Source organism: Lentzea sp. NPDC092896, assembly GCF_044754905.1.
Lineage (GTDB): Bacteria > Actinomycetota > Actinomycetes > Mycobacteriales > Pseudonocardiaceae > Lentzea.
This window is the reverse complement of sequence record NZ_JBIVPX010000001.1, coordinates 2,500,225-2,608,376: the sequence shown is the minus strand read 5'-3', so window position 1 is coordinate 2,608,376 and position 108,152 is coordinate 2,500,225. Positions and strand designations below refer to the sequence as shown.

Sequence of the window (108,152 nt, the reverse complement as noted above, 5' to 3'; positions counted from 1 at the left end):
CGCCGTGCTCGCCTCGCAACTGCGCAAGCCCACCCACGACAACGAGACCGGCTGACGCCCTAGTCCAGGGGAACTCGCCACGTCACCCGCGTGCCGCCCCCTGGCTCCTCGGCGACGCCCAGCGCCCCGTTCAACGCGACCGCGCGTTGCTCCAGGTTGCGCAGACCGCTGCGTGCGACGTCGGGCGGCATGCCCACACCGTTGTCGACCATCGTGATGATCAGCGCGTCGCCCGCCTCGACGGTCAGCGTCAGCTCGGTCGCGCGTGCGTGGCGCAGCGCGTTGGTGACGGTCTCCCGCACCACCGCTTCGGCGTGGTCCCCGATGTAGTCGGGCACCAGGCTGTCGATCGTGCCGGACATCCGGATCGCCGGGCTCAGCTCGGCCCCTTCGGTGATCTCGGCGACGAGGTTGAGCAGCCGACGGCGCAGGCCGGTGTCGCCGGAGTCCGCCTGCAGGTCGAAGATCGACGTGCGGATCTCCAGCACCGTCTGGTCCAGCTGGTTGACCGCCTTCGTCACCCTCCTGCGGGCTTCCGGATGGGTCACCCAGGTCAGCGCGCCCTGCAGGCTCATGCCCGTGGCGAACAGCCGCTGGATGACGTGGTCGTGCAGGTCACGGGCGATGCGGTCGCGGTCCTCCAGCACGTCGACCAAGCGCTTGGAGTTCTGGTTCTCGGCGAACTCGATCGCCACCACGGCCTGGTCGGCGAACGACGCCAGCAACGGCATCAGATCCACTCCGAACGCCGCCGCGTCCTTGTCCCGGACAGCGACCAGAACGCCGGTCACAGTGGACCCGGCGCGCAGCGGCAACACCACCGCGGCGCCGACCTGAACAGGCAGTTCGCCGAGTTGACCATCCACTTCCTCGACCAATGCCGGTGCCGCCGTCTCCAGCACCTGCGCGAACACAGGTGCATCGGCAGCAAAGGCGTCGGGAACGGCCTCGTGGCCTGCCTGCGACGCCGTGCGGAGTTCGTTCCCGTCGCGCAGCAGCACCGCCGCCCAGGAGGCTGACGCCAGCTCGACTGCCCGCTGCACGATCAGCTGCAACGCGTCCTCAGCGCTCGCACCGGCCAGGAGCTGGGCGTTGATCTCCGCGGTCGCTTCCAGCCATCGTTCCCGCGTCCTCGACCGTTCGAAGAGGCGGGCGTTCTCCACCGCGACGCCGGCCGCCGCGGCCAATGCCTCCAGCACGACCTCGTCGTCGGCGGTGAAGTCGCCGCCACCGATCTTCTCGGTCATGTAGAGGTTGCCGTACGCCTCGTTCCGCACCCGCACCGGAACACCGAGGAAGCTGTTCATCGGCGGGTGGTTGGGCGGGAATCCGACCGAAGCGTCGTGCTCGCTGAGATCGTGCAGACGGATTGCTCGTGGGTCCTTGATGAGCAGGCCGAGCAGGCCCTTGCCCTCGGGCAGGTGACCCATGTGCGCGCGGGTCTCGGGGTCGATCCCGACATGGACGAACTGCGACAGGTTGTGCCGCGAACCGAGCACACCCAGCGCACCATAGCGGGCGCCCACGAGCTCCACGGCCGCCTGCACGATGCGCTGCAGCGTCGAGTCCAGCTCCAGCCCGGCACCGACCGCCAGCACCGCGTCGAGCAGGCTCTGCATCTTGTCCCTGGTGGACCCGATCTCAGCGAGCCGGTCACGCATCTCGTCGAGCAGATCGTCCAGCCGCAACCCGCCCAGCAGGCTGCGGGCCGGTCTCTCCTCGGGCTCCACCACGGATCAAGCCTTTCACGCGGTCACCACGACGCCAAGCGGTCCCGGTCAGATCGGGACCTTCGATGGTGGGTCCTGAGCACAGCAACACAGAAAGTGGAGGAACACGATCCACCGGGCAACACGATGGGGTGAAGGACATGGCTCAAGTGGCTGCGGCTCTGGGGCTCGGGCCCGAGCAGATCGAGAGCGCGCTCACGACCGCCTCGCTCGCTCCGTCCGTGCACAACACACAGCCCTGGCGGTTCCGCGTCCGGCGTGACCGCATCGAGCTGCACCCGGACCTGGGTTACAAGCTTGCGGCGACCGACCCGGAAGACCGCGAACTGCGGCTGTCCTGCGGCGCGGCACTGTTCAACCTGCGGCTGGCCCTGCAGAGCATGGGCGTTCGACCGCTGGTGTCGATGCTGCCCGGCCACGACGCCCCAGGCGCGCTCGCCGTGGTGCGACGCGGCGGCACGATCAAGATCGACGACGAACACCGCTCCCTGCTCGATGCCGTTCCCCGTCGGCGGACCAACCGCCGGCCGTTCATCGAAGCGACCATCGACCCCCGCCAGCGCCACGCGCTGGCCCGGGCCGCCGAGCTCGAACGCTCGTGGTTGTACGTCGTCGCCACACGGGAGGACCGCGCGCAGCTCAAGCGTTTCGTCCGGCAGGCGCACGAGATCCAGCTCGGCGATGAGGACGTGCAAACCGAACTCTCAGCGTTCACCGGCAATCGCCCTGGTGCGATCGACGGCGTGCCACCCGCTTCGGCCGGGATCCGTCCCGAGATGCAGGACGAGTGGGCCTTCCGCGACTTCCAGGGCTCAGAACGCCACCCCGGCAAGGACTACGAGTCCGACCCGCTCGTCGTGGTTCTCTGTTCCTTCTACGACGGACCGCTCGGCGATCTGCTGGCAGGACAGGCGATGCAGCGTGTCCTGCTCACCGCGACCACGCACGGGCTGTCCGCATCGTTCCTCTCCCAGCCGGTCGAGGTCCGCCGCGTTCGCGAGGACCTGCGACGGTCGCTGGGCGGCGTGCTGGTGCCGCAGACCGTGCTGCGCGTGGGATTCAGCACGCCGGTGCCCGCCACACCACGGCGCTCCGTCGCCGACCTGCTGCTCGACTCCAACGAGCACGTCCCTGCCAGCGGTGGCTCGCATCGCTAGCGGGCCACCGCACTGGATCAGCGCTCGCTCGTCAACTGCGGGTATACGGCGACGTAGCCGAGTTCGGTCTTCAAGTGCTGCGCCAGCGTGGTGAGGCTTTCCGATTCGGATCGCACCACGTAGGCCGCAGCGGGCGCGGGACCCTGCCGCCGGCGGGGATGCGGTCACACTCCGGCCATCGGCGGTGCCGAGCAGTATGCGGCAGCCCAGCGACGGCGGGACTTTGGTCCCGGCGCAATGGACTCTTCCCGCCCTGCTCCAGGTGGACGCGACGAAGCATTGTCAATGCATGGAACCAGTCGTGATCATCCAAGACGGCGCCAGACGCGACGAGAACGTGCTCCGGTGGGCCGCAGCGCACGCTCAGCTCCTCGGCGCCGGCCTCGAGATCCATCGCCCGCAGGACGACTTCCGCGCACAGCTCGTGGTCGTCGGGTACCGGGGTCCGGGAAGTTCGGCGCTCGGCCTGGGTGGGCACGTCCTGCCGCTTCTGGCCACCACTCGCTGCGACACGGTGGTCGTGCGTGGGACGCCTGCGGCCATCGGCGCCCAGCACCGCCATGTCACCGCGTTGGTCAGCGGCGGCCCTGGCGACGGCAGGGTGGTGCGGCACGCCGCCGACTTCGCCCGGCAACGGGCCGCGACGCTGCGAGTCCTCCATGCCGCACCGCAGTCTCCTGTCCGAAGCAGCATCGACACGGACCACACGTACGTGCTTGCTCGCGCGGCCGCGGCGCTCGACGGATTCCGGCACCACGCCGTGATGGTTCATGCGCAACCCCATGAGGCGATCGCCCGCTGTACCGACACCGATCTGATCGTCGTCGGTTCCGGTGACGCTCACGAGAGCGGTACCGTGACCAAGGCGGCACTCCACCACGCGCCGTGCCCCGTTCTCGTGGTGCACCAACCGGTTCTGGAGGAACACCATGGCCGAGTCGCCGTCCCCACTCCTCGCCGACCGGTTCGCTCCCAGGCCTGAGTTCAGTCGCGTCGACCACCTGCTCGTGGACGCGAATCCCATGGTGGCGTGGAGGTCCTTGCGCGAACTGGACCTCACCGAACTGCGCGGCGGCGTCGCGGCGTTCGCGGTGTGGTTCCGCGAATTGCCGGAACGCTGGCGTGCAGGCAACCGAGGCCAGGTACGCGAGCGGACCAGGCTGACGTGGGACGACCTCGACGCCGGCACCGACTGGATGGTGCTCGGCGAGAACCCCGGCCATGAGATCGCGCTCGGCGCGGTCGGCAAGTTCTGGCGCCCGGTCGTGAAGTGGTTCCCCTGCGAGCCGCGCGACTTCCTGGATTTCGCGACACCGGGGTACGGCAAGGTCGTGTGGTCGTTCACGACGCAGCCGTACGGGGAACGGCGGACGCTGGTCACCTCCGAGATCCGCGTGACGCACACCAATCCTCAGGCCTGGCTCAACTTCCGCCGTTACTGGCGCCTCAGCACACCGGCCGTGTCGATCATCAGCCGCGCGGTACTGCGCACCGTCAAGCACAACGCCGAGCACCAGGGCGTCACGAACTGACCCTGCTGCCGCAGCGCTCAACGACAACGCGTCATGCTCTTCGCGTTCAACTTCGTGGCCGCTGGTGCGACAACGTTGCTCGTCCCACAGGGCACGACCGCGGACCATCCGGTACCGCTAGCGGCCAACGAGATCACGGTTGTGCGGCCGTTCGCGTGCTCAAGGATGCGAGGCGTGCGGCGAGGGCGAGGCCGCTCACACCACAGCCGGCGATCACGGTGCGGGCGTGCTCGCCTCCCCCACCTCGGCCGCGCACTTGGCTCCCCAGACCTGGGCACGCTTGGACTCACCTTCGAGCAGCGGGCCCGCCGTGCCGTCGACGTAGAAGTTCTCCGGTGCCAAGAGCACCGGGAAGTGGGCACGGCGGAGCAGCTTGATCGCGGCGCGGGCAGCGGAGCCCGTCATCAGCCCCTTGACCTTGGTGTCGAACGCGGCCACAGGTGGACGCACCGAGCCCTTCCCGATCCGCTCCGCCCACTCCCGCAAGCCAGTGCCTGCGGCCGCCTGCTCGTCGGCTCCCTTGCCAGCGGCGTCGGCACGGGTGCTCGGCCTGCTCATGCTGAACGCGTGCGTCGGACCGCCGACCACAAGCAGCCCAACCTCCTCACTCAGTTCGACCGGGGCGGAACCGACTTCGACGAGCTTGACGGTCATGGTCTCGCGCAGCCCTTCGGCCACAGCTTCGGCGATCTCCTTGGTGTTGCCGAACATCGACTCGTACATCACAAGCGCGTGCTTCATGCCTCGACGGTAGGTCTGAGAAGTCGGTCCGGAGGAGGTCCTTAGGTCCTCCCGCGTCGGGGACCACGGGCTCTGCGCCGAAGCTGCCGGTCCGAGAAGTCTGGGATCGACGAACCCGACGAGGAGGAACTCGATGAAGGCGCTGGTCTATCACGGTCCTGGCAAGCGCGCCTGGGAAGACGTGCCGAAGCCTGAGCTCAAGGAGCCCACCGACGCGATCGTCCGCGTCACCGCGGTGACGATCTGCGGCACCGACCTGCACATCCTCAAGGGCGACGTCCCCGAGGTCGAACCCGGCCGGATCCTCGGCCACGAGGCGGTCGGCGTCGTGGAGCAGGTCGGCGCCTCGGTCACCGGCGTCGAACCGGGCGACCGGGTGCTCATCTCGTGCATCACGTCCTGCGGCCGCTGCGAGTACTGCCGCGTCGGCAGCTACGGCCAGTGCCTCGGCGGCGGTGGCTGGATCCTCGGCCACACCACCGACGGCGTGCAGGCGGAGTACGTGCGCGTCCCGTTCGCCGACAACTCCACGCACCTGCTGCCCGGCGACGTCACGGACACGGCCGCGGTCGTGCTGGCGGACATCCTGCCCACCTCCTACGAGGTCGGTGTCCTGAATGGACGGGTCAAGCCCGCGGACACCGTCGTGATCGTCGGCGCCGGGCCGATCGGTCTCGCCGCGATCCAGACCGCGCAGCTGTACAGCCCGAGCCACATCGTCGCCGTCGACCTCGCGACGTCCAGGCTCGACGCGGCGAAGCAGTTCGGTGCGGACGTCACCGCGGCCACGGCCGAGGAGGCGGAGCGCGTGATCGGTGAGCTGACCGGAGGACTCGGCGCGGACGTCGCGATCGAGGCGGTCGGCGTGCCGGAGACCTTCGAGCTGTGCACGAAGCTCGTGCGCCCTGGCGGGCACGTCGCCAACGTCGGCGTGCACGGCAAGCCCGCGACGCTGCACCTGGAAAGCCTCTGGATCCGCAACGTCACCATCACCACCGGCCTCGTCGACACCAGCTCGACGCCGACGCTGCTGCGCATGGTCGCGGCGGGCCGGATCGACGGCGAGCGGTTCATCACCCACCGCTTCGCTCTCGACGAGATGGAGCAGGCCTACGAGGTGTTCGAGAACGCCGGCGACACCGGCGCGCTCAAGGTGGTGCTGACCCGGTGACCGCCACCGCCGAACGCACGTCGACCGCTGCCTGGCGCGGCTTCCGCGCCGGGCGTTGGTGCGACGAGATCGACGTGCGCGAGTTCATCCAGTCCAACTACACGCCCTACGAAGGGACCGCAGCGTTCCTGACCGGTCCGACGCCGCGCACAACGGCGTTGTGGCACGGGCTCACCGAAATGTTCGTCGAGGAGCGGGCTCGTGGGATCTACGACGTCGATCCGCACACCCCGTCGTCCATAACCGCGCACTCCCCCGGTTTCCTCGATCGCGAGCACGAGCTGATCGTCGGCCTGCAAACCGACGCACCGCTCAAGCGCGCGATCATGCCGGCGGGTGGCCTCAGGATGGTCGAGACGAGCCTCCACACCTACGGCTACGAGCTCGACCCTCAGGTGAAAGAGATCTTCACCAAGTACCGCAAGACCCACAACGACGGCGTGTTCGACGCCTACACGACCGAAATCCTGCGGGCGCGAAAGGCAGGGATCATCACCGGTCTGCCGGACGCCTACGGGCGTGGCCGGATCATCGGCGACTACCGGCGGGTTCCGCTCTACGGCGTCGACCTCCTGATCGAAGCGAAGAAAGCCGAACGAGCGGCGCTGGGTGAACTGATGTCCACAGAGGACATCATCCGGGACCGCGAAGAAGTGGCCGAGCAGATTCGGGCACTCTCAGAACTGCGTGACATGGCCGCGTCTTATGGCTATGACATCTCCAAACCCGCCACAACCGGACGCGAAGCCGTGCAGTGGCTCTACTTCGCCTACCTCGCGGCGGTGAAGGAGCAGAACGGTGCCGCGATGTCGTTGGGGCGCACGTCCACGTTCCTGGACGTGTACCTGCAACGCGACCTCGACGAAGGCCGGCTGACCGAGCGCGAGGCCCAGGAGCTCGTCGACGACCTGGTCATCAAGCTGCGGATCGTGCGGTTCCTGCGCACCCCGGAGTACGACCAGCTGTTCTCCGGCGACCCGACCTGGGTCACCGAATCCATCGGCGGCATCGGAGACGACGGACGACCACTGGTCACGCGCACGAGCTTCCGGTTCCTGCAGACGCTCTACAACCTGGGACCGGCACCGGAACCGAACCTGACCGTGCTGTGGTCGCCGCGCCTGCCCGAGGGCTTCAAGCGCTTCTGCGCCAAGGTCTCCGTCGACACCAGCTCCATCCAGTACGAGAACGACGACCTGATCAGGCCGTGGTTCAGCGACGACACCGCCATCGCCTGCTGCGTTTCGGCCATGAAGGTCGGCAAGCAGATGCAGCTGTTCGGCGCCCGCGTCAACCTCGCCAAAGCACTGCTGTACGCGATCAACGGCGGCCGGGACGAGATGACCGGTGTCCAGGTCGCACCGGCTTTTCCGCCGATCACCTCCGAGTACCTCGACCTCGAGGAGGTGCGCACGGCGTTCGACCGGATGACCGACTGGCTGGCCAAGACCTACGTCGAAGCGCTCAACATCATCCACTACATGCACGACAAGTACGCGTACGAGCGCATCGAGATGGCCCTGCACGATCACCCGGTCCAGCGACTGCTCGGCTGCGGCATCGCGGGCCTGTCGGTGGTGGCGGACAGCCTCTCCGCGATCCAGCACGCCCGAGTCCGGGTCATCCGCGACAAGACCGGTCTCGCTGTCGACTACGTGATCGAAGGTGACTTTCCGGCGTACGGCAACAACGACGACCGCGCGGACACGATCGCCGTCGAGCTCGTCGAGAGCTTCATGCGCAAGGTCCGGCAGTACCCCGCGCACCGCGGCGCCGTGCACACGCAGTCGGTGCTCACCATCACCTCGAACGTCGTCTACGGCAAGCACACCGGCAACACCCCGGACGGCCGCAGGTCCGGCGAACCGTTCGCACCGGGTGCCAACCCGATGAACGGCCGCGACCGGCACGGACTCGCCGCCGCGGCGCTGTCGGTGGCGAAACTGCCCTACGAGCAGGCCAAGGACGGGATCTCGCTGACCGCGAGCATCACGCCGGAAGGCTTGGGACGCACCGAGGACGAGCAGGTGACCAACCTCGTCGGCGTGCTCGACGCCTACACCGACGCCGGCGGATTCCATCTCAACGCGAACGTCCTCAACCGCGAGACCCTGCTCGACGCGATGGCGCACCCGGAGAAGCACCCGCAGCTGACGATCCGAGTCTCCGGCTACGCGGTGAACTTCGTTCGGCTCACGCCCGAGCAGCAGCGCGACGTCATCAACCGCACGTTCCACGAGTCGCTGTGACCACCACCGGATCAGTCCACTCGTGGGACATCGCCACCGCGGTCGACGGACCGGGCACCCGCTTCGTGCTCTTCCTGAGCGGGTGCCCGCTGCGGTGCCTGTACTGCCACAACCCGGACACCTGGCACATGCGCGACGGCCATCGTATGGATGTCGACGAGGTCATGGCCGAAGTCGTCAAATACAGGCGGTTCATCGAGGTGGCCGGCGGCGGCCTGACGATCAGCGGCGGCGAACCGCTGCTGCAGTCCGACTTCACCGGCGCGGTGTTCCACCAAGCGAAACAGCTCGGCCTGCACACCGCGCTCGACACATCCGGCTTCCTGGGCGCACGGGCGTCCGACGAGCTCCTGGCCGACACCGACCTCGTACTGCTGGACATCAAGTCCTGGGACCCTCTCACCTACCGGAACCTCACCAGCGGCGACGTCACGCCGACGCTGCAGTTCGCGCGCCGGCTGTCGGCGCTGCGCAAGCCGATGTGGATCAGGTTCGTACTCGTGCCCGGCCACACCGACGCCGAGGACAACGTCGCGGGCATCGCGTCCTTCGTCAGCACCCTGGACGCCGTCGAACGCGTCGAGATCCTGCCGTTCCACAAGCTCGGCGCACCGAAGTACGCCGCGCTCGGCATCCCGTTCCCGCTGGCCGGCGTTCCCTCCCCCGACGCCGAACTCGTGCGGCGGGTGCGCGGCCAGTTCGCCGACTTAGGTGTCCTCGTGCACTGACGGGGCGCCCCAGGGCCTTGAGTCCCTGTCGAAGCGGACCGGATGCCCTGTCCCGTGATCGATCCGGGCCTGAACTTCCTCTACGCGCACCTCAACCGGATCATCCGGGAGCGTGACCTCGACATGCTGTTCGTGACCGGCCCCGGCCACGGCGGCCTGATGCGCCTGCAGCCCGACACCGAACACCCGCACGGCATGCCGGACCGCGAGTTCGACGCGCTGTTCACCGCCGACAGGCCGATGATTTTCGCTTACCACGGCTACCCGTGGCTGATCCACCGCCGCACCAACCTGCACGTCCGCGGCTACAAAGAAGAAGGGACCACGACCACGCCGTTCGACATGCTGGTGCTCAACGACATGGACCGCTACCGCCTCGTCATCGACGTCATCGACCGCGTCCCCGGCCTCGGCCCCAAAGCGGCCCGGCTGCGCCAGCACATGCAGGACCAGCGCACCCGCCACCACAACTGGATCCGCGAGCACGGCGAGGACATGCCCGAGATCCGCGACTGGACCTGGGCCTGACCGTTCTCACCGAGTGCTGACCGCCTCGTCGAGGAAGCCGCCGGACTGGTGCCGCCACAGCTTCGCGTACGTCCCCTCGGCGTCGAGCAGTTCCGCGTGGGTGCCCTGTTCGACGATCCGGCCCCGGTCGAGCACGATCAGCCGATCCATCCGCACGACCGTGCTCAACCGGTGTGCCACGACGATCGCGGTGCGGCCCTCCATGAGCCGCCACAGCGCCTCCTGGACCAGCACCTCGCTCTCCGAGTCCAGCGCGCTGGTCGCCTCGTCCAGCAGCAGGATCGGCGCGTCACGCAGGATGGCGCGGGCCAGCGCGACCCGCTGCCGCTGTCCGCCCGACAGCTTGATGCCGCGTTCGCCGACCATCGTGTCGAACCCGTCGGGCAGCGCGTCCGCGAACTCCGTCACGTGCGCGGCCTGCGCGGCGCGGTGGATCTCGGCGTCGGTCGCGCCTGGCCGTGCGAACGCGATGTTCTCGCGCAGCGTCCGGTGGAACATGGCCGGGTCCTGGGGCACGTACCCGATCAGGCCGCGCAGGTCGGCCTGACTCAGGCGGGCGATGTCCTGGCCGCCGATGAGGACGCGGCCCCGATCGACGTCCATCAGCCGCAGGAGCAGCCGGGTGAGCGTGGTCTTGCCGCCGCCGGAGCGGCCGACGAGCCCTATCCGCGTGCCCGCGGGGATGTCCAGGTCGAGCCCGTCGAACAGCGGCTCGGCGCCGCCGTGCGTGAACACGACGTTCTCGAACCGGACCTGGGAGTCCTTCACGCGCAACGGTTCCGGGTGCGACAGGTCGAGCACGGTCGGCGGGTCGAGCAGCAGTTCGGTGAACTGGGCCGCCTCGGTGAGCGCGCTCTCCACCTGCCGGTAGATCTGGTTGAACTCGAACATGATCCGCGTCGCGTTCCCGAAGTAGGCGAACGTCACCACGATCGCCTCCACGCCGAGCCCGTCGCTGACCCCGATCGCGACCACGAGGCCGAGCACGTTGGTGAGCACGGACAGCGGCGCGATCACGGTGTCGATGCGCAGGTTGTTGTAGTCCCACGACCGCAGTGCCAGCGTTCGCTGCTTGGCGGCACGGGTCCGGTGCTCCGCGCCCTCGCGCCGCTCGGCGGCGAACGCCCGCACCGTCTCCATGTTCGTGAGCGTGTCCGAGACGTGCCCGGACACCTGGGCGATGGCGGCCTCGCGCTGGTCGACCAGCCGCTGGCGGTGGCGGATGAGCGGCGCGACCACACATCCCGTGACCAGGATCAGGCCGACCAGCACCGCGACGAGCATCGGGTGGTAGCTCCACAGCACGACGCTCGCGAAACCCAGCGGGATGAGGTTGGCGAAGATCTTGAACGCCAGCGAGTCCACGAAGTCCTCGAAGCGGAACGCGAAGCCCAGCACCCGTTTGGTGAGCGACCCGGCGAAGTTGTCGTGGAAGAACGCCGCGTCCTTCCCCAGCAGCTCGTCCATCGCGAGGGCGGACAGGTTCTCGATCCCGCGGCCGTCCACGCGGTTGAGGCAGTGCAGGCCGATGCGCCACAACAGTTCCGAGAGCAGCATGAAACCGCCGAAGGCCAGCACGTACGGCAGGACGGCGCCGAGGCTCGTGCCGCCACCACCCGCAAGCCTTCCCACGAGCCCGCCCACCGCCAACGGCGCGAGATAGAGCGCGCACGTGACGCCCAGGGCGGGTAACACGAGCGCGCCCGCGGACATGAAACCGTGGCGCCGCAATTCTTTTCCGTACAAGCGCAGAGCGAGCGGCACCGCGTTCTTGCGAACAGGCCTTTCCGATCCTGGCACGACCATCCCACCCCCCTCCGGACACGTCGGCTTCCTCATGCTGCCGCAGAGGACCGGGTGGCAGCGATCGAATATCACCGCCTGGACGCGGCCAGGCGGTGTGCGTGCGAGGCTTGGGATCGCACCGGCGATGAGTTTCGCCGCGGTGTCCAGTCTGTCTTCCCATGGACCCGATCTCACGACTCTCGAGCAGAGCGACGGCTACGTACAGGAGGCAAGCGTGAGGCTTCTTCTCACGTCCGCAGGCGTCACGAACCCGAGCATCCGCGACGCGCTGGTCGACCTGCTCGGCAGGCCGATCGAGGACTCCAGTGCTCTGTGCATCCCCACGGCGACGTACGGCAGCCCCTGGGGCGGGCCGGCCTCGGCCTGGCGCTTCATCACCGGCGAGACGCCTCTGCCCATGTGCGACCTGGGGTGGAAGTCGCTGGGCGTCCTGGAGCTGACAGCGTTGCCCAGCGTCGGCGAAGACCGCTGGGTCCCCTGGGTGCGGGAGGCCGACGTCCTGCTGGTGGGCGGCGGCGACGCGATGTACCTGTGCCACTGGATGCGGCAGTCCGGGCTGGCGGACCTCCTGCCGTCGCTGCAGGACACCGTCTGGGTGGGGCTCAGTGCCGGGAGCATGGTGATGACCCCCCGAGTCGGTGACGAGTTCGTCGACTGGACATCACCCGATGGGGGCGACAGCACCCTCGGGGTCGTCGATTTCTCGATCTTCCCGCACCTGGGTCTCGAGCCGGACAACACCATGGCCGCCGCCGAGAGATGGGCTGCCGAGATCGCGGGTCCGGCGTACGCGATCGACGACCAGACGGCCGTCAAGGTGACCGGCGGCACCGTCGAGGTCGTCTCCGAGGGGCACTGGAAGCTGTTCCCCTCGTAGCCGTGGAGGACTCGCTCGAGGCTGACGCCGGGCTGGTTGGATGACGCCGTGCACTACAGCGAGGTGGAACAGGCCGTTCGCGAACTGGTCACGGCCGCCGGCGACGAGCAGCGCCACCGGTTCGGCGCGGAGACCGTGGTACGGCTGACCACGGGCGACGACCTCACGGACGCGGCGGGCGCCGAGTTCGACGACGACGCCCAGCAGGCGTTCGAACAGGCGCGCACGGACCCGGCGGGCAGCACGCCCGACCGGCTCCGGGCGTGGCTGGACACGATCGACGAGGGCACGCCGTCCGACGGCGACATGGACCCGCAGGTGCTCTGGGCGCTGGAGGCCCTGGAGCACTGGACCGGCTTCCTCGTCGACCGCGACCCCGAGTTCGTCGTGCAACTGGCGATCCGGTCGCTGGAAGCGGTCGACTACGAGGTCTCCGCGCGCCTGGACGACTTCCTCGCGTCCCCGGAGATGACGGCCGAGTTCGACCGGATCGGCAGGCACCTGCGCCGGCCGAGCAGGTCCTGAGGGCGTTCAAGAACGGTTTGCGACGGCCTCAGGCCGGCGTCGTCGCGAGATCCTTCTGCCGGGTGTCGGCCGCGTAGTGGGCGACGGCGATCGCTCCGACGATCGCCAGGACGAACCCGATGGCCGCGGCGGTCACGTATCCGTCGCGGACGTGGTCGTCGAGGTAGATCAGTCCGACGAAGGACGACAGCGCCGTGTTGGTGGTGAACATGATCGCGGTGACCCCGGTCGGGCCGCCCTTCTGCAGCGCCATCGCGAACAGCACCGCCGCGATGAGTCCGTTGACGACGATGGACCAGGCCGCCGGTTCCAGGACGAGTCGCCACGCGGTGTCCGGGAGCTCGAGCGTCCGTGCCGAGATGCCGACGACGCTGTAGGCGATACCGGCGCCGAAGGCCAGTGCCACCGACGCCCAGACGTGCTTGTGGCGCCGGGCGTAGATGGCGATCACCGCCACCGGGATCGCCGCGGCCACCAGGATCCAGCGCCACTGCGTCGGCAGCGTCTGCGCGGGGCCCGGCTCCGCGGACACGCCCAGCAGCACCAGGCCGATCGCGCCGACGGCCAGCGCGACCCATCCCTGCGCACGCAGGCGGGAGCCCATGAAGGCGCTGATCGTGGCGGTCACGCCGACGCTGAACGCGAGCATCGACTGGACGAGGAACAACGGGAGCCGATGCAACGCCGCCGCGGCGGCGGCGAATCCCAGCATGTCGACCCCGAGGCCGAGGAAGTACAGCCACTGACGCCGGAGAGCGATGAGGTCGAGGGACCTTCCGCCGTACGCGCCGGCACGCCGGACACCCATCGACTCCAGGATCGAGCCACTGCCTGACGCCAGGGTCGCCAGCACAGCGAGGACGTAACCCAGTGCCATTCGTCCATTGTGTCAGGTGGTGTCCGTGGTGCTTTCAACGTCCCCGTCGTGGACGGCTGATCCAGCACCTCACCAGCGCCGGGAAGGCCGTCCTGCCGCCGTCACCACCCGCTCGGGTGCTCCTCAACGACGACGGGCTGCCGGCTGCAGGGACGGGCTGGCCCAGCCGTTGTCGGCGGGGTTGAGGGTGACACCGGGTGCCACGATCTGGTCGATCCTGTCCAGGACGTCGTCGGGCAGCACGACGTCGGCCGCGGTCAGCTGCGACTCCAGGTGGTCCAGGGTGCGCGGACCGATGATCGCGCTCGTGATGGCCGGGTGGCGCAGGACGAACGCGATCGCCATCTCGATCAGGCTGATGCCCGCCTCGTCGGCGAGCCGGGCCAGCCCGGCGGCGGCGTCGAGCTTGCGCTGGTTCTCGGGCAGCGCCAGGTCGAACCGGTTCGCCAGCCGCTTGCGGGCCGGTGACGTCGGGCCGGTCTGGTCGTCCTCGCGGTACCGGCCGGTGAGCCAGCCGCCTGCGAGCGGGCTGTAGGACAGCACGCCCATGCCGTAGCGCTGGCAGACGGGCAGCACCTCGTTCTCGATGCCGCGGGTCAGGATCGAGTAGGTGGGCTGCTCGGTGACGAACCGTTCGCGGCCGCGGTCACGGGCGATGTGCTGCGCCTCGACGATCGTGGACGCCGGGAACGTGGAGTGTCCGAAGTAGAGGATCTTGCCCGCGCGGACCAGGTCGGTGAGCGCACCCAGGGTCTCGTCCAGGTCTACCGACGGATCCCAGCGGTGCATCTGGTAGAGGTCGATGTGGTCGACGTCCAGGCGCCGCAACGAGTTCTCGACCGCGGTGGTGATCCAGCGGCGGGACGCGCCGCGGTGGTTGGGGTCGTCGTCCATGGGCATGAAGAACTTCGTCGCCAGCACGACGTCGTCGCGGCGGCCCTTGAGGGCTTTGCCGACGATGACCTCGGATTCGCCCTGCGAGTAGACGTCGGCGGTGTCGACGAACGTGATGCCGGCGTCCAGCGCGCGGTGAATGGTCTTGATGCTCTCGTCGTGGTCCTTGGTGCCCCAGTCACCGAACATCATGGTGCCCAGGCACAGGGTGCTGACCGAGATGCCGGTGCGTCCCAGCGGTCGCTGCTCCACAGGTCCGTCCTTTCTGGATTCTCAGCGCGGGAGGAGGCGGATGGTGACCGGGATCGCCTCGGCGCCGACGACGGTGCCGACGATGGCGGGCCCGTAGCGGTCGTACTTGGCGTGGTAGGCCTCGTCGACGCCGGCGTGCACGTCCGGGGCCGCGTCGGCGAAGGTGACGTCGCGCTCGACTCCGCCTGCCCGGACGCGTCCGGCTCCCGCCGCCGTGGCGTTGCGGTACCAGGGGTTGTCCGGGCCGTGGGCGCTGCGCACGTAGAGGTCATCGCCGGTGCGGACGACCCACATGGTCACGTACGGCCGCAGCGTGTCGTCCTTGCGCAGTGAGGCGAGCTGCAGTTCTTCGGCGGCGCCGATCTTGTCGAGTTCTTCCGAGGTCCAGGTGGTCATGGCTGGATCAGGACCTTCAGCGCGGTGCGGTCGGCCATCGCCTGGTAGCCGGAGGCGACGTCCTCGAGCGCGACGGTGCGGTCGAAGACGCGGCCGGGTTCGACGCTGCCGTCGAGGATGTCGGGCAGGAGCTCCTCGATGTAGGCGCGCGCGGGTGCGACCCCGCCGGTGAGGGTGATGTTGCGGAAGAACACGCCGAAGTCCGCGGGCACGTCCGGGTACTGGGGCACGCCGACGCGGCTGATGGTGCCGCCGTCGCGGACGATGCCGAACGCGGTCTCGATCGCGGGCTTGAGGCCCACGCACTCCAGCACCACGTGGGTGCCGTCGCCGCCGGTGAGCTCCCGGATCCGCTCGACGCCTTCCTGACCGCGTTCGGCGACGACGTCGGTGGCTCCGAAGTCGCGGCCGAGGTCGGTGCGGTCGGTGTGGCGGCCCATGAGGATGATCTGCTCAGCACCGAGGCGCTTGGCCGCCAGCACGGCGGACAGTCCGACGGCTCCGTCCCCGATCACCGTGACCGTGGTGCGGGGGTTCACGCCGGCGGTGACGGCGCAGTGGTGGCCGGTCGGGAACACGTCCGACAACGTGAGCAGTGAGGGCAGCAGGGCGGAGTCCTCACCGACGGGCAGCTTGACCAGCGTGCCCGCGGCCTGCGGCACGCGCACGGCCTCGCCCTGGCCGCCGTCGACACCCGGAGCGCCCCATCCCCCGCCGTGCCGGCAGGAGGTCTGCAGGCCCTCGCGGCAGAAGTCGCAGGTGTTGTCCGCCCACACGAACGGCGCCACCACCACGTCGCCCGCCTTCAGGCCGGTGACGTCGGAGCCGGTCTCCTCGACCACACCGAGGAACTCGTGGCCGATCCGGTCACCGTGCTCCTGTGCCGGCTTGGCCTGGAAGGGCCACAGGTCACTGCCGCACACGCAGGAACGGAGCACGCGCACGATCGCGTCGGTCGATTCGTGCAGCTTCGGGTCCGGCACGGTCTCCACTCGCACGTCGCCGGCACCGTAGATCAACGTCGCCTTCATGAGCCTCTTCCCGTCGTGGTCGGTCGGCCGCTCTCGGGCGGCTTCCCTGGTCTGTTTCGATCAAACGCCGACGGCCTGGCGCGCGGCAGTGCCTGCCTTTGCGGGTAATGGCAGAACCTCTCAGGAGGTGGTCTCGACGTCCAGGGTGGCGGCCCAGCTCGCGAGCATCCGGAGACCGTCCGCGGCCGGGGTGCCCGCCGCCGCGGTGTAGACGTTGAGGGTCAGGCCGGGCTCGGAGGGCAGTTCCATCGACTCGAAGCTCAGGTCGAGCTGTCCGACGACCGGGTGGCGCAGCCGCTTCTGGCCACTGCGGTGGTACTGCACGTCGTGCGACGCCCAGCGCGAGCGGAAGACGTCGCTGCGGGTCGACAGCTCACCGACCAGCTCGATCAGCTTGCGGTCGTGCGGGTTGCGCCCGGCCTCCAGCCGCAGCATCGCGGCGGCGTCGTTGGCGACGCGGTCCCAGTCGACGAAGAACTCCCGCGCGGCCGGGTCGAGGTAGACGAACCGCGTCGTGTTGGCCGGACGGCGTGGATCCGCCAGCACCGGGGCGTAGAGAGCCCGGCCCAGGCGGTTCGTCGCCACGATGTCGTGGCGGCCGTTGCGCACCCAGGCAGGGGCGTCGGTGATCGCGTCCAGCACCTGCTGCACGACGGGACGCACCGTCGTCGGAGGCGTGCGGCGGCGCTCGCCCGGTTCCGCCGCCTTGGCCAGCGCGAAGAGGTGCTCGCGTTCTGCCTCGTCGAGCTGCAGCGCACGGGCCACTCCGTCCAGCACGCCGTCCGACGCGCCGGAGAGGTTCCCCCGCTCCATGCGCACGTAGTAGTCGATGGACACGCCGGCGAGCATGGCCACCTCTTCGCGGCGCAGCCCCGTGACCCGCCGGTTGCCGCCGTACGCGGGCAACCCGGCCTGCTCGGGCGTGATGCGCGCCCGCCGCGAGCGGAGGAACTCGCGGACCTCGGCGCGGTGGTCGATCTGGCCCATAACCCCAGCGTAGGCGCCCTGCCGGAAAGAGGGAGGGTCTGTCGTTACCCCCCGATGGGCACCGCGTGGACGAGCGGGCTGACGCCGTCAGGCGGTGATGTGCCGCATGACCGCGGCAAGGGACCGCTCACGTGGCTGAACGGTGTCCAGCGAGAGCGCCTCCCCTGCCCACGGGGGAAAGCTCGCCAGTCGCTGCCGCACGGTGTGCCAGTCGCCCGAGTCGTGCCAGCCGGCGATGCCGCGGCTGCGGTCTTCGAGCCTGGCGCGGTGGACTCGCGGGTCGGAGCAGTGGCACACCACCACGCGGAACTCCGCACCGGTCCTGCGGGCCAGGCTGCGCCAGCGCTCCCTGGTCGCGACCTGTTCGGTCGGATGATCGAGGATGACGGACTGTCCGGCGACGAGTTGCCGGAGAGCGAGCGTGGTCAGCACCTCTTCGGCCATCTCCAGTGGAGCCTCGAAGTGGCGACCGCCGAACGGGGTCAGCGCGCCGAGCAGCCAGTCGGTGGCGAAGACCGGGATCCCCAGCTCGGCGCCGGCCGCGTCGGCCAGGGTGCTCTTCCCGCTGCCGGGCACCCCGGAGAACACGACCAGCCGAGCATCCGCGGCGGCGGAAGGCAGGTCGTGGCCGGTGAAATCGGCCGGCAACCTCGGCGTCAGATCGGTCGGCACCAGTCCGGCGACCCACGTGGTGGCGATTCGATGCGGCCGTGCGGCCTCTACGACGCAGGAAACGACGTCGACGGAGCCGTCGTGACGGCGGATCCGCGCCCGCGCGGTGGTCTCGCCGACGTCGAGACCGACCACGACGACCGGCGCGTAGCCGGCAGCTCGACCGCGGGTGACCTCGACGTACCTCTCGGGCGTGACGACGGCGGTGAACGCGGGCGCGAGCACGTCGGGCGCGTCAGCTCCCCAGCCGGGCCTCCCGTCCAGGCCGTCGAGAATCCACTCGAGCCGCGCGAGGGCAGGACTGGCCGCGAAACGGTGCACTGTTCCCCCAGGCAGGATGGTGAGCCGATCAAAGCCTAACGAGGCTGCCAGGAGACGGGGAGGCTGGATGATGCCCGGCAGGACGGGTGTCGACCTCTTCGGCACGAGCCGGGCGCGGTACCTCGGCCCCATCGACGGTGACGGGGTCTTCTGCGTCGGCAACGCCGCCGAGTGCGACCACTACACGGAGGACGGCGCCGTCCGGATCCCCTGGGGACGCTCGCCGCGGCCTGAGGACATGGCGCGGATCCGCAGCCTGGCCCTGTGCCCGACGGCGGCCCAGTTGCGGAGGGCGGTGCTGCCCGCCTACCTGCCGGACCTGGTGAACCTGGAGTCGCTGACGCTGCCCGCGCCGCTCGTGGCACATCTGACGTCCCCCGCGCTGACGTCGCTCGTGATCGGCAACGACGACGGTCAGGTCCCCTCGGTCCCGCTCGCGGACACCGCCGTGCCGGGGCTGCGGGCGCTGATGTGGGTCAGCTCCCACACCACGCCGAGGCTGCCCCAGGTGGTCGACCCGCTGCCGCCGCTCGAGTTCCTCCGCACGAACGTGACCGGCGACGACGCGGTGCTGCGTCAGCTCGAGGGCCTCCCGGCGCTGCGGCACCTCGAGCTGGTGGACCTGAAGAACGTCGACTTCGTCGGCCACCTGGTGGCGCCGCTGCGCGTGCTGGAGATCGCCGGCACCGGACGTGACTTCCCGGTGGCCCGGCTCGCCGCGATCCCGACGCTGGAAGCGGTGCGCCTCAACGGGATCCGCGCCGAGATCGACTGCACCGTGTTCCAGTCGCTGCCCGGCCTGGTCCAGCTGACCGTCCTGAACTCGAAGAGGATCGCGAACGTCGAGGCGCTGCTGGACTGCCCGGAACTGGCGAACGTCGTGTTCGTCGACTGCGGCAACCCGTTCAAGAAGGACGGCAAGGCGCTGTTCCAGTCCAAGGCCTTCGCCAACCTGGACATCGACTACTCGTAGCTCGGCTGCTCGGCCAGGCTTCCGGTGGCCTGCGCACCCGCGTCGACCTGAGCCAGAAGACCGGGACCGGCCTCGGGCAGGACGTCGTGCGCCGTCATTCGGTCTCCGCAGCAGTCGCACGCCAGGGTGACCCGTGCCTCGCCGGCGCAGTCGCGGTGCCGGTAGTGCACCGGTGGCCCGTCGGGCGCCATGTGGGCGTCGCCCCAGTCCTTGATCGCCATCAGGATCGGGTAGAGGTCGTGCCCCTTGCGGCTGAGCCGGTACTCGGCGTGGTCCCCGTCGACTGCCTGCTGCCGCACCAGGATCCCGTGATCCACCAGCCGTCCGAGCCGGTCCTGCAGGCGGCTGCGCGGGATTCCCAGGTTGCCCTGGAACGCGTTGAAGCGCCGCACGCCCGCGAACGCCTCCTTCAAGATCAGCAACGTCCACCTGTCCCCCAGCACCACCAGCGGGCGGGTGATCGAGCAGGGCAGGTCGGCGAGCTGTTCGTACCGCATGCCCCCGACCCTACCGAAGGTGGTCTCTTTTCGAGACCACTTCGTGTTAGCGTCAGTCTCGAAAAGAGACCACCTTGGAGGTTCCCGTGAGCGCGGCCGCCGTCACGCCCCCAGACCCGCACGAGGCGCTGGGCCAACTGCTCGCCGACAGGTGGACCTGCCGCCAGTTCCTGCCAGAGCCGGTTCCGAGGGACACCATCGAGCAGGTGCTCGCACTCGCCCAGCGCACCCCGTCCTGGTGCAACACCCAGCCGTGGCACGTGATCGTCACCGAAGGCGCCGCGACGGACCGGATGCGCACTCGGCTGCTCGAGCACCTGCGGACCAATCCCGGCCAGCCGGACTTCCCCTTTCCCACCCAGTACACGGGCGTCTACCAGGAACGCCGGCGGGAGTGCGGCAAGCAGCTCTACACCAGCCTCGGCATCGAACGCGGCGATCACCAGGGCACGGCCCGGCAGATGCTGCGCAACTTCGAGCTGTTCGACGCACCGCACGTCGCGATCATCACCACCGAGGCCGACCTCGGCGTCTACGGCGCGATCGACTGCGGCCTCTACCTCAACTCGTTCCTGCTCGCCGCACAGAGCCTCGGCCTCGCCACGGCGCCCCAGGCCGCGCTCGCGGGGTACTCCGGCTTCCTGCGGGACCACTTCGGGCTTCCGGACTCCCGGCGCGTCGTCGTCGGAGTCTCGTTCGGACATCCCGACACGGCGCATCCGGCCAACGGCTTCCGCACCACTCGCGCGACCATCGGCACCGCCGTGACGTGGCACTCCACCTGACGTCGCCGGGGTAGATCGACAGCGCGAAAGGGCGCGATACTCCTGGCATGACGGCGAAAGCAGGCGCGGTCGTGACCGGCGCCGGGCGCGGTGTGGGCAAGCTGGTCGCGCGGATGCTGGTCGAACGCGGCTACACGGTGCTGGTCACGGACGTCGACGAGGCCACCGCGACCGCGACGGCCACCGAGATCGGCGCGATCGCGCGGGTGCTCGACGTGCGCGACGACGCGGCCGTGCAGGCGGCGCGCGACGACATCCTCGCCCGTGCGGGCCGGCTCGATGTCTGGGTCAACAACGCGGGGGTCCTGGTGACCGGGCCCGCGTGGGAGCAGGACGCCGCCACCCGCAGGCTGATGGTCGAGGTCAACGCCCTGGGGACCATCAACGGAACGGTCGCCGCGATCCAGGCCATGCGCGGCCACGGCGGCGGGCACGTCGTGAACGTCGTGTCCCTCGCGGGCATCACGGCCGTCGTGGGCGAAGCGGTGTACGCCGCCTCCAAGCACGCGGCCATCGGCTTCAGCCTCAGCACCCTCGCCGATCTCCGCCAGGCGGGCGTTCAGGACATCGCCATCTCGTGCGTCTGCCCGGACGGCATCTGGACGCCGATGCTCTACGACAAGCTCGACGATCCGGCTGCCGCGCTGTCGTTCTCCGGCACGCTGCTCCAGCCCGCCGACGTCGCCGCCGCGGTCGCGGCCGTGCTCGACAAACCGAAACCGGTCACCGCCATCCCGCGGTGGCGCGGCGCACTGGCCAGGCTGGCCGACACTTTCCCGCGCTTCGGGCTGCGCGCGATTCCGTTCATGGTGGCGCAAGGCCGCCGGACCCAGCGCAAGCTCGTGAACCGCGGCCGGCAGGGCTGATCTCCCTCACGCACCTTCCCGGCCGAGCATTTCCGTCGATTCGACGCGGCATTCGACGGCTCGCCTGACCAAAAAAGCCGCGCATGACCAGCCGCTTTCATTCCGCCGGCACTGCACGCACCCATTCGACGATACCCTGGGAGCGCTCCCATAACCCTGTCATTGGAGTCGTCATGCGAAAAACCATCCGCGCAGTGGCTGCTGCCGGCTTGCTGGTGGCGAGCACCTTCGTCGCGACAGCAGGCCCTGCTCACGCCGACGTGACAATCTGCGACCAGTACGGATCAACCACCATCCAGGGCCGTTACGTGGTGCAGAACAACCGGTGGGGCACCTCGGCCCAGCAGTGCGTCAACGTCACTTCATCCGGCTTTCAGATCACCAGCCAGCAGGGCTCGTCCCCGACCAACGGAGCGCCGGTGTCCTATCCGTCGGCCTTCCTCGGCTGCCACTACACGAACTGCTCCCCCGGCTCCACCCTGCCGATGCAGGTCAGCCGAATCCGCAGCGCCACGTCGTCCATCAACTACCGGTACAGCGGCGGCACCTACAACGCCTCCTACGACATCTGGCTCGATCCCACGCCGAAGACCAACGGCGTGAACCAGATGGAGATCATGATCTGGTTCAACCGCCAGGGCTCGATCCAGCCCATCGGCAGCGCGGTCGGCACGGCGAACGTCGGCGGACGCAGCTGGCAGGTGTGGCGCGGCAGCAACGGTTCCAACAACGTCATCTCCTACGTCGCGCCGTCACCGATCAACTCCTGGTCGTTCAGCGTGCTCGACTTCGTCAACGACGTGCGCGCCCGCGGTGCGATCACGAACTCCTGGTACCTGACCAGCATCCAGGCCGGGTTCGAGCCGTGGAACGGTGGCGTCGGCCTGGCGGTCGACAACTTCTCGGCCTCGGTCAGCGGCTGAGCGGGCGGAGCAGGTGGCGGCGGTGACCTGATGACCGCCCCGATTGCGCCAGGGCGAACACGTCATTGCCGAGAACGCACTTGTCGCCACCTCGCTCCCTGCCTAGTTTCAAAGGGAAAGCTCATCGCGATCGCCATTACCAGATAGCGCCAGAAAAGCACGATTTCGTGTTCGAGAATCAACGCGCGCACATCGGCGACCGTCGTCGTACCTCACGACCATTCACGAAGGGATCATTCGTGATCGACTGGATGGGGCTCGCCGAGTCGCTCATCTCCTCGCCGTGGCTGTACGCCGTGCTGATCGCGGTGTCCTTCCTGGACTCCTTCCTCCCCCTGATCCCGAGTGAGCCCGTCGTGATCGTCGCGGGCGTCTACGCCGCGACCGGGCAGACCGGCATCGTGCTCGTCATCGCCGCCACGACGCTCGGCGCCTTCCTCGGCGACCTGGTCCCGTACGCGGCAGGACGCCTGTTCGGCACTCGCTTGCTCAAGCGTCTCCCGCCTGGCACCAAACGCCGCGCGGCGCACGACTGGTTCACCCGTGAGCTCGACGCCCGCGGCGGCTTCGTCCTGGTGACCACGCGCTTCATCCCGGTCGGGCGTTACCTGGCCACCCTGTCCACCGGGCTCGTCGGCTTCCCGCTCGGCAGGTACGTGCTGTTCGTCGCGTTCGCCACCGCTTCCTGGAGCGCCTACACCGCGCTCACCGGCTATCTCGGCGGCGTTCTGTTCCAGGAGAACACGCTCCTGGCGATCGCCGTCGGCGTCGGTCTCGCGTTCGTGGTGACCGGGTTCATCGAGGTCGTGCGCCGCCTGCACCACCGCGGGAGCCCCGCCGCGCAGGGCGCTGTCACCGACTGACGCCCTCGGCGGCGATGGCCATGATGTGACGGGCGCGTTCGCGCAGCAGTTGGTGCGTGCGGTCGTGGTGGTTGCGCGGATGCCACGCCATGCCGACGGTCACCGACGGCAGTGCGAGAGGGATCGGGAACGCACGGAGTCCCAACGTGTCCAGCATCCGCTGCGCCAGCCTGGCCGGGGCGATGCAGACGACATCGGTCTCCGAGGCGAGGAACAGCGCGCTCGCGAACGTCGGCACCACGGCCACCACCCGTCGGCTCAGTCCCCGCTCTGCCAGTCGCTCGTCGATCGGACCCCTGGCCCGGCCGCGCCGCGACACGACTATGTGGTCGGCGGCGGCGAACCGTTGCGGCGTCACGGTCCTCGCCTTCGCGAGTGGGTGGCCTGGACGCACCGCGGCGATCAGCGTCTCGGTGACGAGCGCTTCCGAGTGGATCTCCGAGTCGCCGGGACGGATGCTGCCGATCTCCAGGTCCACCAGGCCTTCTCGCAGGGCGGGGGTGTCCTCGAGGCTCTCCGGCCGCAGGCGCAACGAGATGCCGGGCGCCTGCTCGCGGAGGTCGTCGATGAGTGAGGGGATGAAGGTCGTGGAGAGCATGTCGGTGACCTGCAGGTCGAACATGCGCACCGCGGTTCGCGGATCGGCGGTGGTGGACGGCGCGAACAGCGCTCGGGCCCTGGTGGCGATCGCGTGCACCTCGCCGCGCAGTTCCAGCGCCCGCGGGGTGGGCACGAGGTCGCGCCCCGCCCGCACCAGCAGCGGGTCGTCGAAGGTCCGGCGCAACCGGGCCAGGGCACGGCTCATCGCCGGCGCCGAGGTGTGCAGCCGGGCGGCCGCCTTGGTCACGCTGTTCTCGGCGAGCAACGCGTCCAACGCCTCGATCAGATTCAGATCGATGTAGTCCACTCGCCGATTATCACATCCGCAATTCTTCCTTGCCAGAGTTGCACTGGAGTTAATCCGGCGCTCCTCCTACTGTCGAGAACAGGAAGAAATCGTTGGAGGACAAGCACATGACGAGGGAACGACTGTGACGCGGGCTGTGGTGATCGGCGCCGGAATCGTCGGGCTGACGACGGGAATCGCCCTGCGCCGGGCGGGGTTCGACGTGGTGATCTGCGAGCAGGCGCCGGAGATCCGCGCGGCCGGAGCCGGGCTGGGACTCTGGGCGAACGCGCTGGCGGTGTTCGACGAGCTGGGCGTCGGCGAGCAGGTGCGCGCCATCGGCAAACCCAGCGAGATGTACTTCCACGACCCCGCCGGGCGTCTGCTCGAGACCCCGGAGTTCGGCGTCGAGGACCACCGGTACCTGTTGGTGCACCGCGCGAAGCTGAACGATCTGCTCGCCGATGCCGTGGGACGCGAGAACATCCGCCTCAGCACGGGGTTCCACGGCTACGAGGAACACGCTGACGGCGTCACCGTCCAGTCGGCCGACGGCGGCAGCACGGAGGCCGACGTGCTCGTCGGAGCGGACGGGGCGTACTCGGCGGTGCGCTCGCGACTCGTGCCGGGCAGTCCGGCACAGGAACACCGCGGCCATCAGGTCTGGCGCGCGGTCGTGCCGGCCGACGGCATCGACGTCGAGGGGAACCGGCTGATCCTGGGCACCAACGGGTGCCGGGGTGGGTACGTGCGCACCTACGACGGCAGCGTCTACTGGCTGGTGAACCAGTTCAAGTCACCACCGCTGACCGGTACCCGCAAGCAGCAGGCGTTGGAGCGCACCCTCCACCTGGAGGACGGCCAGGACGGCGTTCTGGCCCGGCTGATCGGCGCGACGCCGGAAGAACTGATCCTGCACAACCAGATCATGCTCGTACCGCCACTGCCGCGCTGGGTCTCCGCGCGGGTCGCGCTGGCCGGAGACGCGGCGCACGCGATGTCGCCGCACATCACCGCCGGTGCGACGCTGGGCATCGAGGACGCCGCGCTGCTCGGCGACCTGCTTGCCGTGACCGGCGACGTGCCCACCGTACTGGCGGCCTACCAGGCCGACCGGATTCCGCGGTACGCGCGCGTCGCGGAACTGTCCGCGGCGGTTGAGCACGCTCCCACACCACAGGAGTTCGCGCGGCACTACGCCGCGTTCAGCCACTGGATGATCACGCCCCAGAACGCCGGCCAGGTCCAGGTGCGGGCATGAGGTTCTCCGTCGACGTGGACGTGACCGTGCCGATGCGCGACGGCATCGCCCTCGCCACGAACGTGTGGCTCCCCGAAGGCCCAGGTCCCTTCCCCGTTCTGCTGATTCGCACTCCCTACGGCAAGGACGACGCCGGAACGTACGGCAACCCGAAGCTGCCGGACGTGTTCGCGTTCGTGGCAGCCGGATACGCGGTGGTGGCACAGGACGTCCGCGGGACTTCCCGGTCATCCGGGGCGTTCGTGCCGGGCGTTCACGAAAGCCGTGACGGTGCCGACACCTTGACGTGGTTGACCGGGCAACCGTGGTGTGACGGCACGGTCGGCATGTGGGGCGGTTCCTACATGGGCTTCACGCAGTGGCTCGCCGCCGTGCACGCCTCACCGGCGCTGCGCGCGATCGCACCCGTGATGAGCTCCGCCGATCTGTACCGCGCGCCGTGGTACTCGCCCGGCGGCGCGTTGTCCCAGGACACCCTGCTCACGTGGAGCACGCTTTCCGCGCTGCGCAACCTGCGCCGCGATCTCGCCGACGGCCGCGGTGACCCTGCCGGCGCGCGGCAGCTCCTGTCCGGTGTGGACGATCCTCGGCTGTTGCACGATCCGTTGCCGCTCTCCGGGCGGGACGCCGTGACACGCAACCTTCCGTGGTTCGGTGAAGTGCTCGGCCATCCTGAACACGACGCGTTCTGGCAGGAGGTCGCCCCGATCGGCCACTGCGGCGGCATCACCGTCCCGGCACTCCAGATCGGCGGCTGGTACGACGTGTTCATCGGCGAGACCATCCGGTCGTACCGGATGATGCGCGAGCACGGCGGCAGCGCCGCGGCCCGTGACGGCCAGCGGCTCGTCGTCGGTCCCTGGGCGCACCCCGACGGCGCCGACCTCGGCACGTTCCCCGACCGGTCGTTCGGACTCGCGGGCAGCATCAAGGCCGCCGAGGTCACCGACGAGCACCTGAGGTTCTTCGACCGCTGGGTCCGCGGCCGGACGGACACTCCCGACGACGTCCACCGCGTCCGGATCTTCGTCATGGGCATCGACCGGTGGCGCGACGAGGAGGACTGGCCGCTGCCCGGCACCGCCCACACCGACTTCTTCCTCGCGGGCGACGGCCGCGCCAACACCGCCACGGGCGACGGAGTCCTGACACGCGACGGCGTGCGGACGGAGGCGACGGACACCTTCCTCTACGACCCGCGCCGCCCTGTTCCCACGCTGGGCGGCACGGTGCTGGCCGGCGCGTCCGGTGACCACCCCGGTCCGGCCGACCAGGCCGCGGTCGAAGCACGGGACGACGTGCTGTGCTTCACCACCGACGTCCTCGAGCGCCCGGTCGAGGTGACCGGGCACGTCACCCTGGTGCTCCACGTGTCCAGTTCGGCGCCGGACACCGACTTCACCGGCAAGCTCGTCGACGTGCACCCCGACGGCAGGGCGATCCTGCTGTGCGAAGGCATCCAGCGCGCCCGCTACCGCGACTCCCTCAGCGAGCCGGCGCTCCTGGAACCGGGCACGGTGTACGAACTGACCATCGACACAGGCGTCACCTCGAACGTCTTCCTCGCGGGACACCGCATCCGGCTCGAGGTCTCCAGCAGCAACTTCCCCCGATACGACCGCAACACCAACACCGGCGGCACCATCGCCACCGAGGACGCCCTGGCCGTCGCCGTCAACCGGGTCCACCACGGACCGGCGCATCCCAGCCGCCTGGTGCTGCCGCTGGTCGAACGCCCAGAGGTGCGGGCGTGAGCGCACTCGAGGAACTGGCCGACCGCGCGGCCGTCGCCGATGTCGTCGCCGGCCTCGCCCACAGCCAGGACGACAGGGACTGGGCCGCGCTGCGCCGGCTGCTCGCCGACGAAGTGCTGCTGGACCTGTCCACCCACCACTTCGGCACACCACCGGCCACCATGGCGGCCACCGACCTGGTCGCGCTGGCGAGCAGCACCCTCACCGGCTTCGACTGCACCCATCACGCCACCTCGAACCTGGACGTGCGCCTGTCGGGCGACGACGCCGAGTGCCGCGCACACGTGGTCGCCTACCACCACGTCCCCGCGGACCCCGGTGTCGTCGACCACTGCACCATGCGCGGGTACTGGCAGCTGAAGCTGCACAAGCTCGGCGGCCGCTGGCTGATCACCCACTGGGCCGTGCGGCGCTCCTGCCCGTGGGAAGGGTCCCCGGACGTCTACGCACTCGCCGCCCAACGCTCGGCACCACCATCGTGACGGCCGACGAGGAGAACTCGATGTTCTACGAGATCCGGACAGAACACGCCCGCGCCGGCCTCGGCACCGAACTGGCGCTGTACATGGACGAGACCGTCATCCCCCTGCACCGGGAGATGGGCATGACCGTGGTCGGCTCCTTCACCGTGGCCGGCGACGAGGACAGCTTCGTCTGGATCCGGCGCTTCGAGGACGACGCGGACCGCGAACGGGTCCTGGACGCCGTCCACGGCCACCCCCGGTGCGCCACAGTCGTCGACACGGTGTCGGCACTGCTGGGCGGGGCCGAGTCCACGGTGCGGCTGGAACCGACTCCCACGTCCGGTCTCCGCTGATCCGGCGATCAGGAACTCCCGGCTGGCGGCACGGCCCTCTGCTCCAGTCCCGCGATCAAGACTTCGATCAGCACGCGGTAGCTGGCGTCGACGTCACGGGGCAGACCGAAGCCACCGGCGCTCTCCAGGCTCGCGAAACCGTGGACCGCCGATCGCAGCGCGCGGGCGGCGTCGATCGCGTCGGCGTCGCGCAGGCCGAGTCCGGCGAGGATGGCGAACAGGGCTCGCAGCGAGTCGTCACTGACGCGGCGGCCTTCCTCGTCGTCGGCCGCGGGTGCGCGAACGGTGGCCGTGTAGCGACCGGGGTGCGCGATGACCCAGCGGCGGTAGGCGTCGGCGAAGGCGTGGATCGCGTCCGGACCCGCTTTGCCGACGGCCGCCCTGGCCGCCACCTCGCCGAGTTCGCGCTGGGCCTGCAGGGCGATGCCGCGACGGAGGGCGTCCAGGGACTCGACGTGCCGGTAGAGCGAGGGAGTGCGCACGCCGACCCGTTCGGCCAGCAGCCCCATGGTCAGCGCTTCGAAGCCGACCTCGTCGGCCAGTTGCGCGCCGGCCGCGATGACCGCGGCCGGAACGAGGCCCGCCCTAGGCACGGGCGGTCGGCGTGGGAAAGGTCAGCATGAGGATCACCACTTCGCCGGGACGCGCGGGCGGCCCCGCACCGTCGATCATCTCAGGCTCGCCCGGTCAGGCGCGCCGCGACAGCGTTCACCGCGCCGCCGGCCGCGCCCCTTGACAGGGTTAGCTAATCACTTTAGCTTAAGGCTAACACGATTAGCTTTCACCCGGAGGACGGCATGACCGAGTACCTGAACATCGCCGGAAACACCATCGCCTACGACGTGACCGGGCAGGGCCCGCTCGTCGTGCTGGCCCACGGCATCGGCGACAGCCGCCACTCCTACCGCTTCCTCGCCCCCGCCCTGGCCGCGCGGGGATACCGGGTCGCGAACGTCGACATCCGCGGTTGCGGTGACTCGAGCCTGGGCTGGAACGGCTACACCCGCACCGACATCGCTTCCGACCTGGTCGCCGTCGCCCGCCACCTCGGCGGCCCGGCCGTGATCATCGGCCAGTCGATCAGCGGTGGTGCCGCGACCATCGCCGCCGCCACCGCACCCGACGTGATCACCGGTGTCATCGAGCTCGCGCCGTTCACGCGCGCGCAGTCCCTCGATCTCGCAGGACTGTTGCGCGTCAAGCACTTCCGCGCGGGCTACACCCAACTCGCGAAGGTCATGGTCGGCGGCAGCCTGGAGAGCTGGAAGAAGTACCTCGACCTGGCGGTGCCGGCCAAGCCCGCCGACTGGGACGCCGAACTCGCCCGCATCGAGGCCAAGCTGCGCGAACCCGGCCGGATGAAGGTCCTCCAGGCCATGTGCAAGACCAGCCCCGCCGACGCCGGTGCGCAGCTGGCCAACATCACCTGCCCGGTCCTGGTCATCATGGGCAGCGCCGACCCCGACTGGGCGGACCCCCGCGCCGAGGGCGAGAAGGTCATCGCCGACCTGCCCCGCGGACGTGGCGAACTGGCGGTCATCGAGGGTGCCGGGCACTACCCGCACGCCCAGACACCCGACGAGGTCCTCGCACTCTCCTTGCCGTTCCTGGCAGAGACGCTGACGCGCGCCTAGAGGGCTCGGCGGTCACCGAGCGGCCCACCGCCGAGCAGAATGGATTTTACTTTCCGGCGAATTTTGTGTTTCACCTCGCGTTGCGTGCTCACGATAATTTCCGCTTGACATTTGATGGCCCAGAAAAATCTGGACACACATTCTGCTGATCAATTCGGAATGGGTGTAGTGTCGATTTCACCAGGAACACCTCGTACGTGGGCGGTCAAGCCCATGTCGTACTCGGCGAAGAACTGAACCGGCCGCCTTTCCGGCCGGGGGACGGGAGTCCCGGCGTGATGCCGGCATCACGCCGCAGGCGCACGCCTGACCCGTCCACAGTGGAGCGTCTGCTTCCGACAATCCGAAGGGCCCCGCTTCGTGGTTCGCACGTACGGTTTTCTGAGCACGTATCCGCCCACGCGATGTGGACTCGCCACGTTCACCGCTTCTCTGCTGCGCCATCTGACCGCGGTGACGCCGGGAAGCACGGGCAGGGTGGTCCGCGTCCTCACGGAGCCGGACCACGAGCCGGTCGCCGCCGCGGAGACCCGGATGGTGCACCAGATGACTCCCGGCGCGGCCGAGGACGCGGCCGAGGTGCTCAACCGCTGCGACGTGGTCGTGATCCAGCACGAGTACGGGATCTACCCCGGCCGCGACGGCGAGGACGTGCTCGGCGTGCTCGCCCGGCTGCGCGTGCCGGTGATCGTCGTGCTGCACACGGTGCCGAGCACGCCCACGCCCGGCCAGCGGCGAGTTCTCGAGGAGATCGCCGGCCACGCCGACGCCGTGGTGACCATGTCGATGGCCGCGCGGCAGCGGCTCGTGGACGGCTACGCCGTCGAGCGGCCCGATGAGGTCGTCGTGATCCCGCACGGCGCACTTCCCGTCGCCCCGCCCACTCGCACTCCGTCCGCCGACCGGCCGTTGATCCTCACCTGGGGTCTGCTGGGCCGCGGGAAGGGCATCGAGTGGGGTATCTCCGCACTCGGTGCGCTGCGCGACCTGAAGCCCCGTTACCTGGTGGCCGGCCAGACCCACCCCAAGGTGCTGGCGCACGAGGGTGAGATCTACCGCAGGAACCTGCGCAACCGCGCGGCCACCTTCGGCGTCACGAACCTGGTCGAGTTCGACCCGGCCTTCCGCGAGGCCGACGCGCTGGCGGAACTGGTCGGCCAGGCCGATGTCGTCCTGCTGCCCTACGACTCGTCCGAGCAGGTCACGTCCGGCGTGCTCGTCGAAGCCGTGGCCGCCGGCACACCGGTGGTCGCGACCGAGTTCCCGCACGCGGTCGAGCTGCTGGCGGACGGCGCCGGGCTGCTGGTGCCCCACCGCGATCCGGCCGCCATCGCCGCGGCGTTGCGGCGGGTGCTGACCGAACCGGGACTCGCGGCCGGGATGAGCGAGCGTTGCGCGCGTCTCGCCCCGGCACTGAGCTGGCCGGCGGTCGCCAACCGGTATCGCCGTCTGGCGGAGCGCGTGCTCGCCGACCGAGTCGTGGTGGCCACGTGACCGGCGAGGCCCGCCTTTCGCCGACCCCTGCAGGTGGCTGGCGCATCGGTGAACCCCGCCCGGCGTTCGACCAGCACCCCGTCGCGGCGCTCGCGGACGCCTGTGCCCGCGCCCATCAGGCCACCGGCGACCTGAGGTGGCAAGCCGGTGTCCGTCACGCGATCGCGTGGTTCAACCGCGACCAGGGCGCCGACTCGACGCTGGCGCCGATCTCCACCCCGCAACACGGCCACACTCTGCCGAGCAGTGCCTGATCATCCCGCTGGCGCCGCGCGACCCGTCCCCCTCGAGCAACACTCCACAAAGGACAAGTGAGCAGATGAACGAACGGCCAGAGGACACCGCGGTGATCACCAACCGGCTGCACCTCGCCACCGGCTTCCTCTCGAACGAACGCGGCTGGGTCGTGGAACGCCTGGCCGCACTCGGCTCGCGCCTGCGCTCGTTCCACGACGACCAGATCGACCTCGAGATCAGCGTGAAGGACCGCAGCGGCGTCGAGCAGCGAGTCACCCTGGAGTGCTGGATCAACCGCACTCCCCGCCTGCACCTCGTCGCCACCTCGTCCGAGCCGGATCTGGCGGCCGCGCTCAACGAGGTCCGCACCGAGCTGATCCGGCAGGTCGACGAGGCCAAGACGCGGACCGAACCGCGCCACAACCGCGCGCTGCGGCTCGTTCCCGCACTGACTGTGCCCGAGCACGGCCGAACGGACACCAATGGCAACACGATCGAGTGATGGCACCCCGGCGTGGCTTGCGCACGGACTCCGCTGATACCTAACGTGCGGCTTCTCTGTCCTCCGCCCGCCTGGACCCCGCGGTCGCCACGGTTCCCCGAGGAGAATCCCGTGAGCACCGTCCGTCTGCCCAGAGTGCCCGTGACCGCCCGGAGCGTCTCCGGCCAACCGGGTCGATCCCCCGGCACCGCGCGATTCACCGTCACCGAACAGCTGGTCCGTCGAGGGTCCGTCGTGATCGCGGTACTCGGCGAGGTCGACTCGCGCAGCGGTCCGGTGCTGCACGCCCGTCTCCAGGAGCACGTCCGCAGGGCGGGCCCGGATCTCATCGCCGACCTCACCGCGGTCAGCTTCCTCGGCATGGCGGGCCTGGCCACCCTGATGGCCGTGTGGGAGACGACCGTGACCGCGGAGGTCGAGTTCATCGTGGTAGCGCGCACCCGCGCGGTCCTCCGGCCGCTCCGGCTCACGGGATTGGACCGCAAGTTCGACGTGGTCCACGACCTGGCCGGGCGGCGGTGACGGATCGGCGAGGTCCGGTCGCTCGGTCATCCGCGGTACCGCTGTCAGGTCGAACGCGGCGTAGGCCGCGCTCAGCCCGTGGGAGATGCCGACCGCTTCTCGGAGGTAGTGGGCCGCCTGGCGTTTCGACTCGGCGACCTGCTCCGGGGTGCGCGCCGGCAGGAAGCTTTCGCCCAGGTGCAGGCGCGCGGTGCGCCACGGCCGTCCACCAGGTTCCGCACGTGCACGATCACCCTCGTCAGGTAGGTCGTGCTCGGTGCCCGCGCTGTCAGCCGCGCAGCGCACTCTCAGGCGTAGTGATCGAACTCGCTTTCCAGCACACCTTCCCCTCGGGTCAGGGAAGGCAGTCGTCGTTGCAGCTCACGCACCCGTGCCGCCGGGATGTGTCCTTCAAGGACGGTCGCGGACGTCGTCAGCGCAACGGCGCCGACCTTGCCCAGCGCGGCGAGCACCGTGGCGAGTGCGTCCGCCGGAATCTCCAGCCGGAATCGGTGCATCGGTTCGCACGTCGCAGTTCCTGCTCGACGCAACGCTTCCCGCAGCACGATCGGTGCGAGGCCGCGGAAGTCGCCCGCCACGGTCACCGGTGAGGAGTATCCGGAGTGCGTCATCGTGACCGCGCAGTCGTGGATCCGGTCAGCGCGCAACGTGTCGCGCACGGCGTCCTCCGCGGCCCTGAAGAAGGCGAGCGGCAACGAGCCCAGCTCCACCTCCAGCCGGAACTCCTCCGGTCCCGGTTCCACCCGGAACCCGATGGTGGCCGCGAACGGGCTCTCGCCCAGGAACCGCACCGCCTCACCCACGCCCTGGAGACGCTCCACGCGGATCGTTCTCGTTTCGCGGAACGTGACGGCAACGCCGTACTCCAGCGCGAGCGTCGCCTCGATGACCTCCTTCTGCACCTCGCCGTACAACGAGACCACGATGTCGTCGCCGTCGAGCCGCAGGTCGATCAACGGATCCTGCTCGGCGAGCTGCCGCAACGCGGAGTGCAGAGCCACCCGATCGTGCGACTGCACAACGGTTTCCAGCGTCGGCGGCGCGATGTGGTGAACCCGGTGGCGGCGAGCGGCGCCGATCGTGTCGCCGATGCGGACGTCGAGGCCCCACAGCTTCGCGATCTGCCCTGCCCGTGCGGCGGCGCGACGTGGCGCCGAGCCGCCCTCGAACACCGCGATCGCGGTGACTTTTCCTTCGCTGTCACCGATCTTCACCCGATCACGCACCCGCACGGTCCCGGAGAACAGCCGTGCGAACGCGATCTTCTCCCCCGCCCTGCCACGTTCGATCTTGAACACCGTGCCGGACAGCGGACCGTCGACCACATCGGCCACCGGCGACAACGACGTGACGCCGGCGACCAGCTCGTCCAGGCCGTCACCGGTGATCGCGGACCCGAAGTAGATCGGCGCCTCGGTCGCCAGCTTCTCGACCACGTCGCGCGCCACGCGCTCCCCGTCGGCGCCACGACGGTCCATTTTGTTCACGAACACGACAGTCGGGATCTCCAGGCGCCGCAACGTGCGCATGAGCACGCGGGTCTGCGCCTGCACGCCCTCCACGGCGGACACCACCAGCACGGCGCCGTCGAGCACGTCGAGCACCCGCTCCACCTCGGCGATGAAGTCCGGGTGGCCCGGTGTGTCGATCAGGTTGACCACGACGTCACCGACGACGAACGACGCGACGGCGGACTTGATCGTGATCCCGCGCTGCCGTTCGAGCGCGAGCGAGTCGGTCTGCGTGTTCCCCGCGTCCACGCTGCCGAGTGCGTCGATCACACCGGCGGCGTGCAGCAACCGCTCGGTGAGGCTGGTCTTACCAGCGTCGACGTGAGCCAGAATCCCCAAGTTCAAGGTGCGCGACAAGCGTCATGTCCTCTAGATAGGCAACGAATACCTTCTGGGTGAACACGAACGCCCCGCGCATGTGCCTCTCCTTGTCCGGACGACTGGTCGGGTTCAGTCGATCAGGCCGCGAGCCGCGGCGCAACCGAGATTGTCGTGTCGTCTCAAGCTGGTCCACACCCTGCCGCCTGTCCGCGACGGCCGAGTTCGTCGTGTCGACCACAGGTCCGCGCAAATCGCGGTCGTCGGCTGACCATCCGCACAGGACTCTCGAACTGGCCGCAGGTCTCGTCGCGCCGTGGCTCGTCCCCGAGTCACGCCCGGTGCGGCCGGACGAGCACGGTGGAGTGGGCTCTACCGTCAAGAGGCCCCTTGCCTCGACTGACTCGCGGACCTGCGGTTTCTAGCTTGGTGCCATGACTTCAACGGACACGGCCGGCGCACGGGCACTGGTCCTTCGCCACCCGCTGATCACGTTCTTCACGCTGGCCTACGGCATCAGCTGGCTCGCCTGGACGCCGTACGTCCTGTCGTTGGACGGGCTCGGCGTGCTGCACTTCCGCTACCCGGACTTCCTCGTCGGCAACCAGCTGACGGCGATCATGCCCGGCGCGTACCTCGGGCCGTTGACCGCGGCGTTCACGGTCACCGCGATCACCGAGGGGCGGGAAGGGTTGCGCCGCTGGCGCAAGCGGCTGTTCCAGTTCCGCGCCGGCGTGCGGTGGTACGCGTTCGCGTTGCTCGCGGTCCCTGTCGCGGTCCTGCTCGGCACGCTGGCGATGGACGGTGCTGAGGAGGCCGTGCGGCTGCCGTCCCTGATGGTGCTGGCCGTCTACGTTCCCGCGCTCGTGGTGCAGCTGCTGACCACCGGTCTCGCCGAGGAGCCGGGCTGGCGCGACTTCGCGCTGACCCGTCTGCAGACCCGGCACCACCCTATGGTGGCGACCCTCGTCCTCAGCGTCCTGTGGGCCGGCTGGCACCTGCCGCTGTTCCTCACCCCGTGGGCCGGGCCCAACACCGGCGCCGAGACGATCGCGCTGTTCTTCGTGGTGGCGCTGGAGATGAGCGTGCTGATCACGCTGGTCTACAACAAGGGACGGCAGAGCGTGCCGTTGGTCATGCTCCTGCACTGTTCCATCAACAACTTCCAGTCGGTCGTGTGGTCCGAGGTCTTCCCGGGAGACGACCCCCGCTGGCTCTGGGGTCCCGCGCTCGGCCTCGGTCTGCTCGCCGCCGTCGTCATCGCCGCCACGCGCGGCAAGCTCGGCTACGGCTCCGGTGTCCAGCAGACGGTGAGGGCCGAGGCATGAACCCCGGTCACACGCCCAGCTCGTCCTTCTCCCCCAGCCGGCGCAACGCGTCGGCGAGCCGTTGCCTGCGGACGCGTTCCGCACGCGACGCGATCCACAGGCAGAACAGGCCGAGCGGCAGCTCGACGAACAGCGCCTGGGCCCAGGCGAGCGGGCGGTCGCGGCGCGGGCTGGACATCGTGTCGAACCAGGCGTCCACGAACAGCAACGCGCCTGTCACCGCGGCGGGCAGCTGCACGTGGTCGCGCCGCCGCAGGGCCAGCCAGCCGGTGACGACCAGCATCGTCGCGAGCGCGACGTCGAAGACCACCCAGGACAGGGTGTACTGGCGAAGCGAGGTGGTCAGGAACGCGCCGCAGCGCACCTTGGTGTCCGGGCAGCGGGCGGGCACGTTCAGGAAGTCGTTGAACAGCACACCCGCCCAGATCAGCGTGATCACGCCGGCGGCCAGGTAGAACGGGCCTGCCCAGCGCGGCAGCCCAGCGCGTTTCCTCTTGCCCTCCACGCCGCCGAGCCTAGTGAAGCTGATCATCTCCCGCTGTCCGGACGAGGCCGGCCGCGGCGGCCACAGGTCGCCGCGGCCGGTCCGCCGTCAGACGGGGAAGACGCCGAACGACTGCGCGGCGGTGCCGTTGCAGACCCAGATCTGCAACGCGGCGCCCTCCGTGGACAGCCCTCCCGGTACGTCGAGGCAGTGGCTGCTCGTGCCGGCGACCCGCGACTTGAGGGTCACGAAGTCGGGCAGGTTCCGGCTCGCCTGGAACCGCTGGTTGCTGATGTTCGCACAGGGCCACTGGACGACCGGCGTCCCGTTGTTGTTGCTGCCCAGCACGTCCATGCACTTCAGGGTGACCGCGTTGCGGATCTGGACGACGTGGTTGTTGTGATCGATGAAGTCCCAGCGCTGGAACGCGCTGCCGTTGCAGGAGACCTGGACGATCGGCACGCCGTCCGCCGTCGACTCGCCCTGCGGCGCCAGGCACTTGCCGCTGACAGCGCTCCGGACGGTCACGTCGAAGTGGTCGTCGGCCATGGCCGGAGCGGCGGTGCCGAGCAGACCCGCCACGGCGGCGGTCATGGCCAGCGCTGTGGTGGCGATCCGTTTTCTCATGTGAGCAACCTCCCCTGAGCTCAGGCGCCGAAGCCGGGGCCGCCTGAGGTGGTGCACGATGGGTCGTCACGCACGATGGCAAGGCCCGTCGACAACCCGTCGACAGTGCGCAGACAACGGCCCCTCAGGAAGGCTGACAGTTCACCCGGTGTGGCTCGTCCGGGCCAGCCGGATGGTGAACGAGGTGCCGGTCTGCGTCATGACGTCGCCCTGACAGACGTAACTCTCCGGCTCCACGCCCGCCTCGAGCGCACGGGTCTCCTGCACCACACCGTCCATCGTCACCACGGTGGTCCCGCTGGCCGTCGGGCTGCTGTACAGGATCTGTCCGGCTTCGGTGGTGTACGTGAAGGTGATCGTTCCCGAGCTGACCGATTGGATCGTCTTCCCGTTGAGCGTTCCGGTCGTGACGTTTCCGGTGCCGAAGTCGAGGACCGCGGTGCCGTCCGTCCGGAACCGTTGGACACGACCGGTGCTCGTGAACCGCACGTCCAATCCAGCAGGGGACTTCACGTGCGACTCGTTGGCGGTCTCGACCCACGTCCCGACCACGCAGGTGTCCACTGTGGTCACCTGCGGGCCGATGTCGTTTCCTGCAGGGGCCTCGTACCCGGTCCACAAACGCCAGTCTCCCGCCAGTCGAGGCAGAGGGGCCGCGATCATGACGGCGGCCAGCAGCGCGATCACCACCACTGCGACAGCAGGCACGTCACGGGCATCGGCGGGATCAGGCCGCCGGCGCAGGGCACCGACTGCCGCACCGAGCAACGCGCCCGGAACCGCCGCGATCAAGCCCTTGACCAGGATCGTGTGCAGCTGTCCGGTGAGATCGGTGAGGCTGACGGCCGGGACGCAGCTCGCCGGCGCGGTTCCGTACAGGTCGATGCAGCGGCTGAACAGGAGGACGCCGAGCCAGCCGACGGCGGCGAGGGTTCCCGTCAAGGACACCGCGAGCGCGATGAGGGCGGGACGGTGCCGGCGGGCGCGAGCGGCGACGAGGCCGGCGACGACGGCTTGCGCGAGCACTGCCACGGTGATGTACGTGCACAGCTGCACGTAGCCGAAGTAGGTGGTCTCGGTCGTGAAGCTGGTGTCGTGTCGAACGTTCAGAGGCAGGGCGGACTTGGCCACATAGGACAAGACGACACCGATGACCGCCGTGGCGATGCCGCCGCCGAGTCCGATGGTCAACGCCCGGCCGAGACGCAGGGCGGGCACCCCGGCCGGAGCGCCGGTTGCGCCGCGACGGAGTGTGATGATGATCGGGACGAGCCAGAGCAGGGTCAGGCCGGGCAAGGTGAGCGGGTTGCCGTCCAGGTACTGCAACGGGAGCCAGGTGATGTCGGTCCACCAGGCGAGGGCGCGGTACCAGCCGATGTCCGCACCGGTCCCGGGAACGGATCCGAAGATCGGCGTCCAGAGCGTCAGGTCCAGACCGTGCAGCACGAACCACGCCGCGAACCAAGGCGCGGCAACGACTCCCGCGGCCGCGACCACCGCGAAGGGCGCCCACCTACGACGCGGCGCGGTGGTCAGCGCGAGACGCAGAACGGACTGCGTCCATCCGGCCAGCAACACCCCGCCGGCCACCAGCGGCAGCGTGGTGACGACCACGGCCAGGCCGGTGCCCGAGTAGTCCCACCTGACGCTCGCGTGGAGCAGCGACAGGGACTCACCGAGCACGAATCCGGCGGCGAGCACCGTCGGGCACAGCAGCCAGGTCCACCGGGGCGGCCGCCGCGCCGGGTCAGCGGCGGCGGTGTGCCACAGCGTGACCGCGAGCAGCCCGCTGAGGACCAGCGCGATCACCAGCCCGACCAGGCCCCGGTTGAGAACTGCGGTCGTCACGAACAGGAAGTCGACCGCGTAGCCGAGATTGCCCGCGAGCATGCCCGCGGCGATCCCGGCACCGGCCAGCACCCACGGGCTCGGGCGTGCCAGGACGGCAGGGTCGTCGATGGCGGCCAGCCGCTGCCGGGGATCGGGATGCGTGCTCAGCAACGCCCGCCACCGCGGACCGGCCGGTGCCCGGAGCCGGCCGACGAGGCCGCGGAGCGCGCCGTCCGGTCCGTCGTGGACGGCGGCGATCGCGTCGGCCTCCGTTTCCCGGACGCGCAGGATCGCGTTGCGGGTCAGGTACACCAGCACGGTGAGCACCAGCAGCGAGCCGAGCACGGCCAGCGTCCCCGTCCAGTGACCGGTCAGGGCCGTCACGGGCCAGCCGAGCGGAACGGCCAGCAGCAGCCCGATCGCGAACGGGATCAGGGCGACGACCACGTACGCCCGCCAGATCGCCGTGGTCAGGTAGGTCTTGTCGACGTCCCGGTGCCACAGGTGCGCCAGCTCGTGCAGCACAACCGCGCGAAACGCCGCCCGATCGGTGCTGAACAGGACCACCAGGCCCGCGTCGAGCTGCACGTGGCGGCGACGGACGTGACCGAACGCCCGCCCGCCGGCCGTGAGGTTGTAGGGCGCGAGCAGCCATGCCGGGGGCCGGGCCAGTCCGACCTGCCGGCTCATCTCGCCGAGGTGGGCCAGCAACTCACGACCGCTTTCGGCCGAGATCGGCACCAACCCACGCCGGCGAATGATCCACCGCGGATTCAGCCAGTACAGGACCACCGCCAAGCCGAACAGCAGCACCAGCCCGCACCCCGCCCAGGACACCTCGTCGAGGTACACCGGCGCCAGGCACCGCGTCACGCGTGCGGCGGCCTCCGCACGCGCCGCCACGTCATCCGGGCCGGCCAGGGGCGGCAGACCGGACACCTCCGCGAAGCAGCGCTTCTGGGCGTCCACCTGCCGAGCCGAGTTCGCCGGTACGAGCAGATGCAGGAGCATGAACATGGTCGAGCTCGTGGCCACGACCACAGCGACCAGCAGCGCGAACCGCGTCGTCGTCCCCGCGGGCACACGGTGCGGATCGAGCAACGGTCTGTGCGCGGGGTCGTCCTGGCTGCCGCTCTCGAGCTCCGTGCCTGTCATCGCAGTCCTCGCCCGTCGACCTACGAAGATCGGACGCAGCAGAGCGTTCTCCAGGTCGTTCGGACATGCGAGAGTTTGCGCACTTCTCACTCGATCGTCGTAACACCATTCCGCTTCGACGACCGCAGTCGGTCCTAAGTAGACAGTGGCGGCCCGAGCCGTTCGAGCCGTGCCGGTACGTGCTTGTGCCACGGTGTGCCGGCCCACTCGTCGCGGTCCTCCGCGGCGGTGAGCTCGTTGGGAGCGACACCCGTGCGCTCCTTCACCGTGAGCCCGAGGCCGTTGGGAAGCGAGATGTGACCGGAGCGCATGGTGTCCGTGGCGTCCACGGACACCTCCGCGCTGCCGCGCCGCGTCGTGAGCCTGACCCGGTCGCCTGTCGTGACACCGAGCCGCGTCGCGTCGGTGACGCTGATGCGCAGGCGGCCGTCCGGGTCACGCCGTCGCCAGCTGGGGTCGCGCATGATCGTGTTGGCGGTGAAGGCGCGTCGTTCTCCCGCGGACAGCACGAACGGCCAGTCCGGGTCCTGGCGTGGGACGGGCCGGTCGCCCAGCGCGGCCACGGCGGCGAGCAGTTCCGGCACGGCGAGGGTGATCCGCTCACCGCGCAGGCGCCGCCACGAGGCGTCGTACTCGTCGTCGGTGATGTGCACGCCGTGCGTGCCGTCGACGATCGCGTCGAAGAGCCGCTCCCCCGCCTCGAACCCTGCCCCGTAGCCCGCTTTCTCGACTCCGGCCGGGTTCTTGCGGGCGCACTCGTGCGCGGCCATCCACAGCACCGCGGCCGCTGAGGCGTCGTGCGGCAGCGTCGGACCGAGCGTGCGGTACAGCAGGACGGACGCGAGCCGCCGCTTCGCGGGATCCGCGAGAACGGTGAGGAACGCCTGCGCGAACTCGGCTCGTCCGGCGTGCGCGGCCGCGCGCAGCGGTGCGTAGTCGTCTTCGGTGAGCGCGCCGGACGCCTCGACCAGACGGGCGTGGATCTCCGGTTCGGGCAGCACGCCTTCCGGTGCGGCCACTACGGGGTGCCGCAGGTGGAAGATGTTGCGCGGGAAGTCGAAGTTGAAGAACGTGGCCTCGAACTTCTCGAACTGCGTCGGCGCCGGCAGCACGTAGTCGGCCAGGCGCGCGGTCTCGGTCATCGCGACGTCGATGACGACCACGAGTTCCAGTGCGGCGAGCGCCTCCCGCATCCGGGCCGAGTCGGCCAGCGAGTGCGCGGGGTTCGCGCTCTCGACCAGCATCGCCCGGTAGCGGGCCGGATGGTCGGTGAGGATCTCCTCCGCGATCACGTTGCACGGCACCAGGCCGCTGATGATCCGTGCGCCCGCGACCGGGCTGCGCGGGCCCTCGCCGCCGGCGTGCCCGCGGTCACGGCCGATCGGCACCAGGCTGGAGGGCACGTACTGGGCGCCGCGTTTGCCGAAGTTGCCGGTGAGCAGCCAGACCAGCTTCTCGACGTAGCTCACGAGCGTGGAGTCGCGGTTCATCTGGACCCCGAGGTCCTCGAACACGGCCACGGAGCCCGCGGCGGCGATCCGGGCGGCGACCGCCCGCACCAGCGATTCCTCGACATCGGCGATGGCGCAGTAGTCGCCGACGGGTACCTGCCGCAGGACGGCGGTGACGGCGTCGAGGCCGTCCGCGTGCTCGGCGAGCCAGTCGGCGGCGATCAGGTCCTCCTGCACGAGCACGGCGGCCAGCGCGGTCAGCAGGTAGACGTCGGTGCCGGGGCTGACCTGGAGGTGGAAGTCGGCCAGTTCCGCCGTCTCGGTCCGCACGGGGTCGATCACGATCATCGACCGGGCGGGGTCCTTGGCGATCTCCTTGAGCACCGAACGGGCGCGCGGGAAGCCGTGCGACTGGTAGGGGTTCTTGCCGACGAACAGCGCGACCTCGCAGTGCTCGAAGTCCGCGCGGGTCATGTTGCCGAGCATGCGGGCGCTGACCCAGAACTCGCCGGTCTTCTCCTGCGCGAGCGCGGACGAGCGATAGCGGCCACCGAACGCGGCCATCGTGGCGGGCGAGTACGCGCCGCCGAGGTGGTTGCCCTGACCGCCGCCACCGTAGTAGAAGATCGTCTCCCCGCCGAAGGTGTCGCGCACCTCGCCCAGCCGCTGCGCGATCTCGCTGATCGCGGTGTCCCAGTCGATCTCCTCGAAGGTGCCGTCGGGCCGCCGGCGCAGCGGGTGCGTGATCCGGCCCGTGTCGCCGTTCTGGTGCAGGCCGAGGCGCAGCGCCTTGTTGCAGGTGTAGCCGGCCGACGCGGGATGGAGCTTGTCGCCGCGGATCTTGTCGAACGACCGGCCGTCGTCACCGACGAGGATCTCGATCCCGCAGTTGCACTCGCAGAGGATGCAGGCGCTGGGTTTCCACATGGGCCAGGCTCCTAGTCTCGTCGCTCCAGCAGGGGCGCGATCTCGGCGAGCACGTCGTCGAGCGGGCCCAGGTCACGATGCGCGCGGCAGAGGATGATCGCTCCCTCGATCGCGGACACGACCAACGTCGCCAGCCGCTGCGCGCGCGGTGCCTCAAAACCGTTGGCGGCCAACGCGTTCGCGAGGCTGGCCTGCCAACTGGCGAAGATCTCCCGCACCACGTCACCGGCGTCGGGGACGAGGTCGCGGCTGTCCACGGCCATCGCGGCGACGGGGCAGCCCGCCCGGTAGCCGGTCCTGGTCAGCGCCCGCTTCCAGAAGTCGACGAGCCGGCCCACCATCTGCCGGACGTCGCCCTCGGCCGCCGACTCGCTGACCATGGCGGCGATGTAGTCCCCGGCCTGGCGGACCGCACCCAGGACCAGCTCGTTCCGGCCGCCGGGAAAGTGGTGGTAGACGGAACCCCTCGGCGCACCGCTGTGCGCCAGCACCGCGTCGACCGTCACGCCGGCCGCGCCGCGTTCCCGCAGCAGCAACACGGCGCTGTCCAGCATCCGCTGCTTGGTGCCCCGCCTGCCCTGCTCGCTCATGACGCCCCCTGTTCGGGAGTATGGCAGAGACCATAGTCGGTGTCATCGGCTCACAACACGGCTCTGGTACATCAATCTGGATTGATGTAATTTCCGGGCATGCCCACCGACCGGCCGGTGTCGAGTCCGCCCCCGCTTCTCGGGCTGGCGGGCGAGGCGTTGCGATGGGGCCTGCTGCGCGAGCTCGCCCGGAGCGATCGACGGGTGGGCGAGCTGGTCGCAGCCGTGGGTCAGCCGCAGAGCCTGGTCTCCTACCACCTGCGCAAACTCCGCACCGGCGAGATGGTGACCGCACGGCGAAGTTCGGCCGACGGCCGCGACACCTACTACAGCCTCGACCTCGCGCGGTGCACCGCGTTGCTCACCGAGACCGCGAGCGCCCTGCACCCCGGCCTGCGGCTCGGTCCTGCGCAGACGACCACGGTGGACACCACTGGCCGCGTGTTGTTCCTGTGCACCGGAAACAGCGCCAGGTCGCAGATGGCCGAGGCGCTGCTGGCGGCTCGCGCGGGGCGGATCGAGGTGTTCAGCGCGGGCAGCCGTCCCAAACCCGTGCACCCGAACGCGGTCGCCGTGATGCACGACCACGGCGTCGACCTGTCCGGCTGCCGCAGCAAACACCTGAGCGAGTTCACCGGGCAGCGCTTCGACTACGTGATCAGTCTGTGCGACCGGGTGCGCGAGGTGTGTCCGGAGTTCCCCGGCGGGGCCGAGCTCGCGCACTGGAGCATGCCCGACCCGTCCGCCGAGGGCACCTTGCCGGCGTTCGAGCGCACCGCCGCGGAGCTCACGGTCCGGATCGGCCACCTGCTGCAAACCATGGCGCACGACCACGAAAGAGAGGTACCGGAACCATGAGTGAGACCCTCGCCAACGTCCGCTACCTGGTCGACGACGTGCAGGCCTGCGTCGACTTCTACACCACCCACCTGGGGTTCGCGCTGCGCTCGTCCGCGGCGCCCGCGTTCGCCGACGTCGTGCGCGGACCGTTGCGGCTGCTGCTGTCCGGCCCGGCCAGCTCGGCGGGACGCCCCATGCCGGACGGAGAGACTCCGGTCGCCGGCGGCTGGAACCGCATCCACCTCGTCGTCGACGACCTCGACGCCGAGGTCGCCCGCCTGCGCGAGGCCGGGGTGCGGTTCCGCAACACCGTCGTCAGCGGGCCGGGCGGCCGTCAGATCCTGCTCGTCGACCCGGCGGGGAACCTCGTCGAGCTGTTCCAGCCGCGCTGACAGAGGCGCGTCCGGCCGGCGTGAACCTCGGGCCGCCGTCGTGGAGAGCACAGATGATCGCCGGGCGCTCGGACGGTTTCGTGCCGCGGAGGGCGATCAGGTGAGGCCGAAGATCTCCGGGATCGAGTCGAACGCGAAGAACAGGTTGTCGACGCTCAGCCCGTACTCGGTGACCAGCCCGCGAGAGTCGAAGCAGGCCCTGATCACCCGCCGTGCTCCACGAAAGTGGAAATCGCCTTGGGCCAAACGAGCGATAGGCCGTCAACACGCCCAGGTTCGCCGAAGCCCGGACGTATGTTCCGACCCGTGGTCGATCACATGCCCGACGACGAGCCGTGGCGGGTACGTCTGCTCGACGCCGATGGCGGAGTCCTGGGCGCGGGCGTTCTGCTCGGGGAGACGCACGTGCTGACGTGCGCGCATGTGGTGCCTGAGGGTGCGGACCACGTTTTCGTCGACCGGATGCGGGGGCCCGTCGTGCGCGCCGACGTGGACCTCAGCCGCTGGGTGCCTCCGCTGGAGGACCGCCGGGGTGACGTCGCGCTGCTCGACCTGACCGGGCCTCTGCCGGGAGCGGGGGCGATGCTGCGCCGGACCGCGCTCCGCAGGAATCTGGTCGTGCGCACGGTCGGTTTTCCGGGGCGTGTGCACGACGGGGTGTCGGTGCTCGCGAAGCTCGCGGGGCGGGGCGGACCCGGTGGCGAGTGGGTGCAGATGAACCGCGAGTCCGCGACCGAGTACCCGGTGACCGGCGGGTTCAGCGGCGCGGGTGTGGTCGACGACGCGGACGGGTCACGGGCGGTGATCGGCATCGTCGTCGGCGAGTACGCCAACGACGTCGCCCACCTCTCCTGGATGATCCCGGTGGAGACGATCCTGCACCACCTGCCCGGCGTGGCGCGGTGGACGACCGGGGGGCCGCCGCTCGACGACGGGTTCGCGGCGAAGGCCGCTGCCGAGGTCGAGCAGGTCGACCTGGCGCGAACGCTGGCGAGCTGGCTCGACCGGCATCGCACCCACGACACGGTGATGGTGCTGGTGGGCCGCGACTGCGAGGTGTTGCGACGCGCGGCCGGTCTGTCCACTGTGGAGTCACGGCCGGTGGTCGCCGGCGCGCCGGAAGGCACCGTGCCCGGTGTCGGCAGCGTCGACCTCGCGATGGACGCGTCCAGCCGGACGGTGGACCAGTTGTCGCTGCGCATCATCGATCGCGCCGGGCTGGGGTCCGACGAGAGCAGCACACCTGGTGAACAGGTGCGCGCAGGGACACCGCCGATGACCGTGGTGGTGGACGGGGTGGACGACGCCGAGCAACCGGAGGCGTTGCTGCGGGAGGTGCTGCAACCGATCGTCGAGCAGGGATCCCGGGTGGTGCTCGGTTTCCGCAGCGAGTCGTCTCCGAGCCTGGCCGTGGCGCGGTCGTGGGAGCTCGGCTCGATCACCGGCCGCCTGGACCGGCTCGCCGGCCAGATCAAGGATCTCGCGGAACAGGAGGAACTGCTCGCGCGGCACCACCAGCCGGTCAGGGATCGCGCCGCCGGTCTGCGGATGCGGCTGAGCAGGATGAGGCTTGCCGTCACGCGTCCGCACGCGGTCCGGCCGCTGCTCGACGAGACGGAGGACGCGCTGGCGCGGGCCGTGCGGCGGGCCGACAAGGCGATCGGGACGCTCGATGAGCTGCTCGAGCGGCGGCGCGTGGCCGTCGGACTGCTCAACGCCTACCAGGCGAAGGCCGATGACGGCGGACTTGTCGAGGACACCGGGCTCGCCGCGCTGTACCGCCGGGCGCACGAGTTGCTGGCGCGCCGGCTCGACGACCTGCCCGCCGCCGAAGAGGCGGTCCAGGCGTACGGGAACGCGATCCGGCACGCGCTCGGCAACGCGGGGAGGGAGCGGCGGTGACGGCGTGCAACCGGCCGGGCTGCACCGGAACGGTGCGGGGAACGGGCTTCTGCGGCACGTGCTTCCGGCGTCCGCTGTCCGAGGCGGAGATGCCTGGGCCGGGTGCGGCCGCGTCGGGCCCGAGCCGCACGAGCGGTGATCCGCTCTCGTTGCCGGTCTTCGAGTTCCCCGACCCGTCCAGCCGGATCCTGCGCGACCCGGACATCCCGGAGGAGAGCCGCAAGTGCGCGACCCCGGACTGCGGGGCGGAGGTCGGCCGCAGCTACGCGGGACAGCCCGCCATCAGCGAGGGGTTCTGTCCTCGTTGCGGCCACCCCTACTCGTTCCTGCCGAACCTGCACGAGGGTGACCTCGTGGCCGATCAGTACGAGGTGATCGGCTGTTTCGCGCGCGGCGGTCTGGGGTGGGTCTACCTGGCCAGGGACACGCGGCTCGACGACAACCTGGTCGTCCTCAAAGGACTGATCGACCTCCGCTACGCCGCGCTGGCGACGGCCGAGCGCCGCGCGCTGACGATGATGGACCACAAGAACATCGTGCGGATCCTCAACTTCGTGTCGTACCCGGACAGCACCGGCAAGCGGCGCGAGTACATCGTCATGGAGTACGTCGACGGCCTGACGCTGCGCGAGGCCACCCGGCAGCGCATGCTCGGGGCGGAGCCGTTGCGGGTGGAACACGTCGTCTTCTGCGTGCTGCAGGTGCTGGAGGCGATGGAGTACCTGCACCGCCGCGGATACCTGTACTGCGACATGAAGCCGGACAACGTGATCGTCCGGCCGGGGCGCCGCGGCGAGGAGGACCGCGTCAAGGTCATCGACCTCGGCGCCGTGCGCAAGACCGGCGACCGCGAGAGCGACCGGATCGGCACGAAGCCCTACGAGGTGGACGGCACCGAGATCAACGCACGCGGTTTGACCGTCCAGTCGGACATCCACACCGTCGGTGTCACCCTGGAACGGCTGTACCGCGGCACCGCCGACTGGCTGGACCAGCAGACGGGCAGCACGGACGACCGGTTCGCGATCGGGCTCGAGTCGTTCCAGCGGCTGGTCGCGCGGGCGAGGCACGCGGACGCCGATCATCGGTTCGACTCGGCCGCGCAGATGGCCGAACAACTCAAGGGCGTGCGGCGGGAGATCGCGTCGCTGCGGGACGGCGTCTCACGACCCGAGCCGTCGGCCGTCTTCGCGCCCACGGCCGTGCTGCTCGACGCCGGACTCGGCGCCGTGCCCCCGTTGCACCGGTGGACCCGGCCCGACCAGTACAGCGGTACCGGAGTACCGCTGCCCGACGGGCGGCCCAGCCCGGCGGCGGTCGCGATCGGGCTGCCCGTGCCGCGGGTCGACCCCGGCGACGAGGCCGCCGGCTACCTGGACGCCACCGGCGCGCCGGATCCCTTGCGGCTGCTGAACAAACTGGAGACCGCGGAGCTGAGCACGGCCGAGATCTGGTTCGCCCGCTGCCGCGCTCAGCTCGAACTCGGCAGGCTCGACCTGGCCGCGGAGAGCCTGCGTTCGGCACGGCGGCAGGCCGGCGACTGGCGGGCCGCGTGGCACCGCGGGTTGCTCGCGCTCGCACGGGGCGAGGTCGAGCAGGCCGGGTCGGAGTTCTCGGCCGTGTACGACGCGCTGCCCGGTGAACAGGCGCCGAAGCTGGCGCTGGGTTTCTGCGCCGAGCACGACGGGAAGCACGACCGGGCGCAGCGGCTCTACGAGGCGGTGTGGCGGGTCGACCGGTCCCAGGGCAGTGCCGCGTTCGGGCTGACCAGGATCAGGCTCGCCGAGGGCGACCGCGCGGGTGCGGTCGCCGTGCTGGACGAGGTGCCGAAGGTGTCGCGGCACTACGACGACGCCGCCGTCGCGGCCGTGATCATCCTTTGTGGACTGTTGCGGTCGGGTGCGCCCACGGCGGCGGACCTGCGCGAGGCGGCAGAACGGTTTCCGTCGCTCTACCTCGACGGCGGTGAGGAGGACGGCGACGCGCGCAACCGGCTGGTCACGATCCTGCGCGAGGCCGCGTTCAAACGCGTCGGCGAGGCGGGCGCCCATCTCGACGGCGGCGCGGTCTTCGGTGCCGTGCCGAGTGAGGAAGGACTGCACTTGCTGCTGGAGGAGTCGTACCGCGGACTGGCCGGCCAGGCGCACGACGAGGACGAGCACGGCATCCTCATCGACCTCGCCAACACGATTCGCCCGAGGACGTTGTTGTGACAGAGCGAGCGCAACCGGCCTTCACCCTGTCGGTGAGCCAGAACGCCTACCTGTTCGCCGGTGAGACCGAGATGCACGCCGTGCTGACCGTAACGGGGCAGGGTCTGGACGGCCTGACCGGCGGCGAGGCTCCCGAGGCCGCCGAGGTGATCGCCATCGACTGCTCCGGGTCGATGCACAGCCCGCAGACGAAGCTGCTCGCCGCGCAGAGGGCGACCGCCGCGGCGATCGACGCGTTGCGCGAAGGTGCCTTCTTCGCGGTGGTGGAGGGCACGCATTCGGCTCGGGTGGTCTATCCGCGCGACGAGGAACTCGTCGCCGCCACCACCGAGACGAGGGCCGCGGCCAAACGAGCCGTGAAGCACCTCACCGCCAGCGGGGGCACCGCCATGGGCTCGTGGCTGCGGCTGGCCGAACAGCTGCTGGCCGGCCACCCGACGGCGGTGCGCCACGTCCTGTTGCTCACCGACGGCAGGAACGAGCACGAGTCCCCCGCCGAGCTCGACGCGGTCCTGGCCGAGTGCAAGGGGAAGTTCGTCTGCGACGCGCGCGGCGTGGGCGACGGGTGGGAACCGGAGGAGCTGCTGCGGATCGTGTCCGCGCTCAACGGCACGGCGGACGCGGTCCGGGAGGAGACCGATCTGATCGAGGACTTCACCGTGATCATGCGGGCCGCGATGCGCAAGGTCGTGCCGGAACTGCTGATCCGGATCGACACGCCGCCGTTCGCCCGCGTGCGCTTCCTCCGGCAGACGTTCCCCACCCAGGTGGACCTGACCGGGCTCGACTCCCCCGCCGGCGCGCTGACTGCGGTGTACCCCACCGGGTCCTGGGGCGAGGAGAGCCGGGAGTTCCACGTCTGCGTGGACGTGGAACTCGACGGCCTGGAGCTCAGCGAGTACCAGATCGCCGAGGTCGGCCTCGTGCCGGTGCGCGCCGGGACGGAACGCGACCCGGTGCCCGGTACCGAGAAGCCGATCGTGGCGCAGTGGACCGAGAACACCGTGCTCTCCAGCGTGATGGACTCGCAGGTGGCCCACGCCATGAACCAGGCCGAGCTGGGCAGGGCGGTGATGGCGGGCTGCGAGGCGTACGACGCGGGACAGCTCGAGCAGGCCGCGCTGCAGTGGGGAAGGGCGGTGGCGTTCGCCTCGGCGCAGAACAACGAGAAGGTGCTCGCCCGCCTGCACCGGCTGGTCGACGTCGTCGGCGATCCGGCGAACGGGGAGGTGCGGATCAGGACGGACCTGGAGCAGCTCGACCTCAAGCTGAGCGAGGTGAGCAGGAGCCACGGCACCCGCGGCCCCGACGAGACGAGCGATCACCCGGTCGCGCCGCCGCAGGCCGGTCCGAACGTCACGTGCGCACACTGCGGGCACGTCTCCCGCGCGGACGCGATCTTCTGCGAAGCGTGCGGCAAGACCGTCGTGGCCACCACATGACGGCCACCCGCTCCACGACCCGTCGCAGCCTGCTCCGGCTCCGCGCCGTCCTGCTGGGCCTGACGCTGCTGGTCCTCATGTCGTCGTGGTACGCCTTCGACGACGTGAACGACACGATCGACACCGTGCGCGACCGCACCGCGCCCGCACTGCTGGAGGCCGCCGCCGCGCGGTCCGCACTCGCCGAGGCGGACTCGTTGGCCATCAACAGCTTCAGCTCGGGTGAGGCGCAGCTCGTCGGACCGGGTGATCGCTACCAGAACAGGATCGCGGTGGCGAGCCAGAGCATCGCGCAGGTCGCCGAGGACAACACCCTGGGAGACGCGGGCAGCAAGCAGCTGCGCGTGGTGGCCGGGCTGGTCGTCGCGTACACCGGGTGGATCGAGCAGGCCGACGCGCACTACCGGCAGGGCGGCGGCACCACCACGCTGGCCGCTGTCGATCTCTGGTACGCGTCACGCCTGTTGCACGAACCCAAGACCGGCGTCCTGGCCCAGTTCGAGGAGCTGGCGAAGGCCCAGCAGGACGCGCTCGGCGCACAGCTCGACGAGAGCTCGACGACCTTCTGGCGCGGCGCGCTGGTGGCTCTGCCGATCGTCGCGCTGCTCGTCGCTCTCCTGGTGGCACAACGCTTTCTTCGACGACGGTTCCGCCGGGCGTGGAACCTGCCGCTGGTGTTCGCCACTGTCGTGCTCGCCGGCTGCGGCGTGATCACGGTGCTCGGAGTGGTCGCGCAACAGCGGGTGGAGGCCGCGGCGGGCGAGCTGCGGCAGGTGACGAGCACCTGGGACACCAGGACGTCCGCCACCCGCGCGGCCGCGCAGGAGGACCTGAAGGACCTGGTCACCAAGCTGTGCGCGCCCGCTGACGGCGGATGTGGGGACACCGTCGTCCGGTTCATGGCCGACCTTCGCAGCAGTGGCACACCGGACGCGGTGACGGACAAGGACCTGACCGACGCGGCCAAGAACGTCAACAACTCGGTGGCGGAGACGGACGACTACGCGGACCTGGAGGCGCTCATCCCGATCGGTGCCGGGCTGATCCTGCTGTCCGTGCTTCTCGGTCTTCAACCACGCATCCAGGAATACAGGTACGAGCGACGATGACCCGACTGCTGGTTCTGTTGCTGCTGTTGAGCGGTGTGTCCGCGTGCTCCAGCGCGGGGTCGGAGGGCACGGTCCAGATCATGGCGTCGTGGACCGGCCAGGAGGAGGCCAGGTTCCTCGAGGTGGTGGCGCCGTTCGAGGCCGCGGAGAACATCGACGTCAAGTACGTCGGAACCCGTGCGCTCAGCCAGGTGCTGCAGTCCGAGGTGCAGCAGGGCACTCCCCCGGACATAGCCGTGCTGCCGAGCCCCGGCGAGCTCGCGAACTACGCGCGCAACGATCACCTCATCCCGTTGGACTCGATCGTCGCCTCCGGCCGTGACGAGTACAGCGACCAGTGGCTGAACCTGGAGAAGGTGCGGCAGAAGCGCTACGGCGTCGCGGTCAAGGCGGACCTGAAGAGCGCGATCTGGTTCAACACCAAGGCGTTGCCCGGCCCGAAACCCGGGACCGGTGAGGAGTTGCTGGCGCTGACCCGCACCCTCGCCGACGGCGGCCGCACCCCGTGGTGCATGGGCATGGGCGCCACCCCGGACTCCGGCTGGCCCGGCACCGACTGGATCGAGGACGTCCTGCTGCACCAGGCCGGTCCCGACGTCTACCGGCAGTGGGCGGCGAGCAGGTGGCCGTGGACCTCCCCCGAGGTCCGGCAGGCCTTCACGACCTGGACCCGGCTCGCCGGGGGCGACACCGTGCGCGGAGGCCCGAAGTCGGCTCTGCTGACCGACTTCGGCGACGCGGGCCGGTCCATGTTCGGCCCGCAACCGAGCTGCCTGCTCGACCACCAGGCCTCCTTCATCACCGGCGTCTACGAGGGCTACGACACCGCCCCGAAGGCCGAGCAGGACTTCGACTTCTTCCCGTTCCCGGCCTTCGAGGGCAAGCCGCGCTCGTGGGTGGTCTCCGCCGACCTGGCGGCGATGTTCAACGACACCCCTGCCGCCCGCAAACTGATCAACTACCTCGCGTCCGCACCGGCCCAGCAGATCTGGCCGCGCAACGGCGGCGCCTACTCGGCGAACCGCGGCGTCGGACCGTCGGTGTACGGCGACGCCGTCAGCAGGAAGGTCGCCGCCACCCTGACCTCGGACGAGTCGCTGTGCTTCGACGCCTCCGACCTCATGCCCCCGAAGATGCGCACCGCGTTCTACCGCGCGGTCCTCGAACACCTCGACGACCCGGCCAAGCTCGACGCACTGCTGCAGAAACTGGAGATCGTGCGCACCGGCGTACCGGAAGAAGAGCGGCTGGAGTTCCCCTGCCGATGAGGAGTGGTACATGACAGAGTTCGCACGCTTCGAACTGGAGGGCGGCGGCTCGGTCGTCGTCGAGGTCGACGAGGAGCCGGGCGTCTCCCGGGCGAGCCGGTCGGGCCGCGTGCTGCGCGACGCCCGCGCGACGTTCGAGAAGGCGCTCACCGACGTGCGCGACGCGGCCGCGACCGCGCTCGACCAGTTCCGCACGATGAGCCGCGCGCCGGACGAGGTCGAGCTGAAGTTCGGGGTGAAGCTCGACGCGGAGGCGGGTGCGGTGATCGCGAGGACCGGGGTGCAGGGGCAGTTCGAGGTGAAGCTCAAGTGGCGGCGTGACGATCTGCCCGTCGAGGAGGAAGTGGTGGAGGAGGCGTAGATCCGCCTCGCTCGCTGATACCGGGGGTCAGGGCCGGGGCGTCAGCCCGATCCGGTAGCGGTGGTGGTAGTGCCTGCCGGTGAGCCACAACTCCCCCGCCGCGCCCGGCACCGCCGCGATGCCGCCGATCACCTGGTTGCGGCCCGTCGGCACTTCGGCGACGGTGACGGCGGTGAGGTCGGCGTCCGCGGTGACGGTACCCGAGGCGAGGTCCACGCGGATCATCCAGTCCGTGCCGTCGACGGCGGCCCACACCTGCGGGCGGCCGTCGACGCTCGTGCAGTGGAGTTCGCCGAGGCGCGCGGCCGCCCACTCGCGGGCGTCGACGCGGAGTTCGCGGATCAGCTCGGCGGTGTCGCGGTCTCGCAGCAGCAGTGTGGTGGTGCCGTCGGACTGCACGAGGTTCGTTCCGTCGTAGCACAGTCCCCACGCCTCGTCGGTCATCGTGGCCCGGCGTCGTTCCGCCAGCGAGCTCGGATCCAGCAACACGGCGGCGACGGCGCCGGTGTGCCACAGGCCGGCCGGTGTCAGCGCGGTTCCGCTGCCCGGCGGCACGGTCCGCTGGGCCTGGACCTCACCGGTGGCGGGTGCGACCGCGCGGATCACCGGGCCCGTGTTCTCCACCAGCAGGTCGCCGACCAGTTCCAGGCCTCGCGCGTCGGCCCGGTCGGTGGGGACGCGTGCGAGGACCTGTGCGCGGAAGTGCCGTGAGGTGGATTTCGTGGCCACAGGCACGGGACTGGCCGTGGTCGAGGTGACCTGGGCGACGGGGCGGGGAGCCGCACAGGCGGTGAGGGCCAGCAGCGCCGCGGCCGCCCAGCAGAGGACTCTGTTGACGCACAACGGTTTCACCGCACCGATCGTCGTGAGGACCTGACCGGGGCGCTTCCGCCGTCGTGGGTGAGCCCGCCGGGCCCGTTCATCCGCCGGGGGTGAGGCCGCCCGCGGTGTGCGCGGCCACGCTGGAGGGAAATTCCACTGTGGAGGTTGCCGTGACCGATGTGACAACGCCGGAACAACGCCGGTTCGCCCGGCTCGCGTTCCTGGCCGCGGGAACGGCCGTCGTGGTCGTGCTGGTGGCGGCCGGGGTGCGCGCCGGCGTCGGGCTGGTGCTGGTCGGTGCGACGGGGACGGCGCTGGCCCTGGCGGGTGCCTGGTGGTTCCTCGCCCATCGCGGTCTCGTGCGGTGGCTGGCCGGGGTGCTCGTGGTGCTCGTGCCGCTGACCGTGGTCGTCCTGTACGTCCAGGCCCGCTTGGCGTGGGTGGTCGTGGTGTGCGCCCTGCTGTGGTTGGCCGCGGTGGCCTGCGGGCGGCGGGCGCTCACCGCGAACGGCGGGGCGGGCGGCCCGGCCGAGTTCGAGGTGCCCCGGCCCCGGCGACCGTACCTGATCATGAACCCGAGGTCCGGTGACGGCAAGGTCGGGCGGTTCGGACTGGCCGATCTGGCCTCGGTGCTGGGCGCGGAGGTCTGCGTGCTCGACGGCTCGCAGGACGTCGCCGCGCTCGCCCGGCAGGCACTGGACGACGGCGCCGACCTGCTCGGGGTGGCCGGAGGTGATGGCACGCAGGCGATCGTGGCCGGCGTCGCGGCGGACCGCGGGGTGCCGTTCATGGTCATCTCGGCGGGCACGCGCAACCACTTCGCGCTCGACCTCGGGCTCGACCGCGCCGATCCCCGCCGCTGTCTCGACGCGCTCACCGACGGCGTCGAGGTGCGGGTCGACCTCTGCGTGGCCGGGGACCGCACCTTCGTCAACAACGCCTCGTTCGGCGCGTACGCCGAGGTGGTGCAGAGCCCCGCCTACCGCGACGGCAAACGGCGGACGACGCTGAACCTGTTGCCCGGCCTGCTGATCGGGCCGCGGTCGGCGGCGCTGCGGGTGCGGGCGGGCGAGGACCGGCTGGACGGGGCGCAGGCGGTGCTGGTCAGCAACAACCCCTACGGATCAGGCGATCTGGCGGGGCTGGGGCGCAGGCCGCGGCTGAACGGCGGTGTGCTGGGCGTGCTCGCGGTGACGGTGCGCGACGCGGCGCAGGCCGCCGGTCTGCTGCGCGGCCGGCGGCGGTCGGACGCCGTGTTCCTGCGGACCGCGACGGAGGTCGTCATCACGGCCGACACCCCGTTGCTGCCGGTCGGCGTGGACGGAGAGGCGGTCACGATGACGACTCCCGTGCGGTGCGTGGTCAGGCCGGGGGCGCTGCGCGTGCGGGTGCCGCGCCACCGGCCCGGGGTGCCGCGACCGCGGCCGGAGCTGGACTGGGCGCGGCTGCGCGGGCTGGCCCTGTCCTGAGCGATCGCCCGGTGGCGCCCGCGAGCACCACCGGGCGATCGCCCAGCGCCGCACTGCCCCGTCCTAGCGGCGCCGGATCACCCGGCGTGCCCTGAACATCCCCGGAACTCCTGCGCTTCGTCGCACCGTGCGTCGTGCGGTGCGGCGGGCCACCCGGCGTGAACCGAACATGTCTGCCTCCTCATCGCGTCGATCCTGCTGTTTCCAGGTCGTGCAGTTCCTCGGCCTCCTCCGCGTTCACCAACCCGATCGCGACCAGGTCGAGGGGGCTGATGAAGCCGTCGGACACGCGGAATCCCTTGGCACGGGCGACGGCGTCGCGCAGCGGCACCGCCCAGTGGTGCTCGATGAGCAACAACGCCGCCGCGCTGTCGTTGGGAATCTCGGCGAGCACGTCCCACGCGTCCGCGTCGCTGAACGGGTGGACGCCTCCCTTCTCCCGCACCGCCTCGGCTCCCACAGCGGCGCCGAGACCGAGCAGCGTGCTGATCTTGCTGCCCAGCTCGACCGCTTCGGCGGGCGGGAGAGTGCTCAGGTGCTCCACCGCGATAGCGCCCTTCGGATCCTTGTGGACGGCCAGAGCGTCGATCACGCGGACGGTGTCGGTCTTGCTGAGTTCCTCCAGTTCGGCGATCACCTCACCGCGGAAGTCCGGGTGGGTGAAGCCCAGCACGATCAGCTGGATCGGCCCGATGGCCATATGAGTTCTCCTCTGCTCGATCGGTTACGTCATCCGGTGCGGGTGGAACGCACGGCGAACAAGGTCACGAACAGCTCGTAGGCCGCCAGCACCACCACGATCGACAACAGGGCCGTCCACGACGAGAGCAGCAGCGCGAGCAGGACGGCCACGGCGACTCCACCCACGCGCGCCGCGTCGAGGTGTCGCGCGGTCCAACCTGGACCGTGTGCGGCGAACGCCTGCCCGCCTCGGCGGATCGCACCCCAGGCCTCGACTGTCCTGTGGCGCAACCACACCGGTCCTTTGCCCGGTCCGATCACGTACATCAGCAGGGCGAGCAGGACGCCCGTCCAGAGCGTCTGCCAGCCCCGCGTGCGCAGCTGGCTGAAGACCGCTGTCAGCACGTCCGCGGCGCCATCGCGGTAGAGCCCCTCCGGCACGTTCTGGAGGATCTGCTCGCGCACCGCGCGCAGCGCCGCCGTGACCGCCACGGCCGCGACCACCAGCCACAGGCCGAGTTGCAACGCCGTGCGCCGGCGATCGGGCGAGACGAGCAGGGCGAGCACGAGCAGCACGAGTGTGCTGAGCAGCAACAGGAGCAGGCTTCGCTCGGCCGTCGTCACCGCCTGCTGGGCGGCCCACAGCTGCCCGGAGTCGTAGACGGTGAACTGCGCGAAGTTCTCCGGCAGCGTCACGCCGAGCGAGTCCTGCACCCGGATCCGCAGATCGGCCGGGATCTCACCACTGCTCAGGTCGGGCAGCGAGAGTTGCCTGCCGAACAGGGTGGGCAGCTGCGCGCTGAGCGTCCGGAGCACCTCGTTGATCAACGGCAGCAGGTCGATCTCGACCCGGTCCTGGTGGACGGCCACGACGTCGCTGTCGCCCTCGACCACGGCGAGCACGCGCTGGTGGGCGCGGCGGTTCAGTTCGGTCCAGACGCGCTGGAACTGGTCGCTGCCCAGGACTTCGGTCGCCGTCGCGCGTACCGGGGCGTGCAGCTGGCTCGCCAGCGGCCCGGCGACGAACGCGGCCTGCTCGGGCAGCACCGCCCGCAGCCGCCGCTCGACGTCGACCGCCTCGAAGAGCTTGACGGTCGCGAAGTCCGCCACCGCCGCGGCGACCTCCGGGTCTTTCGGCAGCGGCGCGACCGTGGCGACCCACCGGTCGGTGTTGAGCGCGGTGCGCGCGCTCCAGATGCCGACGACGCTCATCACGAGCGAGAACGCCGTCACCGCGATCAGCACGGCGGCGCCGATCCGGCGGAGCATCCGCACCGCGGCCGCGCGCCGCTCCCGCCGGTCCAGCCGTGCCTGCAGCGCGTACACCTGTGCCCGCAACCGGGACAGCTCGTCGGTCATCCCGATCACCGCGCGGCCCGCGGCAGGAACGCGGCCGCCGCCATCCCACCGAGTGCGATCAGCGCCAGGACGACCAACGCCAGCGCGTAGGAGAGTTCGGGAGTCCTGGTGATGCCGGCGACGAGGATCGTGCCCGCGATCGCCGCTCCGAGGGAGGACCCGAGGTTGGACACGCTGCGGGACAGGCCCGAGATCTCGCCCTGCAACGCGTCCGGGAAGCTCGACTGCACGACGTTCACCGACGGCGTCAGCATCGCGCCGATGCCGAGCCCGATCAGGAAGAGGCCGGGCAGGAACGTCCACGCCTGCGGCGACAGGGCGAGCAGGGCGAGGAAGAGCGCGATGCCACCGATCGTGACGGCGAAGCCGGTCAGCACGAGGCTGCGCTGGGCGTGCCGGCGCGCGAGTCGCTCGGCCGACAGGGACGCGAGCAGCACCCCCGCCGTGGCGGCCGTGAGGATCAGGCCGGTCTCGATCGCGTTGTAGCCGCGCACCACCTGGAGGTAGGCCGAGACCACGAACGAGATGCCCATCAGCACGAGCCACTGCACGTTCTGCGTGATCAGGCCGAGGTTCGAGGTGCGGCTGCGGAACAACTCGGTCGACAGCAACGGTTCCACACCGGCGCGTTCCTTGGCGCGCACGGAGTGGAAGAACCACACGAGCGTGAGTGCTCCGGCGGCGAGCAGCCCCAGCATCAGCCAGAGGTTGTTGTCGGCCGCCAGCACGCCCGACACGATCAGGACGAGCCCGATCGACGACAGCGCCGCGCCGCGGAGGTCGAACGGGCGGCTCGGGTCCGGTGGCCGCGGATCCCGGACGTACCGCCGGCTCAGCACGAAGATCACCACGACGACCAGCGCCTGGAACAGGAAGGCCACCCGCCAGCTGAGCACCGTCGTGATGAGCCCGCCGATCAACGGCCCGGTGGCCGCGCCGATGCCCGCCATGCCGTTGATCACGCCGAACGCACGGGCCCGCGAGGTGACACCGGTGAACAGCATCGTCGCCAGGATGTAGACGGGTGGGATCAGCAGCGCGGTGCCGACACCCTCCAGGATCGAGTTGCCGGCGATGAGCACGGGCAGGCCGGGCGCGAACGCGCTCAGCACGGCGCCGAGGCCGTAGACGGCGAGACCGGCGGTGAGACATCGCTTGCGGCCGTAGCGGTCGGTCAGCTTGCCGCCGGGGATCATCAGCGCCGCCATGACCAGCAGGAAGATCGTGATCGCGAGCTGGACGCCCTGGACGGTGGTGTCCAGGTCACGGCTGATGTCGTTGATCATCACGTTCATGTTGGAGCCGGCGAAGCTGCAGATGAACTGGGCGAGGGCGAGGGGCACGAGCACTCTGCGCAAGGCGTTGGAGTCCACTCACGCAGACTCCGGCGGCCGCGTCCCGAGCGCTTCACGCGGCGCGGATGAGGTGCCGCGGTGGTGCTCCCCCGCGGCGGGTGGTGTGCCGGCGGCCGCGGAGGTGTTGCGTCGCAGGTGGACCGGAGCCCCACCGGTCCCGTCTGCGGGGAGGTGCGCGATGACCGGTTCGGTGTCCGCGAGGATCGCCGCGGGTCTGGCTGCCCGCAAGGAGGTTCCGCTCGCCGGACACGCGGACCTGCCCGCCGGCCGTGACCGTCCCGGCCCGGTGGAGGTGCTCACCGGGCAGGACGGCACGCGGCTGCCGGAGCTCGTGCCGATCCGGTACGGGCGGATGCTGGCCTCGCCGTTCGCGTTCTTCCGCGGCGCGGCCGCGGTGATGGCCGGCGACCTCGCGGCGACGCCGTTCTCCGGGCTGACCTGCCAGCTCAGCGGGGACGCGCACGTGGGCAACTTCGGGGTCTTCGCCTCCCCGGAGCGGCGACTGGTGTTCGACCTCAACGACTTCGACGAGACGCTGCCCGGTCCGTGGGAGTGGGACGTCAAACGGCTCGCGGCCAGCATCGCCGTCGCCGGCCGGGAGAACCGGCTGGGGCGCAAGGCACGGGCGGCCGCCGTGCGCACCGCCGTCGGCAGGTACCGGTCGGCGATGATCCGCTTCGCGGAACAGGGTGATCTCGAGGTCTGGTACGCCCATGCCGGTGCCGACGAGGTCGAGCTCCTGCTCAAGTCACGCGCGGACAAGGCGAAGCAGCGCCGGTTCGCGCGCGAGCAGGCGAAAGCCCGTGCGCGGGACAGCCTGCAGGCCTACCGCAAACTGACGTCCGTCGTCGACGGATGCCGTCGCATCACGGCGGATCCGCCGCTGCTCGTGCCGGTCGGCCACCTGATGCCCGACGCGGACCGCGCGGACCTGGAGTTCCTGATCCAGGACCTGCTCGCCGGCTACGCCACCACGCTGTCCGCCGATCGGCGCCATCTGATGAACGGGTTCCGGTTCGTCGACATGGCCCGCAAGGTCGTCGGGGTCGGCAGCGTCGGGACCCGGTGCTGGATCGTGCTGCTGTACGGGCGGGACGAGAACGATCCGTTGCTGCTGCAGGTGAAGGAGGCCTCGCGGTCGGTTCTCGCGGACCACCTTCCCGAGGGCGTGCGCACGAGGCACCGCAGTGAGGGCGAACGGGTCGTGGCCGGGCAACGGCTGATGCAGGCCGCCGGCGACATCTTCCTCGGCTGGGAGACCGCCGAGGGCATCGACGGGCTCACCAGGGACTTCCACGTCCGCCAGTTGCGCGACTGGAAGGGCTCGGCCTCGATCGAGACCATGGACGCGGCGGGCCTGCGGCTGTACGGCGCGTTGTGCGGGTGGACGTTGGCCAGAGCACATGCGCGCACCGGTGACCGGATCGCGATGGCCGCGTACCTCGACGACGGCAGCACGTTCGACGACGCGCTCGCCGAGTTCGCCGAGCGCTACGCGGACCGCAACGAGCAGGACCACCGGCTCGTCGCCGAGGCGGCGCGGACCGGGCGCATCGAGGTCCGAAGTGGACTCTGAGCACCCAGGAACGAAACCCTTCTGAGGAGACCACATGTGCCGATGGCTCGCGTATTCCGGTTCCCCGGTTCTGCTGGAGGAGCTCCTCTACGTCCCGGCGAACTCGCTCGTCACCCAGAGCAGGCACTCACGACTGGGCGTGGAGACCACCAACGGTGACGGCTTCGGGATCGGCTGGTACGCGACCGCGCCGGCGCCAGGCCTGTTCCTGAGCACCGAACCCGCCTGGAACGACCGCAACCTGCGGGAGCTGTCCGCGCAGACCACGGCGGAGGTCGTCTTCGCGCACGTCCGCGCGTCCACCGGCTCGGCGGTCCAGCAGACCAACTGCCATCCGTTCCGGCACGGGCGCAGGCTGTGGATGCACAACGGGCTCATCACCGCTTTCCCGTTGGTGCGCCGGGAACTCTCGCTGGTGGTCGATCCCTCGCTCTACGCGGAGATCGAGGGATCGACCGACTCGGAGATCCTGTTCTACCTCGCACTGACCTTCGGCCTGGAGCACGATCCGCCCACCGCGGTCGCCCGCACCGCCGGGTTCGTCGAGGCGATCGGCAGGAACCGCGGTGTGGCGCACCCGCTCCAGATGACGGTCGCCACGACCGACGGTGAGACCACCTGGGCGTTCCGCTACTCCAGCGAACGCCGCTCGCGCAGCCTGTTCCACAGCACCGACATCACGACGCTGCGGCAGCAGTACCCGGACAACCCGACGCTGCACGGCCTGTCCCCCGAGACTCGGCTCGTCGTGTCGGAACCGCTGGGCGACCTGCACGGCGCGTGGCGCGAGGTGCCCGAGTCGACCTGCGTCGTCGCGCGCGGCGGCGCCGAGGAACTCCTCCCGTTCGGACCTCTCCGATGACGGCACCGGTGGTGGCCGGCGTCGACGGCTCGTCGTCCGCGCTCGCCGCGGTCATGTGGGCCGCCGACGAATGTGCCCGGCGCAACGCACCGCTGCGGCTGGTGCACGCGTTCTCGCTGCCCGCGGAAGGACATCTCGCGTTCGACGGGACCGGCGGCGACGTGCGGTGCGCGGCCGGGGAGCGGGCCGCGGCGTGCCTGTCCGAGGCCGCCACCGCCGCCCGTGCCGCGGGGCCGGACGTGGAGATCACGACCGAACCGCTCGGCGGTGGCGCGACGACCCTGTTGATCGAGGAGTCCCGGCACGCTCGGCTGCTGGTGCTCGGGGCGCAGGGCCTCGGCAACGTACGGGGCCTGCTGGTCGGCTCGACGGCGGCGGCGCTGGCCTCGCACGGCAGGTGCCCGCTGGTGATCGTGCGCGGCCTGGCGGCGACCGACGGCCCGATCGTGGTGGGCCACGACGGTTCCGCGGCGAGCGAGGCCGCGCTGGGGTTCGCCTTCGCGGCCGCCTCGCTGCGCGCCGCCCGGCTCACGGTGCTCCTGTGCCGGCCCGGCTTCACGGTGGAAAGCGCCTACCGCACCGCACGGTTCGCCGCGGCCCGTGACGAGGCCGACGACGACGCGCGCGAGGTGCTCGCGCGGTGGCAGACCCGGTATCCCGACGTGCGGGTGGAACGCGCGCTGCCACGGGACCGCCCCGTGCGAGCGCTCATGCGGTACGGCACCGAGGCACAGCTTCTGGTGGTGGGCAGTCACGGTCGTGGCGGGTTCGACGGCATGTTGCTCGGCTCGACGAGCCAGGCCCTCGTCTCGCACGCGCCGTGCCCGTTGGTGATCGTGACCTCGGCGGACCGGCAGGCCGGCCTCATCCACTGACCGGGTGCAGGAGACCGTGTTCCGGCCGACCGGCCGCGAGCCACTCCTGAGTGCTCCGATGCGCGGCGTCGATCAGCTCACGGGACCGGCTGAAGTCGGCCGGAGACACGCTGAGCGGACACAACGGCGGCACCACGCGGAGGTCGACCTCGTCCCGGTAGCGCTCGACGTCCACCGCGAGCCGGTGGTTCACCAGCAACGTCAACGCGTGCAGCGCCATCCCGAGGGCGCTGCGCGGCGGCTGTTCGAGGTCGCACGCGTACCCGGTCGGCAGCACCCACACCCGTTCCGCGCCCAGAGCCACCGCGTGCGACACGGGATTGTTGTTCACCGCACCACCGTCCATCAGGTACCGGCCGCCGAGCGACACCGGCGGGAACACCGCCGGAATCGCGGTGCTCGCCATCAACGCGTCCACCGCGTCGCCCTCGGAGAGCAACACCTCCTCTCCGGACAGCACGTCCGTGGCGCCGACGTGCGCGGGCGTCGGCGTGGTCCCGAGCGTGAGGCCGGAGAGGTGGGTCCGCAGCAGGCGCCGCAACGCCGCGCTGGGCACGAGGTGGTCGCTCAGCCCGAAGACACCGAGGAGGCCACGCACCGGCCGGATCGGGAAGACGTCCTTCCGGGACAACGACGTCCACAGATCCGTGAGGGTGCCGACCCCCTCGGGGCCGGGGTGGGCCGCGTGCCAAACACCGTTGACCGCGCCAACCGATGTTCCGACGACCAGGTCGGGCTGGACGCCCTCGGCGACGAGCGCCGCGAGCATGCCCACCTCGACCGCGCCCAGACTTCCGCCGCCGGCGAATACGAACGCGGTCTTCATCGAGCCATTCTGCCGCCGGGCGTCCCCGCTCACGAGGGGCCAGTCCCCGGCCGAACCACCCGCGCCGGGTGACCCGCGGCTCGCCGCCCGCCACCAGCCTGGCGATCACCTGATGTGCCGAGCGAAAGGCAGGACGACGTGGCCGGTGCGGAGAAGGAGAGGCTGCGGGAACCGGACGAGTGGCGGCGCTGGGGACCGTATCTCGGGGAACGGCAGTGGGGCACGGTCCGGGAGGCGTCGAACGGGGACGACGCCTGGACGTCGTTCACCCACGACCAGGCGCGCTATCGCGCCTACCGCTGGGGCGAGGACGGGCTCGCGGGCTTCAGCGACGACCGGCAGCGGATGTGCCTGGCGCTGGCGTTGTGGAACGGGGCCGACCCGATCCTCAAGGAACGGCTGTTCGGCCTGACCAACGGCGAGGGCAACCACGGCGAGGACGTCAAGGAGTGCTACTTCTACCTCGACGCCACGCCCACCTCGTCGTACCAGCGGATGCTCTACAAGTACCCGCAGCGGGCCTTCCCCTACGAGGACCTGGTCGCCACCAACGGGAAACGCGGCCGCGACGACCCGGAGTACGAGCTGCTCGACACCGGCGTCTTCGACGACGACCGCTACTTCGACGTCGTCGTGGAGTACGCCAAGGCAGGACCCGAGGACGTCCTGATGCGGGTCACCGCGCACAACCGCGGGCCGGACGAGGCGACGCTGCACGTGTTGCCGGCGCTGTGGTTCCGGCACACCTGGTCGTGGGCGGGCACCACCGAGCCCTCGCTGCACACGCTGGGCACGGGCACGGTGCGGGCCGCGCATCCCGAACTCGGCGTGTGGTGGTGGTACGCCGACGGCCAACTGATGGTCACCGGCAACGAGACCGACGACGAGCGGGTCTTCGGCATCCCCAACACCACCCCGTACGTCAAGGACGGCATCGAACGCGCGGTGCTGCGCGGGGATCTCACCGCGCTCGCCCCGGACGGCGTCGGCACGAAGGCCGCCGCCCACCACGTGCTGACGATTCCGCCGGGTGGCAGCGAGACCGTCCGCGTCCGCTTCACCACCGCCGCCACCGACGAGCCGTTCGGCGGGTTCGACGCGGTGATCTCCGCCCGGCGCGAGGAGGCCGACGACTTCTACGACGAGGTGCTCGGCGGCGATCCGGCGAGCGGCGAACGGCTGGTGTGCCGGCAGGCGCTGTCCGGGCTGCTGTGGTCGCGGCAGTACTACGGGCTCGACGTCGAGCGCTGGCTCACCGAACGCGGCGCGGACCCGATCGGCGCGCCGGCCGGTCTGTCCAATGAGGACTGGCGACATCTCGTGGCCGGGGACGTGGTCGTCCTGCCGGACAAGTGGGAGTACCCGTGGTTCGCCGCGTGGGACCTCGCGTTCCACGCGGTGCCGCTCGCGGTGGTGGACCCGGCGGCCGCGAAACAGCAGGTGGAACTGCTGCTCGGCCGCCGCTACCTGCACCCGGACGGGCAACTGCCCGCCTACGAGTGGAACTTCGGGGACGTCAACCCGCCGGTGCACGCGTGGGCGGCCTGGTTCGTCTACCAGCACGACCGCGACACCACCGGAACCGGCGACCGGGCGTTCCTGGAACGCGTGTTCCCACCGCTGCTGCGCAACTTCGGCTGGTGGCTCAACCGCAAGGACGCCGACGGCCGCAACCTGTTCCAGGGCGGTTTCCTGGGGCTGGACAACATCGGCGTGTTCGACCGCAACGCCCCGCTGCCCGCCGGTGGGCGGACCGACCAGGCGGACGGCACCGCGTGGATGGCGCTGTTCTGCCAGAACCTGCTGCAGATCGCGCTCGAACTGGCGCGCGAGGACCCGGTGTACCTGGAGCACGCCGCGACGTTGCTGGAGAACCTCGCGTGGATCGCGGCGGCGACCAATCACGTCGGCAACGGGTTGTGGGACGAGGAGGACGGCTTCTTCCACGACGTGCTGAGGAACCCGGACGGCACGTCGACGCCGCTGCGCGTCCAGTCGGCCGTCGGACTGATCCCGCTCGCCGCCGCCACCGTGGTCGGCGCCGAACTGCGGCACGACCATCCCGGACTCGTCGACGGCATGCGCGGGTTCCTCGACCGGCATCCCGCGGTGCGGGCCGCGTTGTGGGGCCACGGCGCGCAGACCGACGCAGACGGGCCGGTGCTGTTCGCGCTGTTCGACGAGAGCCGGTTGCGCCGCATCCTCGCCAGGGTGCTGGACGAGAACGAGTTCCTGGGGCCGTACGGCATCCGGTCGCTCTCGCGGTGGCACGCCGAGCACCCGTACGTGCTGACCGTGGACGGCGTCGAGCATCGCGTCGGCTATCAGCCCGCGGAGTCGGACAGTTCCATGTTCGGCGGCAACTCCAACTGGCGCGGCCCGGTGTGGTTCCCGATCAACGCGATGGTCGTGCGCGCGTTGCTGCACCTGCACTCCTACTACGGGGACGGCTTCACCGTCGAGTGCCCGACCGGGTCGGGGCGGCGCCTCACCCTGGAGCAGGTGGCGGGCGAGATCAGCGACCGGTTGCTCGCGACGTTCCTGCCCGGGCAGGACGGCCGCCGTCCGGTCCACGGTGGACAGACGCGCTACCGGGACGACCCGCACTGGCGGGACCTGCCGCTGTTCTACGAGTACTTCCACGGTGACAACGGAGCGGGCATCGGCGCGAGCCACCAGACCGGCTGGACGGCGCTCGTGGCGTTGCTGTCCCGCGTGCCCGCGAGGGAGGACGTGCGATGAACGGATGGCCGGACCGGCCCGTCGTCTACGAGATCAACACCGCGGTGTGGCTGGGCGAGCTGGCACGCGACGCCGAGCGGCCCGTCACGCTCGCCGAGGTGCCCGCCTCCGCCTGGGACGCCGTGACGCCGTCCGGCGTCGACGCGGTGTGGCTGATGGGCGTGTGGGAGCGCAGCACGACCGGGCTGGCACTCGCCAACGCGCGGTCCGGGCTGCGGGCCTCGTTCCAAGCCGCGCTGCCGGACCTGCGCCCGCAGGACGTGAGCGGGTCGCCTTACTGCGTGCGGCGCTATGTCGTGGCCGACGAGTTCGGCGGCGACGAGGCCCTTGCGAAGGCACGGGCGGAGCTCGCGTCACGCGGGGTGCGGCTGGTGCTCGACTACGTGCCGAACCACGTGGCGCCGGACCACCCGTGGGTGACGGAGCACCCGGAGCTGTTCGTCCGCGGCGACGTGGACGACTACGCGGACAACCCAGAGCACTGGCTCGCGATCGGCGAGCACGTCTTCGCGCGCGGCCGGGACCCGTACTTCCCGCCGTGGCCGGACGTCGTGCAGCTCGACGCCTTCTCCCCCGCCCTGCGGACCGCCGCGGCGACGGCGCTGGCCGGCATCGCGGCCCGCTGCGACGGCATCCGGTGCGACATGGCGATGCTCATGACCAACGACGTGTTCGCGCGCACCTGGGGCCGCGAGGCGCCCGAACGGGAGTTCTGGCCCGAGATCGTCGACGGGCTGCGCGACCAGCACGCCGAGACCGTGCTGATCGCCGAGGCGTACTGGGACATGGAGTGGACGTTGCAGCAGCAGGGTTTCGCCTTCTGCTACGACAAGCGCCTCTACGACCGGCTCGTCTCGCGGGACGTCGAAGGGGTGCGCGCGCATCTGCGGGCCGACATCGGCTACCAGGAGAAACTGGTGCGGTTCCTGGAGAACCAGGACGAACCGAGGCTGGCGGCCACGCTCCCGCCGGACGCCGCCAGGGCCGCCGCGGTCGTCGTCGCCACCCTGCCCGGCGCCACGCTGTGGCACGAGGGCCAGTTCGAGGGCAGGACGGTCCGGCCGCCGGTGTTCCTGAACCGCCGCCCGGACGAGCCGCTCGACCACGACCTCGCCGCTTGGTACCGGCATCTGCTGGCGACCGTGCGGGAACACCGCCTCCGAGCCGGCGAGTGGTTCCTGCTCGGTACCGAGGGTTGGCCGGACAACCAGTCGCACCGCTCGCTGCTCGCGTGGGAGTGGATCGAGGTCGGCGGGTCCCGGCACGTCGTGGTGGTCAACTTCTCCGATTCACCGGCGCAGGCCCGGATCCCGCTCGACTGGGAGCCGCGGGCCTGGCGGTTCACCGACGTGCTCGGCGGTGAGGTCTTCGATCGCGACCTCACCGCCGAGGGACTCTTCGTGTCACTGCGCCCGTGGGGTTTCCACGTGCTGTCGGTGACGTGATCGAACCCGCGCGCGGAGCAGGGCGGCGGCCCAGCCCGCGCGCGGGTCCGCGTCCACCAGCAACACCTTCACCAGCACGGTGAGCGGCACCGCCAGCAACGCGCCGAGAGGGCCGAGCACCCACGCCCAGAACGCCAGCGACAGGAACGTCGTGGTGGTCGACAGTCCCGCGGCGTCCCCGGTGTAGCGCGGCTGCACCAGTGACTGCACCACGAAGTTCAGCACCCCGTACACGGCCAGCACCGCCAGTGCGCGGCGCGGACCGTGCTGCAGCAGGGCGAGCGCTGCGGGCGGCAGCACCCCGAGCACGAAGCCGACGGTGGGAACGTAGTTGGTGACGAACGACAACACGCCCCACAGCAGCGCGAGCGGGACGCCCAGCAACGCCAGCGCCACGGTGTCCAGCACCGCCACGACCGCGCCGAACACCGTCGTCACCAACAGGTAGCGCCGGGTGCGGCGGGCGAACTCCCGCAGCGCCACCGTCAACTGCGGCCGCTGGTCCGCGATCTCGGCCAGCCTGCTGTCGGTCCAGTGCACCTCGACGCCGAGGAAGAGCAACACTGCCAGCAGGAACACCAGACTCGTGGTGAGACCGGTCAGGTCCGAGAGCAGTCCGGTGATCGACGCGAGCACCTTGCCCCGGTCCAGGCCGGCGAGCACGTGCTCCGCCTGCTGCACCAGCTGGTGGGCCGCGTACTCCGGCAGCATCCCGGCGAGCCGCACACCGGACACGACGACCGTCACCGCGATCGCGCCCAGCACCGCGTACACCAGCACCACGACGGCCGTGGTCGCGAGCCACGACGGTGCGCCCCGGCCGCGCAGCCACCGGTGCGCGGGGCTGATCGCGATCACGATCAGCCCCGCCAGCACGGTGGGCGCCACCAGCCACGCGACCGCCTTCAGCCCGGCGACCACGACCACCGCCGACGCGGCGCCGAGCAGAATCGTCAATGCGCGTGGCATCAACGAGATGACGACTCGAGCGTTGCCGCCGCCTCGTTGCCGTGCACCACCACGGCCCAGATCACCACCACGCACAGGGTGATGACGATCGTGGACCACACCGGGTGCACCGAGACGAACGCGAGTTGTGCCACCGCGTTCACCGCGGCGAGGATCACCGTGACCACTCTGGCCCACGCGGAGCCGGAGAGCAGTGCGGCGCCCGAGAGCGCCACCAGAACGCCCAGCAGCAGGGTGATCCAGCCCCAGGTGGTGAGGTCGAAGACGATCACCTGCTCGCCGTTGGCGACGTAGTACTCGCCGCGGAACAACCCGACGAGCCCCTCGATGGCGTTGAACGCCCCCATGACGATCATCATGATGCCCGCGAACCAGATCCAGCCGAGCCAGCCTGTGTCCTGCATCGTGCCTCCGTTGTCTCCCGAAGCGTTGGACGGGCTCACCGTGCCCCGGCGCGGGCGGGTGGATCTTCACCCGCCGCGTGTGAGTGCCTGGGCACGTGTCCGCTCCGGCGGGTGAAGACCTGGGCCGTTCGGCGGACGAGCGTCGTCGCCATGACCACACCCCCGTACGCGCCGATCGCCGATCACGGGCTGATCGGCGACCTTCAGACCACCGCGCTGGTGTCCACCGACGGCACGGTGGACTGGTTCTGCTGCCCGCGGTTCGACTCGCCGTCGGTGTTCGCCTCGCTGCTGGACCGCAAGCGCGGCGGGTTCTGCCGGATCCGGCCCGCCGGGTTCACCGGCACGGGAAAGCAGCTGTACTTCCCGGACACGGCGGTGCTGATCACCCGTTTCATGACCGAGGACGGCACCGGGGAGGTCGTCGACTTCATGCCGCCGCTGGCGGAGGAAGGCCCGACCGAACGGCACCGGCTCGTGCGCCTGGTGCGGTGCGTCCGGGGACGGATCACGTTCGAGCTCGACGTGGCTCCCCGCTTCGACTACGGCCGCCGGGCGCACCGCACACACCTCACCGACGACGGCGTGATCTTCGCGTGCGGCCAGTTCGGCCTGGTGCTGCACGCGGTGCGCGAACCGGGGGACGCCCGGCTGGTGTCCGGGCAGATCACCGACACCGGTGACCTGCGCGCGACGATCGGCCTGGAGGAGGGACAGACCCGCGGCATCGTGCTGGAGTCCGGTGTGGACGGTCCGCCGCGCGCCGTCGCCGCGGCCGAGGCGCAGGAGCTGTTCGAACGGACTGTGCGGTTCTGGCAAGAGTGGCTCGCCCGCGGCACCTACCGGGGCCGGTGGCGCGAGGCGGTCGACCGGTCGGCCATCACCCTGAAGCTGCTCACCTACGCGCCGACCGGGGCGATCGTCGCCGCCCCGACGGCCGGCCTGCCGGAACAACTCGGTGGCGAGCGGAACTGGGACTACCGCTACACCTGGATCAGGGACGCCTCGTTCGCCGTCGGTTCGTTGCTGCGGCTGGGATTCACCGACGAGGCGGCGGCGTTCGGCGGCTGGCTCACCGAGCGGTTCGTGGAGGGTGAGCCGCTGCGGGTGATGTACGCCGTCGACGGGTCCGCCGACCTCACCGAGCACGTGCTCGACCACTGGGAGGGCCATCGGGGGTCCTCGCCCGTGCGGATCGGCAACGACGCGGCCGGCCAGTTGCAGCTCGACATCTACGGCGAACTGCTGGACAGCGTGCACGCCGCCCACCTGCACGGCGTGCGCATCGGGCATCGCGGCTGGCACGCGGTGGTCGAACTGCTGGACTGGCTGGCGGAGAACTGGAACCAGCCGGAGGAGGGGATCTGGGAGACGCGGGCCGGACGCGCGGACTTCACCTACGGCAGGGTGATGAGCTGGGTCGCGTTCGACCGGGCGATCCGCATCGCCGAGAGCGAGGGCAAACCCGCGCCGGTGGCGAGGTGGCGCTCGCAGCGCGACCGGATCTACGGCCAGGTGTGGGACCAGGGCTGGGATCACCGCACCGGGGCGTTCGTGCAGCGGTACGGCTCGCAGGTCCTCGACGCGTCGTTGCTGCGGATGGCGCAGGTGGGGTTCGTCGCGCCACGGGACCCGGTCTGGCTGGACGCCCTCGCCGCGATGGAGTCACTCGTCGGCGACAGCCTCGTGCGGCGCTACGACACGGACGCGGCACCCGACGGGCTGCGCGGCTCGGAGGGCTCGTTCTCGTTGTGCACCTTCAACTACGTGACCGCGCTGGCGTTGTCCGGACGGGCCCGCGAGGCACGGCTGGTGTTCGAGAAGATGCTGACCTACGGCAACCACGTCGGTCTCTACGCCGAGGAGATCGCGGTGACCGGCGAACAGCTGGGCAACTTCCCGCAGGCGTTCACCCACCTGGCCCTCATCGACGCCGCCGTCACCCTCGACGAGCAGCTCACTCGCGACGGGTGAGGACGTGGCGGCGCCCGCCTCGCACAGTGATCGGCATGGCGACTTTGACCGTGTGGAAGTTCGACACGACCGACGGGGCGCACCGCGCGCTGGAGGAACTGACGAGGCTGCAGGACCAGCAGCTGATCATCGTTCGCGACGCGGCCTACGTGTACTGGGACCCGGACGCGAAACGGCCGAAGACCAGGGAGCTCGGCAAGCTGACCGGCGCGGGAGCGCTCGGCGGCGGGTTCTGGGGGCTGTTGTTCGGCCTGATCTTCTTCGTGCCCGTGCTGGGCGCGGCGATCGGGGCCGGTGTCGGCGCGCTGGCCGGATCGATGTCCCGTGCGGGCATCGACGACGACTTCGTGAAGGAGATCCGGGACACCGTCACGCCCGGCACGTCCGCCCTGTTCGTGATGTCCGAGGGCGCCGTCGTCGACCGGGTGGCCGAGAGGTTCAAGGAGACCGGCGCCACCCTGCTGACCACCAACCTCACCAAGGAGCAGGAGGAGCTGCTGCGCGAGACGTTCGCGTCCTGACGTCTCGATGATCACGGCGGTGGTGGTCCGGTGACGACTGCCGGGGTGCCGATGCCGGCCTGCCACCGCCTGCCGATGAACCGGCCGGAGCACGGAAGACCGTGCTCCGGCCGGTTCCCCGTGTTCACCGTGCCGGGCCCGCCGCCAGCACGCGCGCGGCCGCCTCGCCCAGCAGCGAGTGCACGACCCTCAGCACGTCCGCCACGTGGTCGCGGTGCTCGCTGATCACCTCGGCCCTGCGGGTCGCCTCCCGCACGACGCTCTCCGCCCGGCGGCGCGCGGTCTCCTCCATCAGCCGCACGTCGTGGCAGGTCTGCTTGCGCCGCAACGCCAGCGCCAGTTCGAAGTCCTCGGTGACCTCCGCCCGGTGGCGGGCCGCCGCCTCGTCCAGCGCACGGCGGCCCGCCTCCCCCTCCCGCAGGATCCGCGCCACCCGCACGCGTGTCTCCGCGAGCAGCTCCCGGTGCTCGGCGTGCGTGCGGCGCGCGGACTCCCACGCGTGGTCCTCCAGCGCGGTGGCCCTGTCGGTGATCTCGGCCGCCTGGGCGAGCGTGCGCTCCACGACGTACCGGAGGCGTTCGCCGACCGCGTACGGGGACTGCGGCACGGCGCGCAGCCGGTCGAGCCGCTCCCGCAACGCGCGGTTGTCCTGCCGTTCGGACTCCAGGTGCCGGGCGAGCGCCTCCGCCCTGGCCTCCGCCGCGTCGCGGTCCGCGGTGAGCGTCTCGATGTCCCGTTCGGCCTCGTGGACGTAGTGCCACACCTGGTCGCGGCGGAAGCCCAGCCACGCGACGTCGAACGCGGTGCGCAACGGCACCAGTTCGGCGGTCACGGCCGCACCAGGGTCAGCGGCACGCGGCACAGCGCCCCGATGCCGTCCTCGGGAGCCTGCCGCGTGCCCGCGTTGATCACGTGCACCCGCGTGCCGCTCAGTAACGCCGCTCGCACGGCCACGTCCGCGAGCAGCCCGCAGCGGCGGCGCGACCCCACCGGCCGGCCAGGGGCCACGTCGGTCGGCGCGAGGCCGTACCAGGCGGTGGCGGTGACGTCCTCCGGCTGACCGACGAACAACTCGTCCACCCGGCCGTCGGCCAGCGCGCCGAGGGTCTCGTCCACGCCCTCGACCCCCAGACGCCGGGCGCGGCCGCGTTCGTGGAAGTCCGCCAGCACCCCCGCGGTCCAGGTGCGGGCGGCCGCGCGCACCTCGTCCTCGACCCGGCTCGGGCTCAGGTCGGTGCCGACCCAGCGCACCGTCGTCTCGCGCCGGACGGGAGCAGGCAGCGCGGCCCACAGCGCGGCCACCACCTCGTCCTGTCCCGCCACGACCAGCAGCCTGGCGTCCTGCCGGACCAGCATCGCCGCGACGGCCGCCGCGACGGACCGCACGCCCTCGTGCCAGTCCCGATCCTCGTAGTGCAGCGACATCCACTCGGCGGAGGGCGTGCCCAGTTCGGCGGTCTCACGGGTCGCGGCGGCGACCACGCACGGCGGCCGTTCCTGCACCCACGCGAGCAACGGCAGCACATGCGCGGGAGAGCTGAACCACGCGAGGTCCAGATGGCGCAGTCCGGGCGCCTGGAAGACGCGCGGGGGCACCTCGCCGCCCGCGAACCCCACCAGCGTTCCCGCGGCCGGGTCGGCGTCGTGCGCCCGGTGCAGCGCGCCACCGATCGCACCGACCACGTCGTCGTCCGCTCCGTCGCTGCGCAGCTGGTCGGCCAGACGGCCCCAGCGCGACCGCCACGAACGCAACGGACTCGATCCCATGTAGACGGACGCGACCGGCCGGGCGGGCCGGACGACGTCGATCAGATCCCGCAGCGCGGGCAGGCAGGTCTTGGGCACAGCAGCGACTCCTCTTCCCCGTCGTGGACTGGCCACAGAGTCCGGGGAGGTGGTGATCCGCTTCTTCACCCGGCGCGGATGAACCCGCCTGCCCACACCGGTGTGGCGCTCGCCCCGTGCGGGGGAAGTCCGCCCCGTGCGCGACGAGCAGCGTCGGACCTCTAAGGAGGTGCGGACTTCCATGAGCCGTCAACCTGATCGTTCCCGCTCCCGTCGCATCGTGCTCGCCGTCGCGCTGTTCGCCTTCATCCTCGCCGCCCCCGGTGACGACGACTGCGGGGAGACCTCTCCGCTCGTCGTCACCGGTGTCCTCGCGGCCGCCGGTCTGTTGCCCAGACTGGTCGGGGTGGCCGGACGCGCGCTGGTGCTGACAGCCCAGCCGGGCAAGGCGATCCGGCCCCCCTGCCCGGCGAAGTGATGCGGTTCGATCGCATGATCATCCACGGCAACTCCATCGGGGAGAGTCATCTTCATGTCCGACAGTTCGGAGTGCGAGCGACCAGCGCACGACACCAGTCCGCCCAGATTCCGGGTTCCCGTCTCGGCTGTTCCGCTCGTCGCGAGAGACCAGTTGCTGTCCGTTGTGGACGGCCACGTCGCGGCGGCACCCGTCACCCTCGTCACCGGGCCCGCGGGCAGCGGCAAGACCACGCTGCTCGCGGAGTGGGCCAGACGCCGCGCCGGCCGGGTCGCGTGGCTGACCCTGAACGAGCACGACAGCATGCCCGCCCGCCTGCGCATCGCGATGAGGGACGCGCTCACCGGCGTCTGGCCGGACCAGGACCACCTCGACGCGATCCCCTGGTCCGAACCGGGTTTCTCCTCGGCGATCGTGGCCGCGTTCGACCACCTGCCCGCGTCCGCGTGCCTGGTGCTCGACAACGTGCACGAACTGCGTGACCCGGAGGCTCTGACCACCATCGACCTCCTCACCCGGCAGCCACCAGACCGGCTGCGACTCGTGCTGCTCGGCCGGTTCCCGCCACCGTTGCACCTCGCCCGGCTGCACCTGGAGGGACGACTGCGCGAGGTGCTGCCCGACGAGCTCGCGTTCGACCGGGCGGAGACCGAGGCACTGCTCGCCGCGTACGACGTGCCGATCTCACCCGAGGAGATCACCCCGCTGCTCAGCGGCACCGAGGGCTGGGCGGGCGGGCTGACGTTCGCGGCGATGCGGATGAACACGACCGGCACCCGCCCGGCCGACCTGCTCATGTTCACCGGGCAGGACGAGATCGTGAACGGCTATCTGACCGAGGAGGTGCTCGCACCCCACTCGCCGAGCACGCGCGATCTGCTCGTCGCGACCAGTGTCTGCGACACGGTGACCACGGGCCTCGCGAACGCTCTGGCACCGGAGCACCCGAGTCCCGGCGTCGTGCTCGACCAGTTGGAACGCACCAACGCGTTCGTCAGCAGGCTGGGCAACACACCCGAGTGGTACCGCTGTCATCCGGTGCTGCGGGCGCATCTCCTCGCCGAACTCCGCCGCACCCGGCCGGCCGACGAGAGCGCGCTGCACCGGTCCGCGGCGCGCTGGCACCACGAGCACAGCCTGCCCCTGACGGCGTTGCGGCACGCGGTCGCGGCCGGCGAGGACCAGCTTACCGCGGAGATCGTCGAGCACTCGGTGCTGCGGGAGATGCTCCACGCGGGCGGTGCGGAGGTGCACCCGGTGCTGGGCTCGGTGCCCGCCCACGTGCTGGCCAGGCCCGCGGTCGGCGTGGTCGCGGCGCTCGTCGCGCTCGACGCGGGTGACCTCGCCGCCGCCGACCGGGTGCTCGCGGGAATCGGCGGCGGTTCCCCCGCGCTCCGGCCGGAACGGGTCAGGGTGCTGCACGGCACCGCGCTGCTGCGCCGCGGCCGGTTCGACGCGCACGTCGGCGAGGCGCTCCACATCATGGCCAGGACGACAGCCGGTCTGAGCGGCGCGCCGGACGCGGACGTCGCCGCCCTGCTCGACCGCGGCGTCGCGGCGTTGTCGCGTGGCGAGCACCGTGCCGCCGAGACCGACCTGGTCCGTGCGGCGGCGCTCGCCAGGAAGGAGGGGTTCACCCACGCGGAACTGGACTGCCGCGTGCACCTGGCGGCGCTGGCGAGCGCGATGGGCGACATCGTGGAGGGGGCGCGGCAGGCGCGGGCGGCGGTCGAGTTCGCCGAGCGAAGGGGGTGGCAGACGCACTTCACCTGTGCCCTCGCCTACTCGTTGATGGGAGTGCACGCCTACCTGCGCATGGAGGACGCGAACGCGACCGACCTGTCCCTGCGCGCGACCACGGCCCTGGGCGACCGGCCCGACCTCGGGGTCGGGATCGCGGTCCGCACGCTGGACGCGGCGGTGTCGTTCGCGACGGCGGGCGACCCGCGTGCCGTCGCCGGCCGCCTGCGCACCCAGTGGCAGGACGTCGCCGGACGCGAGGTGACGCCGCCCGTGGTCGCACACATAGCGCCCGCCCTGCAACGGATGGCGCTGCGGACCGGTGACGAGCAGTGGGCCGCGGCGATGCCCGGCCAGGTCGAGGCGATGTTCGGCCCCTGCGGAGAACAGGCGGTGCTCCAGGCCGTCCTGCACTCCCACCACTCCCGCGTCAACCAGGCCCGCAAACTGGTGGAACCGCTGCTGTCGGGCGATCTGCCCGCGGTCGCCGCGCCGACCGTCGTCGACGCCTGGCTGCTGGAAGCCGTGCTGGTGGAGCGAACCGGCGACCAGCGGCGCTCCCACGAGGCCGTCACCAGGGCCCTGGCGGCCGCGGAACCCGTCGGCACGATCCGGCCGTTCGTCCACGCGGGCAAGCCGGTGCGCGAACTCCTCGCCCGCGGCGCCGGCCGGTTCGGCAGGCTCGACCGGTTCGCCACGACGACGATGACCGCTTTGCCCACGGCGGCCACGAACTCGGCGGGCGTGCTCACCAGTCGCGAGCGCGATCTGCTGGTCGAACTCCCGTCCATGCGCACCACCGAGGAGATCGCGAGCTCCCTGTTCGTCTCCGTCAACACGGTGAAGACGCATCTGCGCGGCATCTACCGCAAGCTGGGCGTCAACCAGCGGCGTGACGCCGTGCTCGTAGCCAGGCGACTCGGTCTGATCTGACCGCGATTGGCCCCTGGGCCCCGGACCCGGCCCTTGCCACACTTGATCCGCACGGGCACGCCACAGCGCGGCCCGCATCCGAGCCGGCGACACGATCGCCCAGGGCTCGGTCGTGGAAATCCCCAGCGGGCACCCCCGTCGGTGCTCAGTTCGGCCTGCGCACGGCCGGGTGGGGTGTCCGGGTCGTGAGTGGTTTCCGTTCCCGTGGGCGCACTTTCGGGGGTCGAGGAAACCACTCACGACCAGTCCACTGTGGATGGGCGAAGGCGGCCTCCCGCGCGACCGGCTCGGACTTCCGGCGTGATCCGCGCCACGAGGGCAACCAAAACGGTGCCCGATCGCATGGGTAGGGGTGAGGGCACCTGACGAGTGCCCCTGACCCGGCGGAGAGTCGCAGTGCGCAGTGGACAGGTGATCGCGGCGGTGGTGTTCGCACTGGCTGTCGCGGGCATCGTGATCCCCGTGCTCACGCTCGTCGACGCGGAGCGGCCTCCCGAGCAACGACCCACGGTGGTGCGGACCGACGACATGACATGGCGAAGCACGCCGTCCTCACGGCCAGGCCAACGATGACGCCGAACTGGGAGACCGAGTTCACCCTGCTCTACGACCAGTGCGTCGACTCGATGCGCTTCACCGCGTTCCTGATGTGCGGCAACTGGCACGAGGCCGAAGACGTGCTGCAGTCGGCGTTCCTCAAGCTCTACCTGGCGCAGCCGGATCTGGTGGACCGCGGCGGGATCGAGGCCTACCTGCACCAGATCGTCGTCCGGACCTTCATCGCCGAACGCAGGCGCGTGCGCTGGCGCAGGGAGAAGCTGACCGACGCGCCACCCGAGAGCCTGATCATCAGCCCCGGCGCGGAGGACGGGCTCGTGGTGTGGGAGGCGTTGTCGACCATGCCCGCACGCCAGCGCGCGGTCCTGGTGCTGCGCTACTGGAACGACATGAGTGTGGAGAGCGTCGCCGCCGCGCTCGGTTGCTCGACCGGCACCGTGAAGTCGCAGAGCAGCAAGGGGCTGGAGACGTTGCGGCGCAAGCTCGGGCCGGAGTTCGGCCGGTCGAGGCTGGAGGCGTGATGGAGCACGAGGACACCCTGCGAGCGACTTTTTCCACGCTAGGAGGGGAAGTCGCGCCACCGAACTCGAACTCGGCGGCCGGCGTGATCAGGCGCGGCCGGGCCGTGCGGTCCCGTCGCCGCACCGCCGCCGTGATCGGCAGCGCCGTCGCCACGGCCGCGGTCGCGGCGGCGGCACTGGCGCTCCTGCCCAGTGCTCCGGTGGAGCCGGGCCCGTCCCTCCACCCGCCGAGCCAGACGACGACCGGCGATGTGCGGACCACGCCGAGCGGAGTGCCCGAGTCGCCGGGAGGGTCGCCGACCACGACCGGACGACCCTAGAAGGCCGACAGGATCTGGTGGTTCCACCAGAGGTCGAGCTTGTCGAGGGTGTCGATGTCACCCGGTTTCTTCAGCGTGCCGATGGTGAGGTTCTTCGTGTCGACCCACCAGACCTGGGCGTTGCCGTCGGCGAGGAAGCACGTGGTGAACTCGCCCTCCAGCGGGCCGGAGGTGTCCCGGTAGAAGAGCGCGTAGTGGATCGGGTCCGACTTGGGCCGGCAGCCGCCGCGCTCGTCCATCCGCGGGATGCCCCGGCTGGTCACCACCGCCTGGAAGAACGCGTCCTGCTGGGTGCGGTCGGCGAACAGCCGGAACTCGGCTTCCGCGGGTGGTGGTGCGTAGGGGTCGTCGGACTTCACGTCGCCGCAGCGGACGGTGGCGACCGTGCCGGCGTCCGGCGCGGTCGGCGCGCACGTGGTGCTGACGGTCCGGTAGACCGCCGGCAACGCGTCGAGCAGCGCGTTGTCCTGTGGCGTCCGGGTCCTGGTGGGCGGCGTCGTCGTGGTGGTCGTGATCGGCGTGCTGGACGGAGTGCTGGTCGGGGTGCTGCTGGAGGTCGTGCCCGTACCGAGGACCTTGTCCTTGTTCGCGATGATCAGCGACGTCACGACGATCCCCGCCACCACCACGAGCGCGCCGACGGCGAGGGCGGCGTGCTTGGCCCGTGACACGGTGCGGGTCGGCGGGTACGGCTGTGCGGCAACGGGTTGGCGGCCGGTCGCGGTGTGCTGGAAGGGCGGTGGGGCCGGTGGCCCTGGCTGGGGTGAGGCCGGCCCGGGGAACCGCGGTTGCGGGCCTGTCGTGACGCGGTTGGCCCAGCGGTCGGGAAGCCTCGGCTGCGGAGGAGGACCGCCGGGAGCGACCTGGCCGCCCGGCGGGGTCGAGGGAGTGGCGAGGGCGGGCTGCCCCGCGGACGGCGTGGCCGGTCCGGGGCTGCCGGCGGACGGCGTGGCCGTTCCGGGCTGTTCCGCAGGAGCGGCGAGATCGAGCTGTCCCGCGGGCGGAGCGAATCCCGGATACCCCGCGGGCGGTGTGGCCGTGGTCAGGGCCTGGGTCGCCGCCTGGGCGAACGCACCCGCCGTGGCGTAGCGATCGGCCGGGTTCTTGGCCATGCCCTTCGCGATGACGTCGTCCAGCGCCGCCGGGACCGCCGGGTTCAGCGGCGACGCCTTGGGCGGCGCCTCGTTCATGTGCGCCCAGATCTGGGCGGCGGTGCTGTCCGCGGTGAACGGGCAGCGGCCGGCCAGGCAGGCGAACAGGACGCAGGCCAGGGCGTAGATGTCGGCGCGGCCGTCCACCAGGCCGCTCTCGAAGCGTTCCGGGGCCATGTAGTCGAGGGTGCCGACGACCGAGCCGGACGCCGTCAGGCCCGTCGCCGACGGGGAGACGCTGCGGGCGATGCCGAAGTCCACCAGGTACACGAAGTCGCCGGAGGTCACGAGGATGTTCGACGGCTTCACGTCGCGATGCACGAGGCCGTCGGCGTGCGCGGCGTCCAGGGCGCTCGCCACCTGGTCGACGATGCGCACGGCCCGTGCCGGGTCGAGGGTCTGGTCGCGGATCAGGTCCGACAGGTCGGAGCCCTCGACCAGTCGCATGTCCAGGTAGAGGCGGTCGTCGATCTCGCCGTAGGCGTGGATGGGGATGACGTGCGGTTCGCGCAGCCGGGCGACGATCCTGGCCTCGCGGCGGAAGCGGGCGCGGTAGTCCTCGTCGTCGTGGTAGCCGGGCGAAAGCCTTTTGAGCGCCACGAAACGGTCGTGCGCCGTGTCGTACGCACGGTGCACTTCACCCATCCCACCGCGGCCGAGCAGTTGCTCGATCCGGTACGGCCCGAACGTCTCTTCCGTCATCGTCCTCGTGTCCCGAGCGCCTTGTCCGTTCGAGTCGACGCACGCCGACCGCTGCGGGTTCCAAGCCTACAAACGCAGCACGCGGCCGGTTCGCTCAGGCGCGGTCATCCGTTCGGACGTTGTGCCGGGCGACCGGCTGGGTGAGGGTTCGACCGTGGCGATCAAGAAGCGGCGGACCGGCGGCGGGGTCTCGGCTCGGGTCCGGCGGGGGTGGGAGGTGGTCACCACCTCGCTGGCACTGCTGACCGGCGTCTACCTGGTCCTGCTCACCGTCGAGCCGACCCGGATCGTGCTGGAGCGCTACGTCGGCAAGCTCGACCTGCAGGGGCTCGTCGCGCTCGTCGCGGTGATGCTGGAGATCGTCACCATCGCGATCTACCAGCACGGCAAGGACGTCCGGGCGTTGAAGACCCTCATCACGGAACGGGAGCGGCGGGACGTCACGCACTCCATCACCGACGTGCTGGCGGCCGTGGAGGAGACCGGGGCCGGACGGCGGGCGCGGCAGGTGGAGGTGCTGGGGCTGACGTTGAACACCACGTGGCCGACGCTGGCGACGTGGCTCACCTCGCAGGCTCAGCCGCACGGCTGGAAGGTCACGCTGCACTGCCTGGACCCGGACTTCATCGCGGGTTCCGGCGAGCTGCCGGCCGAGTGGGCCGGTGAGGCGCGGCGCAGCCAGAAGCGCATCCGCTCGTTCCTCACCGAGGAGGCCGACTACCTGGCCCGGCACCGGATCACCGTGGAACTGCGGGCCTACGCGTGCGTGCCCGTCGTGCACGGCTTCCGCTTCGGCGACGGCACGGTGTTCCTGTCCTACCTGCAATGGACGGAGAACGGGCGGATCCGGCCGTTCGAGTTCTACGACCGGATCGGCACCGACGACCGCTCACCCCGTGCGGGGCACTACCGGGACCTGTTCGACAGCTGGTTGCACCGGGCCGGCGTCAAACGGGTCACCGGCTGATCCTCACTTGAGCGGCATGACCCGCGACAGCACGGGCACCGTGGCGGCGGCCACGACGGTGTGCATCAGGATCAGCGCGATCGAGTTCACCACGGTGGCACCGCCCGCGAGGATGCCCAGGTCCGGAATCCACGAGAGCACGACGACGACCGGGACCAGGACGCGCAGCATTCGCCGCGGATTGCGGGCGAGGCGGCGCACGAGGTACCAGCCGAGCGCGCCCAGCGCGATGCCGAGCACCGTGGCGGGCGCGTACTCCGCGAAGGCCAGGCCCATGCGTTCGGCGCCCGCGGGGACGAACTTGCCCGCGACCAGAGCGATCAGGGCGTTGACGACGATCGAGATCACCGCGGCGCCGAGGAGGCCGACGACGACCTCTCCGACGCTGGGCGCGAGCACGGAGGGGCGAGAGGGGAGGCTGGTGTCGGCCATGTGCCCTGTCCTTCGGTAGGCTGATTTGCAAGCGATCACTTGCAAACAAGGTAGCCATTCGGTCACGCTGATGCAAGTGTCCACTTGCATTGATCGAGGAGGCCGAGTGGCGGGCAGGGTCACCGACGAGACGGTGTTCACCGCGGCCCTGGCGGTGATCGCCGAGCAGGGCTACGAACGGGCGACCACCCGTGCGATCGCCGACGCCGCCGGGATCAACGAGGCGACGCTGTTCCGCCGGTTCACGTCCAAGCAGAACCTGCTGCGCCAGGCCGTGCGGGCCAACTTCGCGGGGTTCGCGCTCGACCTCGACACACCGGGCGACGACGTGGCCGCCGACCTGCTCACCATCGTCAGCTACTACTCACGGCTCTACGAAACGCGCGGCGGCGTCGTGCTCACCCTGATGCGAGAAGCCAAGTTCAGCCCGGAGGTGGCCGCGGTGCTCTCCGAACCGGAGACGCTGCTGGAGCGGGTCGACGCGGTCATCCTGCACCACCAGCGCCGCGGCGCACTCGTCACCGAGCCGCCACGGCACACGTTCTTCGCCCTGGTCGGACCGGTGATGATGCGAGCCATCGCGCGGCGGGTGGACCAGCGCGCCACCCAGGCACCCGCCGATCCCGAGGCCGTGGTGCGGCGGTTCCTCGACGGGCACAGGCTCTAGAGCCAGCCGCTGTCCTCCGCCACCTTCACGGCTTCCGCCCGCGTGCGGGCCCCGGTCTTGCCGATCGCCGCGCTCAGGTGGTTGCGCACGGTCCCTTCGGACAGGTGCAGGGCCCTGGCCAGGTCCGCCACCGTGCCGCCGTCCCGCGCGACAGCGAGCACGTCGCGTTCCCGGTCGGTCAACGGGCTGTGTCCCGTGGCCAGCGACTCGGCCGCGAGCGCGGGATCCACCACGCGCAACCCCGCGTGCACCCGGCGGACCGCGTCGACCAGCTGCTCCGGGGAGGCGTCCTTGACCACGAACCCCGCCGCGCCCGCCGCCATCGCCCGCGCCAGGTAGCCGGGCCTGCCGAACGTCGTGCAGACGATCACCCGGCAGCTCGGCAGGGCCCGGCGGAGGTCCGCGGCGGCACTCAGGCCGTCCTTGCCCGGCATCTGCACGTCGAGCAACGCGACGTCGGGTGTGGTGCGGCGGGCGGCGGCCACGACCTCGTCGCCGGCGCTGACCTGGGCGACGACCTCGATGTCGGGCTCCAGGCCCAGCATCGCGGCGAACGCGCCCCGCACCAGCGCCTGGTCGTCCGCCAGCAGCACCTTGATCACACCGTCTCCCCTGTCACGCGACGTCGGCGCGCAGCCGGTAGCCACCGTCGTCCAACGGCCCCGCGAGCACCGTGCCGCCGTGCGGCGCGAGCCGTTCCGCCAGGCCCTTCAGCCCGCTTCCCGGGGTGCCCACCCCGGTGCCACGTCCGTTGTCCCACACCTCGAGCCAGGTGTCGCCGAGGCGCACCGAGCACCGGGTCGCGGCGGCGTGGCGCAGCACGTTGGTGATCGCCTCGCGCAACACGTACCCGAACACCCCCTGCAGTTCGGGTCGCACGTTGTCCACCGCGTGCGGCAGGTCGGCCTCGATCTCCGCCGCGCGCAACGCCGCCCGCGCACCCACCACCTCGGCCGCCAGGGACACCTCCCGGTAGCCGGAGACGGTCGTGCGGACGTCGCTGAGCGCCTGCCGGGTCAGGTGCTCGACCTCGCGGATCTCCTCCAGCGCCCGGCCGGGCGACGAACTCTCCAGCAGCCGCCGCGCCACCCCGGCTTTCAGCGTGATCGTGGTCAGGCTGTGCCCCAGGACGTCGTGCAGGTCGCGGGCCAGGCGGCTGCGTTCCTCGGTACGGGCCATCGCCGCGATCTCCTCCTGTGCCGCGGACAACGCCATGTTCGCCCTGATCATCCTGCCGACCGCGAGCATCCCCAGTGAGATCGACAGCAACGTGCCGAGCTGGCCGCCGTCGATGCCCAGGTCCTGTTCGAGGTACATCGTCCCCGCCAGCGCGAGCAGCACGGTGCCGTCGATCAGGATCGCCCGCAACGGCTTCAGCACCACGGCGACCGACGACATGATGTAGACCATCAGCCCCGCGTAGGACATCCCCAGCCAGTACACGGCCACCAGGCCGAGGACCGTCAGCCCCACGGCCAGCAGCGTGTTGAGGTCCTCGCTGCCGCTGCTCCAGAACCACCGCGGCACCAGCATCCAGCCCACCGCGTAGGCCACCACCAGCAGCACCAGCACGACCCGCGCCACCACACCCCGGTCGCTGATCACGACGTCGTAGATGACGGACGGGATGTAGAGCAGCACGAAGATGGCGGCGAACCAGAACCACTTGGTGTTGTCGTTGTCGCGGCGCACGACCATGAACCTAGTTCTGCGCGCGGTAACGGCGCGCGGCGACCACGGACAGACCGGCCACCCACAGCGCGATCACCAGCAGCGCCTCTTTGACGTCCACTCCGGACACGAACGGCGCCTGGGTCAGCTGCTTCACCCAGAACGTCGGCAGCGCCTTCATGATCCCCGCGAGCCAGGCAGGTGCCACGTCGGCGGGGATCCAGATCCCGCCCAGCAGACCGAACAGCATCGACGCCAGACCGGTGATGGCCTGCATGCCGTCCGGGGTAGCGATCAGCCCGATCACGATGCCCAGCAGTACGAACGGGATCGCGCCCAGCCACAACGTCGCCAGCACGCCGATCCAGTGCATCGCGTCCATCCGCACGCCCTCGACCGCGCCGATCACGCACACCAGCAGGATCCCCGGCAGCCCGACCAGCATGCCCAGCGCGCCCTTGGTCGTCAGGTAACCCGCGCCGGTCAACGGCGTCAGCCGCAACTGCCGCTGCCAGCCCAGCCCTCGTTCCACGGCGATCCGCGCGCCGATCGACAGCGGCCCGGCCATCACCCCGAACAACGCCATGTTCATCATCAGCGACGTGGTGACCGGCAGCCCGTTCGGGAACGTGCCCTCACCGCCGCCGTAGAGGTTCACGAAGAGCACGAACATCACCGACGGCAGCACCACGGTGAAGATCAGGTACCGGCCGTTGCGCACCGCGCGCCGCAGTTCCAGCCCCAGGAAACGCGTGTTCATCGGTTGTCCTCCCCCGTCAGCGCGAGGAACGCGTCCTCGAGGCCGAGCGCCGTGATCTCGATGTCGTGAGCCTGCGGATATCGGGTCAGCAGCGCGCGCACGGCAGCGTCGGAATCCCCACAGGTCAACATGATCTGGTCGCCCCGCCGCTCGACCGCACGCACGCCGGGCAGGTCCAGATCCACAGCCCCTGGCACGACCGCGCGCAACGTGCGGCCGGACACCGTGGCACGCACCTGCGCCACCGATCCGTCCGCCACGATCCGGCCGGACCGCATCAGCACCACGCGGTCCGCGTACTCCTCGGCCTCGTCGAGGTAGTGCGTCGCGAACAGCACCGTGCGTCCCGTGTCGGTGTACGCGCGCATCTGCTGCCAGAACGCCCGCCGCGTCTCCACGTCCATCGCGACCGTCGGCTCGTCGAGCACCAGCAGATCGGGCTCGCACACCAGCGCCAGCGCGAACCGCACCCGCTGCTTCTGCCCGCCGGACAGCTTCGTGCACTTGCGCCCGGCCAGATCCGCGATTCCGGCCTGCTGCAACGCCTGCGCGACCGGCATGGGCCTGCGGTGCAGCGCCGCGATCAGCCCCACGGCCTCGGCCACCGTCGCGTCGTCGAGCAGAGCGCCGCTTTGCAGCATCGCCGAGATCTGCCCCTGGACTACCGCCTCGCGCGGCGACTTGCCGAAGACCCTGATCTCCCCCTCGTCCGGCGTGGACAGGCCGAGCAGCATGTCCACCGTCGTCGACTTGCCCGCCCCGTTCGGCCCGAGCAGCGCCACGACCTCGCCGGGAGAGATCACCAGGTCGACCCCGTCGACCGCGCGCACCTCACCGAACCGCTTTCGCAGGCCGCTCAACGCCACCGCGGCGCCGGCCCGCACAGCTGTCTCCGTCATGCCTCAATGCTCGGCGCCGCACCCGAACGGCGAGGGGCTCAAGCGTCACGACCTCGCCATGACAGATGTCATGGCTGTGAACGCCACGGCTGTTCGGGTGGTTTCTCCTCGCCACACTCGAAGTTCATTTGGTTGCTCATTGACAGACCCGGCGCGGACTCGACACTCTGCACCTTCCCTGTGATCGAAAGGTGCCGCTTGTCATGAAACTCCGTTTCGTCTTACCGGTCCTCGCCCTGCTCTCCGCCGTGGTCGTCACCCCTGCTGCCGCCGCCGCGGAAGCGGACCCCGTGCAGGCCGCCGACGCCTGTTACACCTGGGGACGCACCCTTTCGCAGGGAGCATCGGGCGAGGACGTCCGGCAGCTGCAGATCCGCGTGGCCGGCTATCCCGGCTACGGCGCCGTGCTCGCCATCGACGGGCAGTTCGGAGCCGGTACCAAGGCGGCCGTGACCCGGTTCCAGCAGGCCTACGGCCTCGGCGCCGACGGGATCGCCGGATCCGCGACCTTCTCGAAGATCTACGCGTTGCAGGACAACGACTGCACGCCGATCAACTTCACCTACGACGAGCTCAACAACTGCAACTCCGACTGGTCGGGCGGCAACGTCTCAGCGGCGACCGCCCGCGCCAACGCGTTGGTGTCCATGTGGAAGCTGCAGGCCATGCGGCACGCCATGGGAGACCGGCCGATCGACGTCAACGGCGGCTTCCGCAGCGTCTCGTGCAACAACGCCGTCGGCGGCGCGGCCGGGAGCCGGCACCTGTACGGCGACGCCGTCGACCTGGGCGCCGGGCCACAGGGCTTCTGCGCACTGGCTCAGCAGGCCCGCAACCACGGCTTCAACGAGATCCTCGGCCCGGGCTACACCGGCCACAACGACCACGTGCACGTCGCCCACAAGTCCAGCCGCTTCTGGTCCGCACCGAACTGCGGCATCTAGTGGCGTGAACCAGAGCGACGGCTTCCGGACGGGAGCCGTCGCTCACTCGTTCGACGCCCGCGGCGGCACCGCGAGCCACTCCAGTTCCGCGGCGAGCACGCCCAGCTGGAACCGCGACTGCACGCCAAGCAACGACTGCAGGCGCGCGATGCGCCGGTTCAGCGTGCGGAGGCTGACGTCCAACTCGCGCGCGATCGCGCGGTCGGTGGCGCCAGTGCGCATGAGCCTCAACAGGTGCTGGGTCGCCGTCGTGGGTTCCTTCCCCACGGACCCCACGAGCGCGCGCGTCCCTACGGGGTGTGCGACCACCCCCGGTGTTGCGTGGGTCACCGTCATGAGGCGACGGTAGGCGGGACTATTGGCGACTGTCAATCAAAAGTCGGCGCTTCGCTGTCAAATCGCACCTATCTTCAGGCTGACCGTCGCCATTACTCCGCCAGCTGCACCTCACCGGCGGCGACCTCGTCCAGGCGCGCGTCCAGCACCTCGGGCGACAGCACGTGCCGCACGACCATCGCCGCCGCGCCCAGCGCCCCCGCGGTGACACCGGCGCCCGACGCGACGATCCGCAGGTTCTCGGTGGCCAGCGGCAGCGAACGCCGGTAGATCGACTCGCGCACGCCCGCCAGCAGCATCTCGCCCGCCTCCGCCAGCAGGCCGCCGATGACCACGAGCGACGGGTTGAACATGCTCACGCACCCGGCGAGCACCTCGCCGATGTCCCTGCCCGCCTGCCGCACGACCCGGCCGGCCTCGAGGTTGCCGGAGCGGACCAGGTTCACCACGTCGGCCGTCGAGTGCGCGGGATGCCCCAGGTCCCGCAGCTTCACCGCCAGCGCGGGACCGGCGGCGACGGCTTCCAGGCAGTCCGTGTTGCCGCACCGGCACAACGCCTCGCCGCCCTCGGGCACGCGGATGTGCCCGAGGTCCCCGGCCGCGCCCGCCGCGCCGCGGTGCAGCACGCCGTTGCTGATCAGCCCGGCGCCGATGCCGGTCGCCGCCTTCACCACGATCATGTGCCGCACGTCCGGGTGCGAGGCGGTGTGCTCGCCCAGCGCCATCAGGTTGACCTCGTTGTCGACCAGCACGGGTACGCCGAACTCCGCCGCGATGGCCGCCGGCACGTCGAACCCGTCCCAGCCCGGCATGATCGGCGGGTTGTTCGGGCGGCCGGTGGAGTGCTCGACCGGCCCCGGCAGGCCGATGCCCACGCCGGCGATCTGCGCGTCGTCCACGGTCTTGAGCAACGAACGCCACGTGGCGACCAGCAGAGGCAGGATCGCCTCCGGGCCGTCCGCCACGTCGAGGTCCACCTGTTCGACGGCCAGCAACCGGCAGGCCAGGTCGGACACGGCGACGGTGGCGTGGGTGGCGCCCACCTCGGCCGCCAGCACGTGGCAGGCACCGGGGTTGAACCCGAACCGGCCGGCCGGACGGCCGCCGGTGGACTCCCCCGTGCCGCTGTCGCTCACCAGACCTGCCGCCACGAGCAGGTCCAGCCTGGCGCGCACCGTGGACCGGGCGAGGCCGGTCGCGGCCACGATCTCCGCTCGGGTGCGCGGGCTGCCGTCCATCAGCATGCGCAGCACAGCGGCCGGCGAACCCGCCTCTACACCCAAGGTGCTCTCCATCGAACAATTGTCACATCGGCTACAAAAGACAGGGCGCCACCGTCAGCCACCCGAGCTGAACGCGGCGTCGAACGAGGCCGACGGCGGGTCGAAGGCGTTGCGGCGGAGGAACTCCAGCGCCTCGGGCGCGCCGACGAGCCGGTCCATCCCCGCGTCCTCCCACTCGACGCTGATCGGACCGGCGTACCCGATGGTGTTGAGCATCCGGAACGACTGCTCCCACGGCACGTCGCCGCGTCCGGTGGAGACGAAGTCCCAGCCACGTCGAGGGTCCCCCCACGCCAGGTGCGAGCCCATCCGGCCGTTGCGGCCGTTGCCGACCTGACGCCGGGCGTCCTTGCAGTCGACGTGGTAGATCCGGTCGCGGAAGTCCCACAGGAACCCGACCGGGTCGAGGTCCTGCCAGACGAAATGCGACGGGTCCCAGTTCAGCCCGAAAGCCGGCCGGTGCCCTACCGCTTCCAGCGCGCGGACGGTCGTCCAGTAGTCGTAGGCGATCTCGGACGGGTGGACCTCGTGCGCGAACCGGACGCCGACCTCGTCGAACACGTCCAGGATCGGGTTCCAGCGGTCGGCGAAGTCCTGGTAGCCCGCGTCGATCATCGAGGCGGGCGCCGGCGGGAACATCGCGACGGTCTTCCAGATCGACGAGCCGGTGAAGCCCACGACCGTGTCGACGCCGAGCCTGGCCGCGGCGCGCGCGGTCATCTTCATCTCCTCGGCGGCCCGCTGCCGCACGCCCTCGGGGTCCCCGTCACCCCAGTTGCGGGCCGACAGGATGCCCTGGTGCCGCTCGTCGATCGGGTCGTCGCAGACGGCCTGCCCGGTGAGGTGGTTGGAGATCGTCCACACCTTCAGGTCGTGCTTGGCGAGGATCGCGAGCCGGTCCGCGACGTAGTCGTCGTCCTCCGCGGCCCGCCACGGGTCGAGGTGGTCGCCCCAGCAGGCGATCTCCAGGCCGTCGTAGCCCCAGCCCGAGGCCAGCCGGCAGACCTCCTCGAACGGCAGGTCTGCCCACTGACCGGTGAACAAAGTGATCGGACGTGCCATGTCTCTCCTCCTCAGACCTGCTGCCACGAACCGGATGCCGCGCTGTCCTCGACGGCGGCGAGGACGCGCTGCACCCGCAGCCCGTCGGCGAACGACGGCGCGGGGTTCGTTCCTTCCGCGACCGCCCGCACGAAGTCGACGGCCTGGTGCGTGAACGCGTGCTCGTAGCCCAGGCCGTGCCCGGCGGGCCACCACGCGCCCACGTAAGGATGTCCCGGCTCGGTGACCATGATCCGGCGGAACCCCGCGACGGCGGGGTCCTCGGTGCCGTCGAAGAACTCCAGCACGTTCATGTCCTCGAAGTCGAAGGCCAGGCTGCCCGCCGAGCCGTTGATCTCGATGCGCAGCGCGTTCTTGCGGCCGTTGGCGAACCTCGTGGCCTCGAACGAGCCGAGCGCGCCACTGCCGAAGCGCGCCAGGAACAACGCGGCGTCGTCCACGGTGACGGGCCCGGTCTGTCCGGTTGCGGCGGTACCGGACAGACCGGAGTGCGTGGAGGCGAGCGGACGCTCCGGCACGAACGTCACCAGCGTCCCCATCACCTCGCTGATGGTGTCGCCGAGGATGAACTGGGTGGCGTCGACGATGTGCGCCCCGATGTCGCCCAGCGCGCCAGAGCCGGCCTTCTCCTTGTCCAGCCGCCAGGACAGCGGCGCGGCCGGATCGACGATCCAGTCCTGCAGGTACTGGGCCCGCACGTGGTGGATGCGTCCCAGCCTGCCCTGGGCGACCAGGTCACGGGCCAGGCCCAGGGCAGGCACTCGCCGGTAGCTGAACCCGACCATCGCGCGCACGCCGCGCTGGGCCGCCCGTTCCGCCGCCTCGGCCATGGCGACGGCTTCGGCGACGGTGTTGGCCATCGGCTTCTCGCACAGCACGTGCTTGCCCGCGTCCAGGGCGGCGACCGCGATCTCGGCGTGGGTGTCGCCCGGTGTGCAGATGTCCACCACGTGCACGTCGTCGCGCTCCAGCACGGACTTCCAGTCGCTGGTCGCCTCCGCCCAGCCCAGCCGTTCGGCCGCGGCCCTGGTGCGGTCGGCGTCCCGCCCGGCCAGCACGGACATCACCGGCCGCACCGGGAGGTCGAAGAAGTGCGGCGCGACCCGCCACGCCTGGGAGTGCGCGGCTCCCATGAAGGCGTGGCCGATCAGCGCGATGCCAAGTTCAGTCACCGTGCGGTCCTCTCGTGTTCTCAGGACTCGAAGGCGGTCGGCAGGTAGCGGTCGACGTTGTCCTTCGTGACGACCGGGGCGTACAGCTGGACCTGCCGCGGAACCTCCACCTCGACCAGGTCGCCGAGGCTCTTGTTCTGCACCGCGAGCCGCGCCAGCCGGATGCCGTCGGCGCCCTGGGTGGACGGGTAGATGACGGTCGCCTTGTGCGGGCCGTTGTCCGCCTTGATCTCCCGCATCACGTTGGCCGATCCCGCGCCGCCGACCATGAAGAACTCGCTGCGGCCGGAGTTCTTGATGGCGGCCGCGACGCCGACGCCCTGGTCGTCGTCGTGGTTCCAGATCGCGTCGAGCTTCGGCGCGGCCTGCAACAGGTTCGCCGCGGCCCTCTCGCCGCTCTCCACGGTGAACTCAGCGGCCACGCGGTTGCTCACCTTCAGGCCACAGCCCGCGAGTGCCTCCGCGAAGCCCTTGCTGCGGTCCTGGGTCAGCGGCAGCGAGTCGATGCCGGCGATCTCCGCGACCTTGGCGTCCGCCTTGCCCTTCAGGCGTTCGCAGACGTACGTGCCCGCGGACACGCCCATGCCGTAGTTGTCGCCCAGCACGGTGGACCGCGCGGCGAACGGGCTGTCGAACTGGCGGTCGACGTTGATCACGGTGATGCCGGCCTTCATGGCCTTCAACGCGACCGGGGTGAGCGCCGCGCCGTCGAACGGCAGCAGGACGATCGCGTTCACCTTGTCGTTGATGAACGTCTCGACCTGGCTGATCTGGAGGTTGACGTCGTTGGTGCCCTCGACGACGCGCAGCTCCACATCGGAGTACTTGGTCGCCTCCGCCTTGGCGGCGTTGGTGATCGCGGCCATCCAGCCGTGGTCCGCGGCCGGTGCGGAGAAGCCGATGACGACCTTGTTGCCGGGCTCGTCGTTGGCGACCTTCACACCGCCGCTCTGGTTCCCGCCGCCCTGGGGCTCGGGTGTGTTGCCCGTGCAGGCGGTGAGCGCGAGTGCTGAGGCGGCGACGAGAAGAGTGATTCTCTTGAATTGCATGGGTTCTGTGTCTCCTCGGGTGGCGGCGGTCGTGGATGCGGCGTCAAGCGCCGCTGCGTCGGGCCAGCCGCTGCTGGAGGAGGACGGCGACCACGATGATCGCGCCCTTCGCGACGGCCTGGGCGGAGATGGAGAGGTTGTTGAGGGTGAACACGTTCGACAGCGTGGTGAAGATCAGGACGCCGAAGACGGTGCCCGCGATCGTGCCGCGACCGCCGGAGAGCAGCGTGCCGCCGATCACGACCGCGGCGATCGCGTCGAGTTCGTACAGACCGCCGTGGGTCGCGCTGCCGGTCGTGGTGCGGGCGATGAGCATGGCGGCGGCCAGCCCGCAGCACAGACCGAGCAGCGCGTAGAGCAGGACGGTGTGCCGCCGCACGTCGATGCCCGCCAGCCGGGCCGCCTCCGGGTTGCCGCCCACCGCGAACGTGCGGCGGCCGAACGTGGTGCGGTTGAGCAGCACCCATCCGGCCACCGCGACCACCGCGAAGATCACCACGAGCACCGGTACCCCCAGCACCGATGCGTCGAAGAACGCGGCGAAACCAGGCACGTTCACGATCTGGGTCTTGCGGTTGGAGATGATCTCGGCGAGACCGCGCGCGGCGGCGAGGCTCGCCAGGGTCGCGATGAACGCCACGACCCGGCCGTAGGCGATGAGCATGCCGTTGACCAGCCCGCACGCGCCGCCCACCAGCAGCGCGGTGAACACGATGACGATCCAGTGCGTGTCGTTGGCGATCCCTTGGGTGGCAAGGGTTGTCGCCCACACCGACGACAGCGCGACGATCGCGCCGACGGACAGGTCGATCCCGCCGCCGGTGATCACGAACGTCATGCCGATGCTCACGACCCCGATCACGGCGGCGAGCCGCAGGATGGTCAGCACGTTGTCGACGTCGGCGAACCGGTCGCCCGCGGTGATCACCCCGCCCAGGCACAGCAGGACCAGTGCGACCACGAGACCGGTGTTGCGCCCGGCCGGGGAGGCGAGCAGCGCCGAGACGCTCGACTGCCTGGCGACCGGGGTGTGCTGGGGCGCGGCCACTGCGGCGGTGTCCTCGCTCATGCGGCGTGTCCTTCCATGACCAGGTCGAGGACCCGGGACTCGTCGATCTCGTCGGCCGGTCCGTCGTGGACCACCCGGCCCTCGCGCACCACCAGGACCCGGTCGGCCAGGCCCAGTACCTCCTCGACGTCGCTGGACACGACGACGACGGCCACGCCGGAGTCCGCCAGTGCGCGGATGAGCTCGTAGATCTCGCTGCGCGCGCCCACGTCCACGCCGCGGGTGGGTTCGTCGAGCAGCAGCACTCGGCACTCCCGCAGCAGCCACCGCGCGAGCACGACCTTCTGCTGGTTGCCGCCGGACAGGCCGCGCACCACGCGGTCGACGCCGGCCGGACGGACGTCCAGCGTCTCGGTCAGCTGGGCCGAGCGGACGCGTTCGGCCCGCTCGTCCAGGAACCCGAAGCGGGCGAACGACGACATCGACGAGACGGTGATGTTGCGGTACACGGCCTGGTCCAGCAGCAGTCCCTGGCTCTTGCGCTCCTCCGGGCACAACCCCATGCCCGCGCGCACGGCCGCGCCGACATTCCCCCGCCGGAGTCGTCTTCCGTCGACCTCGACGGTGCCTTCGGCGGCCCTGCGCGCGCCGTAGATCGTCTCGAGGATCTCGGAGCGGCCCGACCCGACGAGACCCGCGAGCCCGACCACCTCCCCCGCGCGGACCGTGAGGTCGACGTCGCGGAAGCGGCTCTTGTCGGCCAGCCCGCTCACCTTCAGCACTTCCGGCGCCGCCGGGTCGACCGGTTTCCGTTGCGGGAACACGTTCTCCAGCACGCGGCCGGTCATCAGCCCGATCAGTTCCGAGGTCTTCACCTCGCGTGCGGGCAGGCCCGTGGCGACGGTGCGGCCGTCCTTGAGCACGGTGACCCGGTCGCCGATTTCCCTGATCTCCGCCAGTCGGTGCGAGATGTAGACGACGGCGACGCCCTGCGCGGTGAGTTCCCTGATGACACCGAACAGGACCCGCACCTCGTCGGGGTCCAGCACGGCCGACGGCTCGTCCATGATCAGCAGCTGCCCGTCCAGCGACAACGCCCGCGCCATGCTCACGACCTGCTGGTGCGCCACGGACAACCGGCCGACGTCGCGGTCGGGTGAGATGTCCCTGTGCCCCAGCCGGTCGAGCAGCGCACGGGTCCTGCGCCGTGCCTCCGATCGCCGCGTGAAGCCCGCAGTGGACAGTTCGTGGCCGAGGAACACGTTGTCGGCCACCGAAAGGCCGGTCACGAGGTCGAGCTCCTGGTAGATGGCGGCCACCCCGCTGCGCATCGCGGCGGTCGGGTTGCCGAACGACACGACCTCGCCGCGCCAGCGGATCTCGCCCTCGTCGGGACGATGCGCGCCGGACAGCACCTTGATCAGCGTCGACTTGCCGGCGCCGTTCTGCCCGAGCAGGCAGTGCACCTCACCCGCGCGGACGTCGAAGTCCACGCCCTGCAGGGCCATCACGCCGGGAAAGCGCTTCACCAGGCCCTGGACCGACAGCAGCGGGGCCGTCATCCGGTCACTCCGGTCCACAGCCGGAAAGGCGCGCGGCAACGCGCGGGCGAGCTCACCATTGAGTCCTCCGGGGCCCCGGCAACCGTTGTGCCATCAGGGGAATTCGGTCTTGCGGACTCTCAAGCTAATTCGCCGGTTTTGCCCGGACAAGAAGGTGGGGGTGGCACATATCGGCCAACTTTCCCCTTGACCGGAGGGGTTCTTCGAGGGTGAGACGGCCGGGCGCGGCCAGCCGTCTCACCCGCGGTTCCTAGAGGGGACGGTGGTCCGGGCCACCCAGACGCCACGACGGCTGGTAGAGGCCGCCGCTGTCGAACAGGACGTGGAACGAGCCGTCAGCGGGGTTGTAGACGCCGTAGTCGGAGTTCCCGTTGCCGTTCCAGTCGCCGGAGACGGGCAGGAAGCCGGGGCCGCCCAGGCGCCACTCGGGGTGGTACGCGGCGCCGCCGGAGTCGAACAGCACGTGGAACGACCCGTCCGCCGGCCGGTAGACCGCGTAGTCGCTGGTGCCGTTGCCGTTGAAGTCACCGGCCACCGGCAGGTCGCCCGGCCCGCCCAGGCGCCAGCTCGGCTCGTAGAGACCACCCGAGTCGAACAGGACGTGGAACGACCCGTCGGCCGGGTTGTAGACGCCGTAGTCGGAGTTCCCGTTGCCGTTCCAGTCGCCCGCGACCGGGACGTAGCCGGGCCCGCCGAGCCGCCAGGTCGGTTCGTAGAGGCCACCCGAGTCGAACAAGACGTGGAACGAGCCGTCGGACGGCCGGTAGACCGCGTAGTCGGAGTTCCCGTTGCCGTTCCAGTCACCCGCGACGGGCAGGTCGCCGGCGTGGCCGAGCCGCCAGCTCGGCTCGTAGAGGCCGCCGGAGTCGAACAGGACGTGGAACGAGCCGTCCGAGGGCCGGTAGACCGCGTAGTCGCTGCTGCCGTTGCCGTTGAAGTCCGCCGAGTGCCGCGACGCGGTGAAGTTGTTCGCCGCGTCCCTGGCCACGTCCAGGTACCTGCGGTAGGTGCCGTTGTTGTAGGTGGTCCAGGCGGTCCAGTTCGTGCCACCGGACGACATGCGGTTCGTCACCACGGCGTTGTAGGCCGGGTCCAGCAGGTTGCCGTTCGTGCCGTTGCGCCACGGGTCGTTGCGGTCGACCTTGATCTGCCACATCCCCTGGTCCGCGGGGACGGGGTCGTCGAAGTAGGTCCTGCACCTCGACTCGGCCATGCCGATCGCGACGGCCTCGACCAGGTCCTCGCCGCGGAAGCCCGCCTTCTGGGCGTGCTTCGCGCACACCTCCGGGCCTTCCTCGCTCGCGACCGCGCTGTGCGCCGGAATGACGAGCACGGCGGCCACCAATGACAAAACGGACACCAAAATGCGTCTGTCCACGCAATTCCCCCAAGTCGTGAATCAAGCCGATCGATGCTAACGCGCAGATCCCTTACTGTGTGGGCTTGTGACGCGAATCAGGCTGCTGGGGGCCGTCGAGGCGCACGACGGGGAAACAGCTTTCGCCGTCAACAGGCCGTTGGTGCGCGGCGTGTTCGCGCTGCTGGCGCTGCAGGCGGGGGAACCGGTCGGGGTCGAGCGGATCATCGACGTCGTGTGGGACGAGGCGTCGTCGGACGACGCTCGCGGCCTGGTCCACGGCTATGTTTCGGCTCTGCGCAAAATGATCCGGCCGGCCGGAATCGAGATTTCGCGGCGCGGTCCGGGATATGTGCTCAACGCCGCCCGCGACGACGTCGACCTCCTGCTGTTCCGCTCGCTGGTGACGCGGGGACGGCTGCGGGACGCGCTGGCGTTGTGGCGGGGAGAACCGCTGACGGGCACGCCGCACACGACGTTCTTCGACGGCATGCGGTCCACGCTGGCCGAGGAGCGCCTGGTCGCCGCCGAGACGTGGGTGGACCAGGAACTGGCAGGGGGACGACACCGCGAGGTGCTGCCGGAGCTCTCCTCGCTCGTGACCGAGAACCCGTTGCGGGAGAAGCTCGTCGCGGCGTTGATGCGCACGTTGTACCGCAACGGCAGGCAGGCCGACGCGTTGCGCTGCTACGACGTCACCCGCGCCCGGCTGGCCGACGAACTGGGCCTGGACCCGTCGGGCGAGCTGCGGTCCGTGCACGAACGGATCCTGCGCGCCGACGAGGACCTGCTGGCCCCCGCTCCCCCGGCGCCGGAACCGGTCCGACCCAGGAACGCGCTGCCGCTGGACGTTCCCGACTTCACCGGACGTGCGCGCGAGCTCGACCGCGTGCTGGACGAGCTGCCCGGGCCCGGTGCCACGGCGGTCGTGCTGGTCGACGGCATGGCCGGCGTCGGCAAGACCACGCTCGCCGTGCATCTGGCGCGGCGGCTGCGCGACCGCTACCCCGACGCACAACTGCTCGTCGACCTGCACGGGTTCACGGCCGGTCGCGAGCCGGTCGATCCGTTCGACGCGCTGGACGTGCTGCTGCGGTCGCTGGGCGTACCTGCCGCCGAGATCCCGAACGACCTCGACCAGCGGGTCGCCGCGTGGCGCACCGAGCTCTCCGGCAGGCGGGCGGTGGTCGTGCTGGACAACGCGGCCGACTCCGGCCAGGTGACGCCGTTGATCTCCGGCGCACGGGACTGCCTGGTGATCGTCACCAGCAGGCGGCGTCTGAGAACCGTGCACGGCGCCGCCCTGCTGTCGCTGGACGTGCTGCCCGGCGACGAGGCGCTGGCGTTGCTCACCCGGATGCTCGGCGACCGGGTGGCGGCCGAGCCCGAGGCGGCGCGCGAGCTGGTCCGGGTGTGCGGCGGTCTGCCGCTGGCGCTGCGGATCGCGGCGGCCAGGGCGCAGCACCGTCCACAGTGGATGATCGAGGACCTGGTCGAACGACTGCGCGAGTCCGGCGAGGCTGAGGTCGCCGCCGCGTTCGCACTGTCCTATCGGGACCTGGGCGCGGCGCACCAGCGGATGTTCCGCCTGCTGGGCCTGCATCCCGGCAGCGACTTCGACGCGTGCACCGCCGCCGCGCTCGCGGGCGTGCCGTTCCGCGAGGCCGACGACGTGCTGGAGGACCTCCTCGACCTGCACCTCGTGGAGCAACGCGCACGTGGCCGGTACACGTTGCACGACCTGGTTCGCGACCACGTTCGTTCGCTCGCCGATCCGGACGCGCCCGCCGCGGCCGCCCGGCTGCTCGACTACTACGTGCACGTCGCGAACTTCGCCGCCGACCTGCTGCAACCGGGACGCCGCGAGGCGGAGCCCGTGGTCGCCTCCGTGCCGGACCGGCTGCCCCGGTTGCGCGACGACCGGACCGCGATGGACTGGTTCACCACCGAGCGCCCGAACCTCGTCGCCGCGTCCCGGTTCGCGGTGTCGGCGGGGTTCGACCGGGTGGCCACCGAGCTGCCGGTGCACACCGGCCACTTCCTGATGATCACCGAGCGCGTCGACGACCTCGTGGCCGTCCAGGAACCGGCGGTCGAGGCCGCGCGCAGGCTCGGCGACCCTGTGGCCGAGTCGCGCGGCCAGTACCACCTCGCGCTGACCAGGTACATGCAGTGCCGGTACCGGGCGGGCCTCGTCCACGCGGACCGCACGCTGGCGCTGGCCGCGGAACTGGGCGACCGGACGCGGGAGAGCATGGCGCTGGTCGTGCAGGGCATGCTCCGGCACCGGCTCGGCGACCACGCGGGCGCGCTGACCGCCTACGAGACCGCGCTGCCGATCCAGCAGCACCAGAACAACTACCGGCACGCCGCGATCTGCATCGCCAACCAGGGCCGGGTCCACCTCAGCCTCGGCAGGCTGACCGACGCGCGCGAGCAGCTGGAGAAGGCGCTCATCAAGAGCCGCGAGATCGGCGAGCGGCACGAGGAGGGCTCGGTGCTCGCGGCGCTCGGCGCGGTGCACGCCCGGCTGGGCGAGCACGACCGCGCGGCCACGTTGCTCGACGAGGCGCTGGCGCTGGCCAGGGACACCGGCAACACCCACTACGAGATGCGCGCGCTGATCAAGTCGGCGGACGCGCGCCGCCGCGCGGGTGAACTGGCGGAAGCGGCGGCGTTCGGCGAGCAGGCGATGACGATGCTCGGTCACGGCCGCAGCGCGGACTTCCTCGCCGTCGCGCACAACGTGCTGGGCGACATCGCGTTCGACCGCGGCGACCTGCCGGCCTCGGTCACCCACCACGCGCGGGCCAGGGAACTGGCCGAGCGCATCGAGTACCGCGCCGAGCTGGAAGCGGCCCGCGCCGGTCTGGCACGCGCCCGGTCCTGACGTCCAGGTTGCTGCCAGGTTCTCACCAGAACGCGTTTCTAGATTTCCTCCCATGAGCCCGAGGGGGCTTCGAAGAGGGGACAGAAATGCGATTGCGAAACAAGATGCGCTGGCTGGGAGCAGCCGCGTTACCGCTGGTCCTGGCTCTGACCGGGGCGACGGTCGCGGCCACCGCGGTCACGTCGACGGTGCTGACGGGGGTGGCACAGGCATCCGACGTCGGCGGCCAGATCAGCCGCGACGAGGTGATCCAGCGCGCCAGATTCTGGCTGAACAAGGGCCTCCAGTACGACCAGGGCGGATCGGCGCCCGACTCGTCCGGCAAGCAGTACCGGACCGACTGCTCGGGTTACGTGTCGATGGCACTGCACCTGACCAACTCGCCGAACTCGACGGCGATGCTCACCGACTCGCGGTTCTTCACCATCAACCGCGCCGACCTGAAGCCCGGTGACTTCCTGGTCCTCAACGGGCACGCGTTCCTGTTCGGCGGCTACCACGCCGACGGCGTGCACTTCACGTTCTTCACCTTCGGTTCCACGCCGGTCCGCGAGAGCGTCGGCACGTTCACCGGTTCGAGCCTCGACGGGCACCCGACGAGCCAGTACGTGCCCAGGCGCTACAAGAACATCGTCGAGTCCGCGCCGCCGAAGTCCCGTGCCGCCAAGTACTCGTCGGACTTCAACGGCAACGGGAACAGCGACTACGCCACCTACAACGCCTCCGACGGCTCGTTCCACGTCCTGTTCGACACCGGCGGTGCCGCGTACAACCCCGAATGGCGCCTCGGCCAGGCCGGCGATCTGCCGATCACCGGTGACTGGAACGGCAACGGCAGCAGCGACTACGGCGTCTACCGGCCGTCCGACGGCTCGTTCCACATCCTGTTCGACTCCGGCGGCCTGTACGAACCCACGTGGCGCCTGGGCGGCCCGGGCTACGTCCCGGTCGCCGGTGACTGGAACGGCAACGGGAACAGCGACTACGGCGTCTACAACCCCGCCGACGGCTCGTTCCACATCCTCTTCGACTCGGGCGGCCTTTACGAGCCGAGCTGGCGTCTGGGCGGTCCCGGCGACCTGCCCGTCGCGGGTGACTGGAACGGCAACGGCAACTCCGACTACGGCGTCTACCGGCCGTCCGACGGCTCGTTCCACGTCCTGTTCGACACCGGCGGCGCCGCTTACCACCCCGAATGGCGACTCGGCGGCTCCGGCTCGATCCCGGTCTCTGGTGACTGGAACGGCAACGGGAACAGCGACTACGGCGTCTACAACCCCGCCGACGGCTCGTTCCACGTCCTGTTCGACTCGGGCGGCCTCTACGAGCCCACCTGGCGCCTCGGTGGCAGCGGCCACCGGCCGGTCTGAGCCCGCGGAGCGAAGACCATGAGATCCGCACTCGCTCTGGGCCTCGCCGTGGCCGCGCTCGCCACGGGCCTGACGCTCGCGACCGCGCCGTCCGCCCTGGCCTACAACAACCTGCCGTGCGGGCCCGGCAACCCGACGCAGTCCGACCAGGCGGTCGCCACCTCGCTGAACGGCAGGCTGAACGGCCGGCTGCGGGCCGGCGTCAACTCCTACCAGGTTTCCTGCGCCCGTGCCGTCGTCGAGACCGTGAGGTCCCGCGGGCTCGACGAGCACGCCGCGGCCATCGCGATCACGACGACGATCGTGGAGTCCAACATCAAGAACCTGGACGGCGGCGACCGCGACTCACGGGGCCTGTTCCAGCAACGGCCCAGCCAGGGCTGGGGCACGCCCGAGCAGGTGGTCGATCCCGTGCACGCCACCAACGAGTTCGTGAACCACCTGCTCAGGGTGACGAACTGGCACGGGAGGCCGATCGGCGAGGTCTGCCAGGACGTGCAGCGCTCCGGCACGCCGGACGCCTACGGCCCGCAGGCGCACGACGGTGAGGTCATCGCCGGCGCGCTGTGGGGAGGCGGGGCGCGGAACTCCCGCGCCGCCCGGTACTCGTCGGACTTCAACGGCAACGGCAGCAGCGACTACGCCGCCTACCAGGCGTCCGACGGCTCCTTCCACGTCCTGTTCGACACGGGCGGCGCCGCGTACCACCCGACCTGGCGCCTCGGCCAGGCGGGAGACCTGCCGATCACCGGCGACTGGAACGGCAACGGCAACTCCGACTACGGCGTCTACCGGCCGTCGGACGGCTCGTTCCACATCCTGTTCGACTCGGGCGGTCTGTACGAACCGACCTGGCGGCTCGGCGGGCCCGGCTCCCTGCCGGTGGCGGGTGACTGGAACGGCAACGGGAACAGCGACTACGCCGTCTACAACCCCGCCGACGGGTCGTTCCACGTCCTGTTCGACTCGGGCGGGCTCTACGAACCCACCTGGCGCCTCGGGCAGACCGGAGACCTGCCCGTCGCGGGTGACTGGAACGGCAACGGGAACTCCGACTACGGCGTCTACCGGCCGTCCGACGGGTCGTTCCACGTCCTGTTCGACACCGGTGGCCTCTACGAGCCGAGCTGGCGTCTCGGACAGACCGGGGACCGGCCGGTCGCCGGTGACTGGAACGGCAACGGCAACTCCGACTACGGCGTCTACCGGCCGTCCGACGGGTCGTTCCACGTCCTGTTCGACACCGGTGGCCTCTACGAGCCGAGTTGGAGGCTCGGCAGCACCGGCCACCTGCCCGTGTAACTGAAAGCCAAGGGGCGCGTTCACTTCGGTGGACGCGCCCTTCGGCATTAGCGGGCGGTGAGGGCGTAAGCGGGCAGCGGCACGTTGCCGCTCTCGCGCGCGACCTGGCCGAGCAGCTCCTTGGCCAGCCCGTCCGGCGCCTCCTTCAGCGCGATCGAGATCTCCCAGTCCGCGTCCTGCAACGCGCTCGTGTCGACGTCACCGATCCGCTCGACCTGCCAGCCGGCGCCGTCGAGCGCGGCGAGCAGGGTGGCGCGGGTCAGCGGCGCACGCACGTTGCCGTCGGTCTCGCCCATGCGGTCCTGGGCGAGCACGGACAGCAGGTGCGGAACCTGGTCGGCGCGCTGGGGTTCCGGGTCCCACTCGGCGAAGCAGAGCCGCGAACCGAGCTCGCGGGCCTTCGCCAGAGTGCGTTCGAGCAGGTCTGCCGAGGCGAAGTACCAGGAGCAGTGGGCGAGCACGACGAGGTCGTAGCCGGTGCCGACGTCGTCGGTGAGCGCGTCGGTCTCATAGCGCATCTCGATGCGGTCGCCGAGGGGGCCGTCGAGCAGGTGCCGCGCGGAGTCGCCGACGGTGACCGGGGCGCCGTAGCCGGGCGGCGCGATGTCGGTGCCGACGATCCTCCCTCGTGGACCGACGGCATCCGCGAGCACGGCGGTCATGTCGCCCTGGCCGCAGCCGATCTCCAGCACTCTCGCACCTTCGGGGATCTGCCAGGTTCGCGCGAGTTCGAGGCGGTATCCGGTCTGCGTGACCTGGACGTCCGGGCTGACGGCGTGAGCCGCCATGAGATGGGCGATCTCTTCGGATTTCATCGAGGCGGAGCGTAAGAGCGGGACTCGGTCGGCGCATCTTGTTTCTGGAGGTCACCGACGCCGGGCGCCATCGCCGCGGCCTCCTCGACGGTCAGCCGGGTGCCCTGGTCGAACGCCAGGCTGAACGCCGTGTCGCCGAGGGCCGACCGGGCCGCTTCGGAGACGCGATCGACGTCGCCGCGCTCGGCAGGCGGCAGCGGGGCGTCCACACTGCGCCGGGCGGCGTCTGCGGCGCCCAGCAGCAACGCCGCACACTCCTCACCGAGAAGGGCGGCCGCGCCGGCGAGACCTTCGAGGGACAGGGCGAGCGCGCGGGGTTCGTTCAGCGACCGGGCCAGGTCGAGGGCCCGCAGGTGCTGGGCGGCGGACTGGTGCGCGTCTCCGCGGAGTTCGGCGATGAAGCCGAGTTCCGCGTGCAGCAGGTGGTCCCCCGCCAACGACGAAAGGTCGGCGTAGCCGTCGCGGATCTGCTGGAGGTGTTCTTCGGCGGTGTCGAGGTCGCCGCTGCGGCGGGCGCCGAGGGCCAGGCCCATCTTCGCGTGGATCTGGCCGTAGGTGTAGCCGTGTTCGACGGCGATGCGATGTGCGCGCTGGTGCAGGTCGTGCGCACGCTCCCAGTCGTGGTCCAGCAACGCGAGGCGGCCCAGGCCGGACAGCCGTGCCGACACCTCCGCCTGCAGGCCCAGTTCCTGGGCGAGGGCGAGTCCTTCGTGCTGACAGCGCGCCGCGGACTCGTAGTCGCCCTTGATCTCCGCCAGCGTGGCGAGGGGCGGGATGGTCTGCATCTCGCCCCAGCGGTCGCCGAGCAGGCGGAAGAGTTCCGCGCTGCGCAGGCCGTCGCGGCCGAGTGCGGCGAGGTCCCCGCGCACCAGTGCGAGCATCGCGCGCAGGCCCAGTGCCGCCGCGATCCCCCACTGGTCGTCCTCGGCGGTGAACAGGTCCAGTGCACGGGTGTTCGCCTCGGTGCTCGCCGCCAGGTTTCCCGCGCTGAACAGGCCATAGGCGCAAAGCCACTGTGCTCGGGCGGGCGCGGCGGCGACCGGGGCAGCCTCGTGATCGCCGTTGAGCAGGGCGAACGCAGCGTGCAGGACGACGAGTTCGGGGGTGGCGCAGGTGCTCAGCACGGCTGCCAGGGTGCGGCGGCATTCGGCGAGACGGCCGCGCAACAGCCACCACCACGACAGGGCCGTGACGAGCCGGACGGCCTCGCCCGGACCGGCGTGCTCCAGTGCGGAGCGCATGTTTCCGGCTTCGGCGTCGAGCCGGGCGAGCCAGACCTGCTGACCGCTCCCGCGCAACTGGGGTTCGGCGTGCTCGGCGACCGCGAGGTAGTGCCTCAGGTGGCGGTCGCGGGCGAGGTCCGCCGCCTCCTGCAGTCGTTCCAGGGCATAGGCGGAGACGGATTCGAGCAGCCGGTAGCGGGGTCCCTGCGTCACGACCACGAGCGACCGGTCGACGAGCCGTGTCACGAGGTCGAGCACCTCCGCTCGCGCGACGCCGTCCCCCGCGCACACCTCTTCGGCCGCGGCCAGGTCGCACCCGTCGCTGTGCACGGCGAGGCGGCGCAGGACGACGCGTTCGGGAGCGCTGAGCAGTTCCCAGCTCCAGTCGATCATCGCGCGCAGGGTTCGTTGCCGGGCGGGAGCGCCACGTTGCCCGAGGGTCAGAACGGAGAACCGGTCGGCCAGCCGCACCGCGAGTTCCCGCACGCCGAGCGCGCGCACCCGCGTGGCCGCGAGTTCCAGCGCGAGCGGGATGCCGTCGAGACGGCGGCAGATCTCGGCCACCGCGTCGAGGTCGGCCGGATCGCAGTCCTCCTGGCGCGACGGGAAACCGGGCGCGGACGCGGCGGCACGCGCGAGGAAGAGCCTGATCGCGTCCGGGGGCGCCAGCGGTTCGACGTCGAAGACGCGCTCACCGGCCAGACCGAGGGGTTCCTGGCTGGTGGTGACGACGACCAGGCCACGCGCGGCGCGCAGCAGCAGTTCGGTGAGTTCGGCGGCCGCGTCGACGACGTGCTCGCAGTTGTCCAGCACGAGCAGCATGCGGCGGTCGCGCAACGCGGTGGCGAGACGGCGCGCGGCCTCGCCGGTACCCGAGTCGCTGATCCCGAGCACGGCGGCGACGACCTCGGCCAGGTCCGCCGCGGTGGCGGAGCGCAGTCCGGCGAACTCGACCAGCCAGACGCCGTCCGGGAACTCGCCGGACCCCGCGTGCGCGATCGCCAGGCTGGACTTGCCGACGCCACCGGGGCCGGTGAGGGTCACCAGCCTGGCTTCGCGGCGCAGTTCGGCGAGCTGCGCGAGAGAGCGCTCTCGTCCGATCAGCGGGGTGAGCGCGTTGGGCAGGTTCGAGGGCGCCTTGGCTTGGGGCGACCCGAGTTCCTGGCGGAGCATCGCCTGGTGCAGCGCCCGCAGTTCAGGACTCGGATCGACGCCCAGTTCCTCGGCGAGGCGGCCGCGCAGGTCCTCGTACGACGTGAGTGCCTCGCTCTGCCGCCCGGTCAGGTAGAGGGCCCGCAGCTGCGTCGCGCGCAGCCCCTCCCGCAACGGGTGCTGGGGCACGACGGTCGCGAGGTCTTCCACGGCGAGCGCGTGATCACCGGCCTCGAGCCAGGCGTTCGCCCGTTCCTCGACGACGGCCAGCCGCAGTTCGGTGAGGTGGTGGGCGGCCGGGCGCACGAACTCGTCGTCGGCGAAGTCCGCGTACGCGGCGCCGCGCCAGAGATCGAGCGCCTCGGTGAACAGCTCGGCTCGCGAGCGCGGGTCCGTCGTCGACCTGGCCCGTGCCACTAGTGCGCGGAACCGGGTGGCGTCCAGGTCCTCCGCGCCGAGCACGATCCGATAGCCCGGTGGTTGCCGCACGATCCGGTCCCTGCCGAGGATCCCGCGCAGCTGGGAGATCTTGACCTGCAACGCCCCCGCGGGCTTGCCGGGCGGCCGGTCGCCCCACAGGTGCTGGACGAGCGCGTCCGCGGCGACCGCGTCGCCGTCGTGCGCGATCAGCGCCGCGAGCAGCGCGCGCACCTTGAGCTCGGGGACGGTGACCGGCTCCCCCGCCTCGTCCCACACCGTCAGCGGGCCGAGCACCCCGAACCGCATCCAGCACCCCTGACGTCCGACCCCTGAGCCGATCGTAAGCGAGTCCGAAGAACGTCCCAGCAGGGTGCTCGCATGAGCGCACCACCCGAAACCGTCCAGAAGCTCCCCCTGTTCGCCCTGCTGTCCCTCGCCACCGCCGTCTTCGTCACCAGCCTCACCGAGACCCTCCCGGCCGGCCTGCTCCCGGCGATGAGCGACTCCCTGGGCGTGACCGAGTCCGCGACCGGGCAGACCGTCACGATCTACGCGCTCGGCACCGTGCTCACCGCGATCCCGTTGTCCTCGCTCACCGCGGGCTGGCGGCGCAAGACGCTGTTGCTGACGTCGATGGCGGGTTTCGCCGCCGCCAACACGGTCACGGCCGTGTCCTCGGTGTACAGCGTCACGATGGCGGCGCGGTTCGGCGCGGGTGTCGCCGCCGGACTGGCCTGGGCACTGCTCGCGGGCTACGCGCGGCGCCTGGTCGCCCCTCAACTGCAGGGCCGCGCGATCGCGATCGCCATGGCCGGCATCCCCGTCGCGCTGTGCCTGGGCGTGCCCGCCGGGACGTTCCTCGGCCAGGTGGCGGGCTGGCGCACGGCGTTCCTGTCGATGACGGCGCTGACCGCGGTGCTGCTGGTCTGGATCGTCGCGGCCGTGCCGGACCATCCCGGTCAGGAACGAGCTCAGCGGCCCAGGACGCTGCCGACCCTGCGCGTGCCCGGCGTGGCCCCGGTCCTGTTCGTCACGCTCGTCTTCGTTCTCGCCCACACGATCCTGTACGCCTACATCGCGACGTTCCTCGCCGGTCTCGGCATGGGCGGCGACACCGGTCTGGTGCTGCTGGTCTTCGGCATCGCGTCGATCCTGAGCATCTGGGTCGTCGGCGCCCGGATCCACCGCCGGCTGCGGCTGTTCACCGTCACGAGCGCGCTGCTGGTCGCCGTGGCCGCCCTGATGCTGGCCACGATCGCGGACGACCCGGGCCTGATCTACCTCGCCGCCGCACTGTGGGGCCTCGGCTGGGGCGGCGTGCCCACCCTGTTGCAGACCGCCGCGGGCAACGCCGGTGGCGAATCGGCCGACGCGGCCCAGGCGATGCTCGTGACGTTGTGGAACGTCGCCATGGCGGGTGGAGGTGTCATCGGCGGCGTGCTGCTCGACCTGAGCGGGAGCGGTTCGTTCCCGTGGAGCGTGCTCGTGCTGATGGTGCCGGTGCTGGTGGTCGTCGTCCTCGCTCGCCGGCACGGCTTCCCCGCCCGTTGACGAGCGTCAACCGGCGTCCACGGGGGTGCCGTACTCGTCGTGACGACGCCACCACTGGTACGGCGCCTCCTGCGGCCAGCCCTCCGGCGAGTCCTCCCACTCCTCCTGGCGGCCGAGCGGGGTGAGGTCGAGCAGGCTCCAGACGTTGCCGGTCTGCTCCGCCGACCGCGCGTTGGTGAAGTAGGTGCGGTAGACCTCGTCGCCGTCGCGGATGAAGACGTTGAGGCCGAAGTACTCGTCGACGCCGAAGTCCTTCGAGAAGTCGTCCCGCGTCGTGAACCAGGGCACCTGGTCCCAGCCCATGCGATGGCGGTAGCGCGTGATGTCGTCCTGCGGGGCGGCCGAGACGAGTACGAACGTGACGTCGCGGGCGTTGAGGTGGGCGAGGTGGCCGAGGTTGTCGGTGAACATCGCGCAGCCGCTGCAGCCGCCGTCCGGGTAGTCGGCGACACCAGGTTCGAAGAAGTGCCGGTAGACGATCAGCTGGCGCCGCCCGTCGAACAGGCCGGGCAGGTCCACCGACCCTTCCGGCCCCTCGAAGGTGTACCGCTTCTCGACGCGGACCCACGGCAAACGGCGGCGCTGCGCTGACAGCGCGTCCTTCGCGCGAGTGTGCTCCTTCTCCTTGCGCAGAAGGTCTTCCCTGGCCGCGTTCCACTCCTCGGCCGACACGACAGGTGGCGTCCTCACGCTAAGCCCGTACCCCGTGCCGGCCGCCCGGCAAACCTCAGCCGGTGCCGAGGGCGAACAGGTGGATCTGCTTGTCCGACGGCAGGGTCACGGCGGCGATCGTCTTGCCCTCCGGCGCGTCGAACGGCGCGGTGGCGAAGACGAACGCGGGGCCGGTGCCGCCCCAGTTCACGTTGCGGTAGCGGGGATGCGCGACCACGGTGTTGCCGAAGACCGGGTCGTTCGCGCTGCCGCCGGGCAGCACCCAGTCGCCGAACGACAGGTCGGTCTGGGCGGTGCTGCCGTCGGTGAAGGTGACGGTCGCGGTGCCGCGGTGGTCGCCGTTGCTCGCCGCGCCGACGAACACCAGGCGTTTCGGCTGCCCCGCCACGGTGACGGTCTGGCCTTCGGCGGCGACGTTGTCCGGGCGGCCTGCCGGAGGGGCGGGCCAGGTGAACGCGGTGCCCGCCACCTCGACCCGCTTGCCGCCGGTCAGGCCCGCCTCTGCCAGGGCCTGGCGGGAGTAGCTGTTGCCGCCGCCGTCCAGGTTGGCCTGCGACTTGGCGTCGTCGTCCGAGATCCCGGTGTTGTTGTAGCGGGTGACCAGGCTGCCTTCCGGTGCCACCAGGACCGTCACCGTGGTCGTGACCGTGCGGTGGTCGCCCTTGATGGTCACCGGGACGTCGTAGTAGCCCTCGGGCGCGGTCGCGCTCACCTGGAACTTCGCCTGGCCGTCGTCCAGGCGGAACCGCTGCGGTCCGGTGACGGTGAGCCCGGCGGGCGGGGCGGTGGTGACGGTGAGGTTGCGGTCCTTGCCCGCCAGCCTGCGCGCGGACACCGCGAACTCCGCGGTGCCACCGGGCCGCACCGTGATCATGCTGTTGGCGCTGGCCAGGAAGTCGTGCTCACCGTCGCGATAGGACGGTGGCGCCTCGTCGGCGTCCGTCGCCCAGCCGCGGTCCGGGGTGGCGCCGAGCTCGAAGTCGAGCCTGCCGCCGGTGCTGACGATGTCGCGGGGCAGACCGGTGCGCTCGTGGTCGCGGCCGTTGAGGTTCAGGTCCTGCACGTACATCGCGGTGGCCGAGGCCCTGGGGGCGTTGATGGTCAGGTCGCGGCCGGGCAGGTCGAGCACGATCTTCGGGAACAACGGGCTGTGCAGCGCCAGATCGGACGTGCCGGGCGTCGCGGGGTAGAGACCCAGTGCGGCCCACACGTACCAGGAGGACTGGGCGCCGAGGTCGTCGTTGCCGGGCTCGCCGTCCGGGGTGGGGCTGAACAGGGTGGTCATGATCTGCCGGACCACCTGCTGGGTGCGCCACGGCCGTCCGGTGTGGTTGTACAGCCAGGGAATGCCGAACGCCGGTTCGTTGCCCGCCCACATGTACGGCTCCTGCGGGCCCGCGTTGAGCTTGGTGGTGAACGTGTCGAGGCGTGCCGCCGCGGCGTCCTCACCGCCCATCGCGGTGATCAGGCCCGCCGGGTTGTGCGGCACCATCCAGCTGTACTGCACCGAGTTGCCCTCGTCGAACCCGTCCTGGCCGAAGCCGCCGCCGGGGCTCCAGGCCGGACCGTCCGGGAACCGCCCGTCGCCGTCACGTGGCTGGACGTGGGAGGTGGCAGGGTTGAACAGGTTCTGCCAGTTCTGGCCGCGCCGGGTGAACTCCGCGGCGGTCTTGCGGTCACCGGCGGCCTTCGCGAGCTGGGCGATGGCGAAGTCGTCGACCGACCACTCCAGCGTGATCGAGGCGCCGACCCGGTTGTGGTCGCCGCGGGCGGCGTCGGTGTTGGGCAGGTAGCCGCGCTTGACGTACTCGCCGATGCCCGGCCGTTCCTGGTAGGCGCCGGGCGTGGTGTCCACACTGGTCGCGCCCTTGACCAGGTACTGCAGTGCGGTCTTGAGGTCGAAGTCGCGCGCGCCGTACGCGTAGAGGTTGGCGATCAGCGGAACGGAGCTGTCCCCCGTCATCTGCGCGGTGTAGTCGTTGGCGAGCGGCCAGCGCGGCCACCAGCCGCCCTGCACCGCGTCGTTCACGAGCGACTGCGCCATGTCACTGGCCTCGCGCGGCCACAGCATGGCGTGCAGCGGGGCCAGGCTGCGATAGGTGTCCCAGTCGGAGAAGTTCGCGTACTGGGTGCGGCCGGCGGGCAGGGTGTGGATCTGGTCGTCGAAGCCGATGTACCGGCCGTCGACGTCGTTGAACGTGTTGGGGTGCATCAACGAGTGGTACAAAGCGGTGTAGAAGGTCTTCAGCTCACCGGTGTCCGTGCCGGCGACGCGGATCTTGCTCAGTTCGGTGCGCCACTTCGCCCTGGTGTCCGCGCGGACCTGGGCCGCGTCCCAGTCCGGGATCTCCTGGGCCATGTTCCGCTTCGCACCGTCCACACCGACGAACGACAACGCCACCTTGGCCTTGACCTGGCCAGCGGGGAAACTCAGGTACGCGCCCGCCTTCGGCGCTTTGACACCGCCGCTGCCGGGGCTGATCGCGTTGCCGTCCCACGTGCCACGAGCCGTGAACGGCCGGTCGAAGGTGATGGCGTAGTAGACGGTGTACTTGTTGGACTTGCCGCAGAAGCCGCCGGTGCTGGCCGAACCGGTCACCGTCCTGTCGTTCTCGATGGCCACCTCGGCCGCCGAGTTGCCCGACAGCGTCGCCCCGCCCTTGACCAGCACGTGGCCGTCGGCGGGCAGCGTGAACGTGGCCAGGCCGGTGCGGGTGGTGGCGGTGAGCTCCGCCCGGACCTTCGAGTCCTCCAACGTCACGGCGTAGTAGCCGGGCTCGCCCTGCTCGCTGGTGTGCTGGTAGCGCTCGACCCGGTCCCAGGGCTTCTCCCCCAGGTCACCGGTGATCGGCAGGATCGGCACGTCCCCGAACGCGCTGCACCCGACGCTGGCGTGCGTGAGGCTGAAACCTCGGATCTTTTCGTTGTGGTACTGGTAGCCGGCGTACGAGCCCAGCGTGTCCGGCGAGAACTGCATCATGCCGAACGGCACCGCCGGACCGGGAAAGTTGTTGATCTCACCAGCCGCGGCGTTGGCCAAACCGGTGCCGATGAACGGATCCACGTACGCCGTGGGGTCGGAGACCAGCGCGGGCTCCGGTTGTGCGGCGGCCACCACCGGAGCCGCGAGCACCAGCGCGGCCGCCATCACTACCAGTCCCCTGAAGCGCATAGATCGGAACTTTCCGCAGACCTGACACGCTGTCAACGTTGTCGACATCGATCTGGCCGGTTCCGGACACCGCGTCAGGAGGGCGGCGCCAGCACGATCGCCGAGTTGTGG

At 70.6% G+C, this 108,152-nt stretch carries 98 protein-coding genes (1 of these 98 running past the window's edge); 52 read left to right on the top strand and 46 right to left on the bottom strand.

What is annotated here, in order from left to right; genetic code table 11:
* Positions 1 to 59: 59 nt before the first annotated feature.
* Positions 60 to 1,733: a GAF domain-containing protein gene (locus ACIQF0_RS11585; RefSeq protein WP_401027634.1), complete on the bottom strand. Its 1,674-nt coding sequence runs from the start codon at positions 1,731 to 1,733 to the stop codon at positions 60 to 62.
* Positions 1,734 to 1,870: 137 nt separating this feature from the next.
* Here ACIQF0_RS11585 and ACIQF0_RS11580 point away from each other — a divergent pair, with 137 nt between their 5' ends.
* The 3 genes from ACIQF0_RS11580 to ACIQF0_RS11570 all read left to right on the top strand — a co-directional run bounded on the left by ACIQF0_RS11580 (position 1,871) and on the right by ACIQF0_RS11570 (position 4,419).
* Positions 1,871 to 2,887: an Acg family FMN-binding oxidoreductase gene (locus tag ACIQF0_RS11580; protein ID WP_401027632.1), complete on the top strand. Its 1,017-nt coding sequence runs from the start codon at positions 1,871 to 1,873 to the stop codon at positions 2,885 to 2,887.
* Positions 2,888 to 3,188: 301 nt separating this feature from the next.
* On the top strand, positions 3,189 to 3,869 hold the full coding sequence (locus tag ACIQF0_RS11575) for a universal stress protein (RefSeq protein ID WP_401027630.1): 681 nt from the start codon (positions 3,189 to 3,191) through the stop codon (positions 3,867 to 3,869).
* Entirely contained in the window at positions 3,817 to 4,419 is a 603-nt protein-coding gene (locus tag ACIQF0_RS11570; RefSeq protein WP_401027627.1) for a hypothetical protein, read from the top strand. The genes ACIQF0_RS11575 and ACIQF0_RS11570 overlap by 53 nt, the downstream gene beginning before the upstream one ends.
* Before the next feature lie 213 nt (positions 4,420 to 4,632).
* On the opposite strand, the gene ACIQF0_RS11565 is transcribed toward ACIQF0_RS11570, so the two are convergent.
* A complete protein-coding gene (locus ACIQF0_RS11565) occupies positions 4,633 to 5,160 on the bottom strand; it encodes a flavodoxin family protein (protein ID WP_401027624.1) in 528 nt (175 codons plus the stop codon).
* 133 nt (positions 5,161 to 5,293) lie between these two features.
* Here ACIQF0_RS11565 and ACIQF0_RS11560 point away from each other — a divergent pair, with 133 nt between their 5' ends.
* The 4 genes from ACIQF0_RS11560 to ACIQF0_RS11545 are packed head-to-tail and all read left to right on the top strand — an operon-like array spanning position 5,294 to position 9,836.
* The gene (locus ACIQF0_RS11560) at positions 5,294 to 6,331 is read left to right on the top strand and encodes a zinc-dependent alcohol dehydrogenase family protein (RefSeq protein ID WP_401027621.1); all 1,038 of its coding nucleotides are present in this window, start codon (positions 5,294 to 5,296) and stop codon (positions 6,329 to 6,331) included.
* Positions 6,328 to 8,580: a formate C-acetyltransferase gene (pflB, locus tag ACIQF0_RS11555; RefSeq protein WP_401027618.1), complete on the top strand. Its 2,253-nt coding sequence runs from the start codon at positions 6,328 to 6,330 to the stop codon at positions 8,578 to 8,580. The genes ACIQF0_RS11560 and pflB overlap by 4 nt, the downstream gene beginning before the upstream one ends.
* Positions 8,577 to 9,308 (top strand): pyruvate formate-lyase-activating protein, encoded by a 732-nt coding sequence (pflA, locus tag ACIQF0_RS11550; protein WP_401027615.1) that lies wholly within the window; start codon positions 8,577 to 8,579, stop codon positions 9,306 to 9,308. The genes pflB and pflA overlap by 4 nt, the downstream gene beginning before the upstream one ends.
* Before the next feature lie 54 nt (positions 9,309 to 9,362).
* On the top strand, positions 9,363 to 9,836 hold the full coding sequence (locus ACIQF0_RS11545; protein ID WP_401027795.1) for a hypothetical protein: 474 nt from the start codon (positions 9,363 to 9,365) through the stop codon (positions 9,834 to 9,836).
* Between the two features lie 6 nt (positions 9,837 to 9,842).
* On the opposite strand, the gene ACIQF0_RS11540 is transcribed toward ACIQF0_RS11545, so the two are convergent.
* Positions 9,843 to 11,642, bottom strand: a complete 1,800-nt coding sequence (locus ACIQF0_RS11540; RefSeq protein ID WP_401027612.1) for an ABC transporter ATP-binding protein — start codon at positions 11,640 to 11,642, stop codon at positions 9,843 to 9,845.
* Positions 11,643 to 11,856: 214 nt separating this feature from the next.
* Between ACIQF0_RS11540 and ACIQF0_RS11535 the strand changes: the two genes are divergently transcribed.
* Entirely contained in the window at positions 11,857 to 12,519 is a 663-nt protein-coding gene (locus ACIQF0_RS11535) for a Type 1 glutamine amidotransferase-like domain-containing protein (protein ID WP_401027609.1), read from the top strand.
* A 48-nt stretch (positions 12,520 to 12,567) separates the two neighbouring features.
* Positions 12,568 to 13,044, top strand: a complete 477-nt coding sequence (locus tag ACIQF0_RS11530) for a hypothetical protein (RefSeq protein ID WP_401027606.1) — start codon at positions 12,568 to 12,570, stop codon at positions 13,042 to 13,044.
* 28 nt (positions 13,045 to 13,072) lie between these two features.
* Here the strand turns inward: ACIQF0_RS11530 and ACIQF0_RS11525 are convergent, their stop codons facing one another.
* The 6 genes from ACIQF0_RS11525 to ACIQF0_RS11500 all read right to left on the bottom strand — a co-directional run bounded on the left by ACIQF0_RS11525 (position 13,073) and on the right by ACIQF0_RS11500 (position 18,474).
* Positions 13,073 to 13,921: a hypothetical protein gene (locus ACIQF0_RS11525; RefSeq protein ID WP_401027604.1), complete on the bottom strand. Its 849-nt coding sequence runs from the start codon at positions 13,919 to 13,921 to the stop codon at positions 13,073 to 13,075.
* Between the two features lie 123 nt (positions 13,922 to 14,044).
* Positions 14,045 to 15,067 carry an aldo/keto reductase gene (locus ACIQF0_RS11520; RefSeq protein WP_401027601.1) on the bottom strand — a complete coding sequence of 341 codons (1,023 nt, stop codon included), beginning with the start codon at positions 15,065 to 15,067 and terminating at the stop codon, positions 14,045 to 14,047.
* A gap of 21 nt (positions 15,068 to 15,088) precedes the next feature.
* On the bottom strand, positions 15,089 to 15,463 hold the full coding sequence (locus tag ACIQF0_RS11515) for a DUF2255 family protein (protein ID WP_401027598.1): 375 nt from the start codon (positions 15,461 to 15,463) through the stop codon (positions 15,089 to 15,091).
* Positions 15,460 to 16,494: a zinc-dependent alcohol dehydrogenase family protein gene (locus tag ACIQF0_RS11510; protein ID WP_401027595.1), complete on the bottom strand. Its 1,035-nt coding sequence runs from the start codon at positions 16,492 to 16,494 to the stop codon at positions 15,460 to 15,462. Before ACIQF0_RS11510 ends, ACIQF0_RS11515 begins: the two co-directional genes overlap by 4 nt.
* A gap of 120 nt (positions 16,495 to 16,614) precedes the next feature.
* Positions 16,615 to 17,481 carry a helix-turn-helix transcriptional regulator gene (locus ACIQF0_RS11505; protein WP_401027592.1) on the bottom strand — a complete coding sequence of 289 codons (867 nt, stop codon included), beginning with the start codon at positions 17,479 to 17,481 and terminating at the stop codon, positions 16,615 to 16,617.
* Positions 17,482 to 17,568: 87 nt separating this feature from the next.
* Positions 17,569 to 18,474, bottom strand: a complete 906-nt coding sequence (locus ACIQF0_RS11500; protein WP_401027589.1) for an AAA family ATPase — start codon at positions 18,472 to 18,474, stop codon at positions 17,569 to 17,571.
* A 67-nt stretch (positions 18,475 to 18,541) separates the two neighbouring features.
* Here ACIQF0_RS11500 and ACIQF0_RS11495 point away from each other — a divergent pair, with 67 nt between their 5' ends.
* A complete protein-coding gene (locus tag ACIQF0_RS11495) occupies positions 18,542 to 19,447 on the top strand; it encodes a hypothetical protein (RefSeq protein ID WP_401027587.1) in 906 nt (301 codons plus the stop codon).
* Here ACIQF0_RS11495 and ACIQF0_RS11490 read toward each other — a convergent pair.
* Entirely contained in the window at positions 19,438 to 19,944 is a 507-nt protein-coding gene (locus ACIQF0_RS11490; protein ID WP_401027584.1) for a winged helix-turn-helix transcriptional regulator, read from the bottom strand. The two genes, ACIQF0_RS11495 and ACIQF0_RS11490, sit on opposite strands and share 10 nt — an antisense overlap.
* 74 nt (positions 19,945 to 20,018) lie before the next feature.
* On the opposite strand from ACIQF0_RS11490, the gene ACIQF0_RS11485 reads away from it, so the two are divergent.
* From ACIQF0_RS11485 to ACIQF0_RS11470, 4 genes are all read left to right on the top strand, one after another.
* On the top strand, positions 20,019 to 20,729 hold the full coding sequence (locus ACIQF0_RS11485; RefSeq protein ID WP_401027582.1) for a nitroreductase: 711 nt from the start codon (positions 20,019 to 20,021) through the stop codon (positions 20,727 to 20,729).
* A gap of 47 nt (positions 20,730 to 20,776) precedes the next feature.
* Positions 20,777 to 21,595 (top strand): SDR family oxidoreductase, encoded by an 819-nt coding sequence (locus ACIQF0_RS11480; protein WP_401027579.1) that lies wholly within the window; start codon positions 20,777 to 20,779, stop codon positions 21,593 to 21,595.
* 194 nt (positions 21,596 to 21,789) lie between these two features.
* Complete coding sequence (locus tag ACIQF0_RS11475; RefSeq protein WP_401027576.1) at positions 21,790 to 22,518, top strand: glycoside hydrolase; 729 nt, start codon at positions 21,790 to 21,792, stop codon at positions 22,516 to 22,518.
* A 239-nt stretch (positions 22,519 to 22,757) separates the two neighbouring features.
* Positions 22,758 to 23,381 (top strand): DedA family protein, encoded by a 624-nt coding sequence (locus ACIQF0_RS11470; protein ID WP_401027573.1) that lies wholly within the window; start codon positions 22,758 to 22,760, stop codon positions 23,379 to 23,381.
* Here ACIQF0_RS11470 and ACIQF0_RS11465 read toward each other — a convergent pair.
* Positions 23,371 to 24,279 (bottom strand): LysR family transcriptional regulator, encoded by a 909-nt coding sequence (locus ACIQF0_RS11465; RefSeq protein ID WP_401027793.1) that lies wholly within the window; start codon positions 24,277 to 24,279, stop codon positions 23,371 to 23,373. The genes ACIQF0_RS11470 and ACIQF0_RS11465 overlap by 11 nt on opposite strands.
* Before the next feature lie 133 nt (positions 24,280 to 24,412).
* On the opposite strand from ACIQF0_RS11465, the gene ACIQF0_RS11460 reads away from it, so the two are divergent.
* The 4 genes from ACIQF0_RS11460 to ACIQF0_RS11445 are packed head-to-tail and all read left to right on the top strand — an operon-like array spanning position 24,413 to position 28,099.
* On the top strand, positions 24,413 to 25,528 hold the full coding sequence (locus tag ACIQF0_RS11460; protein WP_401027571.1) for an FAD-dependent monooxygenase: 1,116 nt from the start codon (positions 24,413 to 24,415) through the stop codon (positions 25,526 to 25,528).
* Positions 25,525 to 27,282, top strand: coding sequence for a CocE/NonD family hydrolase (locus ACIQF0_RS11455; protein WP_401027568.1), 1,758 nt, complete (start codon positions 25,525 to 25,527; stop codon positions 27,280 to 27,282). The genes ACIQF0_RS11460 and ACIQF0_RS11455 overlap by 4 nt, the downstream gene beginning before the upstream one ends.
* On the top strand, positions 27,279 to 27,764 hold the full coding sequence (locus ACIQF0_RS11450; RefSeq protein ID WP_401027565.1) for a nuclear transport factor 2 family protein: 486 nt from the start codon (positions 27,279 to 27,281) through the stop codon (positions 27,762 to 27,764). Before ACIQF0_RS11455 ends, ACIQF0_RS11450 begins: the two co-directional genes overlap by 4 nt.
* Positions 27,761 to 28,099, top strand: coding sequence for an NIPSNAP family protein (locus ACIQF0_RS11445; RefSeq protein WP_401027562.1), 339 nt, complete (start codon positions 27,761 to 27,763; stop codon positions 28,097 to 28,099). The genes ACIQF0_RS11450 and ACIQF0_RS11445 overlap by 4 nt, the downstream gene beginning before the upstream one ends.
* A gap of 8 nt (positions 28,100 to 28,107) precedes the next feature.
* Here the strand turns inward: ACIQF0_RS11445 and ACIQF0_RS11440 are convergent, their stop codons facing one another.
* On the bottom strand, positions 28,108 to 28,692 hold the full coding sequence (locus ACIQF0_RS11440) for a TetR/AcrR family transcriptional regulator (protein ID WP_401027559.1): 585 nt from the start codon (positions 28,690 to 28,692) through the stop codon (positions 28,108 to 28,110).
* A gap of 204 nt (positions 28,693 to 28,896) precedes the next feature.
* Between ACIQF0_RS11440 and ACIQF0_RS11435 the strand changes: the two genes are divergently transcribed.
* The 5 genes from ACIQF0_RS11435 to ACIQF0_RS11415 all read left to right on the top strand — a co-directional run bounded on the left by ACIQF0_RS11435 (position 28,897) and on the right by ACIQF0_RS11415 (position 32,488).
* Positions 28,897 to 29,733 (top strand): alpha/beta fold hydrolase, encoded by an 837-nt coding sequence (locus ACIQF0_RS11435; RefSeq protein ID WP_401027556.1) that lies wholly within the window; start codon positions 28,897 to 28,899, stop codon positions 29,731 to 29,733.
* Between the two features lie 360 nt (positions 29,734 to 30,093).
* The gene (locus ACIQF0_RS11430; protein ID WP_401027553.1) at positions 30,094 to 31,227 is read left to right on the top strand and encodes a glycosyltransferase; all 1,134 of its coding nucleotides are present in this window, start codon (positions 30,094 to 30,096) and stop codon (positions 31,225 to 31,227) included.
* Positions 31,224 to 31,481, top strand: coding sequence for a hypothetical protein (locus tag ACIQF0_RS11425; protein WP_401027551.1), 258 nt, complete (start codon positions 31,224 to 31,226; stop codon positions 31,479 to 31,481). The genes ACIQF0_RS11430 and ACIQF0_RS11425 overlap by 4 nt, the downstream gene beginning before the upstream one ends.
* 65 nt (positions 31,482 to 31,546) lie before the next feature.
* Positions 31,547 to 31,966 carry an HPF/RaiA family ribosome-associated protein gene (locus tag ACIQF0_RS11420; RefSeq protein WP_401027549.1) on the top strand — a complete coding sequence of 140 codons (420 nt, stop codon included), beginning with the start codon at positions 31,547 to 31,549 and terminating at the stop codon, positions 31,964 to 31,966.
* A 111-nt stretch (positions 31,967 to 32,077) separates the two neighbouring features.
* Complete coding sequence (locus tag ACIQF0_RS11415; protein ID WP_401027547.1) at positions 32,078 to 32,488, top strand: STAS domain-containing protein; 411 nt, start codon at positions 32,078 to 32,080, stop codon at positions 32,486 to 32,488.
* Positions 32,489 to 32,775: 287 nt separating this feature from the next.
* Here ACIQF0_RS11415 and ACIQF0_RS11410 read toward each other — a convergent pair whose 3' ends face one another.
* The gene (locus ACIQF0_RS11410) at positions 32,776 to 34,356 is read right to left on the bottom strand and encodes a GTP-binding protein (protein WP_401027545.1); all 1,581 of its coding nucleotides are present in this window, start codon (positions 34,354 to 34,356) and stop codon (positions 32,776 to 32,778) included.
* A gap of 395 nt (positions 34,357 to 34,751) precedes the next feature.
* Here ACIQF0_RS11410 and ACIQF0_RS11405 point away from each other — a divergent pair, with 395 nt between their 5' ends.
* Positions 34,752 to 35,645: a CPBP family intramembrane glutamic endopeptidase gene (locus tag ACIQF0_RS11405; RefSeq protein ID WP_401027542.1), complete on the top strand. Its 894-nt coding sequence runs from the start codon at positions 34,752 to 34,754 to the stop codon at positions 35,643 to 35,645.
* 7 nt (positions 35,646 to 35,652) lie between these two features.
* Here the strand turns inward: ACIQF0_RS11405 and ACIQF0_RS11400 are convergent, their stop codons facing one another.
* The 5 genes from ACIQF0_RS11400 to ACIQF0_RS11380 form a co-directional block, all read right to left on the bottom strand.
* Complete coding sequence (locus ACIQF0_RS11400; RefSeq protein WP_401027540.1) at positions 35,653 to 36,177, bottom strand: hypothetical protein; 525 nt, start codon at positions 36,175 to 36,177, stop codon at positions 35,653 to 35,655.
* A gap of 60 nt (positions 36,178 to 36,237) precedes the next feature.
* A complete protein-coding gene (locus ACIQF0_RS11395) occupies positions 36,238 to 36,756 on the bottom strand; it encodes an RICIN domain-containing protein (RefSeq protein WP_401027537.1) in 519 nt (172 codons plus the stop codon).
* A gap of 141 nt (positions 36,757 to 36,897) precedes the next feature.
* A complete protein-coding gene (locus tag ACIQF0_RS11390) occupies positions 36,898 to 39,741 on the bottom strand; it encodes a M48 family metalloprotease (protein WP_401027535.1) in 2,844 nt (947 codons plus the stop codon).
* Between the two features lie 134 nt (positions 39,742 to 39,875).
* Positions 39,876 to 42,119, bottom strand: coding sequence for a molybdopterin-dependent oxidoreductase (locus ACIQF0_RS11385; protein ID WP_401027532.1), 2,244 nt, complete (start codon positions 42,117 to 42,119; stop codon positions 39,876 to 39,878).
* 11 nt (positions 42,120 to 42,130) lie between these two features.
* Positions 42,131 to 42,709, bottom strand: coding sequence for a TetR/AcrR family transcriptional regulator (locus tag ACIQF0_RS11380; RefSeq protein WP_401027530.1), 579 nt, complete (start codon positions 42,707 to 42,709; stop codon positions 42,131 to 42,133).
* Between the two features lie 99 nt (positions 42,710 to 42,808).
* On the opposite strand from ACIQF0_RS11380, the gene ACIQF0_RS11375 reads away from it, so the two are divergent.
* The 8 genes from ACIQF0_RS11375 to ACIQF0_RS11340 all read left to right on the top strand — a co-directional run bounded on the left by ACIQF0_RS11375 (position 42,809) and on the right by ACIQF0_RS11340 (position 52,236).
* Positions 42,809 to 43,567: an ArsR family transcriptional regulator gene (locus tag ACIQF0_RS11375; RefSeq protein WP_401027527.1), complete on the top strand. Its 759-nt coding sequence runs from the start codon at positions 42,809 to 42,811 to the stop codon at positions 43,565 to 43,567.
* Positions 43,564 to 43,941 (top strand): VOC family protein, encoded by a 378-nt coding sequence (locus ACIQF0_RS11370; RefSeq protein WP_401027525.1) that lies wholly within the window; start codon positions 43,564 to 43,566, stop codon positions 43,939 to 43,941. The genes ACIQF0_RS11375 and ACIQF0_RS11370 overlap by 4 nt, the downstream gene beginning before the upstream one ends.
* Before the next feature lie 306 nt (positions 43,942 to 44,247).
* The gene (locus ACIQF0_RS11365) at positions 44,248 to 45,843 is read left to right on the top strand and encodes a trypsin-like peptidase domain-containing protein (RefSeq protein WP_401027522.1); all 1,596 of its coding nucleotides are present in this window, start codon (positions 44,248 to 44,250) and stop codon (positions 45,841 to 45,843) included.
* A complete protein-coding gene (locus ACIQF0_RS11360; RefSeq protein WP_401027519.1) occupies positions 45,840 to 48,056 on the top strand; it encodes a tetratricopeptide repeat protein in 2,217 nt (738 codons plus the stop codon). The genes ACIQF0_RS11365 and ACIQF0_RS11360 overlap by 4 nt, the downstream gene beginning before the upstream one ends.
* A complete protein-coding gene (locus tag ACIQF0_RS11355) occupies positions 48,053 to 49,498 on the top strand; it encodes a VWA domain-containing protein (protein WP_401027516.1) in 1,446 nt (481 codons plus the stop codon). Before ACIQF0_RS11360 ends, ACIQF0_RS11355 begins: the two co-directional genes overlap by 4 nt.
* Entirely contained in the window at positions 49,495 to 50,607 is a 1,113-nt protein-coding gene (locus tag ACIQF0_RS11350; RefSeq protein WP_401027514.1) for a hypothetical protein, read from the top strand. The genes ACIQF0_RS11355 and ACIQF0_RS11350 overlap by 4 nt, the downstream gene beginning before the upstream one ends.
* Positions 50,604 to 51,875, top strand: a complete 1,272-nt coding sequence (locus tag ACIQF0_RS11345) for an ABC transporter substrate-binding protein (RefSeq protein WP_401027512.1) — start codon at positions 50,604 to 50,606, stop codon at positions 51,873 to 51,875. Before ACIQF0_RS11350 ends, ACIQF0_RS11345 begins: the two co-directional genes overlap by 4 nt.
* 10 nt (positions 51,876 to 51,885) lie before the next feature.
* On the top strand, positions 51,886 to 52,236 hold the full coding sequence (locus ACIQF0_RS11340) for a CU044_2847 family protein (RefSeq protein WP_360042615.1): 351 nt from the start codon (positions 51,886 to 51,888) through the stop codon (positions 52,234 to 52,236).
* Between the two features lie 27 nt (positions 52,237 to 52,263).
* Here ACIQF0_RS11340 and ACIQF0_RS11335 read toward each other — a convergent pair whose 3' ends face one another.
* On the bottom strand, positions 52,264 to 53,088 hold the full coding sequence (locus ACIQF0_RS11335) for a glutaminyl-peptide cyclotransferase (protein ID WP_401027508.1): 825 nt from the start codon (positions 53,086 to 53,088) through the stop codon (positions 52,264 to 52,266).
* Between the two features lie 140 nt (positions 53,089 to 53,228).
* Here ACIQF0_RS11335 and ACIQF0_RS11330 point away from each other — a divergent pair, with 140 nt between their 5' ends.
* Entirely contained in the window at positions 53,229 to 54,527 is a 1,299-nt protein-coding gene (locus ACIQF0_RS11330) for a diacylglycerol/lipid kinase family protein (RefSeq protein ID WP_401027505.1), read from the top strand.
* Positions 54,528 to 54,708: 181 nt separating this feature from the next.
* On the opposite strand, the gene ACIQF0_RS11325 is transcribed toward ACIQF0_RS11330, so the two are convergent.
* Genes ACIQF0_RS11325 through ACIQF0_RS11315 form a run of 3 tightly spaced genes read right to left on the bottom strand, consistent with a single transcriptional unit; the run spans position 54,709 to position 57,940 of the window.
* Positions 54,709 to 55,227, bottom strand: a complete 519-nt coding sequence (locus ACIQF0_RS11325) for a hypothetical protein (protein WP_401027502.1) — start codon at positions 55,225 to 55,227, stop codon at positions 54,709 to 54,711.
* A 29-nt stretch (positions 55,228 to 55,256) separates the two neighbouring features.
* Positions 55,257 to 56,567, bottom strand: a complete 1,311-nt coding sequence (locus ACIQF0_RS11320; RefSeq protein WP_401027499.1) for a hypothetical protein — start codon at positions 56,565 to 56,567, stop codon at positions 55,257 to 55,259.
* A 5-nt stretch (positions 56,568 to 56,572) separates the two neighbouring features.
* Positions 56,573 to 57,940, bottom strand: coding sequence for an MFS transporter (locus ACIQF0_RS11315; RefSeq protein WP_401027497.1), 1,368 nt, complete (start codon positions 57,938 to 57,940; stop codon positions 56,573 to 56,575).
* A 160-nt stretch (positions 57,941 to 58,100) separates the two neighbouring features.
* Between ACIQF0_RS11315 and ACIQF0_RS11310 the strand changes: the two genes are divergently transcribed.
* From ACIQF0_RS11310 to ACIQF0_RS11300, 3 genes are read left to right on the top strand one after another with little or no spacing between them, the layout of a single operon-like run.
* Entirely contained in the window at positions 58,101 to 59,498 is a 1,398-nt protein-coding gene (locus ACIQF0_RS11310; RefSeq protein ID WP_401027494.1) for a DUF2252 domain-containing protein, read from the top strand.
* A 34-nt stretch (positions 59,499 to 59,532) separates the two neighbouring features.
* The gene (locus tag ACIQF0_RS11305; protein WP_401027491.1) at positions 59,533 to 60,360 is read left to right on the top strand and encodes a class II glutamine amidotransferase; all 828 of its coding nucleotides are present in this window, start codon (positions 59,533 to 59,535) and stop codon (positions 60,358 to 60,360) included.
* A complete protein-coding gene (locus ACIQF0_RS11300) occupies positions 60,357 to 61,235 on the top strand; it encodes a universal stress protein (protein WP_401027488.1) in 879 nt (292 codons plus the stop codon). Before ACIQF0_RS11305 ends, ACIQF0_RS11300 begins: the two co-directional genes overlap by 4 nt.
* Here the strand turns inward: ACIQF0_RS11300 and ACIQF0_RS11295 are convergent.
* Complete coding sequence (locus ACIQF0_RS11295; protein ID WP_401027485.1) at positions 61,225 to 62,061, bottom strand: patatin-like phospholipase family protein; 837 nt, start codon at positions 62,059 to 62,061, stop codon at positions 61,225 to 61,227. The genes ACIQF0_RS11300 and ACIQF0_RS11295 overlap by 11 nt on opposite strands.
* A gap of 138 nt (positions 62,062 to 62,199) precedes the next feature.
* Here ACIQF0_RS11295 and ACIQF0_RS11290 point away from each other — a divergent pair, with 138 nt between their 5' ends.
* Both ACIQF0_RS11290 and ACIQF0_RS11285 read left to right on the top strand, forming a co-directional pair.
* A complete protein-coding gene (locus tag ACIQF0_RS11290) occupies positions 62,200 to 64,803 on the top strand; it encodes an MGH1-like glycoside hydrolase domain-containing protein (RefSeq protein WP_401027482.1) in 2,604 nt (867 codons plus the stop codon).
* Positions 64,800 to 66,248: an alpha-amylase family glycosyl hydrolase gene (locus tag ACIQF0_RS11285; protein ID WP_401027479.1), complete on the top strand. Its 1,449-nt coding sequence runs from the start codon at positions 64,800 to 64,802 to the stop codon at positions 66,246 to 66,248. Before ACIQF0_RS11290 ends, ACIQF0_RS11285 begins: the two co-directional genes overlap by 4 nt.
* Here the strand turns inward: ACIQF0_RS11285 and ACIQF0_RS11280 are convergent.
* Positions 66,207 to 67,217, bottom strand: coding sequence for an AI-2E family transporter (locus ACIQF0_RS11280; RefSeq protein ID WP_401027476.1), 1,011 nt, complete (start codon positions 67,215 to 67,217; stop codon positions 66,207 to 66,209). The two genes, ACIQF0_RS11285 and ACIQF0_RS11280, sit on opposite strands and share 42 nt — an antisense overlap.
* Positions 67,217 to 67,621, bottom strand: a complete 405-nt coding sequence (locus ACIQF0_RS11275; protein WP_360042654.1) for a hypothetical protein — start codon at positions 67,619 to 67,621, stop codon at positions 67,217 to 67,219. The genes ACIQF0_RS11280 and ACIQF0_RS11275 overlap by 1 nt, the downstream gene beginning before the upstream one ends.
* A 150-nt stretch (positions 67,622 to 67,771) precedes the next feature.
* Here ACIQF0_RS11275 and ACIQF0_RS11270 point away from each other — a divergent pair, with 150 nt between their 5' ends.
* Entirely contained in the window at positions 67,772 to 69,595 is a 1,824-nt protein-coding gene (locus ACIQF0_RS11270) for a glycoside hydrolase family 15 protein (RefSeq protein WP_401027473.1), read from the top strand.
* A gap of 35 nt (positions 69,596 to 69,630) precedes the next feature.
* On the top strand, positions 69,631 to 70,116 hold the full coding sequence (locus ACIQF0_RS11265) for a DUF1269 domain-containing protein (RefSeq protein ID WP_401027471.1): 486 nt from the start codon (positions 69,631 to 69,633) through the stop codon (positions 70,114 to 70,116).
* A 124-nt stretch (positions 70,117 to 70,240) separates the two neighbouring features.
* Here the strand turns inward: ACIQF0_RS11265 and ACIQF0_RS11260 are convergent, their stop codons facing one another.
* Positions 70,241 to 70,948, bottom strand: a complete 708-nt coding sequence (locus ACIQF0_RS11260; RefSeq protein WP_401027469.1) for a hypothetical protein — start codon at positions 70,946 to 70,948, stop codon at positions 70,241 to 70,243.
* Positions 70,945 to 71,961 (bottom strand): hypothetical protein, encoded by a 1,017-nt coding sequence (locus ACIQF0_RS11255; protein ID WP_401027466.1) that lies wholly within the window; start codon positions 71,959 to 71,961, stop codon positions 70,945 to 70,947. The genes ACIQF0_RS11260 and ACIQF0_RS11255 overlap by 4 nt, the downstream gene beginning before the upstream one ends.
* Before the next feature lie 181 nt (positions 71,962 to 72,142).
* On the opposite strand from ACIQF0_RS11255, the gene ACIQF0_RS11250 reads away from it, so the two are divergent.
* From ACIQF0_RS11250 to ACIQF0_RS11230, 5 genes are all read left to right on the top strand, one after another.
* On the top strand, positions 72,143 to 72,379 hold the full coding sequence (locus ACIQF0_RS11250) for a hypothetical protein (RefSeq protein WP_401027463.1): 237 nt from the start codon (positions 72,143 to 72,145) through the stop codon (positions 72,377 to 72,379).
* A gap of 54 nt (positions 72,380 to 72,433) precedes the next feature.
* Positions 72,434 to 75,052 (top strand): LuxR C-terminal-related transcriptional regulator, encoded by a 2,619-nt coding sequence (locus ACIQF0_RS11245; RefSeq protein ID WP_401027460.1) that lies wholly within the window; start codon positions 72,434 to 72,436, stop codon positions 75,050 to 75,052.
* 396 nt (positions 75,053 to 75,448) lie between these two features.
* On the top strand, positions 75,449 to 75,625 hold the full coding sequence (locus ACIQF0_RS11240) for a hypothetical protein (protein ID WP_401027457.1): 177 nt from the start codon (positions 75,449 to 75,451) through the stop codon (positions 75,623 to 75,625).
* Complete coding sequence (locus ACIQF0_RS11235; protein ID WP_401027455.1) at positions 75,586 to 76,131, top strand: SigE family RNA polymerase sigma factor; 546 nt, start codon at positions 75,586 to 75,588, stop codon at positions 76,129 to 76,131. The genes ACIQF0_RS11240 and ACIQF0_RS11235 overlap by 40 nt, the downstream gene beginning before the upstream one ends.
* Positions 76,128 to 76,451, top strand: a complete 324-nt coding sequence (locus ACIQF0_RS11230; RefSeq protein WP_401027452.1) for a hypothetical protein — start codon at positions 76,128 to 76,130, stop codon at positions 76,449 to 76,451. Before ACIQF0_RS11235 ends, ACIQF0_RS11230 begins: the two co-directional genes overlap by 4 nt.
* Here ACIQF0_RS11230 and ACIQF0_RS11225 read toward each other — a convergent pair.
* On the bottom strand, positions 76,448 to 78,304 hold the full coding sequence (locus ACIQF0_RS11225) for a protein kinase (RefSeq protein WP_401027449.1): 1,857 nt from the start codon (positions 78,302 to 78,304) through the stop codon (positions 76,448 to 76,450). The genes ACIQF0_RS11230 and ACIQF0_RS11225 overlap by 4 nt on opposite strands.
* Positions 78,305 to 78,458: 154 nt before the next feature.
* Between ACIQF0_RS11225 and ACIQF0_RS11220 the strand changes: the two genes are divergently transcribed.
* Positions 78,459 to 79,271: a hypothetical protein gene (locus ACIQF0_RS11220; protein WP_401027446.1), complete on the top strand. Its 813-nt coding sequence runs from the start codon at positions 78,459 to 78,461 to the stop codon at positions 79,269 to 79,271.
* Between the two features lie 3 nt (positions 79,272 to 79,274).
* Here ACIQF0_RS11220 and ACIQF0_RS11215 read toward each other — a convergent pair whose 3' ends face one another.
* Complete coding sequence (locus tag ACIQF0_RS11215; RefSeq protein ID WP_401027443.1) at positions 79,275 to 79,703, bottom strand: DUF6069 family protein; 429 nt, start codon at positions 79,701 to 79,703, stop codon at positions 79,275 to 79,277.
* A gap of 106 nt (positions 79,704 to 79,809) precedes the next feature.
* Here ACIQF0_RS11215 and ACIQF0_RS11210 point away from each other — a divergent pair, with 106 nt between their 5' ends.
* Positions 79,810 to 80,370, top strand: coding sequence for a TetR/AcrR family transcriptional regulator (locus tag ACIQF0_RS11210; protein WP_401027440.1), 561 nt, complete (start codon positions 79,810 to 79,812; stop codon positions 80,368 to 80,370).
* Here the strand turns inward: ACIQF0_RS11210 and ACIQF0_RS11205 are convergent.
* Genes ACIQF0_RS11205 through ACIQF0_RS11190 form a run of 4 tightly spaced genes read right to left on the bottom strand, consistent with a single transcriptional unit; the run spans position 80,367 to position 83,700 of the window.
* Complete coding sequence (locus ACIQF0_RS11205; protein ID WP_401027437.1) at positions 80,367 to 80,972, bottom strand: DNA-binding response regulator; 606 nt, start codon at positions 80,970 to 80,972, stop codon at positions 80,367 to 80,369. The genes ACIQF0_RS11210 and ACIQF0_RS11205 overlap by 4 nt on opposite strands.
* A gap of 13 nt (positions 80,973 to 80,985) precedes the next feature.
* Entirely contained in the window at positions 80,986 to 82,062 is a 1,077-nt protein-coding gene (locus ACIQF0_RS11200) for a sensor histidine kinase (RefSeq protein ID WP_401027435.1), read from the bottom strand.
* A 10-nt stretch (positions 82,063 to 82,072) separates the two neighbouring features.
* Positions 82,073 to 82,801, bottom strand: a complete 729-nt coding sequence (locus ACIQF0_RS11195; RefSeq protein ID WP_401027432.1) for an ABC transporter permease — start codon at positions 82,799 to 82,801, stop codon at positions 82,073 to 82,075.
* A complete protein-coding gene (locus tag ACIQF0_RS11190; protein WP_401027430.1) occupies positions 82,798 to 83,700 on the bottom strand; it encodes an ABC transporter ATP-binding protein in 903 nt (300 codons plus the stop codon). The genes ACIQF0_RS11195 and ACIQF0_RS11190 overlap by 4 nt, the downstream gene beginning before the upstream one ends.
* Before the next feature lie 203 nt (positions 83,701 to 83,903).
* Here ACIQF0_RS11190 and ACIQF0_RS11185 point away from each other — a divergent pair, with 203 nt between their 5' ends.
* Complete coding sequence (locus tag ACIQF0_RS11185; protein ID WP_401027428.1) at positions 83,904 to 84,644, top strand: D-Ala-D-Ala carboxypeptidase family metallohydrolase; 741 nt, start codon at positions 83,904 to 83,906, stop codon at positions 84,642 to 84,644.
* A gap of 42 nt (positions 84,645 to 84,686) precedes the next feature.
* Here ACIQF0_RS11185 and ACIQF0_RS11180 read toward each other — a convergent pair whose 3' ends face one another.
* From ACIQF0_RS11180 to ACIQF0_RS11145, 8 genes are all read right to left on the bottom strand, one after another.
* On the bottom strand, positions 84,687 to 84,980 hold the full coding sequence (locus ACIQF0_RS11180; RefSeq protein WP_401027425.1) for a LuxR C-terminal-related transcriptional regulator: 294 nt from the start codon (positions 84,978 to 84,980) through the stop codon (positions 84,687 to 84,689).
* A 92-nt stretch (positions 84,981 to 85,072) separates the two neighbouring features.
* Positions 85,073 to 86,275 (bottom strand): ROK family protein, encoded by a 1,203-nt coding sequence (locus ACIQF0_RS11175; protein WP_401027422.1) that lies wholly within the window; start codon positions 86,273 to 86,275, stop codon positions 85,073 to 85,075.
* A 42-nt stretch (positions 86,276 to 86,317) separates the two neighbouring features.
* The gene (locus ACIQF0_RS11170) at positions 86,318 to 87,325 is read right to left on the bottom strand and encodes a sugar phosphate isomerase/epimerase family protein (RefSeq protein WP_401027420.1); all 1,008 of its coding nucleotides are present in this window, start codon (positions 87,323 to 87,325) and stop codon (positions 86,318 to 86,320) included.
* A gap of 11 nt (positions 87,326 to 87,336) precedes the next feature.
* Positions 87,337 to 88,497 carry a Gfo/Idh/MocA family protein gene (locus ACIQF0_RS11165; protein WP_401027418.1) on the bottom strand — a complete coding sequence of 387 codons (1,161 nt, stop codon included), beginning with the start codon at positions 88,495 to 88,497 and terminating at the stop codon, positions 87,337 to 87,339.
* Between the two features lie 20 nt (positions 88,498 to 88,517).
* Positions 88,518 to 89,546: a substrate-binding domain-containing protein gene (locus tag ACIQF0_RS11160; RefSeq protein WP_401027415.1), complete on the bottom strand. Its 1,029-nt coding sequence runs from the start codon at positions 89,544 to 89,546 to the stop codon at positions 88,518 to 88,520.
* Between the two features lie 43 nt (positions 89,547 to 89,589).
* On the bottom strand, positions 89,590 to 90,615 hold the full coding sequence (locus ACIQF0_RS11155) for an ABC transporter permease (RefSeq protein WP_401027413.1): 1,026 nt from the start codon (positions 90,613 to 90,615) through the stop codon (positions 89,590 to 89,592).
* Complete coding sequence (locus ACIQF0_RS11150) at positions 90,612 to 92,117, bottom strand: sugar ABC transporter ATP-binding protein (protein ID WP_401027410.1); 1,506 nt, start codon at positions 92,115 to 92,117, stop codon at positions 90,612 to 90,614. Before ACIQF0_RS11150 ends, ACIQF0_RS11155 begins: the two co-directional genes overlap by 4 nt.
* A 250-nt stretch (positions 92,118 to 92,367) precedes the next feature.
* On the bottom strand, positions 92,368 to 93,495 hold the full coding sequence (locus ACIQF0_RS11145; RefSeq protein ID WP_401027407.1) for a hypothetical protein: 1,128 nt from the start codon (positions 93,493 to 93,495) through the stop codon (positions 92,368 to 92,370).
* A gap of 67 nt (positions 93,496 to 93,562) precedes the next feature.
* Between ACIQF0_RS11145 and ACIQF0_RS11140 the strand changes: the two genes are divergently transcribed.
* The 3 genes from ACIQF0_RS11140 to ACIQF0_RS11130 all read left to right on the top strand — a co-directional run bounded on the left by ACIQF0_RS11140 (position 93,563) and on the right by ACIQF0_RS11130 (position 99,036).
* Positions 93,563 to 96,364, top strand: a complete 2,802-nt coding sequence (locus tag ACIQF0_RS11140) for a BTAD domain-containing putative transcriptional regulator (protein ID WP_401027405.1) — start codon at positions 93,563 to 93,565, stop codon at positions 96,362 to 96,364.
* Positions 96,365 to 96,450: 86 nt separating this feature from the next.
* Positions 96,451 to 97,734 (top strand): hypothetical protein, encoded by a 1,284-nt coding sequence (locus ACIQF0_RS11135; protein ID WP_401027402.1) that lies wholly within the window; start codon positions 96,451 to 96,453, stop codon positions 97,732 to 97,734.
* Positions 97,735 to 97,752: 18 nt separating this feature from the next.
* Positions 97,753 to 99,036 carry a hypothetical protein gene (locus ACIQF0_RS11130; RefSeq protein WP_401027400.1) on the top strand — a complete coding sequence of 428 codons (1,284 nt, stop codon included), beginning with the start codon at positions 97,753 to 97,755 and terminating at the stop codon, positions 99,034 to 99,036.
* A 47-nt stretch (positions 99,037 to 99,083) separates the two neighbouring features.
* Here ACIQF0_RS11130 and ACIQF0_RS11125 read toward each other — a convergent pair whose 3' ends face one another.
* The gene (locus ACIQF0_RS11125; RefSeq protein WP_401027398.1) at positions 99,084 to 99,851 is read right to left on the bottom strand and encodes a class I SAM-dependent methyltransferase; all 768 of its coding nucleotides are present in this window, start codon (positions 99,849 to 99,851) and stop codon (positions 99,084 to 99,086) included.
* The gene (locus ACIQF0_RS11120; RefSeq protein ID WP_401027396.1) at positions 99,848 to 102,952 is read right to left on the bottom strand and encodes a BTAD domain-containing putative transcriptional regulator; all 3,105 of its coding nucleotides are present in this window, start codon (positions 102,950 to 102,952) and stop codon (positions 99,848 to 99,850) included. Before ACIQF0_RS11120 ends, ACIQF0_RS11125 begins: the two co-directional genes overlap by 4 nt.
* Positions 102,953 to 103,024: 72 nt before the next feature.
* On the opposite strand from ACIQF0_RS11120, the gene ACIQF0_RS11115 reads away from it, so the two are divergent.
* Positions 103,025 to 104,197: an MFS transporter gene (locus ACIQF0_RS11115; RefSeq protein WP_401027393.1), complete on the top strand. Its 1,173-nt coding sequence runs from the start codon at positions 103,025 to 103,027 to the stop codon at positions 104,195 to 104,197.
* A gap of 6 nt (positions 104,198 to 104,203) precedes the next feature.
* Here ACIQF0_RS11115 and ACIQF0_RS11110 read toward each other — a convergent pair whose 3' ends face one another.
* From ACIQF0_RS11110 to ACIQF0_RS11100, 3 genes are all read right to left on the bottom strand, one after another.
* On the bottom strand, positions 104,204 to 104,887 hold the full coding sequence (locus ACIQF0_RS11110; protein WP_401027390.1) for a DUF899 domain-containing protein: 684 nt from the start codon (positions 104,885 to 104,887) through the stop codon (positions 104,204 to 104,206).
* A 37-nt stretch (positions 104,888 to 104,924) separates the two neighbouring features.
* Positions 104,925 to 108,041, bottom strand: coding sequence for a GH92 family glycosyl hydrolase (locus tag ACIQF0_RS11105; protein ID WP_401027387.1), 3,117 nt, complete (start codon positions 108,039 to 108,041; stop codon positions 104,925 to 104,927).
* A 74-nt stretch (positions 108,042 to 108,115) separates the two neighbouring features.
* Positions 108,116 to 108,152 carry the 3' end of a beta-ketoacyl synthase N-terminal-like domain-containing protein gene (locus ACIQF0_RS11100; RefSeq protein ID WP_401027791.1) on the bottom strand. Its footprint extends 1,124 nt past the window's final position, so 37 of the gene's 1,161 nt are visible here — the last part of the coding sequence; the start codon falls outside the window, past its right edge; the stop codon is at positions 108,116 to 108,118.

Bases quoted from the DNA above. Each gene is read 5' to 3' on its own strand.
- ACIQF0_RS11580 (WP_401027632.1), top strand. From the start codon at position 1,871: ATGGCTCAAGTGGCTGCGGCTCTGGGGCTCGGGCCCGAGCAGATCGAG.
- ACIQF0_RS11570 (WP_401027627.1), top strand. From the start codon at position 3,817: ATGGCCGAGTCGCCGTCCCCACTCCTCGCCGACCGGTTCGCTCCCAGG.
- ACIQF0_RS11565 (WP_401027624.1), bottom strand. From the start codon at position 5,160: ATGAAGCACGCGCTTGTGATGTACGAGTCGATGTTCGGCAACACCAAG.
- ACIQF0_RS11560 (WP_401027621.1), top strand. From the start codon at position 5,294: ATGAAGGCGCTGGTCTATCACGGTCCTGGCAAGCGCGCCTGGGAAGAC.
- ACIQF0_RS11540 (WP_401027612.1), bottom strand. From the start codon at position 11,642: ATGGTCGTGCCAGGATCGGAAAGGCCTGTTCGCAAGAACGCGGTGCCG.
- ACIQF0_RS11525 (WP_401027604.1), bottom strand. From the start codon at position 13,921: ATGGCACTGGGTTACGTCCTCGCTGTGCTGGCGACCCTGGCGTCAGGC.
- ACIQF0_RS11515 (WP_401027598.1), bottom strand. From the start codon at position 15,463: ATGACCACCTGGACCTCGGAAGAACTCGACAAGATCGGCGCCGCCGAA.
- ACIQF0_RS11510 (WP_401027595.1), bottom strand. From the start codon at position 16,494: ATGAAGGCGACGTTGATCTACGGTGCCGGCGACGTGCGAGTGGAGACC.
- ACIQF0_RS11505 (WP_401027592.1), bottom strand. From the start codon at position 17,481: ATGGGCCAGATCGACCACCGCGCCGAGGTCCGCGAGTTCCTCCGCTCG.
- ACIQF0_RS11495 (WP_401027587.1), top strand. From the start codon at position 18,542: ATGATGCCCGGCAGGACGGGTGTCGACCTCTTCGGCACGAGCCGGGCG.
- ACIQF0_RS11490 (WP_401027584.1), bottom strand. From the start codon at position 19,944: ATGCGGTACGAACAGCTCGCCGACCTGCCCTGCTCGATCACCCGCCCG.
- ACIQF0_RS11480 (WP_401027579.1), top strand. From the start codon at position 20,777: ATGACGGCGAAAGCAGGCGCGGTCGTGACCGGCGCCGGGCGCGGTGTG.
- ACIQF0_RS11455 (WP_401027568.1), top strand. From the start codon at position 25,525: ATGAGGTTCTCCGTCGACGTGGACGTGACCGTGCCGATGCGCGACGGC.
- ACIQF0_RS11435 (WP_401027556.1), top strand. From the start codon at position 28,897: ATGACCGAGTACCTGAACATCGCCGGAAACACCATCGCCTACGACGTG.
- ACIQF0_RS11420 (WP_401027549.1), top strand. From the start codon at position 31,547: ATGAACGAACGGCCAGAGGACACCGCGGTGATCACCAACCGGCTGCAC.
- ACIQF0_RS11405 (WP_401027542.1), top strand. From the start codon at position 34,752: ATGACTTCAACGGACACGGCCGGCGCACGGGCACTGGTCCTTCGCCAC.
- ACIQF0_RS11400 (WP_401027540.1), bottom strand. From the start codon at position 36,177: ATGATCAGCTTCACTAGGCTCGGCGGCGTGGAGGGCAAGAGGAAACGC.
- ACIQF0_RS11395 (WP_401027537.1), bottom strand. From the start codon at position 36,756: ATGAGAAAACGGATCGCCACCACAGCGCTGGCCATGACCGCCGCCGTG.
- ACIQF0_RS11390 (WP_401027535.1), bottom strand. From the start codon at position 39,741: ATGACAGGCACGGAGCTCGAGAGCGGCAGCCAGGACGACCCCGCGCAC.
- ACIQF0_RS11385 (WP_401027532.1), bottom strand. From the start codon at position 42,119: ATGTGGAAACCCAGCGCCTGCATCCTCTGCGAGTGCAACTGCGGGATC.
- ACIQF0_RS11380 (WP_401027530.1), bottom strand. From the start codon at position 42,709: ATGAGCGAGCAGGGCAGGCGGGGCACCAAGCAGCGGATGCTGGACAGC.
- ACIQF0_RS11375 (WP_401027527.1), top strand. From the start codon at position 42,809: ATGCCCACCGACCGGCCGGTGTCGAGTCCGCCCCCGCTTCTCGGGCTG.
- ACIQF0_RS11370 (WP_401027525.1), top strand. From the start codon at position 43,564: ATGAGTGAGACCCTCGCCAACGTCCGCTACCTGGTCGACGACGTGCAG.
- ACIQF0_RS11350 (WP_401027514.1), top strand. From the start codon at position 49,495: ATGACGGCCACCCGCTCCACGACCCGTCGCAGCCTGCTCCGGCTCCGC.
- ACIQF0_RS11345 (WP_401027512.1), top strand. From the start codon at position 50,604: ATGACCCGACTGCTGGTTCTGTTGCTGCTGTTGAGCGGTGTGTCCGCG.
- ACIQF0_RS11340 (WP_360042615.1), top strand. From the start codon at position 51,886: ATGACAGAGTTCGCACGCTTCGAACTGGAGGGCGGCGGCTCGGTCGTC.
- ACIQF0_RS11325 (WP_401027502.1), bottom strand. From the start codon at position 55,227: ATGGCCATCGGGCCGATCCAGCTGATCGTGCTGGGCTTCACCCACCCG.
- ACIQF0_RS11320 (WP_401027499.1), bottom strand. From the start codon at position 56,567: ATGACCGACGAGCTGTCCCGGTTGCGGGCACAGGTGTACGCGCTGCAG.
- ACIQF0_RS11310 (WP_401027494.1), top strand. From the start codon at position 58,101: ATGACCGGTTCGGTGTCCGCGAGGATCGCCGCGGGTCTGGCTGCCCGC.
- ACIQF0_RS11305 (WP_401027491.1), top strand. From the start codon at position 59,533: ATGTGCCGATGGCTCGCGTATTCCGGTTCCCCGGTTCTGCTGGAGGAG.
- ACIQF0_RS11300 (WP_401027488.1), top strand. From the start codon at position 60,357: ATGACGGCACCGGTGGTGGCCGGCGTCGACGGCTCGTCGTCCGCGCTC.
- ACIQF0_RS11295 (WP_401027485.1), bottom strand. From the start codon at position 62,061: ATGAAGACCGCGTTCGTATTCGCCGGCGGCGGAAGTCTGGGCGCGGTC.
- ACIQF0_RS11285 (WP_401027479.1), top strand. From the start codon at position 64,800: ATGAACGGATGGCCGGACCGGCCCGTCGTCTACGAGATCAACACCGCG.
- ACIQF0_RS11280 (WP_401027476.1), bottom strand. From the start codon at position 67,217: ATGCCACGCGCATTGACGATTCTGCTCGGCGCCGCGTCGGCGGTGGTC.
- ACIQF0_RS11275 (WP_360042654.1), bottom strand. From the start codon at position 67,621: ATGCAGGACACAGGCTGGCTCGGCTGGATCTGGTTCGCGGGCATCATG.
- ACIQF0_RS11270 (WP_401027473.1), top strand. From the start codon at position 67,772: ATGACCACACCCCCGTACGCGCCGATCGCCGATCACGGGCTGATCGGC.
- ACIQF0_RS11265 (WP_401027471.1), top strand. From the start codon at position 69,631: ATGGCGACTTTGACCGTGTGGAAGTTCGACACGACCGACGGGGCGCAC.
- ACIQF0_RS11250 (WP_401027463.1), top strand. From the start codon at position 72,143: ATGAGCCGTCAACCTGATCGTTCCCGCTCCCGTCGCATCGTGCTCGCC.
- ACIQF0_RS11245 (WP_401027460.1), top strand. From the start codon at position 72,434: ATGTCCGACAGTTCGGAGTGCGAGCGACCAGCGCACGACACCAGTCCG.
- ACIQF0_RS11235 (WP_401027455.1), top strand. From the start codon at position 75,586: ATGGCGAAGCACGCCGTCCTCACGGCCAGGCCAACGATGACGCCGAAC.
- ACIQF0_RS11225 (WP_401027449.1), bottom strand. From the start codon at position 78,304: ATGACGGAAGAGACGTTCGGGCCGTACCGGATCGAGCAACTGCTCGGC.
- ACIQF0_RS11215 (WP_401027443.1), bottom strand. From the start codon at position 79,703: ATGGCCGACACCAGCCTCCCCTCTCGCCCCTCCGTGCTCGCGCCCAGC.
- ACIQF0_RS11195 (WP_401027432.1), bottom strand. From the start codon at position 82,801: ATGAACACGCGTTTCCTGGGGCTGGAACTGCGGCGCGCGGTGCGCAAC.
- ACIQF0_RS11190 (WP_401027430.1), bottom strand. From the start codon at position 83,700: ATGACGGAGACAGCTGTGCGGGCCGGCGCCGCGGTGGCGTTGAGCGGC.
- ACIQF0_RS11185 (WP_401027428.1), top strand. From the start codon at position 83,904: ATGAAACTCCGTTTCGTCTTACCGGTCCTCGCCCTGCTCTCCGCCGTG.
- ACIQF0_RS11180 (WP_401027425.1), bottom strand. From the start codon at position 84,980: ATGACGGTGACCCACGCAACACCGGGGGTGGTCGCACACCCCGTAGGG.
- ACIQF0_RS11175 (WP_401027422.1), bottom strand. From the start codon at position 86,275: ATGGAGAGCACCTTGGGTGTAGAGGCGGGTTCGCCGGCCGCTGTGCTG.
- ACIQF0_RS11170 (WP_401027420.1), bottom strand. From the start codon at position 87,325: ATGGCACGTCCGATCACTTTGTTCACCGGTCAGTGGGCAGACCTGCCG.
- ACIQF0_RS11160 (WP_401027415.1), bottom strand. From the start codon at position 89,546: ATGCAATTCAAGAGAATCACTCTTCTCGTCGCCGCCTCAGCACTCGCG.
- ACIQF0_RS11155 (WP_401027413.1), bottom strand. From the start codon at position 90,615: ATGAGCGAGGACACCGCCGCAGTGGCCGCGCCCCAGCACACCCCGGTC.
- ACIQF0_RS11150 (WP_401027410.1), bottom strand. From the start codon at position 92,117: ATGACGGCCCCGCTGCTGTCGGTCCAGGGCCTGGTGAAGCGCTTTCCC.
- ACIQF0_RS11135 (WP_401027402.1), top strand. From the start codon at position 96,451: ATGCGATTGCGAAACAAGATGCGCTGGCTGGGAGCAGCCGCGTTACCG.
- ACIQF0_RS11130 (WP_401027400.1), top strand. From the start codon at position 97,753: ATGAGATCCGCACTCGCTCTGGGCCTCGCCGTGGCCGCGCTCGCCACG.
- ACIQF0_RS11125 (WP_401027398.1), bottom strand. From the start codon at position 99,851: ATGAAATCCGAAGAGATCGCCCATCTCATGGCGGCTCACGCCGTCAGC.
- ACIQF0_RS11120 (WP_401027396.1), bottom strand. From the start codon at position 102,952: ATGCGGTTCGGGGTGCTCGGCCCGCTGACGGTGTGGGACGAGGCGGGG.
- ACIQF0_RS11115 (WP_401027393.1), top strand. From the start codon at position 103,025: ATGAGCGCACCACCCGAAACCGTCCAGAAGCTCCCCCTGTTCGCCCTG.
- ACIQF0_RS11105 (WP_401027387.1), bottom strand. From the start codon at position 108,041: ATGCGCTTCAGGGGACTGGTAGTGATGGCGGCCGCGCTGGTGCTCGCG.